We start from the raw sequence: 98,030 nt of genomic DNA, 5'->3' as shown, positions 1-98,030 counted from the left end.
ACAAGCCAAATCCCACTTATTCTTAACCCCCATCCCCTACCCCCCTCTCTTCCCATCTGGTGGTGGGGTGACGGGGCCGGGCGGGTCGGGGAGCGTGGCGGGTGGTGGGGTACCGGGGCGGGGTGAGTCCCCGAGGGTGGCGGGCGGTGGAGCGACGGGGCCAGGCGGGTCGGGGAGCGTGGCGGGTGGTGGGGCGACGGGGCCGGGCAGGTCGGCCATGGTGGCGGGTGGCGGAGCGACGGGGCCGGGCGGGTCGGGGAGGGTGTTTGAGCCGGGTGAGCCACCGGGAGCCTGCAAGCCGGGCGAGTCGTCAGGGGCGCACAAGCCAAATGAGCCACCGGAAGCCTGCGAGTCGCCAGGGGCGTGCCACCCGGGCGAATCGCCGGAGGCGTACGAGCCCGGTAGGCCGGAGAGGTCCGAGGCGGCTGAGGTGGGCGTGACCGCCTCGGTGACCGGCGTTCGCCGGGGCAGGCGGGACCGGAAAGCGGTGGCTGTGAGGCGAAGGTCGGTGGCCGTGCGGCGGAGGTCGGTCGCTGTGCGGCGGAGGTCTGCTGCCGTCTGGCGCAGGGCCGTGGACGTGTGGCGCAGGGTCGCAGTGAGGTCCGTGGGGATGCGGGCGGTGCTTGCGTCGGCCGCGAAGGCCGGGACCGGGGCGAGGGGCACGGCGGGCGCCGACTCGGCACTCGCCTGCGCTCTCGCCGGACGGCGGTTGAGCATGCGTATACCCATGCCCGCATCCTTGCGGGAGGCGGGGGCGGGGGTCGCCTTGACGGGGGCCACGTGAGTGACGGGCCCTGCGGGGCTTGGCCGACGGTTGAGCGGGGCGGCTCGCGGCCGGGGGTTGGGGCGAGCTCAGCACCGCCGGGAAGGGCCGTGGGGGCGCGCCGTTGCGGCGGAGTCCGGGGGCGACCAGCCGATTGCCCTTGCCGAGCCGAGACAGGAATCCCAGCCCCAGCCGCACAGCTCCACCCCAGATCGTCACGCCGACCGAGCACCGCCAGGCACTCGCCACCGAGCAGCGCAACGCCCAGCCATCGCCACCCAACCGACATCACACGAGGCCCTCGCCCCACGCCCGGAACAACGCAAGCCCGTAGCCGCCCGCCCAGCACCACACCAGGCCTCGCCGCCCGCCCGGCACCACGCAAGCCCCCAGCCGCCCGCCCAGCACCACGCGGCAGCGGCCCCCACCCCGCCGCCGGAGGCTAGTGCGCTGCTGATTCCCAGTCCGGGCCCGCGCCCACCGAGACGCCCAGGGGGACCCTCAGGTGGACCGCGTCGGACATTTCGCGGCGGACGATTTCCTCCACCACCGCGCGCTCGCCCGGGGCGATCTCCAGGACGATTTCGTCGTGGACCTGGAGGAGCATCCGGGACGTGAGGGACGCCGCGCGCAGAGCCTTGTCGACGTTCAGCATGGCGATCTTGACGATGTCCGCCGCCGTGCCCTGGATGGGCGCGTTGAGGGCCATCCGCTCGGCCGCCTCGCGCCGCTGGCGGTTGTCGCTGTTGAGGTCGGGGAGATAGCGGCGACGACCGAAGAGCGTTGCCGTGTAGCCCGTGGCGCGCGCCTCGTCCACTACCCGGCGGAGATAGTCCTGGACCCCGCCGAAGCGCTCGAAGTACGTGTCCATCAGGGCCCGCGCCTCGCCCGCGTCGATGTTCAGCTGCCCGGAGAGCCCGAAGGCGGACAGCCCGTACGCGAGGCCGTACGACATCGCCTTGATCTTGCGCCGCATCTCCGCGTCGACATGCTCCCGGTCGACCGAGAAGACCTGCGCGGCCACCGTGTTGTGCAGGTCCTCGCCGGAGGTGAACGCCTCGATGAGGCCCTCGTCCTCGGACAGGTGGGCCATCACGCGCAGTTCGATCTGGCTGTAGTCGGCGGTCATGAGCGACTCGAAGCCCTCGCCGACGACGAAGCCCCGGCGGATCGCCCGGCCCTCGTCCGTGCGGACCGGGATGTTCTGAAGGTTCGGGTCCGTGGAGGACAGCCGGCCCGTGGCCGCGACCGTCTGGTTGAACGTGGTGTGGATACGGCCGTCCGTCGCTACCGTCTTGATCAGGCCCTCCACCGTCACACGGAGCTTGGCCTGCTCGCGGTGGCGGAGCATGATCACCGGAAGTTCGTTGTCCGTCTGGGTCGCCAGCCACGCCAGCGCGTCGGCGTCCGTGGTGTAACCGGTCTTGGTGCGCTTCGTCCTGGGCAGGGCGAGTTCGTTGAAGAGGACTTCCTGTAGCTGCTTGGGCGAGCCCAGGTTGAACTCGTGTCCGGCGGCGGCGTGGGCTTCCTTCACGGCCTGCTGGACGGCGCCCGCGAACATCTGCTCCATGGCCTCCAGATGGGCCCGGTCGGCCGCGATGCCGTGTCGCTCCATGCGGGCCAGCAGGGCGGAGGTGGGCAGCTCCATGTCCCGCAGCAGGTCGGCCGCGCCGACCTCCTGCAACCGGCTCTCGAAGGCCTCGCCCAGGTCGCGCACCGTGCGGGCCTGGATCATCAGGGCCTCGGCCTCGGCGCCGTCGTCAGCCCCGAAGGCGAGCTGCCCGTCGGCCGTGGCGGCGGGCGCCAGCTCGCGGCCCAGGTACTCCAGGGACAGCGCGTCCAGGTCGAAGGAGCGGCGGCCCGGCTTGACCAGGTACGCGGCGAGCGCGGTGTCCATGGAGACGCCAGCGATGCTCCAGCCGTGCTCGGCGAAGACCCGCATCGCGCCCTTGGCGTTGTGGAAGACCTTGGACCTGGCCTCGTCGGCGAGCCACGCCGCGAACGCCGTCTCGTCGGCCTCGTCCAGCTGGGAGGGGTCGAACCAGGCGGCCGGCCCCTCGGCCGTGGCCAGCGCGACCTCCGCGACCGAGCCCGTGCCCAGCGCCCAGGTGTCGACGGTGGCGACGCCGAGGGTGGTGGTGCCGTGCTCGCCGAGCCAGCCGGCCAGCTCGCCGGTGGACAGCACGGTGCCGTCCAGCTCCACGCCGTCCGCGACGACCGGCGTGCCCTCGGCCTCCTCGGCGCCCGGGTCGACGGCCAGCAGCCGTTCGCGCAGCGAGGGGTTCCTGATCTCCAGGGTGTCGAGGATCATCGCGAACGTCTTGCGGTCGTACGGCGCGCGCTCCAGGTCGGCGACCGTCTTGGGCAGCTCGACCGTGCGCACCATCTCGGTGAGGCGGCGGTTGAGCTTGACGGCCTCCAGGTGGTCGCGGAGGTTCTGCCCGGCCTTGCCCTTGACCTCCTCGACGCGCTCGACGAGGTCGGCGAAGGACCCGAACTGGTTGATCCACTTCGCGGCCGTCTTCTCGCCGACGCCCGGGATGCCGGGGAGGTTGTCGGACGGGTCGCCGCGCAGGGCCGCGAAGTCGGGGTACTGGGCGGGCGTCAGGCCGTACTTCTCGAAGACCTTCTCCGGGGTGAACCGGGTCAGCTCGGAGACGCCCTTCGTCGGGTACAGCACCGTGGTGTGCTCGGTGACCAGCTGGAAGGAGTCGCGGTCGCCGGTGACGATCAGCACCTCGAAGCCCTCGGCCTCGGCCTGGGTGGCGAGCGTGGCGATGATGTCGTCCGCCTCGAAGCCGTCGACGGCGAATCGCGAGACGTGCATCGAGTCGAGGACCTCGCCGATCAGCTCGACCTGGCCCCTGAACTCGTCCGGGGTCTTGGAGCGGTTGGCCTTGTACTCCGTGAACTCCTCGGAGCGCCAGGTCTTGCGGGAGACGTCGAAGGCCACCGCGAAGTGCGTGGGCTCCTCGTCACGCAGGGTGTTGGCGAGCATCGACGCGAAGCCGTAGATCGCGTTCGTCGGCTGGCCCGTCGCCGTCGTGAAGTTCTCCGCGGGCAGCGCGAAGAACGCGCGGTACGCCAGCGAATGCCCGTCCATGAGCATCAGCCGCGGCCGCTTGCCGCCGGAGGTGTTCTCGGTCTTCTTCGATGCTGTCTCTGCCACGAACCCGATCCTGCCATGCGCCACTGACAATCCGGCCCGCCCGTCGCCCGCGGAGCCCCGGCTGTCAGCGCCGCGTGCGAGGATCGGAGACGTACCTCGCACATGTACGCGAAGGAGAGTGCGCGATGGCCAGCAAGCCGCCCAAGGGTGATCCGGTCCAGGACGCGCCGCAGGTCGGTGGGCCGAAGCATGCCGCCGCCGGGCTGCCGGCGATCGGGCACACCCTGCGCGTCGCGCAGCGGCAGATGGGCGTGAAGCGGACCCTGCTGACGCTGCTGAGCGTCAACCAGAAGGACGGCTTCGACTGCCCGGGCTGCGCCTGGCCGGAGCCGGACCACCGGCACACCGCGGAGTTCTGCGAGAACGGCGCGAAGGCGGTCGCCGAGGAGGCCACCCTGCGCCGGGTCACCCCGGAGTTCTTCGCCGCCCATTCCGTCGCCGATCTCGCCACCCGCAGCGGCTACTGGCTGGGCCAGCAGGGGCGGCTGACGCACCCCATGTACCTGCCCGAGGGCGGCACGCACTACGAGCCGGTGAGCTGGGAGCGCGCCTTCGACATCGTCGCCGAGGAGCTCGCCGCCCTCGGCTCCCCGGACGAGGCCCTCTTCTACACCTCGGGCCGCACGAGCAACGAAGCGGCCTTCCTGTACCAGCTGTTCGCCCGGCAGCTCGGCACGAACAACCTGCCGGACTGCTCCAACATGTGCCACGAGTCGTCCGGTTCGGCGCTGAGCGAGACGATCGGCATCGGCAAGGGCAGCGTCCTGCTGGAGGACCTCTACAAGGCCGACCTGATCATCGTCGCCGGCCAGAACCCGGGCACCAACCACCCGCGCATGCTCTCCGCGCTGGAGAAGGCGAAGGCGGGCGGCGCGAAGATCGTCAGCGTCAACCCGCTGCCCGAGGCCGGCCTGGAGCGCTTCAAGAACCCGCAGACCCCGCAGGGCATGCTCAAGGGCGCCGCGCTCACGGATCTGTTCCTGCAGATCCGCATCGGCGGCGACCAAGCCCTGTTCCGTCTCCTCAACAGGCTGATCCTGGAGACGGAGGGTGCGGTCGACGAGGAGTTCGTGCGTGAACACACGCATGGATACGAGGAGTTCGTCGCCGCCGCCAAGGCCGCCGACTGGGACGAGACGCTCGCCGCGACCGGTCTCACCCGCGCGGAGATCGAGCGGGTCCTGCGCATGGTGCTCGCCTCCGAGCGCACCGTCGTGTGCTGGGCGATGGGCCTGACCCAGCACAAGCACTCCGTGCCGACCATCCGCGAGGTGGTCAACTTCCTTCTGCTGCGCGGCAACATCGGTCGCCCGGGCGCGGGCGTGTGCCCGGTGCGCGGTCACTCGAACGTGCAGGGCGACCGCACGATGGGCATCTTCGAGCGGCCCGCGCCCGCCTTCCTGGACGCCCTGGAGAAGGAGTTCGGCTTCGCGCCCCCGCGCGAGCACGGCTACGACACCGTCGAGGCGATCCGCGCCCTGCGCGACGGCCGGGCCAAGGTCTTCTTCGCCATGGGCGGCAACTTCGTCTCCGCCTCCCCCGACACCGAGGTCACCGAGGCGGCCATGCGGCGAGCCCGGCTCACCGTGCACGTGTCGACGAAGCTGAACCGTTCGCACGCGGTCACGGGCGCGCGTGCGCTCATCCTGCCGACCCTCGGCCGCACCGAGCGCGATCTCCAGGGCAGTGGCGAGCAGTTCGTGACCGTCGAGGACTCCATGGGCATGGTGCACGCCTCCCGCGGCCGCCTGGAGCCCGCGAGCGCCCATCTGCTGTCCGAGCCGGCCATCGTGTGCCGGCTGGCCCGCCGGGTGCTCGGCCCGGAGAACTCGGTGCCGTGGGAGGAGTTCGAGAAGGACTACGCGACGATCCGCGACCGCATCGCGCGCGTGGTCCCCGGTTTCCAGGACTTCAACGCGCGCGTGGCGCACCCCGGGGGCTTCGCCCTCCCGCACGCCCCGCGCGACGAGCGCCGCTTCACCACGAAGACCGGCAAGGCCAACTTCACCGCGGCCCCCGTGGAGTACCCGGAGCTGCCCGAGGGCCGTCTGCTGCTGCAGACGCTGCGCTCGCACGACCAGTACAACACCACGATCTACGGCCTCGACGACCGCTACCGGGGCATCAGGAACGGCCGCCGGGTCGTCCTGGTCAACCCCGAGGACGCGCGGGAGCTGAAGCTCGCCGACGGCTCCTACGTCGACCTGGTCGGCGAGTGGCGGGACGGGGTCGAGCGCCGGGCGCCCGGGTTCCGGGTCGTGCACTACCCGACGGCACGCGGCTGCGCGGCCGCCTACTACCCGGAGACCAACGTCCTGGTCCCGCTGGACGCCACGGCGGACACCAGCAACACCCCGGCCAGCAAGTCCGTCGTCGTACGTCTGGAACAATCGGCAACCGACTGAGCGTTTGCTCAGGCAGGCTGCACGAGTGATCACGACGAACGGAGCACGGCCCATGGGCGAGCAGCAGCATGTGAGGTTCCCGCAGGAGGTCATCGACGAGTACGCCACGCTCGGCGTCGACCTGCCGGCCCTGTTCTCGGCGGGCCACCTCGGGACGCGCATGGGCGTGGAGATCGTGGAGGCCTCCGCCGACCGCGTCGTCGGCACGATGCCGGTGGAGGGCAACACCCAGCCGTACGGGCTGCTGCACGGCGGCGCCTCCGCCGTGCTGGCCGAGACGCTGGGCTCCGTGGGCTCGATGCTGCACGGCGGCAGCTCCAAGATCGCGGTCGGCGTCGACCTGAACTGCACGCACCACCGGGGCGCGCGCTCCGGGCTGGTGACCGGGGTGGCGACGCCCGTGCACCGGGGGCGCTCGACGGCGACGTACGAGATCGTGATCACTGACGAGGAGGGACGGCGCGTGTGCACCGCGCGGCTGACCTGCCTGCTACGGGACGTCAGGCCGGGCGACGGGGCACATCTGACCACGACCGGCTGACCGGACGCCGACGGCGGTGGGAGGCCGCCCGCGGTATCTTCCCGAGCCACCCCCCGTCCCACCGCCCACGCCTCCCCCGACCCACCGCCCCACCACCAGCACCTCTCCCGCCCGGCCTCCTCGCCGTCGGCCTCCACCCCCAGCCACCGCCCCACCGCCCACTCCCCCAAGCCACCACCCCGCCACCAGCCCCCTCCGGGCCACCGCCGCACCACCAGCGATCTCCCACGCGGCCTCCCCGCAGTCGGCCTCCACCCCCAGCCACCGCCCCACCGCCCATTCCCCCGAGCCACCGCCCCGCCACCAGCCCCCTCCGGGCCGCCGCACCACCAGCCGTCTCCCGTGCGGACCCCTCGCAGTCGCCCTCTTCCCTGAGCCACCGCCGCACCACCACCGCCTCCCCGCCCGGCCTCCTCCCCGTCGGCCTCTACCCCGGGCCAGCCCCCTCACCTACCGTTTCCTCATGAGGCTGCGGTCATGAGCGGCATCGGGCCCGTTGAACCCGTCGGCTCCGCCGGGTCGGGTGATGGTCGTGACGTCATCGGCGCCGACGCCCCGCGCCTCACCGACCGCTGGCCCGCCGTGTCGCCGCGCGTTCGCCGCAACGCGCTCGGGGCCGGCGTGATCGCCGCCGTGACCGCCGTGGCCCTGCTCGCGCCCCAGGCCGGCAGCCCCGACCACGCCCGGCCGCCGGAGCCGATGCCGTACCCGGCGAACGTCACCGACTGGCACTACCTCGGCCTCGGCGCACCCCTCGGCTCCCGCGCCACCGCGGGGAGCTTCCGCTTCGACGTCTCCGTCGACAGCGGCCCGCCCGTCACCCTGACGGTCCTCGACGCCGCCTTCCCGGGACTCGTCGCCCACGCCACGCCGCGGCCCGCGTTCACCGTCCCCGCCGGGACGACCCGCCGGGTCACCGTGGAGATTTCCGTGTCCGACTGTTCGGGACTGCCCCCGAACGCGGACCTACCATTCCTTGACGTAACGCTCCGTAACACGCGCGCAATACAGCATCACAGTTTCATCTTCGGCGGCGCCTATGCCCGCGATCTCTCCACGCTGTTCCACCGGGCCTGCAACCGCTCTCCGGCCCGTTCCGCCCCACGGCCAAGCGGAAGTGCAGGTTCTCAGAATGCGGACCGAGCCTAAAATGCGCCAAATGGGCCGAGAGGCGTCTTCCGGAGCCCCGCTTTCCACCACGTCATAACAAGAAAGTCACAAGCCAGCGCACGGCGATGCCCATGCCCACAGATCGGGCTTAGAGTCACGGCCAGTCACCGCTCCATCGGGAGTTCGGTACATGCGCGGCAACCAACGTTCCCACCGGGGCGGACGTGCCTGCGGAAAGGACTGATTGTGCGACAGCGTTCTTTGGTGATTCTGACCTCCGTCCTCGCGACGGGGGCTCTGACTCTCACCGCCTGCGGCTCCCGGGACGACAGCGGTGACAAGAGCAACAGCGGATCGAGCACCACCTTCACCATCGGTGTCGACGCCCCGCTGTCCGGCGAGAACTCGACCACCGGTCTCGGCATCCAGTACGGCGTCCAGGTCGCCGTAGACGACGCCAACAAGAACAACTGGGTCCCCGGCGTCAAGTTCAAGGTCGAGGCCCTCGACGACAAGGCGCAGCCGGCCACCGGCCAGCAGAACGCCACCAAGCTCGTCGGCGACAAGAACGTCGTGGGCGCCGTCGGCCCCCTGAACTCCGGCGTCGCCCAGTCGATGCAGCAGGTGTTCGCCTCGGCCAACATGGTCGAGATCTCGCCCTCGAACACCAACCCCGAGCTGACCCAGGGCAAGAACTGGCAGACGGCCAAGAAGCGGCCGTACAAGACGTACTTCCGCACCGCCACCACCGACGAGCTGCAGGGCAGCTTCGCCGCCGACTACGCGTACAACGGCCTCAAGAAGAAGAAGGCCTTCGTCGTCGACGACAAGCAGACCTACGGCGCCGGCCTCGCCAAGATCTTCGCCGAGAAGTTCAAGGGCCTCGGTGGCACGGTCGTCCAGACCGACCACGTCAACACCGGCGACAAGGACTTCGGCTCCCTCGTCACCAAGATCAAGAACTCCGGCGCCGACCTGCTCTACTACGGCGGCCAGTACGACGAGTCCTCGCTGATCACCAAGCAGCTCAAGGGCGCCGGCGTCAAGATCCCGCTGTTCGGCGGCGACGGCATGTACGCCACCACCTACATCGACGTGGCCGGCGCGGCCGCCGCGGGCGACCTCGTCACCTCCGTCGGCGTCCCGGTCGACACCCTGCCCGCCGCCAAGCAGTTCATCGAGACCTACAAGGCCAAGGGCTACAAGGGTGACTACGGCGCCTACGGCGGCTACTCCTACGACGCCGCCACCGCCATCATCAAGGCAGTGAAGGCCGTCAAGGACGCCAACGGCGGCAAGGTGCCCAGCGACATCAACGACCTGCGCTCCAAGGTCGTCGACGAGGTCCAGAAGTCGGACTTCCAGGGCATCACCGGCAAGGTCTCCTTCGACCAGTACGGCGACACCGGCAACAAGCAGCTCACGGTTTACCAGGTCGAAAACGGCGAATGGAAGGCTGTGAAGACGGGCACCGCCAGCTGACCCTCTCAGCACCGGCAAGACCGCACCACGGGCCGCGCGGAAGGAGGACCCCGACCGCGCGGCCCGTTTCCACACCCAGAACTTGCACACGCCCCGTGCACACACACAACGACTCTGTGCACACGACCACCAGCGACATGGAGGCCATGCGGTGAACACCCTGCCGCAGCAGCTGGCCAACGGGCTGCTTCTAGGCTCGATGTACGGGCTGATCGCCATCGGTTACACGATGGTGTACGGCATCGTCCAGCTCATCAACTTCGCGCACGGCGAGATCTTCATGACCGGGGCCTTCGGCGCCCTCACGGTCTACCTCTACATCCTGCCCGACGGCACCCCCATGGCTGCCGCCGTCCCCCTGATGCTGGTCGGAGGCGCCATCGTCTCCGTTCTCATCGCGGTCGGAGCGGAACGGTTCGCCTACCGGCCCCTGCGCGGAGCACCACGCCTGGCACCGCTCATCACCGCCATCGGCCTCTCCCTGGCCCTCCAGGAAGCCGTCCGCAACTTCTACCCCAACGCGGACAAGGCCCTCGCCTTCCCCGGCCTCGACACCACCCACGACATCGGCTCCATCACCATCAAGGACGCCGACATCTTCCTGATCGTCTCCGCGATCATCTGCATGTCGGCGCTCGCCTGGTTCGTCCGCAAGTCCCGCACCGGCCGCGCCATGCAGGCCACCGCGCAGGACCCGGACACCGCGCAGCTGATGGGCATCGACACCAACCGCATCATCGTCATCGCGTTCGCCATCGGCGGCTTCTTCGCCGCCGTCGCCGCCCTCGCCTTCGGCCTCAAGTACGGCAGCATCGACTACCGCATGGGCTTCCTGATGGGCCTCAAGGCCTTCACCGCGGCCGTCCTCGGCGGCATCGGCAACATCTACGGCGCGATGCTCGGCGGCGTCGTCCTCGGCATCGCCGAGACCCTCGCCTCCGCCTACATCAACAACATCCCGGGCATGCAGCAGCTCGGCGGCCAGAGCTGGGCCAACGTCTGGGCCTTCGTACTCCTCATCCTGGTGCTCCTCTTCAGGCCACAGGGCCTGCTCGGCGAGCGCGTCGCGGACAGGGCGTGATCACATGACCGAGACGACCAAGACTCCGGCCACGCCCCCCGCCGACGCCGTGCCCACGCGCCCGGCCCACGGGCTCGTCCCGCTGCCCGAGGCGGCCGCCCGCGCCCTGCTGCTGGGCGGCGGCATCGCCACCGCCGCGTCCACGTTCCTCGCCTGGACCTGGACCTCCGAGTTCCCGGGCGACCTCACCGTCACCGGCTACCCCGGCGGCCTTCAGGTGCTGAGCCTCATCGCCGGCATCCTCACCGCCGTGTTCGCGCTCGCCTCGTACGGCATCCGCGGCCTCGGCTGGTTGCTGCCCGCGCGCAACAACGCACCGCTCGTCCTCGTCGCCCTCGGCGGCTTCGGCGTCACCTGGTTCACCGCCATCGAGATCGCCGCCAAGCTCGGCGGCCTCGCGAACTGGGAGACCGGCACCTGGATCGCGATCATCGCCTCCCTGCTGCCCCTCCTCGGCGCCCTCGCGCTGCCCCCGGACAACGCGGGGACCAAGGACTTCTTCAAGTCCTACCTGCCCAAGCCCGACCGCATCCCGGCCCCGCAGCCGATCAGCCCCTGGATGCAGCGGGCCGTGATCACGGTGGTCAGCATCATCGGCCTCGCCGTCTTCACCTACGGCATCGACACCGAGTACGGCGAGCTGTTCATCGGCTTCCTGATCGTCGTCGTCTTCACCATCTGGGCCATGCACACCGCCGGCCTGCTCGACCGCTTCTCCGCCATGGTCGCCGCGAACCGCAGCTTCACGCTCGCCATGGGCTTCCTCGCGGCCATCGCCTTCCCGTTCACCCAGACCGACGACCACTACGCCAACATCGGCGTCAACATCCTGATCTTCGGCACGGTCGCCCTCGGCCTGAACATCGTCGTCGGCCTCGCCGGCCTCCTCGACCTCGGTTACGTCGCCTTCCTCGGCGTCGGCGCCTACACCGCGGCCCTGGTCTCCGGCTCCGAGTTCTCCAAGTTCTCCGGCGTCCAGTTCCCCTTCTGGGCCGCCGCCCTCACCGGCGCCGCCGCCTCGCTGATCTTCGGCGTCCTCATCGGCGCCCCGACCCTGCGGCTGCGCGGCGACTACCTCGCCATCGTGACCCTCGGCTTCGGAGAGATCTTCCGCATCGCCGTCAACAACATGGACGGCGAGTCCGGCCCCGACCTCACCAACGGCCCCAACGGCATCCCGTCCATCCCCGACCTGAACCTCCTCGGGTTCAACTTCGGGGAGGCGCACGACCTCGGCGGGTTCACCCTCGGCCGGTTCGCCAACTACTACCTGCTGATGGTCCTGATCATGGCGATCGTGGTCACCGTCTACACCCGCGCCGCCGACTCCCGCATCGGCCGCTCCTGGATCGCCATCCGCGAGGACGAGACCGCCGCCACCGCCATGGGCATCAACGGCTTCCGCGTCAAGCTCATCGCCTTCGCGCTGGGCGCCTCGCTCGCCGGCCTCGCCGGCACGGTCAGCGCCCACGTGACCTACAGCGTGGTCCCGAACCCGTACCAGTTCGCCGGCTCCACCCCGCCCAACTCGGCCTTCCTCCTGGCCGCCGTCGTCCTCGGCGGCATGGGCACGGTCGCGGGCCCCATCCTCGGCGCGGCGCTGCTCTACCTGCTCCCGGAGAAGCTGGACTTCCTCCAGGACAAGTCGCTGCTCGCCTTCGGTATCGCGCTGATCCTGCTGATGCGCTTCCGCCCCGAGGGCATCATCGCCAACCGCCGCCGCCAGCTCGAGTTCCACGAGACCGGCCAACTCGACGTACCAGACACCGAAACGCTGACCGACGAACCGGCCATCACCAAGGCAGGGGCGTAAAGAACCATGACGACACCTGTACTCGAAGCCCGCGACGTCACCATGCGCTTCGGCGGCCTCACCGCCGTACGGTCGGTGGACTTCACGGTGAACTCCGGCGAGATCGTCGGACTCATCGGCCCCAACGGCGCCGGCAAGACCACGTTCTTCAACTGCCTGACGGGCCTGTACATCCCGACGGAGGGCACCGTCTCCTACAAGGGCACGGTCCTGCCTCCCAAGCCCCACCTGGTGACGAAGGCCGGCATCGCCCGCACCTTCCAGAACATCCGCCTCTTCGCCAACATGACGGTCCTGGAGAACGTCCTCGTCGGCCGCCACACCCGCACCAAGGAAGGCCTCTGGTCCGCCCTGCTGCGCGGCCCCGGCTTCAAGAAGGCGGAGAAGGCCAGCGAGGACCGGGCGATGGAACTCCTGGAGTTCATCGGCCTCGCCCACAAGCGCGACCACCTCGCCCGCAACCTCCCCTACGGCGAGCAGCGCAAGCTGGAGATCGCGCGAGCGCTGGCGAGCGAGCCGGGCCTGCTGCTGCTGGACGAGCCGACGGCCGGCATGAACCCCCAGGAGACCCGGGCCACCGAGGAACTCGTCTTCGCCATCCGCGACATGGGCATCGCCGTCCTCGTCATCGAGCACGACATGCGCTTCATCTTCAACCTCTGCGACCGCGTCGCCGTCCTCGTCCAGGGCGAGAAGCTCGTCGAGGGCACCTCCGAGGTCGTCCAGGCCGACGAGCGGGTCATCGCCGCCTACCTGGGCGAGCCGTTCGAGGGCGACCCCGGTCAGGCGGAGGCGGCCGAGGTCGCCGCCGCCGAGAGCACCCCCGGCACCACCAAGGGAGACGCCCAGTGACCGCACTGCTAGAGGTCGAGGACCTCCGGGTCGCCTACGGCAAGATCGAGGCCGTCAAGGGCATCTCCTTCAAGGTCGAGGCGGGCCAGGTCGTCACCCTGATCGGCACCAACGGCGCCGGCAAGACCACGACCCTCCGCACCCTGTCGGGACTCCTGAAGCCCAGCGCCGGCAAGATCATGTTCGACGGCAAGCCGCTCACCGGCGTCGCCGCGCACAAGATCGTCGCCCTGGGACTCGCCCACTCCCCCGAGGGCCGGCACATCTTCCCGCGCCTCACCATCGAGGAGAACCTCCAGCTCGGCGCCTTCCTCCGCAAGGACAAGGAAGCCATCGAGAAGGACATCCAGCGCGCCTACGACCTCTTCCCGATCCTCGGGGAGCGGCGCAGGCAGGCCGCCGGCACTCTCTCGGGCGGCGAGCAGCAGATGCTGGCGATGGGCCGCGCCCTGATGTCCCAGCCCAAGCTCCTGATGCTGGACGAGCCCTCCATGGGCCTGTCGCCCATCATGATGCAGAAGATCATGTCCACCATCGTCGAACTCAAGTCCCAGGGCACGACCATTCTCCTGGTCGAACAGAACGCCCAGGCGGCCCTCTCCCTGGCCGACCACGGCCACGTCATGGAGGTCGGCAACATCGTCCTCTCCGGCACGGGCCAGGACCTGCTGCACGACGAGTCGGTACGCAAGGCGTACCTCGGCGAGGACTGACGGTTCTTCCGCTACGACGAGGCCCGCGCCCCCTGTTCCGGGGGACGCGGGCCCCTGTCGTACGTACGTACTACGTCCGTGTCAGCCGTTCTTGCCGGCCTTCTTCTCGTCGGCGTCCTGGATGACGGCCTCGGCGACCTGCTGCATGGACATCCGGCGGTCCATGGAGGTCTTCTGGATCCACCGGAAGGCGGCGGGCTCGGTCAGCCCGTACTCGGTCTGGAGAATCGACTTCGCGCGATCGACGAGCTTGCGGGTCTCAAGGCGGAGGGTGAGGTCGGCGACCTCCTTCTCCAACTCCTTCAGCTCGGTGAACCGCGACACCGCCATCTCGATGGCCGGCACGACGTCACTCTTGCTGAAGGGCTTCACGAGATAGGCCATGGCGCCGGCATCACGGGCGCGCTCGACGAGATCGCGCTGCGAGAAGGCGGTGAGCATGAGCACCGGGGCGATCCGCTCCTCGGCAATCTTCTCGGCGGCGGAGATGCCGTCCAGCTTGGGCATCTTCACATCGAGGATCACAAGATCCGGCTGGTGCTCACGGGCAAGCTCGATGGCCTGCTCGCCGTCACCGGCCTCGCCGACGACGCTGTAGCCCTCCTCCTCCAGCATCTCTTTGAGATCGAGCCGGATCAGGGCCTCGTCCTCGGCGATGACGACACGGGTCGTCAGCGGAGGCACGTGCGACTTGTCGTCGTCGGGCGCGTCTACGGGCTGTGGCGACTCGGGGGCGGTCACGGGGGCTCCTTGTTCAGGGCAGGGGTGCTGCTGACAAGAGCGTACCTAGCTGCGGTAAGGTGGGGGCACGGCGGGTGACCGCCAACCTTTATTTTGCAGGGAGCCCCGGTAGCCCAGCGGTAGAGGCAATGGTCTCAAACACCATCCAGCGTCGGTTCGAATCCGACCCGGGGTACTTTTCCTCCAATTCCAAGGTCGCCTCTGTAAGCGGAGATCGTCTCGCCTGGTGAGGCAGGGGCGCAGCCTCAATTCCGTCGGCAAAGAGACGGGCATCTCCCGACACGCGATCACCTGTTGGCTGAGCCGAATCGAGCCGCTGCCTCGAACTCCGCCGTGTGTCCGATGGCCGCTTCTCACGGGCAGGCTGCGTCGACGTCAAGTCCTACACCAAACACTAGGTCTGTCTGCTCCCCCAGCACGCCCCGGGCAAAAGAGCGAACGCCGAATCACCCTCGAACCCTGGCAACAGCAAATCGTCGATACGACTCGTCTCGTAGCCGGCGAACACAAGCGCTACGAATACCATCGCCCGCAAAGCCTCCGTAGCGCTGATGGACACCCACGTAGGCCCCAAGTACTGACCAAGCCCCCCTACTTGGGACTGTCGTCCTCCCCGATGTGATGCACCCGCACCATGTTCGTCGAGCCCGACACCCCGGGCGGCGACCCCGCCGTGATGACCACCACGTCGCCCTTCTCGCATCGCCCGTACTTCAGCAACAGCTCGTCCACCTGGTCCACCATCGCGTCCGTCGAGGCCACCTCCGGGCCGAGGAAGGTCTCCGCGCCCCAAGTGAGGCTCAGCTGCGACCGCGTGGCCGGGTCCGGGGTAAAGGCCAGCAACGGGATCGGGGAGCGGTAGCGGGAGAGGCGGCGGGCCGTGTCGCCGGACTGGGTAAAGGCGACCAGGAACTTGGCGCCGAGGAAGTCGCCCATCTCCGCCGCCGCTCGGGCCACCGCGCCGCCCTGCGTGCGGGGCTTGTTGCGTTCCGTGAGGGGTGGGAGGCCCTTTGCCAGGATGTCCTCCTCCGCCGCCTCCACGATCTTCGCCATCGTGCGGACCGTCTCGACCGGGTACTTGCCGACGCTCGTCTCACCGGACAGCATCACCGCGTCCGTACCGTCGATGACCGCGTTGGCCACGTCCGAGGCCTCCGCGCGCGTCGGGCGGGAGTTGTCGATCATCGAGTCGAGCATCTGGGTCGCGACGATCACCGGCTTGGCGTTCCGCTTGGCCAGTTTGATCGCGCGCTTCTGGACGATCGGGACGGCTTCGAGGGGCATTTCGACGCCCAGGTCACCGCGCGCGACCATGATCCCGTCGAAGGCCGCCACGATGTCGTCGATCGCCGCGACCGCCTGGGGCTTCTCGACCTTGGCGATCACGGGCAGGCGGCGCTGCTCCTCGTCCATGATCCGGTGGACGTCCTCGATGTCACGGCCGCTGCGGACGAAGGACAGCGCGATGACGTCGAAGCCGGTGCGCAGGGCCCAGCGCAGGTCCGCCTCGTCCTTCTCCGAGAGCGCGGGGACCGAGACCGCCACACCGGGGAGGTTCAGGCCCTTGTGGTCGGAGACCATGCCGCCCTCGATGACGCGGGTGTGGACGCGGGGTCCGTCCACGGCGGTGACTTCGAGGCAGACCTTGCCGTCGTCGACGAGGATGCGCTCGCCCGGCGTGACGTCGGCGGCGAGGCCGGAGTACGTGGTGCCGCAGGTGTGGCCGTCGCCCTCGGCGCCCTCCTCCACCGTGATGGTGAAGGTGTCGCCGCGTTCAAGGAGTACGGGGCCCTCGGTGAACCGGCCGAGTCGGATCTTCGGGCCCTGAAGGTCGGCGAGCAGTCCGACGCTGCGGCCGCTCTCGTCGGCGGCCTTTCGAACGCGGTGGTATCGCTCCTCGTGCTCGGCGTAGCTGCCGTGGCTGAGGTTGAAGCGGGCGACGTCCATTCCGGCCTCGACCAGGGCTTTGATCTGGTCGTACGAGTCGGTGGCGGGCCCCAGAGTACAGACGATCTTCGCTCGGCGCATGCTTCGAGCCTAGGCCTTACCGGCGGGTAGAGAATCGGCCGGGGATGACTACTCAACAACCTTTACGTGAAGGGCTATTGACAAGTATTGAATTGTGCGCGGGGGTGCTCCGATGAGCATTTCTACGGCAGGGCAGGGCAGGGCAGGCCAATGCAGTGCAGCGCAGCGCAGTGTCTACAGGGTCGGCGGTGCCATGGTGAAGCGGGCGTTGACCGCTGCGTACACGTGCTGCCGCTGGGGTTCGAGGTCGAGGGGTGCGGCCGCGGTGTCCTCGGCGGCGCCGCCGTAGGCCATGGAGCGCATACGGCCGGGGGCCGGCGGGTAGGGCTGGGCGTTCTCGGCTCCGATGTCGGCGAGTTCCACGAGCGCGGCGAGTGAGGTGCCGAGGGCCTCCGCGTACTCCCGGGCCCGCTGGACCGCCTCCTTCACGGCCTGCTGCCGGGCCTGCCGGTGGGCCGGCGAGTCCGGGCGCAGGGCCCACCAGGGGCCGTCGACCCGGGTGAGGTCCAGGTCGGCGAGCCTGGTGGTGAGTTCCCCGAGCGTCGTGAAGTCGGTCAGCTCGGCGGTGATGTGGACGCGGCCGTGGTAGGCGTGGACGCGTTCGCCGCGGCCCTTGTCCTTCAGTTCCGGGCTGATGGAGAAGGCGCCGGTCTCCAGGCGCTCCACCACATCGCCGTACGACTTGACGAGGTCGAGGGCGGTGGTGTTGCGGCGGGTGAGGTCGTCGAGGGCGGCTCGGCGGTCCTTGCCGCGGGAGGCGACGGTGATGCCGATGCGGGCGATCTCGGGGTCGACCTCGAGGCGGGCCTCGCCGCGGACGGCGATACGGGGGGCGTCGGGGGTGCCGTAGGGGACGGCGGGCTGGGAGGCGTCCGGCGATGGCGTGGCCGAAGGGGCGGTCGAAGGGGTGGTCATACGCCCCACTCTGTCAGGTCTTGGCCGGTCGGAGCCCGGCGATCGACCGCTTCGGTCATCCAATCGCAACCTGCCGGACCTGTTGCCGTCGGTCATGCGCAGGTCAGAATCTACGCGCGTCGTTGACCATTCCCTGAGGAGACCTGGACATGCCCTTGAACCGCCGGAAGTTCCTGCAGAAGTCCGCCGCGACCGGAGCGGGGGTGGCGGTGGCGAGCGCCGTCGCGGCTCCGGCGGCGCAGGCGGCCGAGGCCACGGCGGCGAAGAGGCCCGCCAGGCGGTACGCGCTGACCGTCATGGGCACGACCGACCTGCACGGGCACGTCTTCAACTGGGACTACTTCAAGGACGCGGAGTACACGGACAAGGCGGGCAACGCGCAGGGCCTGTCCCGGATCTCGACGCTGGTCAACCAGCTGCGCGAGGAGAAGGGCCGCTGCAACACGCTGCTCCTCGACGCGGGCGACACGATCCAGGGGACCCCGCTGACGTACTACTACGCGAAGGTCGACCCGATCACCGCCAAGGGCGGTCCGGTGCACCCGATGGCGCAGGCGATGAACGCGATCGGGTACGACGCGGCGGCCCTCGGCAACCACGAGTTCAACTACGGCATCGAGACGCTGCGCAAGTTCGAGCAGCAGTGCCGCTTCCCGCTGCTCGGCGCGAACGCGGTGGACGCGAAGACACAGAAGCCCGCGTTCCCGCCGTACTTCGTCAAGAAGTTCCACGTGCCGGGGCTGCCGCCGGTGAAGGTCGCGGTGCTGGGGCTCACCAACCCGGGCATCGCGATCTGGGACAAGGCGTATGTGCAGGGGAAGTTGGAGTTCCCGGGCCTTGAGGAGCAGGCCGCGAAGTGGGTGCCGAAGCTGAAGTCGATGGGCGCGGACGTCGTCATCGTCTCCGCGCACAGCGGTTCCTCGGGCACCTCCTCGTACGGTGACCAGCTGCCGTACGTGGAGAACTCGGCGGCGCTGGTGGCGCAGCAGGTGCCGGACATCGACGCGATCCTGGTCGGCCACGCGCACGTGGAGATCCCGGAGTTGAAGGTCACCAACGCCAAGACCGGTAGGACGGTGGTGCTTTCGGAGCCGCTGGCGTACGCGGAGCGGCTGTCGGTCTTCGACGTGGAGCTGGTCTTCGCGAAGGGCCGTTGGACGGTCGAGTCGGTCTCGTCGAAGGTGCTGAACTCCAACACGGTCGCCGACGACCCGAAGATCACCAAGCTGCTCTCGGACGAGCACGCGAAGGTCGTGGAGTACGTCAACCAGGTCGTCGGCACGGCGACGGAGACGCTCACGACGGTCGAGGCGCGGTACAAGGACGCCCCGATCATCGACCTGATCACCAAGGTCCAGGAGGACGTGGTCAAGGCGGCCCTGGCGGGCACCTCGTACGCCTCGCTGCCGGTGATCGCGCAGGCCTCGCCGTTCTCGCGGACCTCGGAGATCCCGGCCGGCAATGTGACGATCCGGGACCTGTCCAGCCTCTACGTGTACGACAACACGCTGGTCGCGAAGCTGATGACGGGCGCGCAGCTGCGGGCCTACCTGGAGTACTCGGCGGAGTACTTCGTGCAGACCGCGGCGGACGCCGTGATCGACGTGGAGAAGCTGACGAACGCGAACAGCCGCCCGGACTACAACTACGACTACGTGTCGGGTCTTTCGTACGACATCGACATCGCCCAGGCGGCCGGTTCGCGGATCAAGAACCTCACCTACAACGGTGCCGCACTGGACGACGCTCAGCAGTTCGTGCTCGCGGTCAACAACTACCGTGCCAACGGCGGCGGCGCGTTCCCGCACGTGGCCTCGGCGACCGAGCTGTGGTCGGAGTCGACGGAGATCCGCACCCGGATCGCGGAGTGGGTGACCGCGAAGGGCGTACTGGACCCGAAGGACTTCGCGTCGGTGGACTGGAAGCTGACCCGGAACGGCACGCCGGTCTTCTAGAGGTCCAGCAGGGTTACGTCGACGGCGTCGGCGATGGCTTTCGCGCCGGCGTCGTTGACGTGGAGGCCGTCGCCGGCGTTGAACTCGGCGCGGATGCGGGTGGGTTGCTCCGGGTCGGCCACGGCGGCGGCGATGTCGATCACGGCGTCGAAGGGGTGGGCGTCGCCGAGCAGCCAGGCGTTGACCTCGCGGCGCACGGCCTGGCCCTCGGGGCTGTCGACGCCGTCGTAGACGCAGCCCTCGTACGGGCCGAGGGTGCCGCCGATGGCGACGAGTCCGGCGGCGTGGAGGCGGTCGGCGAGGGCCGTGAGGCCGGTGACGAGGTCCTCGGCGCTCGGCCGGTCGGTCGGCGGCTCGGGGTGGGAGCGGGCGCCGGGCAGGCCGATGTCGTTGAGGCCGATGTGGATCAGGACGTGGCTGACCCCGGGGACGGCCAGGACGTCGCGGTCGACGCGCGCCAGCAGGTGTTCGCCGACCTCGTCGGAGAGCAGTCGGTTGCCGGAGATGCCCTGGTTGACGATCCAGCCGCGGGTCAGGCGGCGGCTGAGCCGGGCCGGGAAGCTGTTGTCGGCGCCGGGCGTGGTGAAGGCGCCCTCGACCCAGGAGTCGCCGAACGCGACGGCGATCCGGGTGTCGGCCGGGGCGAGGACGTCGACGCCGGTGAGGTAGTGGCCGGTCGACAACTCCTCGGCGTCTTCGAGGAGTTCGGCGGAGAGCCGCTCGCCGGGGACCGCGTACCCGAGGTCGTACGGCACCGCGGTGTAGGTGCTCAGTCCGGTGTCGCCCGGCAAGTAGAGGCTGACAGTGAGCTCCTCCCCCGCGCTCACCGGCAACTCGACCGGATCGCTGACGAGTTCCTCGCCGACCGGGACGGTGACGGTCTCGGCGCCGGAGAAGCGCAGCGGGGTGTCGCTGCCGGGGTCGATGCCGCTGCCCCGGGTGCGTACGGCGAGGTGGGCGCCGCCGATGCGGATGGGTTCCTTGCCGTAGCGGTTGGAGAGGCGGATGCGCAGCGCGTCGCCGCCTCCCGCCAGGCGCAGGGACTGGCGGACGGTCCGGTCGGTGAAGCCACGGGGCTCGAAGAGGCCGAAGCCCTCGTACGGGTTGATGACGGCGGAGCGGTGGGCTGCGATCCAGGTCGTGGTCATGGCGGGCCCAACATCACCGCCGCCGGACTTCTTCCCTCCTGACCGTGATTCTTACCTGCCGTCGACCAGCGGTGTGAGTACCTGGGCCTGGCGGGCCTGGGGGATGCGGGGCTGCTCGTCGAGGCCGAAGGTGGTGAAGGCCGTTCGGGCGGGCAGGGGGTAAGTCTCCTTGCCCGTCAGGGAGTTGAGGATCGTCGCGCTGCGCCAGGCGGCGAGGCCCAGGTCGGGCGTGCCGACGCCGTGGGTGTGGAGTTGGGCGTTCTGGACGTAGACGGAACCGGTGACGGACGGGTCGCAGACGAACCGGAACCGCTCGTCGACACGCGGGCGTTCGCGGCTGTCGCGGCGCAGATAGGGGTCGAGTCCGGCGAGGATGCGGTCCAGGGGGCGCTCGCGGTGGCCGGTGGCCAGGACGACCGCGTCGGTGGTGAGGCGCGAGCGGGTGTTCTGCTGGACGTGTTCCAGGTGCAGCTCGATCTTGGTGGTGGCGATACGGCCCGCCGTACGGACCCGGACGCCGGGGGTGAGCACGGCGTCGGGCCAACCGCCGTGCAGCGTACGGCGGTAGAGCTCGTCGTGGATGGCGGCGATGGTGTCGGCGTCGATGCCCTTGTGCAGCTGCCACTGCGTGGTGACAAGCCGGTCCCGCTCCCCCTCGGGCAGCGCGTGGAAGTAGCGCGTGTAGTCGGGGGTGAAGTGCTCCAGGCCGAGCTTGGAGTACTCCATCGGCGCGAAGGCCTGGGTACGGCCGATCCAGTGCAGGCCCTCGCGGCCCGCCGGGCGGGCGCGCAGCAGGTCGAGGAAGATCTCGGCGCCGGACTGCCCCGAGCCGACGACGGTGACGTGCTCGGCGGCGAGCAGCGTGTCGCGGTGGGCGAGGTAGTCGGTGGCGTGCACGACCGGGACACCGGGCGCCTCGACGAGCGGCTTGAGCGGCTCGGGGACGTACGGTTCGGTGCCGACACCGAGCACGATGTTCCGCGTGTACGTCCGCCCGAGCGCCTCCGCCTCCCCGTCCGCGTCGAGCTGGGTGAAGTCGACCTCGAAGACGTCGCGTTCGGGGTTCCAGCGGACGGCGTCGACCTGGTGGCCGAAGTGCAGTCCGGGGAGGTGGTCGGTGACCCAGCGGCAGTAGGCGTCGTACTCGGCGCGCTGGATGTGGAAGCGCTCGGCGAAGTAGAAGGGGAAGAGCCGGTCGCGGGCCTTGAGGTAGTTGAGGAAGGTCCAGGGGCTGCCCGGGTCGGCGAGGGTCACCAGGTCGGCCAGGAACGGGACTTGGATGCGGGCGCCCTCGATGAGCAGCCCGGGGTGCCAGTCGAAGCCGGGGCGCTGCTCGTAGAAGACGGTGTCGAGTTCGGCGAGGGGGTGGGCGAGGGCGGCGAGGGAGAGGTTGAACGGGCCGATGCCGATGCCGACCAGGTCGCGGGGTGCGTCGGGCTCGTGGGGCGGGGGTGTGGGGGTGGTGCTCATCGGGGGGTGTTTCCTTCCACCAGTTTCATGAGGGCGGCCAGGTCGTCGAGCCGGGTGTGGGGGTTGAGGAGAGTGGCCTTGAGCCAGAGCCGTCCGCCGAGGGTGGCGCGGCCGAGGACGGCACGGCCGTCGACGAGGAGTCTTCGGCGTACGGCGGCCACGGCGTCGTCGCCGACGCGGGCGGGGCGGAACAGGACCGTGCTGATGACCGGTCGGTCGTGGAGTTCGAAGCCGGGGTGGTTCTGGACGAGGTCGGCAAACTCCCTTGCCCGGTCGCAGACTTGGTCGACCAGTGCGGCGAGTCCGGTGCGGCCGAGGGTCTTGAGGGTGACGGCGATCTTGAGGATGTCGGGGCGGCGGGTGGTGCGCAGGGAGCGGCCGAGGAGGTCGGGGAGGCCGGCCTCGGTGTCGTCGTCGGCGTTGAGGTAGTCGGCGCGGTACCGGAGGGCGGCGAGGTCGGCGGGGTCGCGGACCGCGAGGAGGCCTGCGGCGACCGGTTGCCAGCCGAGTTTGTGCAGGTCGAGAGTGACGGTGGCTGCGGCGCTCAGGCCGGTGAGCTTGGGTCGGTGCCGGGCGCTGAAGAGGAGGGTTCCGCCGTAGGCGGCGTCCACGTGCAGGCGGGCGTGTTGTCTTTCGCAGACGGCGGCGATCTCGGGGAGGGGGTCGATGAGGCCGGCGTCGGTGGTGCCCGCGGTGGCGGCGACGAGGTGGGGGCCGGCGGGGAGGACGTCGTCGAGGGCGGCGGGATCGAGGGTGCCGGTGGGAGTGGGCACGATGACGGGGGCGGGCAGGCCCAGGAGCCAGGCGGCGCGTGGGAGGGAGTGGTGGGCGTTGGCCCCGCAGACGAGCTGGACGTCGGGGCCGAGCGCCTCGCGGGCCAGGAGCAGGGCCAGTTGGTTGGATTCGGTGCCGCCGGTTGTCACCAAGGCGTCTGGAGCGTTGGCGGGTGCGGGTGCTTCGTGGCTGGTCGCGCCCCGCGGCGGAGCCGCATATCGATACAGCCCCGCGCCCCTGGGTGGGATCCCGTATACCTCTCTTGCAAGTGAACGTGTCACCAGTGACTCAAGTTCCGACGCTGCCGGGGCCTGGTCCCAGGAGTCCATCGACGGGTTGAGGGCGCTCGCGGCCAGGTCGGCCGCCGTTGCCACCGCCAGGGGCGGGCAGTGGAGGTGAGCCGCGCACAAGGTGTGTGCGGGGTCGGCTGAACCTTCCGCCAACATGGCTACGAGGTGCCGTAGAGCGTCCGGATCGCCCTCTTCCGGGAGTACGTCGCCCACCACGTCCCGCACTCGCGCCGCGACCTCGTCCGGGCCGCCCGCCGGCAAAGGGCCGCCGCGCGCACCGGCGCCTTCGGTCAGCGCGTCGAGCACCGTGTCGAGCAGCGGGCGGAGCGCGTCCGGGCCTTCGGGGCCCGAGGCGAGGCTCGGTGTGCTCATGGGTTCCTCCCGGGCACGCGCGCTGAGGGAGTTCCAGCTTGTACGCGGATGAGCGCGCGTGCCCGAAAAGTTCAACGAGAGGAACCCGAAAGGGTGTCCCTGTGAGACACGAGCGAGGGGTGGCGTCGGGTGGCGGGCAGCCCCGAAGCCCCGCTTTCGCTAGCCCTCCCGTACTCGCAACGCCCGTGCCAGGTCGTCCAGTTGGTCCACCAGCTTGCGGCGCAGGGCCGGGATCGGGTCCGCGTCGGTCAGGCAGGCCTCGCCCAGGCGGAGGGCTTCCGTGTCGACCGCGTACACCGGGAAGGCCCAGCGGCCCGCCGCCTCGGCGATGGCGGGGCCGCGGCGGGCGGCGACGGCGACCGCGTCCTCGTAGTAGCGCGGCACGTACTGCCGTACCAGCTCGGTCTGTTCGGGCTGCCAGAAGCCCGTGGCGGTGGCGGTGAAGAGGTAGTTGGAGAGGTCGTCGGTGGCGAACATGGCCTCCCAGGCCCTCGCCTTGGCGTCCGCGTCGGGCAGGGCGGCGCGGCAGCGGGCCGCGCCCTCCTGGCCGGTGGCGGAGGGGTCGCGGTCGAGTTCCGCGGCGATGGCCGTCTCGTCGGTGGCGCCGAGGACGGCGAGCCGGCCGAGGACGCGCCAGCGCAGCTCGGGGTCGAGTTCAGGGCCGCCGGGGACGGTGCCGTCGGCGAGCCAGGCGGCGATGGTGTCGGGCTGGGCGGCGACGTCGATGAAGTGGCGCACGGCGATGAGGCGCAGGCCGGGGTTGTCGCCGTCCTCGGTGCGGCGGATGAGGTCGCGGCACAGGGAGGTGAGGGTGGCGAGGGCGGCGGGGCGCTCGTCCGGGGTGAGGTAGCGGCCGGCGATCTGGGCGGTGGCGAAGGCCAGGACGCCCTGGACGAGGGCCAGGTCGGTCTCGTGCGGAAGGTGGGCGCGGGCCGTGTCCAGGTAGGCGGTGGGAGGGAGTTCGCCGTCGCGGACGGCGTCCCGCAGGGCGTTCCAGACGACCGCGCGGGTGAGTGGTTCGGGCAGGCCGGACAGGCCGGCGCGGACCGCTTCGAACGACTCGTCGTCGAAGCGGACCTTGGCGTAGGTGAGGTCGCCGTCGTTCAGGAGGAGGAGGGTGGGGCGCTTGCCGAGGGGGTGCGGTTCGGACTGGGGGACGTCGAGGTCGAGGCGGGCGCGCAGGGTGAGGTGGCGGCCCTCGTCGGCGACGTCCTGGTCGTAGAGGCCTACGGCGATGCGGTGCGGGCGGCTGCCGTCGCGCTCGACCCGCAGGGTGCAGGTGCCGTCCTCGCCGGGGGTCACCACGGGGCGGAGGGTGTCGACGCCGGTGGTGCGCAGCCACGCGTCGGCCCAGGCGTGCACGTCGCGGTCGGTGGCGGAGGCGAGGGAGTCGATGAAGTCGGCGAGGGTGGCGTTGCCGAAGCGGTGGCGGGCGAAGTGGGTGTTGATGCCGGCCAGGAAGTCCTTCTCGCCGAGCCAGGCGACCAGTTGGCGCAGTGCGGAGGCGCCCTTGGCGTAGGAGATGCCGTCGAAGTTGAGGAGGGCGGAGGCGGTGTCGTCGACGTTCTCCGGGGCGACCGGGTGGGTGGAGGGGCGCTGGTCGGCGTCGTAGCCCCAGCCCTTGCGGACGACGCCGAAGTCGGTCCAGGTGTCGGCGAAGCGGGTGGCCTCGGTGAGGGTCTGGTAGCCCATGTACTCGGCGAAGGACTCGTTCAGCCAGATGTCGTCCCACCAGCGCAGGGTGACGAGGTCGCCGAACCACATGTGGGCCATCTCGTGGGCGACGACCATGGCGCGGGTCTGGCGCTCGGCGTCGGTGACGGCGGAGCGGTAGACGAACTCGTCGCGGAAGGTGACCAGTCCGGGGTTCTCCATGGCGCCGGCGTTGAACTCCGGGACGAACGCCTGGTCGTAGGAGTCGAAGGGGTACGGCTCCTCGAACTTCTCGTGGTAGCGGTCGTAGCACTGCTTGGTGATCTCGAAGAGCTCGTCGGCGTCCGGGTCCAGGTAGGGCGCGAGGGAGCGGCGGCAGTGCAGGCCGAAGGGCAGGCCGCGGTGCTCGGTGCGCACGGAGTGCCAGGGGCCGGCGGCGACGGCGACGAGGTAGGTGGAGATCAGGGGGGTGGGAGCGGCCTGCCAGCGGCCTTCGCCGAGGTGTTCGGTGATGCCGTTGGCGAGGACGGTCCACGCTTCGGGGGCCTTGACGGTCAGCTCGAAGACGGCCTTGAGGTCGGGCTGGTCGAAGGCGGCGAAGACGCGCTGGACGTCCTCCATGAACAGCTGGGTGTAGACGTAGGTCTCGCCGTCGGTGGGGTCGGTGAAGCGGTGCATGCCCTCGCCGGTGCGGGAGTAGCGCATGCTCGCCTCGACGCGCAGCTCGTGCTCGCCGGCGGTGAGGTTCTTCAGGGGCAGGCGGTTGCCGTCGAGGGTCCCGGGGTCGAGGGGGTGTCCGTCCAGGGTGGCGGAGCGCAGTTCGGCGGGCTTGAGTTCGACGAAGGTGTCCGCGTCCGTGCCGGCGGTGAAGCGGATGACGGTGCGGGAGTCGAAGGTCTCGTCGCCGGTGGTCAGGTCGAGGTCGATCGTGTAGCGGTGGACGTCGAGGAGCTTGGCACGGGTCTGCGCTTCGTCGCGCGTCAGTACGGACATGCAGGCAATGCTGCCCGATGCCACTGACAAGGCACAGGGGCGGATCGGTACGCGCCCTATGTCAGGTCCTGTTCGAGCTCCCCGTCGTGCGCCTCCGGCGTGCGCTGGACGGGCACGCGCGCGTCCGGGTGCGGCAGGGCGCTGCTCGGCGCGGGCTCTGCGGCGTCGCCCTGGCCCTTGACGAGGGCGCGCAGTTCGCGGATCTCCTGCTCCAGGGCGAGGTGGCGGCGGTGGGAGTCGTAGAGGTAGCGGACCTTGGTGCGCAGCGCCCAGGGGTCGATGGGCTTCATGACGAGGTCGGCGACGCCGAGGCCGAAGGCGGCGGCGGTCAGTTCGTGGTCGGGGCCGAAGCCGGTGAGCAGGACGACCGGAATGTGCTGGGTCTGCTCCACCCGGCGCATGTAGCGCACCACGTCGAGGCCGCTGACGCCGGGCATGCGGACGTCGAGCAGCAGGAGGCCGACCTGTCCGCGGAGCACCTGCTTGAGCGCCTCGTCGCCGTTGGTGGCGCGGCCCAGCAGATAGCCCAGCGGTGCCAGGGCGCTCTCCAGCGCGTACAGCGTGTCCTCATGGTCGTCGACGATGAGGATCTTGGCATCCGGCATGGCCCGACGTCCCTCCCGCATGGGACAACCAGCTTACGGCCGAAGCGCTGACGCGGAGTGCTCGCCAGCTGACAAGGAGTGCACAGCGCAGCATGCCCCCTGGGGGCCCTCCTGTCACGTCCCCTGCGGTAATCACCGAGGTCAATTCGCCGTTTTTGCGGCGCCGTTCACGGTGTTCTCGGCGATGCGCTCGTGGTGGCGGATCACTTCGGCGATGATGAAATTCAGGAACTTCTCAGCGAACGCCGGGTCCAGTTTGGCGCTTTCGGCGAGGGCGCGCAGACGCTCGATCTGGCGGGCCTCGCGGGCCGGGTCGGCGGGCGGCAGCTGGTGGACGGCCTTGAGGTGGCCGACCTGCTGGGTGGCCTTGAAGCGCTCGGCGAGCATGTGGACGACGGCCGCGTCGATGTTGTCGATGCTGTCGCGCAGCCGGGCGAGTTCCTCACGGACGGCGGGGTCGACGTCACCGGTCGCGTTGTTGCTGGTGGTCATGGGCGCCAAGCCTACGGGTCGGGCGGTCGCTCGATCATGGGTGGATCGTCGGGGTCGGGGACCTGGTTGCTCCAGCCGCCGGGGACGGTGCGGCCCTGCTGGGCGCGGAAGCGGACGGGGGCGGTGCCGACGCGGCGGGTGAACAGGCGGGAGAAGTAGGCCGGATCGTCGTAGCCGACGCGGCGGGCGACGGCGGCGACGGGGAGTTCGGTGGCCGCCAGCAGCTCCTTCGCTCTGCCCAGGCGGATGCCGAGGAGGTAGTCCTTGGGGCTGCAGCCGGCGCCCCGGCGGACGGCGGTGCGCAGTTCGGCGGGGGTCATGTGGTTGCGGGCGGCGTGCTCGGCGACGGACAGCGGCAGGCAGGCGTCGCGGGCGAGGGCCCTCAGGACGGGGTCGCCGTCGGGCGCGAGGTCGGCCCGCGCGCGGCGCAGGGCCACCAGGAGCTCGTGCACGGCGGCGCCGGTCTCCACCTCGAGGAGGGGGTTGCCGCGCCGCGCGGCACGCGCGATGCGGCCGATGACGGCACGCGCGCCGGCGGCGTCCGAGAGGGGTACCACGGGCCGCTCCGGTTCGATGTAGCCGAGTTCGGTGTACGTGGCGGTGGCGGGCCCGGTGAAGTCGACGAAGCCCTCGTCCCAGCCGGCGCCGGGGTCGGGCGCGTAGTGGTGCGGCACTCCGGGGGTGAGCCAGAGCAGTGCGGGTGCGGTGACGGTCGTACGGCGTCCGTCGGGGGCCCGGTACCAGCCGCCGCCCGCGCTGATGACGACGGCGACGTGGTGGTCGAGGGTGCGCGGGCCGACGGTGGGCAGCGGGCCGTACTGGAGGCCGACGCCGAGACAGACCAGGCCGAGCCGGTGGTGGGCCGGGCCGGGAGTGAAGAACCGCATCCAGGTGTGGTACATCGACGCGCTCCTTCCCGCGCGGGCGCGGTCCCGGCGGCTGCCGTACCGGTCGTTTTCGTCCAAGCAGCGCCGATCTTTGTCCATGGACGGTGATCACCGCCAGGGGCGAGGCTGGGCGCATGACCGATTTCAGGGTGGGGGAAACGGATTTCCTGCTGGCTGGGCGGCCGGTGCGGCTGCTGTCCGGCGCGCTGCACTACTTCCGGGTGCACGAGGAGCACTGGGCACACCGGCTGGGGATGCTGCGGGCGATGGGCCTCAACTGCGTGGAGACGTACGTGCCGTGGAACCTCCACGAGCCGAGGCCGGGGAGTTACGAGGATGTGGGCGCCCTCGGCCGCTTCCTGGACGCGGCCCGGGCGGCGGGGCTGTGGGCGATCGTGCGGCCGGGGCCGTACATCTGCGCGGAGTGGGAGAACGGCGGGCTGCCGCACTGGCTGACCGGCGAGCTGGGCACGCGCGCGCGTACGCGTGACGAGCGCTTCCTGGCGCATCTGGAGCGCTGGTTCGACGCGCTGCTGCCGCAGGTCGTGGAGCGGCAGATCGACCGGGGCGGCCCGGTGCTGATGGTGCAGGCCGAGAACGAGTACGGCAGTTACGGCTCGGACGCCGAGTACCTGGGCCGGCTGGTGGAGCTGCTGCGGGCGAAGGGCGTCACCGTCCCGCTGGTGACCTCGGACGGTCCGGAGGACCACATGCTCTCCGGCGGTTCGATCCCCGGGGTGCTCGCCACGGTGAACTTCGGCTCCCGCGCGCGCGAGGCGTTCGGGACGCTGCGCCGGCACCAGCCAGGGGGGCCGCTGATGTGCATGGAGTTCTGGTGCGGCTGGTTCGACCACTGGGGCGCCGGGCACATCACCCGCGACGCCGAGGACGCGGCGGCGGTCCTGCGCGAGATCCTGGAGTGCGGCGCCTCGGTCAACCTCTACATGGCGCACGGCGGCACGAACTTCGCCGGCTGGGCGGGCGCCAACCGTGGCGGCGGCGCGCTGCACGACGGCCCGCTGGAGCCGGACGTGACGTCCTACGACTACGACGCCCCGATCGACGAGTTCGGAAATCCAACGGACAAGTACTGGCGCTTCCGTGAGGTGCTCGCCGAGTACGCCGAGGGCCCGCTGCCCGAACCCCCGCCCGCTCCCCCGCGGCTGGGTGCGGAGGCCGACGTACGCCTGGCGGAGTGGGCGTCCCTGGGCGCCGTACTGGAGACGCTCGGCGGTCCGGAGACGGCGGCTCCCGTGCCACCGACCTTCGAGGAGCTGGACGTGGACCGGGGGCTGGTGCGGTACGCGGTGACGGTGCCGGGTCCTCGGCAGCCGTACCCGCTGATCGCGCGCGGGCTGCGGGACCTGGCGGTGGTGTACGTCGACGGGGAGCGGGCCGGAGTGCTCGCCGAGGGCGAAGAGGAGCTGAAGGAGCCGGTCGCCGGGCACGCGCGCGTGGAGCTGTGGGTGGAGTCCCTGGGGCGGGTGAACTACGGGCCGCGCAGCGGCGAGCCGAAGGGCATCACCGGGGGCCTGCTGCACGAGCGGCAGTACCTGCACGGCGTACGCGCGCGTGGGCTGCGTCTGGACGCGCTCGACGACATCGGGGCCGTCCCCTTCGGGCCGCCGGCCGAGGACGGCGCCCCGGGGCTGTACCGGGGCACGGTCACCGTCCGCGGCGCGGGTGACGCGCTGCTCGAACTCCCCGGCCGGACACGGGGTTTCGCCTGGGTCAACGGCTTCAACCTGGGCCGCTACTGGTCGGTAGGGCCCCAGCGGTCGCTGTACGTCCCCGGGCCGGTGCTGCGGGAGGGCGAGAACGAGGTGTGGCTGCTGGAACTGGAGGGCACGGATCCCGCCACGACGGCCGCGGTGCGCCTGGTGAGCGTGTGAGCGGGCTCGCCTGGGGCGGGGAACCGACCAGGGAAAATCCGCTCAGCTGCCCGTAGAGTGGAATCGGGTTCAGGGCGTCTTGGGGGTCGGGCGTGGCGAACGGCGGACCGGTCGAGCACGGCTACCCACACCTGGAGACGGTGCGGGCCGCCATCACCGCGCTCTACAAGCGGCTGTCGTACGACACGATCCACTCGTTCTCGGCGAGCGTGGCCCCGGCCGACGTGGCCTTCTGTGACACGGACGACCTGCATCTGGGCGCCCAGCGGGTGGCCCGCGAGCTGGTCCGGCACTACCGGCTGCCCGACGCCCGCATGATCGTCGGCTTCCGGGAGATGACCCACGCGGCGAACGTCGAGCTGACCGCGGGGCCCGAGTACTTCGTCGAGCTGAACGACCGCTTCCGCAGTCATCGCCGCGACATCGGGGCGGCGCTGGCCCACGAGGTGATGCACGTCTACCTGCACCGCCTGGACCTGTCCTTCCCCGGCACCCGAGACAACGAGATCCTCACCGACACGGCGACCACGTATCTGGGCGCGGGCTGGCTCCTGCTGGACGCGTTCCGCGAGGACGCGGCGTCCTCGCAGAAGCTCGGCTATCTCACCCCGGAGGAGTTCGGGTACGTCCTGGCCAAGCGCGCCCTGGTCTTCGGCGAGGACCCGTCCGTGTGGTTCACCAGCCCCCAGGCGTACGAGGCCTACACCCGCGGCATGGCGATGGCCCGCCGTGACGAACAGCAGCCCCCGCTGACGGCGGCCGGCTGGGCGGGCCGCCGCCGCTACGCCCGCGACCGCCGCCACGCCCAGGACCACGCACCGGCGTCCCACCCGGAAACGCCGTACACCTTCACCCCCGACGGCCGGGGCCCGCTGCGGGTGACGTTCCCGTGCCCGACCTGCCACCAGCGGATCCGGGTGCCGGTGAAGGGGAGGATGCGGGCGCGGTGCGGGCTGTGCCGGACGGTGCTGGAGTGCGACACGTGAGAGTGACGCCCGCGTGCCGGGGCTGCTGCCCCCAGCCGGGCTGAGTGCCGGCCCTTACGCCCCGTACACCGCCCCCGGCGCCCGCGCCTGAGCGAGGAGTTTCAGGGCCGTCTCGCCCGCCTCGGCGGGGCTCCGGCGCGCCCCCTTGTCGGCGGTCGGGCCCGGGTGCCAGCCCTCCATGACGGTGATGCGGCCGGCCTCCGCCTCGAAGACCCGGCCGGTGACGCCCGCGCTCGCGGCGGAGCCGAGCCAGACGACGAGCGGGGACACGTTCTCGGGGGCCATCGCGTCGAAGCCGCCCGCGGGCGCGGCCATGGTCTCGGCGAAGGTCCGTTCCGTCATACGGGTCCGGGCCGCGGGCGCGATCGCGTTGACCTGGACGCCGTAGCGGGCGAGTTCGGCCGCGGCGACGAGCGTCAGCCCGACGATCCCGGCCTTCGCGGCGCTGTAGTTCCCCTGTCCGACGGAGCCCAGCAGCCCCGCCCCGCTGCTGGTGTTGACGATCCTGGCCACGGGCGTCCGCCCCGCCTTGGCCTCCGCCCGCCAGTGCGCGGCCGCGTGTTTCAGAGGCAGGAAGTGGCCCTTGAGGTGGACGCGGAGCACGGCGTCCCAGTCGTCCTCGTCGAGGTTGACGAGCATCCGGTCGCGCAGGAACCCGGCGTTGTTGACGAGCGTGTCGAGCCGGCCGTACGACTCCAGGGCCGCCGCCACCAGGGACGCGGCCCCCTCCGTCGTCGCGATGTCGCCGCCGTGCGCCACCGCCTCGCCGCCCGCCGCGCGGATCTCGTCGGCCACCTGGGCGGCGGGGCTGTCGGGGCCGGGCGTGCCGTCCAGTCCGACGCCGAGGTCGTTGACCACGACCCGCGCGCCCTCCGCGGCGAAGGCGAGCGCGTGCGCCCGCCCGAGCCCCCGTCCGGCGCCGGTGACCACGACGACCCGTCCCTCGCAGATTCCGCTCATCTCACGTCTCCTTGTTGGCGGTTGCCGCGTCGAGGAAGGCCGGCCGCTCCCCGCCGCCGTGCACGAGCAGGCTCGCCCCGCTGATGTAGGCGGCGGCGTCGGAGGCGAGGAAGACGGCCGCCGCGCCGATGTCGGCGGGTGTCGCGAGGCGGCCCAGCGGCACGGTGCGGGAGACCGCCTCGACGCCCTCGTCGCCGCCGTAGTGGAGATGGGCCAGTTCGGTACGGACCATGCCGACGACCAGGGTGTTGACCCGGACGTCCGGCGCCCACTCGACGGCCATCGAGCGGGCGAGGCTCTCCAGACCGGCCTTGGCAGCCCCGTACGCCGCCGAACCGGGCGAGGGGCGGCTGCCGCTGACGCTGCCGATCATCACGACGGAGCCCCGGGCATGTCTCAGGTGGTCGTACGCGGCCAGCGAAGCCGTCAACGGGGCCAGCAGGTTCAGCTCCACGACCTTCGCGTGGCGTTCGGCGTCCGCGTCGGCCAGCCGCCGATAGGGCCCGCCGCCCGCGTTGTTGACGAGGACGTCCAGCCGGGGCAGGGCCCCGAAGAACGCCCGTACGGCGTCCGGTTCCCGCAGGTCGACAGGGGCGAACTCGGCGCCCTTGAGCGGCACTTCGGGCGGTCGCCGGGCGCACACGACCACCTCCGCACCGGCATCGGCGAAGGCCTGCGCGATCCCCGCGCCGACGCCCCGCGTGCCGCCGGTCACGACGACGGCCTTGCCGCGCAGCGAGTTGTCCACAGGCCTCCCGTTGTCCACAGGCCTCCCGCTCCGATTCCGAGGCTGCTAGCTTCGAAGCCTCACACCTAACAAATGTTTGGTGGAAAGGCGTTGGTTGGAAAGGTAGCTGATGCGCCCATGAGTGTCTCCACCTCGTCCCCGGAAAAGGGGATTTCGGTCGTCACGGTCGACTTCCCGCCGGTGAACGCCCTGCCGGTGAGCGGCTGGTACGCGCTGGCCGACGCCGTGCGCGCGGCGGGCCGCGACCCGCGGGTGCGCTGCGTCGTCCTGGCCGCCGAGGGACGAGGGTTCAACGCGGGCGTGGACATCAAAGAGATACAGACGCAGGGAGCGAGCGCGCTGGTGGGCGCCAACCGCGGCTGCTTCGAGGCCTTCGCCGCGGTGTACGAGTGCGAGGTCCCGGTGCTGGCGGCGGTGCACGGCTTCTGTCTGGGCGGCGGGATAGGACTGGTGGGGAACGCGGACGTGATCGTGGCGAGCGAGGACGCCACCTTCGGGCTGCCCGAGCTGGACCGCGGGGCGCTGGGCGCGGCCACGCACCTGGCCCGGCTGGTCCCGCAGCACCTGATGCGCGCGCTGTACTACACCTCGCGCACGGCGACCGCGGCCGAGCTGCACGCGCACGGCTCGGTGTGGCGGGTGGTCCCCCGGGACGGACTGCGCGCCGCCGCCCTGGAGTCGGCGCGCGAGATCGCCGCGAAGGACGGGGAGCTGCTGCGGCTGGCGAAGGCCGCCATCAACGGCATCGATCCGGTCGACGTGCGCCGCAGCTACCGCTTCGAGCAGGGCTTCACGTACGAGGCGAGCACGGTCGGGGTGGCCGACCGGGTCCGGGACACCTTCGGTGCGGAGAGGGACGGTGCGCAGGCGTGAGCGACAAGACGATGACCGCCGAGGAGGTCGTCTCCCGGCTGGAGAGCGGCATGACCCTCGGCATCGGCGGCTGGGGTTCGCGCCGCAAACCGATGGCGCTGGTGCGGGCGCTGCTCAGGTCGCGGATCACGGACCTGACCGTGGTGTCGTACGGCGGCCCGGACGTCGGGATGCTGGCCGCGTCGGGCCGGATCCGCAAGCTGGTCGCCGCGTTCGTCACCCTGGACTCGATCCCGCTCGAACCGCACTACCGCGCGGCCCGTGAGCGCGGCGCCTTCGAGCTGATGGAGGTCGACGAGGCGATGTTCCTGGCGGGACTGCGCGCCGCCTCCCACCGGCTGCCGTTCCTGCCGATGCGGGCGGGGCTCGGCTCGGACGTCATGCGGGTCAACCCCGGCCTGCGGACGGTGACTTCGCCGTACGAGGACGGGGAGACGTTCGTCGCGATGCCGGCCCTGCGGCTGGACGCGGCCCTGGTGCACGTCAACCGCGCGGACCGGCTGGGCAACGGGCAGTACCTGGGCCCGGACCCGTACTTCGACGACCTGTTCTGCGAGGCGGCCGAGGCGGCGTACGTGTCCTGCGAACAGGTCGTCGACACCGCCGAGTTGACGAAGGCGGCACCGCCGCAGTCGCTGCTGCTGAAGCGGCACACCGTGACGGGGGTCGTCGAGACGCCGAACGGTGCGCACTTCACGTCCTGCGCGCCCGACTACGGACGGGACGAGGCGTTCCAGAAGCGGTACGCGACCACGCCCTGGCCGGAGTTCGAGGCGCGGTTCCTGGGCGGGGACGAGCAGGCGTACCGGGCGGCCGTCGGGGAGGAGTCATGAGCGAGGCCGTGGCCGCGCGGGAGGTCACCCGCGCCGAGTACTGCGTGATCGCCTGCGCCGAGGCCTGGCGGGACGCGGGGGAGATCCTCGCGAGCCCCATGGGGCTGATCCCCTCGGTGGGCGCGCGGCTCGCCAGGCGGACCTTCGCGCCGGACCTGCTGCTGACCGACGGAGAGGCCCTGCTGGTCGGCCTCGACGGCACGGTCGAGGGCTGGCTGCCGTACCGCGCCCATCTGGACCTGGTCACGACCGGGCGGCGGCACGTGATGATGGGGGCGAGCCAGATCGACCGGTTCGGCAACCAGAACATCTCGTGCATCGGCGCCTGGGAGCGGCCGAAGCGGCAGCTGCTCGGGGTGCGGGGCGCGCCGGTCAACACACTGAACAACCCGACCAGTTACTGGGTGCCGAGGCACTCCCGACGGGTGTTCGTCGAGAAGGTCGACATGGTGTGCGGGGTGGGTTACGACCGTGCGGCCGGCGCCCGCTTCCACCGCATCCCGCGGGTCGTGTCCGACCTGGGCGTCTTCGACTTCGCGACGCCGGACCACTCGATGCGGCTGGCCTCGCTGCACCCCGGGGTCACGGTGGAGGAGGTCAGGGACGCGACCGCCTTCGAGCTGACGGTCCCGGACGAGGTCCCTGAGACGCGCGCGCCGAGCGCCCACGAGCTGCGGCTGATCCGGGAGGTCATCGATCCGGCGAACTCCCGTGCCAGGGAGGTCGGTTCGTGATGGAGACGGCGCTCACCCGGCTGGTCGGGGTCCGGCATCCGATCGTGCAGACGGGGATGGGCTGGGTGGCGGGCCCCCGGCTGGTCTCCGCGACGGCGAACGCGGGGGCGCTGGGCGTCCTGGCCTCCGCGACGATGACGACGGACCGGCTGCGGGAGGCGATACGGGAGGTCAGGTCCCGTACGGACGCGCCGTTCGGGGTGAATCTGCGGGCCGACGCGGCGGACGCCGGCGACCGGGTGCGGATCATGATCGAGGAGGGCGTGCGGGTGGCGTCCTTCGCCCTGGCGCCCTCCCCCGAGCTGATCGCCGAGCTGAAGGAGGCGGGGCTGGTCGTCATCCCGTCCATCGGCGCCCGGCGGCACGCCGAGAAGGTCGCCGCGTGGGGGGCGGACGCGGTGATCGTGCAGGGCGGGGAGGGCGGCGGGCACACCGGCGAGGTGGCGACGACCGTGCTGCTGCCGCAGGTGGTGGACGCGGTGCGGATACCGGTCGTGGCGGCGGGCGGCTTCTTCGACGGGCGCGGGCTGGTGGCCGCGCTGGCGTACGGGGCGGCGGGGGTCGCGATGGGCACGCGGTTCCTGCTGACGTCCGACTCGACGGTGCCGGACGCGGTGAAGGCGCGGTATCTGGCGGCGACGGTCAAGGACGTCACGGTGACCACGGCGGTGGACGGCCTGCCGCACCGGATGCTGCGCACGGAGCTGGTGGACGGACTGGAGCACTCCGGCCGCGCGAGGGCCCTGTTGCACGCGGTGCGGCGGGCGGCCGGGTTCCGGAAGCTGTCCGGGCTCACCTGGCCGCAGATGGTGCGCGACGGGCTCGCCCTCAAGCACGGCAAGGAGCTGTCCTGGAGCCAGGTGCTGCTCGCCGCGAACACGCCGATGCTGCTGAGGGCGGCGATGGTGGACGGGCGTACGGACCTCGGGGTCATGGCGTCGGGGCAGGTGGCCGGGGTGATCGAGGACCTGCCGTCGTGTGCGGAGCTGGTGGAGGGGGTGATGGCCCAGGCGGAGGAAATCATCGGCGAGTTGACCAGGGGCGGTGCTTCGATGCGCGCATGACGGAGACGATCGGGGAGGCCTGGGGCTCGGTGTTCCTCAACGGATCATGAGCGCAGGGCGGCTCAGAGGCGTTCGATGATCGTCACGTTGGCCTGGCCGCCGCCCTCGCACATCGTCTGCAGCCCGAAGCGGCCGCCCGTGCGCTCCAGTTCGTGCAGCAGGGTCGTCATCAGCTTGACGCCGGTCGCGCCCAGGGGGTGGCCGAGGGCTATCGCGCCGCCGTTCGGGTTGACCTTCTCCGGGTCGGCGCCCGTCTCCTTCAGCCAGGCCAGGACCACCGGGGCGAAGGCCTCGTTGATCTCGACGAGGTCGATGTCGTCGATGGTCAGGCCCGTCTTCTTCAGGGCGTGGGCCGTGGCGGGGATGGGGGCGGAGAGCATGCGGATGGGGTCCTCGCCGCGGACCGAGAGGTGGTGGACGCGCGCCCGGGGACGAAGCCCGTGCTCGCGTACCGCCCGCTCCGAGGCCAGCAGCATCGCCGCCGCGCCGTCGGACACCTGGGAGGAGCAGGCGGCGGTGATGGTGCCGCCGTCGAGGACCGGCTTGAGGCCGGCCATCTTCTCCAGGGAGGTGTCCCGACGCGGGCCCTCGTCGACGGCGACCTCGCCGTAGGCAACCGTCTCGCGTTCGAAGCGGCCCTCGTCGATGGCCCGCAGCGCCCGCCGGTGCGAGCGCAGCGCGAACTCCTCCTGGTCCTCGCGGCTGATCCCCCACTTCGCGGCGATCATCTCGGCGCCCACGAACTGGTTGACCGGCTGGTCCCCGTACCGCGCCCGCCAGCCCTCGCTGCCCGCGAAGGGACCGCCCGTGAGGCCCAGCGGCTCGGCGGCCTGCCGGGTCGCGAAGGCGATCGGGATCATCGACATGTTCTGCACACCGCCCGCGACCACCAGGTCCTGCGTGCCGGACAGCACCCCCTGCGCCGCGAAGTGCACGGCCTGCTGCGAGGACCCGCACTGCCGGTCGACCGTCACGCCCGGCACCTCCTCGGGCAGCCCGGCCGCCAGCCAGCAGGTCCGCGCGATGTCCCCGGCCTGCGGCCCCACCGCGTCCAGGCAGCCGAGGACGACGTCCTCGACGGCGGCGGGATCCACGCCCGAGCGGGCCATCAGCTCCTTCAGCACATGCGCGCCGAGGTCGGCGGGATGGACCCCGCTCAGCCCTCCCCCGCGCCGCCCGACGGGCGTGCGGACCGCTTCGACGATATAGGCCTCGGCCATGGCAACTCCCTTTGCAGTCAGGGCTGTTCGCGTACGGCGATCCCGTCCAGCACCATCGACAGGTACTGCCGGGCGATCTCCTCCGGGCTGTGCTGTCCGCCCGGCCGGTACCAGGACGCGGCCACCCACACGGTGTCGCGCACGAACCGGTAGGTCAGCCGGACGTCGAGGTCGGCGCGGAACACCTCGGCGGCGACCCCGCGCTCCAGCGTGGACAGCCACGCCTTCTCGAACCTGCGCTGCGACTCGGCGAGGAACGCGAACCGCTCCTGCACGGCCAGCTGCCGGCTCTCCTTCTGGTAGATCGCGACGGCCGCGCGATGCCGGTCGATCTCCCGGAACGACTCGGTGACCAGCGCTTCGAGGGTCTCGCGGGGCCCGAGCTCGGCCTCCAGGACGGCGTCGTAACCGTCCCAGAGCTCGTCGAGGAAGGTGCGCAGGATCTCCTCCAGCATCGATTCCTTGGAGTCGAAGTGGTAGTAGAGGCTGCCCGCGAGCATGCCCGCGTGGTCCGCGATCTTGCGTACGGTGGTGGCGTTGTAGCCCTGTTCGGCGAAGACCTCGGCGGCGGTGTCGAGGAGTTCGCGCCGCCGCGCGGGTGCGGCGGTCACCTGGGGCTTCTTCTTGGTCGGCACGGTCCCATTCTCGTCCTAGGGGTGCCGGCTGCTGACGGAGACGGTCTCCCCGGTCATGTACGAGGAGTAGCCGGACGCCAGGAACACGATCACGTTGGCCACCTCCCAAGGCTCCGCGTACCGCCCGAAGGCCTCGCGCGCGGTCAGTTCCTCCAGCAGCTCGGGGGTCGTCACCCGCACCAGGTGCGGGTGCATGGCGAGGCTCGGCGAGACGGCGTTGACCCGCACCCCGAAGGCGGCCGCCTCCATCGCCGCGCACCGGGTCAGGGCCATCACCCCGGCCTTCGCGGCGGCGTAGTGCGCCTGCCCGGCCTGGGCGCGCCAGCCCACGACGGAGGCGTTGTTGACGATGACGCCGCCGCGCCCGCCGTCCCGCAGCAGCCGCAGGGCCGCCCGGGTGCACCGGAACGTGCCGTTCAGCGTCACGTCCAGCACGCGTGACCACTGCTCGTCGGTCATGTCGACGAGGTCCGAAGTCCCGCCGAGCCCGGCGTTGTTGACGACGACGTCCAGCCGCCCGTGCTCGCGTACGGCGGCCTCGAAGAGCGCCTGCACCTGGCTCTCGTCGGTCACGTCGCAGGCCACCGCGGCCACGGCCGCCGCCCCGAACTCCCCGGCCAGCGACGCCTCGTACTCCTTGAGGCGGCGCACATGCGCGTCGCTGATCAGCACGCGCGCGCCCTCCTCCAGGAAGCGCCGTGCGGTCGCGCCGCCGATGCCGGCGCCCGCCGCCGCGGTGATGACGGCGGTGCGCCCTTTCAGCAGCCCGTGCCCCGGCTCGTACACAGGACTCTCGACGCCTGTCATAGGCCCACGCTAACCTACCAAACACTTGTTAGGGAAGGTCTGCCGAAGGGACAGCGCCCATGGATCTCGCCTTCACGCAGGAAGAGGAGGCCTTTCGCGCCGAGGCACGGGCGTGGCTCGCGGCGCATGTGCCCGAGGCGCCGCTGCCGTCCCTGGAGACCGAGGAGGGCTTCGCGGCGCACCGCGCGTGGGAGGCGGAGCTGGCGGCGGACCGCTGGGCGGTCGTCAACTGGCCGGTGGAGTACGGCGGGAGAGGGGCCGGCCTGGTCTCCTGGCTGGTGTTCGAGGAGGAGTACTGGGCGGCGGGCGCGCCGGGCCGGGTCGGGCAGAACGGGATCAGTCTGCTCGCGCCGACGCTGTTCGACCACGGCACGGCGGAGCAGCGGGCGCGGGTGCTGCCGTCGATGGCGACCGGCGAGGTGGTGTGGGCGCAGGCCTGGTCCGAGCCGGAGGCGGGTTCCGACCTGGCATCGCTCAGGTCGAAGGCCGTGCGCACGGGCGGGGGTTGGCTGCTGAGCGGGCAGAAGACCTGGTCGTCCCGGGCCGCCTTCGCCGACCGCGCGTTCGGCCTCTTCCGTACGGACCCCGACACCCCGAAGCCCCACCAGGGCCTGACCTACCTGATGTTCGACCTGCGCGCGCCGGGCGTCACGGTCCGCCCGATCGGCCGCCTCGACGGGAAGCCGGCCTTCGCCGAACTCTTCCTCGACGAGGTGTTCGTGCCGGACGAGGACGTGATCGGGCGGCCGGGCGAGGGCTGGCGGATCGCGATGTCGACGGCGGGGAACGAGCGGGGGCTGATGCTGCGCTCCCCCGGCCGTTTCCTCGCGGCGGCGGACGGACTGGCCGAGCTCTGGAAGGAACAGGGCAGCCCGCAACACGCCCAGGACCAGGTGGCCGACGCCCTCATAGGCGCCCGCGCCTACCGCCTCTTCACCTACGCGGCCGCCTCCCGCGTCCTGGAGGGCGCCGAGCTCGACCCGGAGTCCAGCATGAACAAGGTCTTCTGGTCGGAGCTGGACCTCACCCTGCACGAGACGGCACTGGATCTCCTGGGCGAGGAGGGCGAGTTGGCCGACACGGACTGGGCCGAGGGGTACGTCTTCTCCCTCGCCGGCCCCATCTACGCCGGGGCGAACGAGATCCAGCGCGACATCATCGCCGAACGCCTGCTCGGCCTGCCGAAGGGACGCCGGTGATGCGACGGGGCTCCGCCGATGCCGAAGGGAACGCGGCGCGCGGAAGAGATTGCGGGGCGATGGCACCAGGAAGGCCGAGAACTGCGAAAGGACGCCGCTGATGCGCTTCCTGCTCGATGCCGAACAGCGGGCGTTCGCCGAGTCGTTGGGCGCGATGTTGACGTCCGCGGACACTCCTTCCGTCGTACGGGACTGGAGCCGCGGCGAGCATGCGGGCGGGCGCGCGCTGTGGTCCCGTGTCGCGGACGCGGGCGTCTTCGCGCTGGCGGTGCCCGAGGAGTACGGCGGCCTTGGCGTCCGGCCCGTCGAACTCGCCGTCGCCTTCGTCGAGTTAGGCCGGCATGCCGTGCCCGGACCGCTGGTCGAGACGGTGACCGCGGCCGCCCTGCTCTCGGAGACGGACCCCGCCGCCAAGCGCCTGCTGCCGGCGCTGGCCTCCGGTGAGGCGATGGCCACGGTGGCCCACGAGGGGTCGTACGCCCTGGACGGCGACGTGGCGGGCACCCGCCTGGCCCTCGCACCCGACGGTCTGCACCTCTCCCCCGGTCACGGCCCCATCCGCCCCTCCCTCGACCCGGCCCGCCGGCTCACCCCCCTCACCCCCGGCGGTGAACTCCTCACGCCCGCCCCGCCTCTCGGACGCGCCCTGGCCACTGCCCGCCTGGCCACCGCCGCCCAGGCCCTCGGAGTGGGTCTCGCCCTCCTCGACAAGACCGTCGCGCATGTCGTGCAGCGCACCCAGTTCGGCGTCCCCATCGGCTCCTTCCAGGCCGTCAAGCACCGGCTCGCCGACGCGAAGATCGCCCTGGAGTTCGCGCGCCCCCTGCTGTTCGGCGCCGCGCTCACCATGGACCCCGCCGACGTCGCCGCCGCCAAGGTCAGGGCCTGCGAGGCGGCGTACACCACCGCACGCACCGCGCTCCAACTGCACGGCGCGATCGGCTACACCGCGGAGTACGAGCTGTCCCTGTGGCTGACGAAGGCCCGCGCCCTGCGCACGGCCTGGGGCAGCCCACGGGAGTGCCGGGACACAGTCATCCAAGGCGGTGACCGTCAGTGATGCTGATCGCCGCTCGTGAGCTCGCGGTACTCCTCCTTCGTCGGCTTCGGGATCCGCGAGTCCGGGCCGAACATCGCGCGAGCCAGTTGCGCCCGCACCCGCTCGGAGATCGTCACCGGCCGGCGCACCCCGTTGTGGTCGACGAGCGGCCCGATCTCGTACGGCGGGTCCTGCTCGTGCTGGGTGAGGGTGTGCAGCTGGTCCTGCGCGAGCGGCGCGTGCACCTCGACGAACTCCCCGTGCGGCAGCCGCCGGATGACGCCGGTCTCCCTGCCGTGCAGCACCTTGTCCCGGTCCCGTCGCTGCAGGCCCATGCAGACCCGCTTGGTGACGATGAACGCGAGCACCGGCGCCACGAAGAAGGAGATCCGCACGAACCAGGTGATCGCGTTGATGGACAGGTGGAGATGCGTGGCCACGATGTCGTTGCCGCCGCCGATCAGCAGGACGACGTACAGGGCCAGCCAGGCCACGCCGAGCCCGGTGCGCACCGGCACGTTGCGCGGCCGGTCCAGGATGTGGTGCTCGCGTTTGTCGCCGGTGATCCACGCCTCGAGGAACGGGTAGAGGCCGAGGGCGAGCAGGAGCAGCGGGAAGAGCGAGAAGGGGATCAGCACGCCCAGCACCAGGGTGTGGCCCCAGGCGCTGATCTCCCATCCCGGCATCACCCGGATCAGTCCCTCGGAGAAGCCGAGGTACCAGTCGGGCTGGGCGCCGGTCGTCACCAGGTCGGGCCGGTACGGTCCGAAGGCCCACACCGGGTTGATGGACGCGATGCCGCCCATGATCGCGAGCACGCCGAAGACGAGGAAGAAGAAGCCGCCCGCCTTGGCCATGTAGACCGGCAGGAAGGGCATGCCGACGACCGTCTTCTGGTCGCGTCCGGGCCCCGGGTACTGGGTGTGCTTGTGGTAGAAGACCAGGATCAGATGGGCGACGACCAGGCCCAGCATGATCCCGGGCAGCAGCAGGACATGGATCGGGAAGAGCCGCGAGATGATGTCGTGGCCCGGGAACTCCCCGCCGAACAGGAACATCGACAGGTACGTCCCGACGATCGGGATCGACAGGATCGCGCCGTCGGCGAAGCGGATGCCGGTGCCGGAGAGCAGGTCGTCGGGGAGCGAGTAGCCGGTCAGGCCGGTGATGATGCCGAGCATCAGCAGGGTCCAGCCGAACAGCCAGTTGACCTCGCGCGGCTTGCGGAACGCCCCGGTGAAGAACACCCGCATCATGTGCACCAGCATGCCGGTGACGAAGACCAGCGCCGCCCAGTGGTGGATCTGCCGGATCAGCAGCCCGCCGCGCACGTCGAAGCTGATGTCGAGGGTGGACTCGTACGCCCTGGTCATGCTGACGCCGTTGAGCGGCACGTACGAGCCGTGGTAGATCACCTCGACGCCGCTCGGCTCGAAGAACAGGGTGAGGTAGATGCCGGTGAGGATCAGGATGAGGAAGCTGTAGAGGCAGATCTCGCCCAGCATGAAGGACCAGTGGTCCGGAAAGACCTTGCGCATGTTGGCCTTGGCCAGCGAGTACAGACCGAGCCGCCCGTCGGCCCAGTCGGCCACCCTCTCGCCCGCGCCCGCCGGCTCCCTGCGCGCGGTGCCGGCCGCCTCGTTCCCCGATCGTGCGCCGTCCATACGTCGTCGCCTCCCCGTCGGATCAACCTCAGGGTGTCACGGCGGCCCGGCCAAGCCAACGGTGCCGTCAGGGCCGTACGATCCCCTCCGCCCGCGCGGCCACCAGCCACCTCGGGAACTCGCCCACCAGCCGGTCGTACAACTCGGCGTCGGGCACCTTGCGCGGATCGGCGCCGGCGTGGAAGAACCCGGCGTTGTCCACCACCCGCTTGTGCGGTACGGCCAGCTCGTCGAGCTTGCGCAGGAAGTCGAACTGCTTGCTGTGCGGATCGCCGAAGCCCACGAACTGCCAGAACAGCGGGAGCTTCGCCGCCTTGCACAGATAGCGCTCCGCGGCGAGCTTGTTGATCGGGCCGCCGTCGGTCTGGAACACGACCAGGGCGGGCTCCTTCGAGCCGCTGTCCATGTAGTGGTCGATGACCGCGTCCATCGCCAGGTGGTAGCTGGTCTTGCCCATGTGCCCGAGCCCCGCCACGATCTTGTCGATCCGGCCCTCGTGCTCGGCCAGCGCGATGTCGGTCTCGGCGTCGACGTCGGTCGAGAAGAACACCACCGGCACCCGGCCGTCGTCGTCGAGGTGCGCGGACAGACCGAGCACCCGGTCCGCGAGGGCCTGCACCGAACCGTCCTGGTAGTACGGCTTCATGGACCCCGAGTAGTCGACCACGAGGTACACCGCGGCCCGCAGCCCGTCCAGACCGTGCCTGCCGAGCGAGGCCCCGGCGCTCTTGTAGAGGCTGACCAGCGCGGGCGCGGTCTCCTCGACCTTCTTGAGACTGATCGCAACCATGGCCCCTACTTTCCCATCAGTCACCGGTGTTCGTTATTTTGTTCGCCGCCGACCCCACCGGCTCACCGTCCGTCCCCCTTCCCCGTCTCCGAGGAGCCGGCCGTGGATTCCGAGTCCACCGTCACCACCTGCTACCGCCATCCCAAGGTGGAGTCCCATGTCCGCTGCACCCGCTGCGACCGGTACATCTGCCCGGACTGCATGCGCGAGGCGGCCGTCGGCCACCAGTGCGTGGAGTGCGTGAAGGAGGGAACGCGCTCGGTACGGCAGGCGCGCACGGCGTTCGGCGGCCGGATCTCGACCGTGCCCCTGGTGACGTACGTGCTGATCGGGCTCAACGTACTCGCGTATCTGGGCGAGTTGGTGCGCCCGGGGATCGTGGACCGGTTCGAGATGCTGGGCCGCGGACTCGCGGGATCGGACGGCGGCCACTACATGTGGGAGGCCGGCTACTCGTCCGACTACCACCTCGAAGGCGTCGTCGACGGCGAGTGGTACCGGCTGCTCACCGGCGCGTTCCTGCATCTGCCGCCCACCGAGGGGACGTTCGGGATCCTGCACATCGTGATGAACATGGTGTCGCTGTGGAACATCGGCCGGGTGGTCGAGGCGCAGCTGGGCCGGATCCGGTACATCGCCCTCTACTTCCTCTCGGCGCTGGGCGGTTCGGTGCTGGTGCTGCTGATCGCGCCGGACACCCCGACGCTCGGCGCGTCCGGCGCGATCTTCGGGCTCGGGGCCGCGTACTACGTCCTGGCCCGCCGGCTCGGCGCCGACATGGACCAGGTCAACCGCTTCATGGCGGGCCTGCTGCTGTGGCTGGTGGTCTCCGCGATCGCCACGTCCTGGCAGGGCCACCTCGGCGGCCTGCTCTCCGGCGCGGTCGTCACCCTCGCCTTCGCCTACGCCCCCCGCGACAAGCGCCGCCCCTTCATCCAGGCGGGCGCGTGCATCGCGCTGCTGGCCCTGCTGGTCATCCTGACGATGGCGAAGGTCACGGAACTGACCGTGTGAGCGGCCCGGGGACCGGGAGGACGTGATCCGGCCGTACCCTTTCGGCCATGAGACGTGCCGGTCTGCTCCTCTTCGCGGCCGTCCCCGTGGTCGTCACGGGGACGGTCTACCTCCTCACGCCCGCGCACTCCGGCACGGAGGACTCGGCCAGGGCGCCCGCCTCCGCCGCCGAGCGGGCCCGTCAGGACGCCAAGTCGCGGGCCGAGCGGGAGCGCGCGGAGGACGACGAGGTGATCGCCGACCTGCCTGCCGGGCTCGCCGCGCCCGCGAAGAAGGAGCTCGCCCAGGAGCTCGTGGCCAGCGCCGAGAACTCGACGCTGGACTGGCGCAGCGCCTACGGCTACATCGAGGACATCGGCGACGGCCAGGGCTACACGGCCGGCACCGTCGGCTTCTGCACCGGCACCCACGACCTGCGCACCCTCGTCGAGCGCTACACCAAGGCCCACCCCGGCAACGGCCTCGCGGCCTACCTCCCCGCCCTGCGCGAGGTCGACGGCACGGACTCCCACGAGGGCCTCGACCCCGGCTTCACCAAGGCCTGGAAGGCGGAGGCCAGGCTCCCCGCCTTCCGCGCGGCCCAGGACGAGGAGCGCGACCGCGTCTACTTCGACCCGGCGGTCCGCCTCGCCAAGCTCGACGGACTGGGCACGCTGGGCCAGTTCATCTACTACGACGCGATGGTCTTCCACGGCCCCGGCACCGGCCCGACCAGCTTCTACGGCCTGCGCGAGCGGGCGATGCGGGAGGCGGACACGCCCTCGGAGGGCGGCACGGAGAAGGCGTACCTGGACATCTTCCTGGACGTCCGCCGCAGTGCCATGAAGGCCAAGCGCGCGGACATCGACACCAGCCGCATCGACACGGCCCAGCGGCAGTTCCTGTACGACGGGAACCTGGACCTGAGGAAGCCGCTGGTGTGGAAGGTGTACGGCGAGACGTACAAGGTCGCCTAGGAGGCACCCCACTTCTCCCGCAGCACCCGCTCCGCCGGCTTCCCGCGCGGTGTGTACGCCAGCTTCACCGGTGTCTCCCCGCTGTCCGGCCAGTCGTCCCACATCCACCAGCAGACGCCGGCCCACCAGCGCCGGCCGGTGAAGGAGTCGAGCAGCGCCCGGTAGGCGGCGGCCTGTTCGGCGGGCGCGGGACGGCGGCTGACCGTCCAGGAGTACGGCGCGGTCGTGGCCCCGCGCTGGCTGACGTAACCGGCCTCGGTGAACAGGATCCGCCGGTTCTGCCCGCGTGCGTACGCGGCGAGTTCGTCCCGGATCGGCCGCCAGGCGCGGCGCAGGCGGGCCGGGTCGTCGGTGGGCCGGGCGGACAGCGGCCAGTAGGCGTCGATGCCGATGAGGTCGAGGTCCTTCCAGAAGTGGATCTTCCGGTACTCGTCGTAGTTGGCGGCGTAGGTGAGGGGGCCGTCGTAGTGGTCGCGGACCGCCCTGACGACGCCGGCCCAGGCGGCGGTGTCGCCGGAGACGCCGGCGAGTTCGGTGCCGACGGTGAACTGCTCGGTGCGGGTGTCGGCGGCGAGGTCGGCGTAGTGGGTGATGAAGCGGCGGTACGAGGTGAACCAGGCGGCCCGGTCGCGGGGGCGGATGTCGGCGCGGTCCTCGTCGCCGGGCAGGTCGATGTGCGGCTTGATCATCACCTTGAGGCCGAGCCCGTGGGCGCGGCCGACGATGTGCCGCAGGCTGGTGTCGCTCGCGGTCTCCTCGGTGGTGTGCGGGGAGGTGTCGGTGACGCGGTTCTGGTACCAGGTCGGGGTGAAGGTGACCCAGCGCGCGCCGGTGGCCCGGATGCCGCGCAGATAGCGGTCGGCGGCGGGGCTGTCGTAGTCGGTGCGGTACCAGGAGGGCAGGGTGATCCCGCGCATCGTCCCGCTCCTCGCGCCCGCCCGGTCGGCGCCGCTGGTGCCGTCGGTGTCCTTGGCCGCGCCGCCGGTCGTGCAGCCACCGGCGGCGAGGAGGACCGCCACCGCGGCCGCGGCGACGGTCCTCCTCAGGGCGTCTGCCCTCACAGGCTGCTCGGGCTGACGAAGGTGTAGCCCAGGGCCTTGATGCCGTCGATCGTGTCCTTCAACGGCTGGGTCGGGTAGTAGGGGTGGTAGAAGAAGCTCGCGAAGCCGTCCCGCACGGCCAGGTTGGCCTTGGCCGAGGCGATCAGGTCGGCGGGCAGCCGCGCCGGGTGGTTGTTGTAGGCCACCGGCTCGTAGTTCCCGATGTTCTCGGGCAGCACCTTGGTGCCGTAGACGTCCTTCACGACGTACGGGAAGAACTGGCCGATGAAGGTGTTCGGGCCGGCCGAGTTGCCGCTGAGCGTGCCGGAGAAGTACAGCGAACGCTCCAGGCGGGCCGAGAAGTTGGAGCTGAACACCTTGTAGTCGGCGGCGGAGCCCGCGTAGTGCGGGGTGGTCCACAGCGTCGGCTTCGGCAGGCCGGCCGCGGTGAACCCGGCCAGCGCGCTGGTCACCCGGGCCTGCGCCCAGGCGGTGGAGTCCTCGGCGACCGGGCCGTCGTAGACGACGTTGTCCGAGGCGTCGACGTGCGCCCGGTAGAACTCGAAGTCGTCACCGGTGACGCCGTCGTAGGGGTTGGCGACGTTGCTGTACTGGTGGGTGTAGCCGTGGTCCATCAGGACCGCACCCCTGGCCAGCATGTACTTCAGGGCGCTGACCACCTGCGGCCGCTGGGCGAGGGTGATGGTCTGCGCGACGCCGTTGTTGTAGGTGCCGTTCGGGTCCGTGTAGGCGGGGATCACGTTGATCCCGTACGGGATGTTCTGCGACTTGAGGTAGTCGGCCATGCTCCTCAGCTCGGCGGGGTCCGAGTCCGGGCTGATGTCCTCCAGGCGGACCACCGCGCGGTGCCGCTCGGTGGTGGCCGGTGCGAGGGCGTCGAAGAGGAGGTCCTCGATGACGATGACGCGGTCGCTCTCGGAGACGTACGCGAAGGGGATCTCACCGATGTAGGTGAGGTTCGAGGAACGGACCGCCCACCCGAAGGTGTGACCGTTCGACGAGTCGAGGCCGGTCGCGAGCGTGGTGACCGCGGGATACCCGGTGCCCGTGAGGATGTTGGGGCGCAGCACGCCCCCGTCCTGTCCCGCGGGGATGGTCCGGGTGAGGGCCTGGTTCTTGTACGTCACCTGTGTCACGGTGCCTACTGAACCGCCGTCCTCGTAGTACGACGTCGTCGGATCCCAGCCGTACTTCTGGCTGAACTGGGTTACGCCCACCGAGTTCGCCATGTTCCAGATGTTGGCGCCCATCCAGATCACCGGCTTGGTGCTCGCCGCCGCGTCGGCGTAGAACGCGGCCGGGACGGCGTCCGGGATGCTGCCGCCGTAGTACGTCGAACCGAGGTAGATCACGGCCGAGTACGAGTCGATCATCCCGGCCGTGTACTGCTGGACCGGCTTGGCCGTCACCGTGCCGAAGTGACCGGCGAGGTTGGCCGTGGCCATGGCGTACAGCTCGCCCAGCTGGCCGTAGGGGCCTGCCGTGTCGTAGAGGACGAGAGTGGTCGGATCGGCCGCGGCGGCCGTGGCCGCGGGCCGCAGCGCGGCGGCCAGGGTCGTTGCAGTGGATTTGCTCCGCGGGTTCGCGCGGCGCGTCTCGTCGGCCTTGAGCTGGGTCTTCGCCCAGCCCTTGAGATCGACGCGGCTCAGTCCGGACCTGCCGCCGACGGCTTCGTGGCCGTGCTTGTGGCCCCGGCCGGCCGCCTGTGCGGACGCGGCCAGGAAAGTGCCGCTCACCAGGGCGGCGAGGAGCAGCAGGACAACGGAGATCTTCGAAATTCCTCGTCGCCGAGGACGGATCATTGGTCTCACGATCATTCCCCCCACTTTGCCAATCATTGGCAAAGGTTTTTCCCAACAGGAAGTCACCGATTCTTCTCGGAGATCAAGAAGGGTGTCAACGCCCTGAAGGGTGAATTCCTGGAGTGCCATGAGACCCCACCAGAAGATACGACATGTCGTTTTTGGAATTCCCTTCAGGCGGGCTGTGCGGTCTGCTACGTTCACAAACTGCGCGATGGGGACGCGCAAGTGAATGTGGGGGGACGATGTACGGACGACCCGCTCTGGGGGCACTCCTGCCCCTGGCAGGGGCGATGGCGGCACCGGAAGCGATACCGGGGCTGCCTCTGGCCAAAGCACTGCAGGCGACGGCGGGCGCGGGTTTCCTGCTGTATTGCCTCACGGCGTGTCTGATTCTGCTGGCCAGAATACGACTGCGCCGACAGGCGAACAGGACACGGGCCGGCACCGGAGGCGGCCATGATCACTGAGCTGCTCCTCTGGGCGAGCATCACATTGATCGTGATGGCCGGCTGTTACAACACCGCCCTTTACCTGCTGTCGAGACGCAGAATTCGCCGTTCCAGGACCGACCGGAGAGAACGGTTCTACGTATTCCTGCTGGCATGCCTCAACGAAGAAAAAGTGCTGTCCGAAAGCCTGGCGCGGATCACCTCGCTGCCCGCCCGGAATTTCATGGCGCTGGTCATCGACGACGGTTCGGACGACCGCACCTCCCGGATCGCCCTGGCCGCGGACCCGGCCCTGGTCCGGCTGCACCGGCGTACCCCGCCGAACGCACGCAAGGGGAAGGGCGCCGCGCTCAACGACGGAGTGCGTCACCTTCGCGAATCGGGACTGCTGGCCGGATACGACCCGGCGGACGTGGTGCTCTGCGTGGTCGACGCCGACGGGCGCCTGGACCCGCATGTCGTGCAGTCGGTCGACCCGTACTTCGACGACCCGAACACGGGCGCGGTGCAGGTCTGCGTCCGGATGTACAACCGGCACCTCGGCCTGCTCGCCCGGCTGCAGGACATGGAGTTCGTGGTGTACGGCGACGTCTTCCAGAGCGCGCGCCGCTTCATCGGCAGCGTGGGCATGGGCGGCAACGGGCAGTTCATGCGGCTGGCGGCGCTCAACACCCTTGACGGCGACGGCCCTTGGAGCGACAGCCTGACCGAGGACCTCGACCTCGGCGTACGGCTGATCGCCAAGGGGTGGACCAACATGCACTGCACCACCGCCGCGGTCTCCCAGCAGGCCGTGCTCAGCCTCAAGCGCCTGATCCGGCAGCGATCCCGCTGGTTCCAGGGCCATCTGCAGTCGGCCGGACTCGTCCCGCTCATCCTCCGGGACGTGCCCACCCGGCCCGCGATCGACCTGCTCTACCACCTCTCCAGCCCGGTGCTGATCCTGCTCACCTCGCTGCTGCCGGTCTCCTTCCTGGTCGCGGTCGGCGCCACCGCCGTGGCCTCCGTCCAGGCCGGGCACCCGCTCGTCTCGCCGATGTGGCTGCTCGGCCCGTACCTGCTCTCGTTCACCGCCGCCTACGCGTACGGCTATGTGTACGCGAGGCGGGAGCGCGACCTCGGCCTGGTGCGCTCGGTGCTGCTCGCCCATGTCTTCGTCTTCTACGGCTACATCTGGTTCTTCGCCGGCTGGTGGGGCTTCTGGCGGATGCTCACCGGCCAGCGGGGCTGGCTGAAGACGGCGCGCACCTGAGCGACGCCGCCGCGCCGAGTCCCCGCGCGGTTCTCCCTCTCAGTACCTCTCATCACCCTCAACGCGGTCGCTGCGTCGACCGCGCATGCCCAAGGGGGGCACTCACCATGTCCACACACCCGTCGGCCGAGCCGGTACGCGCCATGCTCGTACTCGGCACCCGGCCCGAAGCGATCAAACTGGCGCCGGTGGCAAGGGCGATGGCGACCGGCTCACAGTTCGAGCCGGTCGTCGTCACCACCGGCCAGCACCGCGAGATGCTCCAGCAGATGCTCGACCTGCTCCGCGTCGACGTACGGATCGCGCTCGACGTGATGCGCAGCCGGCAGCAGCTGTCCGACCTGACCGCCCGGCTCGTGCGGGAGCTGGGCGAGGTGCTGCGGGCGCAGCGGCCGGACCTGGTGGTGGTGCAGGGGGACACCACGACCGCGCTGGCCGGCGCGCTCGCCGCCTTCTACGAGAAGATCCCGGTCGCCCATGTCGAGGCCGGCCTGCGCACCGGGGTCCTGGACAACCCTTTTCCGGAGGAGCTCAACCGCTGTCTGATCAGCCGTATCGCCCGCTGGCACTTCGCCCCGACCCCGGCCGCGGCCCGCCATCTCACCGACGAGGGCGTGGCCGAGGAGCAGGTGTTCACCACGGGCAACACGGTGATCGACAACCTGCTGTGGGTGCTGGCCGAGGGCACGGGCAGCTCCGCCTTCCGTACCGGCGGCAGGCGGATCCTGGTCACCCTGCACCGCCGGGAGAACCAGGGCGAGCGGATGCGCGGGATGGGCCGGGCGCTGACGAGGCTCGCGGCGCGCGGGGACGTGGAGATCGTGCTGCCGCTGCACAAGAGCCCGGCCGTACGGGACGCGCTGCTGCCCGAACTCGACGGCCACGACGGCATCTCGCTGGTCGAGCCGCTCGGCTATCTCGACTTCGCGGCCACGCTGGCCGAGTGCGACCTGGTCCTCACCGACTCCGGTGGCGTCCAGGAGGAGGCGCCCAGCCTGAGCAAGCCGGCGCTGGTGCTGCGCACGACGACCGAGCGGCCCGAGGCGGTGGAGGCCGGGGCGGCCCGGCTCATCGGCACCGACCCCGAGTCCATCGTGACCTGGGCGAACCGGCTGCTGGACGACCCGGTGGAGTACAGGGCGATGGCGGGCGCGGGCAACCCGTTCGGCGACGGCATGGCGACGGCGCGGATCCTGGCCCAGCTCGCCGAGGACTTCGCCGCGGATGTGCCGGTCGGGCTCACGGCATCCGGGCCATACTCGACGGCATGACGCGCAGGGGTCGTATCGCCACCAGACTGGCACTGGGTCTCACGCTCGCGGCCCTTGTCGCGATCACCGTGAGCCAGTGCCAGGGCGACGGCGCACCGCCGCCGAAGCCCTGGCTCGACGGTACGACCCACGGCCGCTGGCTGTCCGTGTTCAACGGCATGGGCACCAACGTCGGTGACGACTCGTCACTCTCCCTGTCCCCCATGGCCGCGGAGGATCCCGGCACCACGCACGCAGGGCTGGTGGTGAGCACCGCCTCCTACACGAACGTGCGGTACCAGGCCCGGATGCGGACGGTGAAGCAGCTGCGCACACCGAAGCCGAACCCGTGGGAAGTGCCGTGGCTGGTCTGGGCATACACCGACCCGGAGCACTTCTACTACATCACCCTGAAGCCGAACGGCTGGGAGCTCGGCAAGCGGGATCCCGCGTATCCGGGCGGGCAGCGGTTCCTGGCCACGGGGAAGGTCAGGTACCCGGTCGGCAAGTGGTCCGACGTGCAGGTGGAGCAGCGGGACGCGGCGCTGTCGGTGTCGGTGGGCGGGAAGCGGCTGGTGACGTTCACGGACACCGAACGGCCGTACAGCCAGGGCAAGGTGGGGGCGTACACCGAGGACGCGACGGTCGAGTTCGAGGGGCTGAAGGCGAGTTCGGGCTGAGAAGGCGACGGCGCCTGCCCAGAGTCCGGTCGGGGACTGGGCAGGCGCCATCAGTGTTCCGTACGCCTTTGTACGGGACGTCTCTAGACCATCAGGGCGCGGTCCGTCGGGCGGATCGGTGCCGGCAGGTCGCTCGCTCCGGTCAGGAAGCGGTCGGTGCCGCGGGCGGCCGAGCGGCCCTCGGCGATCGCCCACACGATGAGCGACTGGCCGCGGCCCGCGTCACCGGCAACGAAGACACCGGGGACGTTGGTCTGGAAGTCGGCGTCGCGGGCGATGTTGCCGCGCTCGTCGAGCTCCAGGCCGAACTGCTCGACCAGGCCGTTCTCCCGGTCGGTGCCGGTGAAGCCCATGGCGAGGGTGACCAGCTGGGCGGGGATCTTGCGCTCCGTGCCCGGCTTCGGGGTCAGCTTGCCGTCGACGAACTCGACCTCGGTGAGGTGCAGCCACTGGACGTTGCCGTCCTCGTCGCCCTCGAAGTGGGTGGTGGAGACGGAGTAGACCCGCTCGCCGCCCTCCTCGTGCGCGGACGTCACCTTGTAGAGCATCGGGAAGGTCGGCCACGGCTGGGAGACCGGGTTCCGCTCGTCACCCGGCCGGGGCATGATCTCCAGCTGCGTGACGGAGGCCGCGCCCTGGCGGTGGGCGGTGCCCACGCAGTCGGCGCCGGTGTCGCCACCGCCGATGACCACGACGTGCTTGCCCTCGGCCGAGACCGGGGAGACGACGTAGTCGCCCTCCTGGACCTTGTTCGACAGGGGCAGGTACTCCATCGCCTGGTAGATGCCCTTCAACTCCCGCCCCGGGACCGGGAGATCACGGGCGGTGGTGGCACCGGCGGCGATGACGATCGCGTCGTACCGCTTCTTCAGGTCGGTCGCCTTGAGGTCGCGGCCGATCTCGATCCCGGTACGGAAGCGGGTGCCCTCCGCGCGCATCTGCTCGATACGGCGGTTGATGTGCCGCTTCTCCATCTTGAACTCGGGGATGCCGTACCGCAGCAGGCCGCCGATGCGGTCGGCACGCTCGTACACGGCGACGGTGTGGCCGGCCCGGGTGAGCTGCTGGGCGGCGGCCAGGCCCGCGGGGCCCGAGCCGATGACGGCGACCGTCTTGCCCGACAGGCGCTCGGGGATCTGCGGCGCGACGTCGCCGGTCTCCCACGCCTTGTCGATGATGGACACCTCGACGTTCTTGATGGTGACGGCAGGCTGGTTGATGCCCAGCACGCACGCCGACTCGCAGGGAGCCGGGCACAACCGCCCCGTGAACTCGGGGAAGTTGTTGGTCGCGTGCAGCCGCTCGGAGGCGGCGGACCAGTCCTCGCGGTAGGCGTAGTCGTTCCACTCGGGGATCAGGTTCCCCAGCGGACAGCCGTTGTGGCAGAACGGGATGCCGCAGTCCATGCAGCGGCTGGCCTGCTTGCTGATGATCGGCAGCAGGGAGCCGGGGACGTAGACCTCGTTCCAGTCCTTCAGACGCTCGCCGACGGGACGGGACTTGGCGACCTCGCGGCCGTGGTTCAGGAAGCCCTTCGGGTCAGCCATTGATCGCCGCCTCCATCATCTTCTCGGTGATCTCGGACTCGGAGAGTCCCGCCTGCTCGGCGGCGTCCTTGGCGGCGAGCACTGCCTTGTACGTGCTGGGGATGATCTTGCTGAAGCGCTCCACGGCGGTGTCCCACTCGGCCAGGAGCTTCTCGGCGACCGTGGAGCCGGTCTCCTCCTGGTGACGGCGCACCACGTCGTGCAGCCACTGCTTGTCGGCGTCGTCGAGGGCCTCGATGGCGCTGACGTTGCCGACGTTGACGTTGTCGACGTTCAGGTCGATCACGTACGCGATGCCACCGGACATGCCGGCCGCGAAGTTGCGGCCCGTCTCGCCGAGGATCACCGCACGGCCGCCGGTCATGTACTCGCAGCCGTGGTCGCCCACGCCCTCGGAGACGACCGTGGCACCGGAGTTGCGGACACAGAACCGCTCGCCCGTACGACCGCGCAGGTACAGCTCGCCACCGGTGGCGCCGTACGCGATGGTGTTGCCGCCGATCGTCGAGTACTCGGCGAGGTGGTCGGCGCCCCGGTCGGGACGGACGATCACCCGGCCGCCGGAGAGGCCCTTGCCGACGTAGTCGTTGGCGTCGCCCTCCAGGCGCAGCGTGACACCGCGCGGCAGGAAGGCGCCGAAGGACTGGCCCGCGGAGCCGGTGAAGGTGATGTCGATGGTGTCGTCGGGCAGGCCCGCGCCACCGAACTTCTTCGTCACCTCGTGGCCGAGCATGGTGCCGACCGTGCGGTTGATGTTGCGGATCGCGACCTGGGCGCGCACCGGCTGGGCGTCGGTCGCGGAGTCGGCGGCGAGGGCGTCGGCGGCGAGCTTGATCAGCTCGTTGTCGAGCGCCTTCTCCAGGCCGTGGTCCTGGGCGATGACCTGGTGGCGAACCGCGCCCTCGGGCAGCGCCGGCACGTGGAACAGCGGCTCCAGGTTCAGGCCCTGTGCCTTCCAGTGGTCGACGGCACGCGTGACGTCGAGCGCCTCGGCGTGGCCGACGGCCTCCTCGATGGTGCGGAAGCCCAGCTCGGCGAGGATCTCGCGGACCTCCTGGGCGATGTACTGGAAGAAGTTGACGACGTACTCGGCCTTGCCGGAGAACCGGTCCCTGAGGGTCGGGTTCTGGGTGGCGATGCCGACCGGGCAGGTGTCCAGGTGGCAGACGCGCATCATGACGCAGCCGGAGACGACGAGCGGCGCGGTCGCGAAACCGAACTCCTCGGCGCCGAGCAGCGCGGCGATGACGACGTCCCGGCCGGTCTTCAGCTGGCCGTCGGTCTGGACGACGATGCGGTCGCGCAGGCCGTTGAGCAGCAGAGTCTGCTGGGTCTCGGCGAGACCGAGCTCCCAGGGGCCACCGGCGTGCTTGAGCGACGTCAGCGGGGAGGCACCCGTACCACCGTCGTGACCGGAGATGAGCACGACGTCCGCGTGCGCCTTGGACACACCGGCCGCGACCGTGCCGACGCCGACCTCGGAGACCAGCTTGACGTGAATCCGCGCCTGCGGGTTCGCGTTCTTCAGGTCGTGGATCAGCTGGGCCAGGTCCTCGATGGAGTAGATGTCGTGGTGCGGCGGCGGCGAGATCAGACCGACACCCGGCGTCGAGTGACGCGTCTTGGCCACCCACGGGTACACCTTGTGGCCGGGCAGCTGGCCGCCCTCGCCGGGCTTGGCGCCCTGGGCCATCTTGATCTGGATGTCGTCCGCGTTGACGAGGTATTCGCTCGTCACACCGAAGCGGCCGGAGGCGACCTGCTTGATGGCGCTGCGCCGGGCCGGGTCGTAGAGCCGGTCCGGGTCCTCGCCGCCCTCACCGGTGTTGGACTTGCCGCCCAGCTGGTTCATGGCGATGGCGAGCGTCTCGTGCGCCTCGCGCGAGATGGAGCCGTACGACATGGCGCCGGTGGAGAAGCGCTTGACGATCTCGGAGACCGGCTCGACCTCGTCGATGGAGATCGAGGGACGGTCGCTCTTGAAGCCGAAGAGCCCGCGGAGCGTCATGAGTCGCTCGGACTGCTCGTTCACGCGCTCGGTGTACTTCTTGAAGATGTCGTAGCGGCCGGTGCGCGTGGAGTGCTGGAGGCGGAAGACCGTCTCCGGGTCGAACAGGTGCGGCTCGCCCTCGCGACGCCACTGGTACTCGCCGCCTATCTCCAGGGCGCGGTGGGCCGGCGCGATGCCGGAGGCCGGGTACGCCTTGGCGTGGCGGGCGGCGACCTCCTTGGCGATGACGTCGATGCCGACGCCGCCGATCTTGGTGGCCGTGCCGTTGAAGTACTTCTCGACGAAGGCCTCGTCGAGACCGACGGCCTCGAAGACCTGGGCGCCGCGGTAGGAGGCGACAGTCGAGATGCCCATCTTGGACATGACCTTCAGGACGCCCTTGCCGAGGGCGTAGATCAGGTTGCGGATGGCCTGCTCGGCCTCGATGTCCGAGAGGAAGGTGCCGGCGCGGACCAGGTCCTCGACGGACTCCATCGCCAGGTACGGGTTGACGGCCGCGGCGCCGAAGCCGATGAGCAGGGCGACGTGGTGGACCTCGCGGACGTCGCCGGCCTCGACCAGCAGGCCCACGTGGGTGCGCTGCTTGGTGCGGATGAGGTGGTGGTGGACGGCCGCGGTGAGCAGCAGCGACGGGATCGGCGCGTGCTCGGCGTCGGAGTGGCGGTCCGACAGGACGATCAGGCGGGCGCCGTTCTCGATGGCCGCGTCGGCCTCGGCGCAGATCTCGTCGATGCGCGCGGCGAGGGCGTCACCGCCGCCGGAGACCCGGTACAGGCCGGACAGGGTCGCGGCCTTGAAGCCGGGCATGTCGCCGTCGGCGTTGATGTGGATGAGCTTGGCCAGCTCGTCGTTGTCGATGACCGGGAAGGGCAGGGTGACGCTGCGGCACGAAGCGGCCGTCGGCTCCAGGAGGTTGCTCGCGGGGCCGAGGGACGAGCGCAGGGAGGTGACGAGCTCTTCCCGGATCGCGTCCAGCGGCGGGTTGGTGACCTGCGCGAACAGCTGGGTGAAGTAGTCGAAGAGCAGCCGCGGGCGGCTGGAGAGCGCGGCGATCGGCGAGTCCGTACCCATCGAACCGATCGGCTCGGCACCGGCCTTGGCCATCGGCGCGAGGATGACGCGCAGCTCCTCCTCGGTGTAACCGAAGGTCTGCTGGCGGCGGGTGACCGAGGCGTGGGTGTGCACGATGTGCTCGCGCTCGGGCAGGTCGGAGAGCTCGATCTCCCCGGCCTCCAGCCACTCGGCGTACGGGTGCTCGGCGGCGAGCTGGGCCTTGATCTCGTCGTCCTCGATGATGCGGTGCTCGACCGTGTCGACGAGGAACATGCGGCCCGGCTGGAGCCGGCCCTTGCGGACGACCTTGGCGGGGTCGATGTCGAGGACGCCGACCTCGGAGCCGAGGACGACGAGGCCGTCGTCGGTGACCCAGTAGCGGCCGGGACGCAGACCGTTGCGGTCGAGGACCGCGCCGACCTGCTTGCCGTCGGTGAAGGTGACGCAGGCCGGGCCGTCCCAGGGCTCCATCATCGTGGAGTGGAAGTTGTAGAAGGCGCGGCGGGCCGGGTCCATGGAGTCGTGGTTCTCCCACGCCTCCGGGATCATCATCAGCACGGAGTGCGGCAGCGAACGCCCGCCCAGGTGCAGGAGTTCGAGCACCTCGTCGAAGGACGCCGAGTCGGAGGCCTCCGGCGTACAGATCGGGAAGAGCCGCTCCAGACCCTTGTCCCCGAACAGGTCGGAGACCAGCTGCGATTCACGCGCGGCCATCCAGTTGCGGTTGCCCTTGACGGTGTTGATCTCACCGTTGTGCGCGACGAAGCGGTACGGGTGCGCGAGCGGCCACGACGGGAAGGTGTTCGTGGAGAAGCGCGAGTGGACCAGGGCGACGGCCGAGGCGAAGCGGCGGTCGGAGAGGTCCGGGAAGAAGGGCTCCAGCTGGCCGGTGGTCAGCATGCCCTTGTAGACGATGGTGCGCGCGGAGAGCGACGGGAAGTAGACCCCGACCTCGCGCTCGGCGCGCTTGCGCAGCGCGAAGGCCTTGCGGTCGAGCGCGATGTCCTTGCTGACGCCGTCCGTGACGAAGACCTGCCGGAAGGCGGGCATCGTCGAACGCGCGGTGGCACCGAGCAGCTCGGGGGCGACCGGAACCTCACGCCAGCCGAGAACCGTCAGGCCCTCGTCGTCGGCGATCGTCTCGATCCGTGAGACGGCGTCCTCGATGCCGTCCTCCGGCAGGAAGGCGATACCGACCGCGTAACCGCCCGCCTCGGGCAGCTCGAATCCGGCCACCTCGCGGAAGAACGCGTCGGGAACCTGGGAGAGGATGCCGGCGCCGTCGCCGGAGTCGGGCTCGGAGCCGGTGGCGCCGCGGTGCTCGAGGTTGCGCAGCACCGTGAGGGCCTGCTCGACCAGGGTGTGGGACGCCTCGCCGGTGAGGGTGGCGACGAAACCGACGCCGCACGCGTCGCGTTCGTTGCGGGGGTCGTACATACCCTGCGCAGCAGGGCGAGCATCCATGAAGGACCAGTTCTGGCCATTCGCGGAATGCTGGGACGGCTGGCGCGGCGTACGCATCGGCTCTCCCGTCGTCGTCTCAAGTGGCATATGCAGATTGCCGAGGGACGACGTTGGCCCTCTGCTGAGTGCAAAATTTCGTGCAGGTTACATGATGGAGCGGTTCTCGGGAACCGGGATATTCCGTTCCAACATGCGGACACCGCGCGGCTGCAGCGCGGGTGCCGCGCCTGCGGTGGAAGCTATGGGGACCGAGCGGGACAGATCGATGTCCGTCGGTCCGAAAGACGGGGAGGGCTACGTCGCCCTTCCCGAGGGTGCGCGGCAGGCACCATTGCCCACAGCGCTTACGGCTCATGCCCCGTGGTCATGCATCCGAAACCAGCGAGTAACGGCTACTTATGCGGCCCAACGCATAACTCGTAGCCGACTCATCCTACGGCCGTTCCGAACAAACTGCCCAGGGCGTACGTCACACCGGCCGCCGCGCCGCCCAGCGCGAGCTGCCGCAACCCGCTGAACCACCAGGTCCGCGCGGTCACCCTGGCCACCACCGCACCGCACGCGAACAGCCCGATCAGCGCGAGCAGCAGGGCCGGCCACAGCACGGTCGCACCGAGCAGATACGGCAGTACGGGAAGCAGCGCGCCCAGCGCGAAGGAGCCGAAGGAGGACACGGCGGCGACGAGCGGCGAGGGCAGGTCGCCCGGGTCGATACCGAGCTCCTCACGCGCGTGTATCTCCAGCGCCTGCTCGGGATCGCGCGACAGCTGCCGGGCGACCTCCCGAGCCAGCCCCGCCTCGACGCCCCGGGCCTCGTACAACGCGGCCAGCTCGGCCTCTTCGTCCAGCGGATGCTTCCGCAGCTCCCTGCGCTCCACGTCCAGCTCGGCCTCGACGAGCTCGCGCTGCGAGGCGACGGAGGTGTACTCCCCGGCGGCCATGGAGAAGGCGCCCGCGGCAAGCCCGGCGAGCCCGGTCAGCACGATGGTGTGCTGCCCCACGGCCCCGCCGGCGACACCGGTCATCAGCGCCAGGTTGGACACGAGCCCGTCCATGGCACCGAACACGGCAGGCCGCAGCCACCCACCGTTGACATCGCGGTGGGTGTGGTTGTCACGGTGCGCCTCGTGAAGCGCGGCCTCGGTCTCGATGATCGCCATGTTGCGGGCCCCCAGGGAAGCTAAGCCAAAGCTAACTTTGGACAAGTTCTAATTCTCAACAACGCCGAAGGTACGCCACCGCATTCCCGCCCGCCAGCAAGGAAAGGCTGGGCTAACCTGCGGTTTCACGACTGACCGCTCATCCGAAGTTGCTCTTGCACATATGTCGACCGGGTGACATGAGGCATTCGGAGGCTGAGGTCAACCGCCGATGGTGGGAAACATCCGGGAACGTCTCCGGAGAGGCCGCACATGTCATCGATCACCTGCGTCCCCACGGTCCCGTCGTCAGGGAACACCGCCGAACTCCGCGAACGGGCCCGTGGCGCACTGCTGGGCCTGGCGGTGGGCGATGCCCTCGGGGCTCCCGCCGAGAACATGAAACCGTCGGAGATCCGCTCCCGCTGGGGCCGCATCACGGGCTACGTGACGGACACCCCGGCCGGTACGGACGACACGGAGTACGCGATCTTCTCGGGCCTGCTCCTCGCCCGCCACGGCTCGGCGCTCACCCCCGCGCATGTGGAGGCGGCCTGGCACGAGTGGATCGCGGACCGCGACGAGGGCCCCTTCCGGGGCGCGGGCTTCAGTGAACGCGGCACGCTGGAGAACCTCCGCCGGGGTCTCGCGGCCCCCATCTCGGCCCAGCACCGCCACGCCTGGAGCGACGGACTGGCGATGCGGGCGGCCCCCTTCGGCGTCTTCGCGGCGGGCCGCCCCGCCGAAGCGGCCCGCCTGGCGGCGATCGACGGCTCGGTGAGCCACGAGGGCGAGGGCATCTACGGCGGCCAGGCGGTGGCGGCGGGAGTGGCGGCGGCGATGGCGGGCGCCCCGACGATCGCGGTGGTCGCCTCCGCTCTCGCGGTCATCCCGGACGACTCCTGGACGGCCCGCTCCCTGCGCCGCGCGGTGGCGGTGGCGCACCGGGGCGAACGAGCGGTGCGCTCGGCGGTCGTGATCGGCGGCTACCCCTGGACGGACCTGGCCCCCGAGGCGGTGGCCCTGGCCTTCGGCGCATACGCGGCAGCGGACGGCGACTTCCGGGAAGCGGTGCTGACTGCGGTCAACATGGGCCGAGACGCGGACACGACGGCGGCGGTGGCGGGAGCACTGTCCGGCGCGACACAGGGCGCGTCCGCAATCCCGAGCGAGTGGGCATCCCCCATCGCCCCGGCCCGGGGAACCTGCCTACCGGCGATGGCGGGCCATCACGTACTTGAGGTGGCGGACCTGCTGGTACCGGGGCCGGAGGAGATGACGCCATGACACCGCCGAGCCCGTGGGACGAGGGAACGGTCAAGGCGAAGCCGTACGAACCCGCGGCCGCCGACGGCGAACAGGCCCCGCAGGGGCCACCCGCACCCGACCACGAAAGTCGCACGGGTGGTGCGGGTGGGAACACAAAGGCCGAAGGCGAAGCCGAGGCCAGTAGAACCGTCGGCCTCCTGCTGGGCCTCGCCGCAGGCGACGCCGCCGGCTGGCCCGCCGCCCGCCACAGAGCATCCCGCATGCCCGACTGGACCCGCCGCCTCACCCGCGAACTCGACACCTTCGCCGAACACAACGCAACCACCACCCTCCCCGTCCCCATCGCCCTCAACCAACCCCCCGACCCCCTCCGCCTCGGCCCCTCCGACGACGCCGAATGGGCAGCCTTCGCCGCAGAAGCCCTCCTCAGAGCCGGCGACGACACAGCCCTCGGCGACCTCACCAGAACCCGCCGCACAAGAGCCGCGATCGACCTCACCTGGAACGCCCTCGCCGCAGAAGTCGCCGCAGCAGCAGGCCGCGCCCCCGAGATCGAGTCCGCCGTACTCCCCCTCCGCGCCCGCATCTCCGTCCGAGCCGGCCTCGGCAATCTCGCCACCGGCCTCCGCCCACCCGCCACCGGCCACGACAACCCCCACTACTTCGACGACGCCGCCTGCATCCGCGCCTGCGTCCTCGCCGTCGCCCACCCCGGCAACCCCCAACTCGCCGCAGACCTCGCCGAGTTCGACGCCCGCTACACCCAGGACGGCGACGGAGTCCACGGCGCGAGAGCGATGGCCGCCGCCGTCTCCCTCGCCCTGACCGGCGCGGACGTACACACAGCCGTGGCCGCCGCCCTCACCGAACTCCCCGAGTCCACCGAGATCGGCCGCAACGCCCGCCACGCCCTCCACCTGGCCCAGGAGTCCGACTCCGCGTTCGCCCTGATCCCCCTCCTGGAACACCAGATCGTCGACCACGTCTACAGCTACGGCATCGCGGCCGCCGAAACCGTCCCGGTGGCCCTGGCCCTGACCACGGCCTCCAAGGGCCGTATCGCCGAAGCCGTACCCGCCGCCGCCTGCCTCTCCCGCGTCGCCGACTCGGCCCCCGCCCTGGCCGGCGCCCTCACCGGCGCGCTCGGCGGCGGCGACGCGATCCCCCCGTCCTGGCGGAACGCCTGCCGCACCCTCTCCGGCTGCGCCCTCCCCCGCCTCACCGGCACCGACCTGGTGGAACTCGCCGAACACCTGGAAGCCGCACAACCAACCCCGCCGGGTGGATGATTCGGCACATGAAGCCCGAACGAACAGAAATCCAACACCAAATCAGCTTGGAGACCCGCATCACCGGAGCCCTCGTGGGCGCCGCGGTCGGCGACGCCCTCGGCGGCCCGGTCGAGGGATACTCCCCCACGCAGATCCTCGAACGCCACGGCGGCCGGATCCACGGCATCGTCGGCCCCTGGCACGGCGACGCCTGGCGCACGGCCCGCCCCCTGGCCCCGTACCACAAGGGCGACGGCCACGTCACCGACGACACCTTGATGGCCCATGCGCTGGTACGGGTCTACGCGACCGTCCGCGACCACCTGGACGCCTACGCGATCGCCGAACACCTGGTCCCCGACCTCATGACCAACCCCCGCTGGATCCCGGAACTGGAGTCGGAGGCCCTCCCCCTCCACCGCGTCTTCCTCGCGGAGAAGTGGCTGGTCACCCGTCTCCACTACGCCCACGCCGACCCCCGAGAGGCAGGCGTCGGCAACATCGTCAACTGCGGCGCGGCGATGTACATGGCCCCGGTCGGCCTCGTCAACGCGGCCGATCCCAGGGCCGCCTACGCCGAGGCACTGGACATCGCGGGAGCCCACCAGTCGTCGTACGGCCGTGAGGCGGCGGCCGTGTTCGCGGCGGCGGTGGCCGCGGCCGCCACCCCCGGCGCCACCCCGGACTCGGTCGTCACCACGGCCCTCTCGCTGGCCAAGGACGGCACCCGCACGGCGATCGAGCAGGTCTGTGAAGTGGCCTCCCGCCACACGGACTTCGAGTCGGCCCTCGAACCGCTCCGCGCGGCGGTCGCCCCCTTCGACACGGTCGGCCCCGACTACCGCGCCCCCTCTCTCGGCGCCCGTCGCCCCTCCCGCCTCCACTCGATCGAGGAACTCCCCATCGCCCTGGGCATGTTGCTGCTGTCCGGCGGTGACTACCGCCACGCGGTCCTGGGCTCGGTCAACTACGGCCGCGACTGCGACTCGATCGCCACGATGGCAGGCGCCCTCTCCGGCGCCTTGGGCTCCACGGTCCCGGAGAGCTGGTCCAAGCCGGTCTCCGAGGCCAGCCGCCTGGACCTGTGGGAACCGGCGACGACCCTCACCGCCGTAGCCCGCGAGATCTTCGAACGGGACGTGAGCCGCCGCAGAGCGCACGAGTCGGCGTTCACGGAACTCGGAGGCGGCAGATGCTCCGACTGACGTGGGTGCAGCCCGAGGACCTGGTCGGCCACGAGCTGCGCCAGGCGGCCCTGGACGGCCGTGAACCGGCGGCGATCGCCGCGCGTTGGAGGGCGGCGGGCGGCAGGGAGGCCCCGCTGCGGGCGGGGTCGTCGGCAGATCCGTGCTCCCGGTACCTGCGGCTGCTCGCCGAGGACCTGCTGGACGAACTGGCCGACCTGCCCAGCAGGTTGGCGGACCTGGAGCCGACGCACCTCGCCGATCTCAAGGCCCGCTGCCCCGAGTGGCCCACGCCGTCCGCGCCCACGCGGCCCGCCACCCACGCGAGCCTGGAAGCCGCCTGGCTGGGCCGGGCCGCGGGCTGCCTCCTGGGCAAGCCCGTCGAGAAACTGCCCCTCCAGGCCATCCGCGACCTCGCCGAGTCCACCGGCAACTGGCCCCTCACCACCTACTTCACCGCCAAGGGAGTCCCCCGGGACCTCCTCTCCGCCCACCCCTGGAACCGCCGTTCAGCCCCCACCTCCCTCGCCGAGAACATCGACGGCATGCCCGAGGACGACGACCTCAACTACCCCCTCCTCAACCTGCTCCTGCTCCAGCGCCACGGCAGGGACTTCACCCCCGCCGACGTGGCGAAGGTCTGGCTCGACGAGCTCCCGGCCGGCCGCACCTTCACCGCCGAACGCATCGCCTACCGCAACCTCCTCACCGGCATCGAACCCCCGCACACCGCCCGCCACCGCAACCCCTTCCGCGAATGGATCGGCGCCCTGATCCGCGCCGACATCCACGGCTGGACCAACCCCGGCAACCCGGCCGCCGCCGCGGAACAGGCCCACAGGGACGCCACCCTCACCCACACCGCGAACGGCGTCTACGCGGCGATGTTCACGGCCGCCACCATCGCGACCGCGGCGACCGGCACCCACGACGTCCACACCTGCCTCGGCACCGGCCTCACCGTGATCCCGCCCCGCTCCCGGCTGGCCGAGGCGATTCGCCACGCCATCCAACTGGCCCACGAGAACCGGGACTTCGACACGGTCGTGGACCAACTCCACGCCACCTACGCCGACACCCACCACTGGGTCCACGCCATCCCCAACACCGCCCTGATCGCCGCCGCCCTCACCCACGCGAACGGCGACTTCACCGGCTCCATCTCCCGCGCGGTGGGCGGCGGTTGGGACACCGACTCCAACGGCGCCACGGCCGGCGGCATCGCCGCCCTCCTCACCGGCGACCCGGCGGCCCTCCCCGACCACTGGACCGCCCCCCTCAAGAACCGACTCGCCACCTCCGTAGGCGACTTCAACGGCATCGGCTTCGACACCCTCGCCCACCTCACCCACCGGGAGGCATCCCGCCCATGACCCACATCGTCGTACTGGGCAGCACCAACATGGATCTGGTCGCGTACGTGGCGAAGGCCCCGCGGCGCGGAGAGACGGTGACGGGACGGGAGTTCCGTACGATCCCCGGCGGCAAGGGCGCCAACCAGGCGATCGCCGCGGCTCGCGCGGGCGCCACCGTGTCGATGATCGGCGCCGTCGGCACCGACGCCTACGGCCCCGAGCTCCGCTCCACGCTCGAACACTCCGGCGTCGACACCGACCTGCTGCGCACCATCGAGGGCCCCTCCGGCACCGCCCACATCGTCGTCGACGACGAGGGCGGCAACGCGATCGTGGTGATCCCCGGCGCGAACGGCACCGTCGACCACCTCGCCCCCGGCGACGAGGGCCTGATCGCCTCGGCCGACGCCCTGCTGCTCCAGCTGGAGATCCCGATGCCGGCGGTCGTGGCAGGCGCCCGAGCGGCCCGCGCGCACGGTGTCCGTACGGTCCTCACCCCGGCCCCCGTCCAACCGCTCCCGCCCGAACTCCTCACCGCCACCGACCTGTTGGTGGCCAACGAGTACGAGGCGATCACCCTCACCGGCCGCACCGACGCGGTCGACGCGGCCGGCGCGCTGCTGGAGAGCGTCCCGGCAGTGGTCGTCACGCTCGGCGCCGCGGGCAGCCTCTACCTGGCCCGTGGCGCCGAACCGCTCGCCGTCCCGGCCCCGCAGGTCACCGCCGTGGACTCCACCGGCGCGGGCGACACCTTCGTCGGCGCGCTGGCCGTGGCCCTGGGCGCCGAGCGCCCGATCCGCGAGGCCCTGCGCTGGGCCGCCGCCGCGGCCGCCCTCTCCGTCCAGCGCCCCGGCGCCTCCGCGTCGATGCCGTACCGCTCCGAGATCGAGGCGCAGTACACCTCATGACCACGACTCCCCGACCCCACGGCACTCCCCCGCTCACCGGCCTGCGCGTCCTCGACCTCGCCACCCTCTTCGCCGGCCCGCTCGCCGCCACCATGCTCGGCGACTTCGGCGCGGAGGTCGTCAAGGTCGAGCACCCGACGAAGCCAGACCCGTCCCGCGGCCACGGCCCCTCCAAGGACGGCATCGGCCTGTGGTGGAAGCTCCTCGGCCGCAACAAGCGCACGATCACCCTCGACCTGTCCAGACCCGGCGGCCGCGCCACCCTGCTCCAACTGGCCGCCACCGCCGACGTGTTGATCGAGAACTTCCGCCCCGGAACCCTGGAGAAGTGGGACCTCGGCTGGCCCGAGCTGTCCGCCGCCAACCCGCGGCTGGTGCTCGCCCGCGTCACCGGCTTCGGCCAGTTCGGCCCGTACGCCCACCGCCCCGGCTTCGGCACCCTCGCCGAGGCGATGAGCGGCTTCGCCGCGATCACCGGCGAGCCGGACGCCCCGCCGACCCTCCCGCCCTTCGGCCTCGCCGACTCGATCGCCGGCCTGGCCACCGCGTACGCCGTCATGACCGCGCTCGCGGCCCGCGACCGCACCGGCGAGGGCCAGGTCGTGGACATGGCGATCATCGAGCCGATCCTGACCGTCCTCGGCCCCCAGCCGACCTGGTACGACCAGCTCGGTTACGTCCAGCAGCGCACCGGCAACCGCTCCGCCAACAACGCCCCGCGCGGCACCTACCTCACCGCCGACGGCAAGTGGGTCGCCGTCTCCACCTCCGCCCAGTCGATCGCGGAACGCGTGATGCACCTGGTGGGGCGCCCGGAGCTGATCGACGAGCCCTGGTTCGCGACCGGCGCCGACCGCGCCGCGCACGCCGACGTCCTCGACCGGGCGGTCGGCGACTGGATCGCCGCCCGCCCCCGCACCGAGGTGCTCGCGGCCTTCGAGAAGGCGGAGGCGGCGGTGGCTCCGATCCAGGACGTACGGGACGTGCTGGCCGACCCGCAGTACCAGGCCCTCGACACGGTCACGACCCTCGACGACCCCGAACTGGGCCCCCTCCGCATGCAGAACGTCCTCTTCCGGCTCTCCGCGACCCCCGGCGCGATCCGCTGGGCGGGCCGCCCGCACGGCGCGGACACGGAGGCGGTGCTGACCGAACTGGGCCTGACCGAGGCCGAGTTGACGGCCCTGCGCGAGGAGGGCGCGGTATGAGATGCACACCCCTCACCTGGCTGTACGCACCCGGCGACCGCCCGCATGTCGTGGCCAAGGCGCTGGCCGCCGGCGCCGACGTCGTGATCGTCGACCTGGAGGACGCGGTCGCCCCCGAGCGCAAGGACTACGCCCGCGAGGCCACGGCCGACCTGCTCTCGGACCCCCAGCCGGTCCCGGTCCACGTCCGCGTGAACGCCCTCGACGGCCCCCTGGCCGCCAAGGACCTGCAGTCGATCGCCACCCTCCCGGGCCTCTCCGGCCTGCGCCTGCCGAAGGTGACGTCCCCGTCCCAGATCACCCGCATCGCGGGACGAACGACCCCCGCGGCCGACGGCGCCCCCGCCCTGTACGCCCTCCTGGAATCCGCCCTCGGCATCGAACACGCCTACGCGATCGCCACGGCCCACCCGTCCCTGCACGGCATCTCGCTCGGTGAGACGGACCTCCGGGCCGACCTGGGTGTACAGGAGGACGCGGGCCTGGACTGGTCCCGCTCCCGAGTGGTCGTCGCCGCGAGAGCGGCAGCCCTGCCGCCACCGCCCCAGTCGGTCCACCCCGACATCCGCGACCTGGAGGGCCTGGCCGCGTCGTGCGCCCACGGCCGCGCCCTGGGCTTCCTGGGCCGCGCCGCGATCCACCCGCGCCAGCTCCCCGTCATCGAACGGGCCTACCTCCCCACGGCCCGAGAGATCGAGGAGGCGGAAACCATCGTGAAGGCGGCGACAACGGAACATGGCGCCCAGGCCCTGTCGGACGGCACCTTCATCGACGCGGCGGTGGTAACGGCGGCCCACCGCACCTTGTCACTGGCCAACCGCCGCTGATTTCATTTCTTTTCCCGCCGCAACGGCGAGAACCACGACGGCGGGTCCCGGCGGTGCCGAACCCGCCGAAACCCGCCGTCGATTCATCCCGTCAACTCTTCTTGGCCGACTCGGCCTCGTCCTTGTCGTCGGCGTCGTCCTTCACGGCTTCCTCAGCGGACTCCGCTTCCTTCGCGTCAGCGTCGTCGGCCTCGGCGTCGGCCTCGGTGTCACCGTCGGAGACCCCCGGCTCGACCACGGTCTCCCGCCCCGGCCGCTTCTTCGCCGACACCACGATGTACGTGACGGCGAGCAGGAACACGATCAACGCGGTCCAGTCGTTCAGCCGCAGCCCGAGGATGTGGTGCGCGTCGTCGACCCGCATGTACTCGATCCAGGCCCGCCCCACGCAGTACGCCGCGACATACAGCGCGAACGCCCGCCCGTGCCCCAGCGTGAACCGCCGGTCGGCCCAGATGACGAGCAGCGCGACGCCGATGCACCACAGGGACTCGTACAGGAAGGTCGGGTGGTAGTACCCCGGCACCCGCCCGTCCGCGGACGACGTGATGTGCAGCGCCCAGGGGACGTCCGTCTTCTTGCCGTACAGCTCCTGGTTGAACCAGTTGCCCCACCGCCCGATCGCCTGCGCGAAGGCGATACCGGGTGCGACGGCGTCGGCGTACGCGGGCATCGGGATGCCCCGGCGCCGACAGCCGATCCACGCGCCCAGCGCCCCGAGCGCGATCGCGCCCCAGATGCCGAGGCCGCCCTCCCAGACCTTGAAGGCGTCCACCCAGTCACGGCCCTCGCTGAAGTACAGCTCGTAGTCCGTGATCACGTGGTAGAGCCGGCCGCCGACGAGGCCGAACGGCACCGCCCAGACAGCGATGTCGGCCACCGTGCCGGCCCGCCCGCCACGGGCGATCCAGCGCCTGTTGCCGAGCCAGACCGCGACGAAGACGCCGATGATGATGCAGAACGCATAGCCGCGCAGCGGAATGGGGCCGAGGTGGTAGACCCCGTGCGACGGGCTGGGAATGTAGGCAAGTTCTTCCATGGCAGGGTCGACGCTACCGTGCCGGGCCGGGCCGACGGCAGGCGGCCCGGCTACGGGTCCATAACGGGCGGGTGTGAATGGCCCCCGCGCCCCTTACCCCGCGTCACCCCTTGTCGGCCTGCTGCACCAGCTGCTTCAGCTTCGCCGGGGTCATCGTCTGGTCCGCGTAGATGTTCTTGCCGTTGAGGATCACGGTCGGCGTGCCGGTGAAGCCGCCCGCCTTGAACGCGGCGTTCGACTTGTCGACCCAGCTGTCGTGGTTCCCCTTGTTGACACACGTACGGAACGTGGCCGTGTCCAGACCGCTGACCTTGCCCGCCAGCTCGATCAGCTTGCTGTTGCTCGCGAAGGCGTCGTCGGTCTCCTTCGGCTGGTTCTCGTACAGCACGTCGTGGTAGTCGCGGAACTTCCCGGCGTCCTGCGCGCACGCCGCCGCATTGCCCGCGCGCAGCGAGCCGGTGCCGCCGAGGTTGCCGTCGATCAGCCTGACCAGGTGGTACTCGACCCTCATCTGGCTGGAGTCGGTCAGCTCGTGGATCGTCGAGCGGTACGTCGTCTCGAAGGCCTGGCACGCCGGGCAGCGGAAGTCCTCCCAGATCGTGAGCGTCGACTTGGCGCTGTCCTTGCCGACCGGGATCGCCAGGCTGTCCTTGCCCTGCGCCCCGGACGGCGCCACGACCGGGCCCGAGCTCTTGGTGCCCTTGTCCTTGCCGGAGTTGGCCGCGACCACGCCGATCACCGCCGCGAGGCCCAGCACGCAGACGACGCTCGCGCCGACGATCAGCGCCCGCCGCCGCTTCTCCGCGGACTTCTGCTTCTCACGCTCGACCGCCAGCCGCTCGCGGGCGGTGCGCTTTCCTTCACGGTTCTTCTCGCTCACACCCCCAGAACGAACCGGGAAGGCGCACTGCGCCTCCCCGGCCCCAGGTCCACCCATTCGAGTGACCGAATGTTCCGCGGTGTTCCTTTACAGCCGTTCCGTCACAGCCGTTACGCCTGTCCGCGCACGCCCTTCGCCAGCTCGCCCGCGAGTTCGCGGACCGCCTCGACGCCGGCCTTGTCGTCCGGCGCGTCCAGGATCCGCTTGACGAAGGCCGAGCCGACGATCACGCCGTCGGCGAAGCCGGCCACCTCGGCGGCCTGGGCCGCATTGGAGACGCCGAGCCCGACGCAGACGGGCAGGTCGGTGCCGGTGGCCCGGGTCCGCTCGACCAGGTCCTGGGCCTGCGCGCCCACCGACTCGCGGGTACCGGTGACGCCCATGAGCGAGGCGGCGTACACGAAGCCGCTGCCCGCCGCGGTGATCTCGGCGAGCCGCGCGTCCTTGCTGCTGGGCGCCACGACGAAGACGGTCGCGAGGCCGTGCTTCTGCGCGTGCTCCCTCCACAGCGCCGCCTCCTGGACGGGCAGGTCGGGCAGGATGCACCCGGCGCCCCCGGCCTCCGCCAGCTCGGCGGTGAAGCGCTCGACGCCGTAGCGGTCGATGGGGTTCCAGTACGTCATGACCAGGATCGGCTTGCCGGTGGCCTCGTGGGCCTCCTTGACCGTGCGCATGACGTGCGCGATCTTGACGCCGCCGCGCAGGGCGATGTCGTCGGCGGTCTGGATGACGGGGCCGTCGAGGACCGGGTCGCTGTGCGGCAGCCCCACCTCGACCACGTCCGCGCCGCCGTCGAGGGCGGCCTTGATCGCCTCGATGCCGCCGTCCACGGTCGGGAACCCGGCCGGGAGGTAGGCGATGAGCGCGGACCGGCCCTCGGCCTTGGCACCGGCGAGGGTGTCGGACAGCAGCTGAATGTTCCCGCTCACTTGGCGTCCCCCTCGATCTCGGCGACGTCGGCGGCGTCGGCCGCGACCTCGGCGTCGGTGTCGTACAGCCCGAAGTAGCGGGCCGCCGTGTCCATGTCCTTGTCACCACGGCCGGACAGGTTGACGACGATCAGGCCGTCCTTGCCCAGCTCCTTGCCGACCTCCAGGGCCCCGGCCAGCGCGTGCGCGCTCTCGATGGCCGGGATGATGCCCTCGGTGCGCGAGAGCAGGCGCAGGGCCTGCATCGCCGCGTCGTCGGTGACGGCTCGGTACTCGCCGCGGCCGGAGTCCTTGAGGTACGAGTGCTCGGGGCCGATGCCCGGGTAGTCGAGGCCCGCCGAGATCGAGTACGGCTCGGTGATCTGGCCCTCCTCGTCCTGGAGGACGTAGGACCGGGAGCCGTGCAGGATGCCGGGCTCGCCCGTGGTGAGCGTGGCCGCGTGCTCGCCGGTCTCCACGCCGTGGCCCGCGGGCTCGCAGCCGATGAGGCGTACGTCCGCGTCCGGGATGAAGGCGTGGAACAGGCCGATGGCGTTGGAGCCGCCACCGACGCAGGCGATGGCCGCGTCGGGCAGGCGGTCGGCGCGCTCCAGGAGCTGGCGGCGGGCCTCAACACCGATCACGCGGTGGAAGTCGCGGACCATGGCCGGGAAGGGGTGCGGGCCGGCGACCGTACCGAACAGGTAGTGGGTGTGGTCGACGTTGGCGACCCAGTCGCGGAAGGCCTCGTTGATGGCGTCCTTCAGCGTACGGCTGCCGGACTTCACGGCGATGACCTCGGCGCCGAGCATCCGCATCCGGGCCACGTTGAGTGCCTGGCGCTTGGTGTCGATCTCGCCCATGTAGATGGTGCACTCGAGGCCGAAGAGCGCGCAGGCGGTGGCGGTCGCGACGCCGTGCTGGCCGGCGCCGGTCTCGGCGATGACCCTCGTCTTGCCCATGCGCTTGGTGAGCAGGGCCTGGCCGAGGACGTTGTTGATCTTGTGGGAGCCGGTGTGGTTGAGGTCCTCCCGCTTCAGGAAGATCCTCGCGCCGCCGGCGTGCTCGGCGAACCTCGGCACCTCGGTCAGCGCCGACGGGCGGCCGGTGTAGTTGACCAGCAGGTCGTCGAGCTCGCGGGCGAACTCGGGGTCGTGCTTGGCCTTGTCGTACTCGACGGCGACCTCGTCGACGGCGGCGACGAGGGCCTCCGGGATGAACTTGCCGCCGAATGCGCCGAAGTAGCCTTCGGCTGAGGGGACTTGGCCCTCGGGGTCGGGGATGAAGAACTCGCTGGGCATGACTGAACCTCACGGTGAGTTTGGAAAATACCTAGTCGCCGTGGGGGCGGGGTTGTTCGACGGCGAAAAGGCCGTCAGTGGCTTGTCGCGCAGTTCCCCGCGCCCCTAGAGGGCGCGCTGCCATCGACGGCCGTTGACCTGCCCGGGTTCGTCTCCGATGACGTAACGCACCCTGCGACCGTGCACACGGCGTGCCGGGGCGCGGCAGCCGCGAGGACGGCAGCCGCGCGCGAGACGCGCGTACCGATCCGTGGTCGTCATGGTGAGTGTCATCGGGGTCAGCTTACCCAAAGATCAACTGCGGCCGTGGCGAAGAGCGGGATGCTCGCCTGCCGCCACCAGGTCCGAGACCGCGGACTTCGGGTCCTTGCCCGTGACCAGGGACTCGCCCACCAGGACCGCGTCGGCGCCCGCGTTGGCGTAGGCGATGAGGTCGTGGGGGCCGCGGACGCCCGACTCGGCGATCTTGACCAGGTCGTCGGGGATCTCGGGGGCTACGCGCTCGAAGGTGGAGCGGTCGACCTCGAGGGTCTTGAGGTTGCGGGCGTTGACGCCGATGACCTTGGCTCCGGCGTCGACCGCGCGCTCGACCTCGTCCTCGTCGTGGACCTCGACGAGCGGGGTGAGGCCGATGGAGACGGCACGCTCGATGAGGGACTCCAGGGCCGGCTGTTCGAGGGCCGCGACGATCAGCAGGGCGAGGTCGGCGCCGTACGCGCGGGCCTCCCAGAGCTGGTACGACGTGACGATGAAGTCCTTGCGCAGCACCGGGATGTCCACCCGGGCGCGGACGGCCTCCAGGTCGGCCAGCGAGCCGCCGAAGCGGCGCTGCTCGGTGAGGACGGAGATGACGGCCGCGCCGCCCGCCTCGTAGTCCGCGGCGAGGCCGGCCGGGTCGGCGATCGCAGCCAGCGCGCCCTTGGAGGGGCTGGAGCGCTTGACCTCGCAGATGACCTTGACACCTTCGCCGCGCAGGGCAGCCAGTCCGTCCTTGGCCGCGGGAGCCTTCGCCGCGCGCTCCTTGAGCTCGTCGAGGCTGACGCGCGCCTGCCGCTCCGCGAGGTCGGCACGGACTCCGTCGATGATCTCGTCGAGCACACTCACGCGAGCGGCCCCCTTCCAGACGGTTGACTGCTGAAGCTTCTGACCCGCGGGAGAAAACCGATGGTCACTGCGATGGTATCCGGAGGAAGGCGTAGCCCTCGCATCCGGTTGACGCCGGTCCCACTACCTGGACATTCGGCAATTGATCAAGGATGCAGCCAGCCACCGAAGGGCAGGTTCCGGACAACCGTGAAGACCAGCAGCAATGTGCCCAGGGCCCACAGCTGCACCGACCCGAGCCGGAGCCCGAGGGAGCGCCCGCGGGCCGCGCGGACCACCCATACGGTCCACAGCACGGCGAAGAGCGGATAGCCGACGGCGGCCAGGGCGTTGTCGTGCAGCGCCCCCAGGAAGTCGCCGTGGATGAAGGCGTGCGCGCTGCGCAGGCCGCCGCAGCCGGGGCAGTAGAGGCCGGTGAAGCCGTAGAGGGGGCAGACGGGGTAGTGGCCGGGCTGGTTGGGGTCCACGGTGCCGACGTAGGCGAAGGCTCCGGCGACGGCCGCGAGGATCCCGGCGGGCACGGCGAGCCGGGCCGCCACGGATCCGGTGGCGGAGGGCGTCACGGACTGGCTCTCGGCGTTCACGTCTCGCATTGTGCCCCCGGACCGCCACCACGCGCGCGTGAGGGGCGACCCGGAATCCGGATCGCCCCTCAGGAGTCGTACGAGAGTCAGCTCTTCGCGCTCACGGCCGCGCGGCTCTCCGCCAGCGCGTCCTGGAAGTCCTTGTGCGCGTCCTTCGGCTGGCCGAGGCCCATCGCGCTCATGACCCAGCCGACGACACCGCCGATGGCCACGACCACCATGCCCGCCCAGAAGCCCACGGGCTGGGCCATCACCATGAAGGCACCCGAAACGCAGAAACCGATGAAGGCGATAGTGACACCGGTCCAGGCGGCCGGGGTGTGACCGTGGCTGCTGCCCGCCATGACTTGCTCCTCGCTGATGTTTACGTGTCTGAGCCGTACGCTCCCGCACATTGTCCCGCACACGCACGCGTGGACTGCGAGCGGGTACTCCCTCGCGAGTCGATTCCGGACCAGTGGACCAACCTAAAGGGGCGCGGGGAACTGCGCGACCAGCCACGACGCACCCGCAGACGCGAATCGACCGCACCCGGCAGACCCCTAGGCGCTTGTCGGGTCCTCCCCCCGATCAATCGCCTTCCAAAGCTCCTCGGGCCGGTCAGGATCGACGACGACCCGCCGCCGCGGCCGCACCGAACCGTCCCTCTCATAACGCCCGGACATCGCAGGCCAGGACCGCCCGTACCGCAGCGCCAACAACCCGGCGAGCAACAGCAGCGCACCACCCACGGCCGCCACATACGGCCAAGCGGTATGGCTCAGCGCAGTCACCGTCGCCCCCGTGTCCCCCGCCGCCTGCGCCGCCTTCTCGTCCAGCGCGGAACTGTCGGAGACACCCAGCAGCGCCGCCGCGATCGTGCCCGCGCCCGACAGCGCGAGCAGGCCCGCGACCAGCAGGCGGCCCGCCTTGCGGACGGCGAAGACGGCGACGAGCGCGGCGAGGCCCACTATGGCGAGGGCTGCGGGGACGCCCGTGACGTCGCTGCCCTTGGCGGTCAGCGAGAAGGGGGCCCCGGCCACTGTCGCCGTGCCCTCCGCCCATCGCTGTCGGGTGGCCAGCAGCGCCACGGCGGCGCCGAGCGCACCGGCCAGCAGAGCCACGGCAAGACTGAGGCGGCCGGCCCGGGCGGGTCCGGCGGCTTCGGAACGGGGGTGAGGAACGGCAGTCACGTACTCCACTATCGCCCGAACCCCGGGCGAACCGTCACCCGGGGTTCACGTGACTCTCGCCCTACTTGCCCAACCGGTTGGCCGTGTGGACCGCGCGGAGCACCGCCGCGGCCTTGTTCCGGCACTCCTGGTCCTCGGCGACGGGGTCGGAGTCGGCGACGATTCCGGCGCCCGCCTGGACGTACGCGGTGCCGTCCCGCAGCAGTGCCGTGCGGATGGCGATGGCCGTGTCGGAGTCGCCCGCGAAGTCGAGGTAGCCGACGCAACCGCCGTACAACCCCCTTCTGGACGGCTCCAGTTCGTCGATGATCTGCATGGCCCGGGGCTTGGGGGCGCCGGAGAGGGTGCCGGCCGGGAAGCAGGCCGTCAGGACGTCGAACGCCGTGCGGCCCTCGGCGACCTTGCCGGTGACCGTGGAGACGATGTGCATCACGTGCGAGTACCGCTCGACGGACATGAAGTCGACGACCTCGACCGAGCCGGGTTCGCAGACGCGCCCGAGGTCGTTGCGTCCGAGGTCGACCAGCATCAGGTGCTCGGCGCGCTCCTTGGGGTCGGCGAGCAGTTCCTCGGCGAGGGCCTGGTCCTCCTGCGGGGTCGCGCCGCGCCAGCGGGTGCCGGCGATGGGGTGGACCATGGCCTGCCCGTCCTCGACCTTGACGAGGGCTTCCGGGCTGGATCCCACGACGTCGAAGCCGTCGAAGCGGAACAGGTACATGTACGGCGAGGGGTTGGTGGCGCGCAGCACCCGGTACACGTCCAGCGCGCTTGCCGTGCACGGTGTTTCGAAGCGCTGGGAGGGGACGACCTGGAAGGCCTCACCGGCCCGGATGCGCTCCTTGATGTCCTCGACGGCCGCCTGGAAGTCGGGGCCGCCCCACAGTGCGGAGTACTCGGGGAGTTCGGAGGGCGGGAGGACGGCGGGCGGCTGGGCGACCGCGCGCGAGAGGTCGGCCTCCATCGCGTCGAGGCGGGCCACGGCGTCGGCGTAGGCCTCGTCGACGCCCGTGTCGAGGTCGTTGTGGTTGATCGCGTTGGCGATCAGCAGGACCGAGCCCTCCCAGTGGTCCATGACGGCGAGGTCGCTGGTGAGCAGCATGGTCAGCTCGGGCAGCCGGAGGTCGTCCCGCTCGCCGGGGCCGATCTTCTCCAGGCGGCGCACGATGTCGTAGCCGAGATAGCCGACCATGCCGCCGGTGAAGGGCGGCAGGCCCTCCTGGTGCGGGGTGTGCAGGGCCTCGATGGTGGCGCGCAGGGCGGCGAGCGGGTCGCCGTCCGTGGGTACGCCGACGGGCGGGGCGCCGAGCCAGTGGGCCTGGCCCTCGCGGGCGGTGAGGGTGGCGGCGCTGCGGACGCCCACGAACGAGTACCGGGACCATGAGCGGCCGTTCTCCGCGGACTCCAGCAGGAAGGTGCCGGGGCGCTCGGCGGCGAGCTTGCGGTAGAGCGCGACGGGGGTGTCGCCGTCGGCGAGGAGCTTGCGCGTGACCGGGATGACGCGCCGGTCGGTGGCGAGCTTGCGGAAGGTCTCGAGGTCCATGGCGGCAGACCTTACTGATCCGAGGCGGCGGCACCGGAATCGGCGCCGTCCTTGAGGAGGACGTCTTCGTCGAAGCAGGTGCGGGCGCCGGTGTGGCAGGCGGCGCCGACCTGGTCGACCTTGACCAGCACGGTGTCGGCGTCGCAGTCGAGCGCGACCGACCTGACCCACTGGAAGTGGCCGGAGGTGTCGCCCTTGACCCAGTACTCCTGGCGGCTGCGCGACCAGTAGGTGCAGCGGCCGGTCGTCAGCGTCCGGTGCAGTGCCTCGTCGTCCATCCAGCCGAGCATGAGCACCTCGCCGGTGTCGTACTGCTGGGCGATCGCGGGGACGAGCCCGTCGGCGCTGCGCTTGAGGCGCGCGGCGATCTCCGGGTCGAGGCTGCTGGGCGGGGGTGTGCCGGTCGTACTGGTCATGGGTGCCATTGTGCCGCGCGCCACTGACAGTGACGGCGCCTTGTCCAGTGGGCGGACCCGCCGGGGGTGTCCACTGGGCGTGCCCGGAGGGTGGTCGTAGGCTGACTGCATGTCGACTTTCGCCAAGCGTGAACGACTTCTGCTGGCCGATCTGTTGGAGGCCGAGGGCCCGGACGCCCCGACCCTCTGCGAGGGCTGGCGCACCCGTGACCTCGCCGCGCACGTGGTGGTGCGCGAGCGCCGCCCCGATGCCGCCGGCGGCATCCTGATCAAGCAGCTCGCGCCGCGCCTGGAGCGGGTGATGGCGGAGTTCGCCGCCAAGCCGTACGAGGAGCTGATCCAGCTCATCCGCACCGGTCCGCCGCGTTTCTCGCCGTTCCAGCTGAAGCAGGTCGACGAGATGTCCAACACGGTCGAGTTCTACGTCCACACGGAGGACGTGCGCCGGGCCCAGCCGGACTGGACGCCGCGCGAGCTCGACCAGGTCTTCCAGGACGCCCTCTGGTCCCGCCTGGAGCGCAGCGCCCGCCTGGTGGGCCGCAGCGCCCCGACCGGCCTGGTCCTGCGCCGCCCGGACGGCCAGACGGCGGTCGCGCATCGCGGCACTCCGGTCGTGACGGTGACCGGCGAGCCGTCCGAGCTGCTGCTCTTCTCGTACGGCCGGCAGAACGCCGCGAAGGTGGAGCTGGACGGCGACAAGGACGCGGTGGCGAAGCTGCACGAGGCCAAACAGCTGGGCATCTAGGCTCGGCGGGGGCGTCAGCGGGGCAGTTCCGCGCGGCGCAGGTCGCGTACGCCCAGCGCGACCACGCCGCCGAGCCCGCAGACGACGGCGCTGACGACGAAGACGGGACCGGTGCCCCAGGCCCCGATCGCCGCCGCCGACACCGGCATGCTCAGCGGGGCGATACCGAGGCTGACCAGGCCGGCGACGGCGGTGACCCGGCCCAGGTACACCGGGTCGACCTGCGTCTGCAGCAGGGCGCCGCACATCGCGCCGCTGAGCCCGGCGAGCAGGCCGACGAGCAGCGCCGTACCGACGGCGGCGAGGAGCGTCGGCACGAAGGCCAGGGCGCCGATGGCGACGGACCCCGCGAGGATCGTGTACGCCGCCACCAGTCCCGCGCGCGGCAGCCGTCCCCGCACGGTCAGCAGCAGCGAGGCGCCACCGGCCCCGACCCCGAACCCGGCCAGCACGGCCCCCATCCCCGAGGCACCCCAGCCCCGCTCGTCGGCCAGCAGCGTCAGCCCGACGTTGAGCGGCCCGACGAAGCCCAGGTCCCCCACGGCGATGGCGAACAGCAGGGGCGCGAGCACGGGGTGCCGCCAGATGTAGCGCAGACCGGCGACGAGGTCCCCCGGGCCGGACTCCCCACGACGGCCGGCTCGACGACTCCGGGTACCGACCACGTCACCCGCCCCGGGCACGCGACCAGCCCCTCGACCCACGCTCCGACCACTCCCCGTGTCCGCCGCGCCGCGCTCCTCCGCGACGCGGTCCGCGTGCTCTTCGCGAGCGGCGCTGCCTGCCTCGACGGTAAGGCCCTCGCTCCGGCCCCCACCCCGGCCCTCCCCGCCGCCGGCGATCACGTCGTCCCCCGGCAGCTCCCGCACCCGCACGCTCACCAGCAGCGGCACCGACACCGCGATCAGGAGTCCTGCCAGGCCGAACGCGGCCGCCGCGCCGCCCAGGGCCACGCCGAGGCCGCCCAGCGGGGCTCCCACGACGCTCGCGAAGCGGATGGCGAGGCCCCGCATGCCCTGCACGCGCGCGAGTTGGTCACGGGTCGTCACGCGCGCGGGGAGGGCACCCACGGCCGGCATGAACACGGCGTCGACGGTGCCGAAGACCAGGGCGAGCAGCGCCAGCGCCCACAGGCCCGGGTCGGCCAGGAACAGCAGCGCGGCCACCGCGGACACGGCCGCGCAGCGCGCGACGTCGCTGCCGATGACGACCCGCCGGGGCCCGAGCCGGTCGGCGACGACTCCCCCGCCCAGCATCAGCAGCGCCCGCGGCACCGCGCTGACGGACATGACCAGCCCGGCCTGCGCGGGCGTACCCGCCTGTACGGCGGCCCAGGACAGGGCGATGTAGTACACGCTGTCGCCGACCATGGAGGAGGTGTAGGCCCCGAGCCAGCGCAGCACGTTGCCGTCACGGTGGGCAGGGGTTCCGGCGTCCTCGACCGGCGGGGCGGATATCGCGGGCGTGACGGTCACGGCGGACGGTCCTCTCGGTGCTCAGAAGCGGAACGGGAATCCGTACGTGTGCACGGCGACGTTCTCGCGGCCCTCGGTGTCGCCCGCGGCGTCGGCGGCACGGCCGAGTTCGTCGTACTTGTGAACGAGCGCGTACATCTCCTTGGACAGCTCCGAGAGTTGGTCCGCGGTCAGCCGGAGCAGCCACTCGGACGAGTCGGAGGCCGTGGTCCAGTCGTTGCCCCAGTGGGCGCGCTCGTCGAGATAGCGGCGGTACATGTCGGCGCGCTGCTCGAAGAAGAGACGGCTGGCGGCGGTGTGCGCGGCGGCCTTCTCCGGGGCGTCGCGGAAGTCCTCGTCGCGGATGCTCACACTCTGCGAGGCGGGCTGCCACCACCGCTCCCGGCCGTCCGCGCTCTGCGGCTCCGCCTCCTCCACCAGGCCGTGCTCGGCGAGCTTGCGCAGGTGGTAGCTGACCAGGGAAACCGCCTCGTCGACCTGGTCGGCCAGGTGCGAGGCGGTCGCCACGCGCGCGATGGTCAGCGCACGGTACAGCCGCATCCGCAGCGGGTGAGCGAGCGCCTTGAGCGTGGCCACGTCCGTGATACGGCGGTCTCTTTCGTCGTCCGGCATGCCGCCCACGGTAGATACGAAAGAGAAGTTGCGCAATATATTTTGCGCAACTTCTCTTTCGTATCGGCCCGCAAGTAAGCCCCGGCCACCAGGCGGCCGGGGCTTACAGCACCACCAAGGGCGTCACCGCACCGGATGCCCCGCATCCCTCAGCGCCCGCTTCACTTCCCCGATCCGCAGGTCGCCGAAGTGGAACACCGACGCCGCCAGCACCGCGTCCGCGCCCGCCTCGATGGCCGGCGGGAAGTGGGCCAGTTCGCCCGCGCCGCCCGACGCGATCACCGGCACGGTGACGTGCTTGCGGACCGCGGCGATCATCTCCAGGTCGTAGCCGTCCTTCGTGCCGTCCGCGTCCATGGAGTTGAGCAGGATCTCGCCCGCGCCCAGCTCCGCGGCCCGGTGCGCCCACTCGACCGCGTCGATGCCGGTGCCCCGGCGACCGCCGTGGGTCGTCACCTCGAAGAACCCCGACTCGGTGCGCCGCGCGTCCACGGACAGCACCAGCACCTGCCGGCCGAAGCGCTCGGCGATCTCCTTGATCAGCTCGGGCCGCGCGATGGCCGCGGTGTTCACGCCCACCTTGTCCGCACCGGCCCGCAGCAGCTTGTCCACGTCCTCGGCGGTGCGCACTCCGCCGCCGACCGTCAGCGGGATGAACACCTGCTCGGCCGTGCGGCGCACCACGTCGTACGTCGTCTCGCGGTTGCCCGAGGACGCGGTGATGTCCAGGAACGTCAGCTCGTCGGCGCCCTCGGCGTCGTACACCTTGGCCATCTCGACGGGGTCACCGGCGTCGCGCAGGTTCTGGAAGTTGACACCCTTGACGACCCGGCCGTTGTCGACGTCCAGGCAGGGGATGACGCGTACGGCGAGACTCATTGCGCGGCCTCCCGTCGGAACGCCTCCACCTCGACCTCGACGACCAGGCTGGGGTCCACGAAGCCGGAGACGATGATCATGGTCGCGGCGGGCCGTACGGCGTCGAACAGCTCCTTGTGGGCGCGGCCGACCTCCTCGACGTCCCGCGCGTGGGTGACGTACATGCGCGTGCGCACCACGTCGTCGCGGCCGAGACCGAGCTGTCCCAGCGCGGTGAAGGCGACGTTGAAGGCGTTGACCGTCTGCTCGTAGGGGTCGCCGCCGGCGATCTCACCGTCCACTATCGACGTGCAGCCGGCGACGAGCACCAGGCCGTTGGGCAGCTCCACCGCGCGGGAGTACCCGAAGGCCTCCTCCCAGGGCGCGCCGGTCACGACGCGTCGCAGATCGCTCACTTGGCTACCGCCTCCAGGGCCTCTTCCAGGGTGAACGCCTTGGCGTACAGGGCCTTCCCGACGATGGAGCCCTCGACACCGAGCGGTACGAGTTCGGCGATGGCGCGCAGGTCGTCGAGGGACGACACGCCGCCGGAGGCCACGACCGGCCGGTCGGTCGCCGCGCAGACGTTGCGCAGCAGCTCCAGGTTCGGGCCCTGCAGGGTGCCGTCCTTGGCGATGTCGGTGACCACGTACCGCGCGCAGCCCTCCTTGTCGAGACGCTCCAGCGTCTCGTAGAGGTCACCGCCGTCGCGGGTCCAGCCGCGGCCGCGGAGCGTGGTGCCCCGTACGTCCAGGCCGACCGCGATCTTGTCGCCGTGCTCGGCGATGACCTTGGCGACCCACTCCGGGGTCTCCAGGGCGGCCGTGCCGAGGTTGACCCGGGTGCAGCCGGTGGCGAGGGCGGCGGCGAGCGTGTCGTCGTCGCGGATGCCGCCGGACAGCTCGACCTTGATGTCCATCGCCTTGGTGACCTCGGCGATCAGCGCCCGGTTGTCGCCGGTGCCGAACGCGGCGTCCAGGTCGACCAGGTGCAGCCACTCGGCGCCGGCGCGCTGCCAGGCGAGGGCGGCCTCCAGCGGGGAGCCGTAGGAGGTCTCGGTCCCGGACTCGCCGTGCACGAGGCGGACGGCCTGGCCGTCACGGACGTCGACGGCGGGGAGGAGTTCGAGCCGGCCTGAGGGGTTCGAGGACATCAGAGGGTTCCGATCCAGTTGTTCAGCAGCTGCGCTCCGGCGTCGCCGGACTTCTCGGGGTGGAACTGGGTGGCCCACAGGGCGCCGTTCTCCACGGCGGCCACGAACGGCTTGCCGTGCGTGGACCAGGTCACCTTGGGCGCGTGCATGGTCGGGTTGTGGATCTCCAGCGACCAGTCGTGCACGGCGTAGGAGTGCACGAAGTAGAAGCGCGCGTCCGCGTCCAGGCCGGCGAACAGCTCGGAGTCGGCCGGCGCCTCGACGGTGTTCCAGCCCATGTGGGGCACGATCTCGGCCTGCAGCGGCTCGACCGAGCCGGGCCACTCGTCGAGGCCCTCGGTCTCCACACCGTGCTCGATGCCGCGCGCGAAGAGGATCTGCATGCCGACGCAGATGCCCATGACGGGACGCCCGCCGGACAGCCGCCGGTCGACGATCCAGTCGCCGCGCGCCTCCTTGAGGCCCCGCATGCAGGCGGCGAAGGCGCCGACGCCCGGCACCAGCAGGCCGTCGGCGTTCATCGCCTTGTCGAAGTCGCGCGTTATCTCGACGTCGGCGCCGGTGCGGGCGAGGGCGCGCTCGGCGGACCGGACGTTTCCGAAGCCGTAGTCGAAGACGACGACCTTCTTCGAAGGAGCGCTCAATTCCACACCTCCAGCCGCATGATCCCGGCGACCAGGCACATCGCGGCGCCGATCGACAGCAGCACGATCAGCTGCTTGGGCATCCCCTGCTTGACGAAGGAGATGATGCCGCCGACCAGGAAGAGGCCGACGACGATCAGGATGGTCGACAGCCCGGTCACAGCGCGCCCTTCGTGGAGGGGAGGATGCCGGCGGCCCGCGGGTCGCGCTCGGACGCGTACCGCAGCGCCCGCGCCAGCGCCTTGAACTGGCACTCCACGATGTGGTGGGCGTTTCGACCGTACGGCACGTGCACGTGCAGCGCGATCTGGGCCTGGGCGACGAAGGACTCCAGGATGTGCCGGGTCATCGTCGTGTCGTACTCGCCGATCATCGGCGCCATGTTCTCGGGCTCGGTGTGCACGAGGTAGGGGCGGCCGGAGAGGTCGACGGTGACCTGGGCGAGGGACTCGTCCAGGGGGACCGTGCAGTTCCCGAAGCGGTAGATGCCCACCTTGTCGCCGAACGCCTGCTTGAAGGCGGCGCCGAGCGCGAGGGCGGTGTCCTCGATGGTGTGGTGCGAGTCGATGTGCAGATCGCCCTCGGTCTTCACGGTCAGGTCGAACAGGCCGTGCCGGCCGAGCTGGTCGAGCATGTGGTCGTAGAAGCCGACGCCTGTCGACACATCGACCTTGCCGCTGCCGTCGAGATCGATCTCGACGAGCACCGACGTCTCCTTGGTGACTCGCTCCACGCGTCCAACGCGGCTCATGCGCTCTGCTCCTTCTTCAGTTCACGTACCGCGTCGAGGAACGCGTCGTTCTCGTCAGGGGTTCCGGCGGACACCCGCAGCCACCCGGGGATGCCGTTGTCGCGGACGAGAACACCCTGGTCGAGGATCTTCTGCCAGGCAATGTGCGAGTCCTCGAACCGCCCGAACTGCACGAAGTTCGCGTCGGACTCGACCACCTCGTAGCCGGCCGCGCGCAACTCGTCCACCAGCCGGTCACGCTCCGACTTCAGCTGCTCGACGTACTTCAGCAGCGTGTCGGTGTGCTCCAGCGCGGCCAGCGCGGTCGCCTGGGTGACGGCCGACAGGTGGTACGGCAGCCGTACGAGCTGGACGGCGTCGACCACGGCCGGGTGCGCGGCGAGATAGCCGAGGCGGAGGCCGGCGGCCCCGAACGCCTTGGACATGGTCCGGGAGACGACGAGATTCGGCCGGCCTTCGATCAGCGGCAGCAGCGAGTCGCCGTGGCTGAACTCGATGTAGGCCTCGTCGACCACGACCATCGACGGCTTCGCCGCCTGCGCGGCCTCGTACAGCGCGAGGACCGTCTCGCGCGGGACGGCGTTGCCGGTGGGGTTGTTGGGGGTCGTGATGAACACGACGTCCGGCTTCCGCGAGGCGATGGCCTGTACGGCCGCCTCGACGTCGATGGTGAAGTCCTCGTTGCGGGGACCCGAGATCCAGCCCGTACCCGTCCCGCGCGAGATGAGAGCGTGCATCGAGTACGACGGCTCGAAGCCGATGGCGGTACGGCCGGGTCCGCCGAAGGTCTGCAGCAGTTGCTGGATGACCTCGTTGGAGCCGTTGGCGGCCCAGACGTTGGCGAGGCCGACCTGGTGTCCGGAGGTGTCCGTCAGGTACTTCGCGAGCTGGGTACGCAGTTCGACCACGTCCCGGTCCGGGTAGCGGTTGAGGTCGCGGGCGGCCTCGCGGACCCGCTCGGCGATGCGCTCGACCAGCGGCTCGGGCAGCGGGTAGGGGTTCTCGTTGGTGTTCAGCCGTACGGGGACGTCCAACTGGGGCGCGCCGTAGGGGGACTTGCCGCGCAGCTCGTCACGGACGGGGAGCTCGTCCCAAGGGGACATAGACGTGTTGCCGGTCACTTGCTCTCGGGAACCTTCCATCCGAACCTCGCCTTGACCGCCGCGCCGTGCGCGGGCAGGTCCTCCGCCTCCGCCAGCGTCACCACGTGGTGCGCGACCTCGGCCAGCGCGTCCTTCGTGTAGTCGACGATGTGGATGCCGCGCAGGAAGGACTGGACGGACAGGCCGGACGAGTGGCAGGCGCAACCGCCGGTGGGCAGGACGTGGTTGGACCCGGCGGCGTAGTCGCCCAGGGACACGGGCGCCCAGGGGCCGATGAAGATCGCGCCGGCGTTGCGGACCCGGTCGGCCACGCCGGCGGCGTCCGCCGTCTGGATCTCCAGGTGCTCGGCGCCGTATGCGTCGACGACCCTGAGGCCCTCGTCGACGCCGTCGACGAGGACGATCGCGGACTGGCGGCCCGCGAGCGCCGGGCGGATCCGGTCCTCGATGTGCTTGGTGGCCGCGACCTGCGGCTCCAGCTCCTTCTCGACCGCGTCCGCGAGCGCGACGGAGTCGGTGACCAGGACGGCGGCGGCCAGCGGGTCGTGCTCGGCCTGGCTGATCAGGTCGGAGGCGACGTGCACCGGGTCGGCCGTGTCGTCCGCGAGGATCGCGATCTCGGTCGGGCCGGCCTCGGCGTCGATGCCGATCTTGCCGGTGAAGTAGCGCTTGGCGGCGGCGACCCAGATGTTGCCGGGGCCGGTGACCATGTTGGCGGGCGGGCAGGACTCGGTGCCGTACGCGAACATCGCGACGGCGGTCGCGCCGCCGGCCGCGTACACCTCGTCGACGCCGAGCAGCGCGCACGCGGCGAGGATCGTCGGGTGCGGGAGTCCGTCGAACTCGGCCTGCGCCGGGGAGGCGAGCGCGATGGACTCGACCCCGGCTTCCTGCGCGGGCACGACGTTCATGACCACGGACGACGGGTACACCGACCGCCCGCCGGGCGCGTACAGCCCCACCCGCTCGACCGGCACCCACTTCTCGGTGACGGAACCGCCGGGCACGACCTGTGTGGTGTGGGTCGTACGGCGCTGCTCGCGGTGGACGAGACGGGCGCGCCGGATGGACTCCTCCAGGGCCGCGCGCACGGCCGGGTCGAGCTCTTCGAGGGCCTTCGCGAGGGCCTCGGCGGGCACCCGCACCTGCTCCAGCCGGACTCCGTCGAACTTCTCCGCGAAGTCGATCAGCGCCGCGTCGCCCCGATGATGCACGGCCTCGCAGATCGGACGCACCTTCTCCAGGGCGGCCTGAACGTCGAAGTCGGCTCGGGGCAGCAGGTCGCGCAGGGCGGGCCCTTCGGGGAGGGCGTCGCCGCGCAGATCGATTCGGGAGATCACGTCGTCAATTCTCTCAGACCGGGTTCGACCGTCGTCCGCGCGTATCAATGGCTGATACAGAACTCGGCCGGAACCCGGAAGATCACCTTCACGTCTAGCGTTCGGGGCGTCACACAGCGGGCATGACACAGCCGCTATGAACGGTTGTGCGAACACAGGACTGGAGGAGCTGTGACCGAGGGGGCCGGCCTCCGTGCCGGAGACGCCGGGGACCTGCCGGACGATCTGACCGCCGCCGAGGCCGGCATGTGGCAGGCCTTCCGCAACGGCAGCGTCTACGACCTGAGCAGCGGCGACCCCACCGTCGACGATCCGCACGGCGGGCACCCCTGGGGCCCCGGGCGGACCGTGCGGGCGCGGATCGTGTGCTGGCTGCTGCTGGACGGCCCGCCCGCGCTCGCCGGCCGGGTCTCGTCGCTGAAGCTCCGCGGGGTGCAGATCAGCGGCACGATGGACCTCGCGGGCGGCGTGGTCGTGCCGTACGTGGAACTGCGCGGCTGCCGCTTCGAGCGCGAGGTGCTGCTGCCGGAGGCCCGGTTCACGACCGTGCGCATGGTGAACTGCTCGGTGCCCCGCCTGGAGGCGGCCCGGCTGCACACCGAGGGCGATCTGCACCTGCCCCGCTGCCGCTTCCACAACGGCGTACGGCTCACCGACGCGCACATCGGCACGGACCTGATGCTCAACCAGGCCACCGTCCACCGCGACCGCAGCGGCCGTTCGATCGCCGCCGACGGCATGAGCGTGGGCCAGGACCTGCAGGCCGAGCTCCTGGAGTCGAACGGCGAGCTGAGCCTGCGCAGCGCGAAGATCGGCGTGTCGCTGAGCCTGCGCGGCGCCCGGCTGGCCAACCCGTACGGCAGGCTCGCGCTGAACGCGCCCCAGCTGACCGTCGGACGCACCCTGTACCTGACCCCGGCGGGCGTCGGCGCCTCGATGGTGAGCGGTGCGACGCCCGCGCGCGGGACGCGGATCCAGCGGTTCGAGTGCCAGGGCGGGGTGCGCCTCGACGACGGGCGGTTCGAGGACGCGGTCGACCTGGAGCGGGCCCGGTTCGCCTTCACCGACGACCAGGAGCTGTCCCTGCGCCGCGTCCAGACCCCCGAGCTGCGCTTCCTCGGCGAGCGTCCGCAGCGCGGCAAGGTGGTCCTGTCCGGCGCCCGCGTCGTCAACCTCGTCGACCGGGCGAGCGCCTGGCCCGGACCGGGCAACCTGCACATGGGCGGATTCCAGTACGAGAACCTCGTACCGCAGGGGCCCTTCCCGCTGGAGGAGCGGCTGGGCTGGGTGTCGGCGGCGACCGCCGAGTACAACCCGGAGCCGTACGAGCGGCTGGCGGCCGTGCTGCGGGAGGGCGGCGAGGACGAGGACGCGCGCGAGGTGCTCCTCGCCAAGCAGCGCCGGCGCCGGGAGAGCCTGCCGCTCGCCGCCAAGTTCTGGGGGTACGTGCAGGACTGGACGGTGGCCTACGGCTACCGGCCGGGGCGGGCCGCGGTGTGGATGGCGGTGCTGTGGGCGGCGGGCTCGCTGGCTTTCGCGCACGCGAGCCATCCGCCGGTGCAGCCCGGCGGGCACCCGCCGTGGAACCCGGCGCTGTTCGCCCTGGACCTGCTGCTGCCGGTCATCGACCTGGGCCAGGTCGGGGTCTGGCGGCTGAGCGGCGGCTGGCAGTGGCTGGCCGCGGCGCTGATCCTGCTGGGCTGGATCCTGGCGACGACGGTGGCCGCGGGGGCCACCCGGCTGCTGCGGCGCAACTGATCATCACCGAACGCACACACCTCGTCCAGTCGTTCAACATGTGACCTTTGCCCGCCCTTGACCGGCCACCATACAACTTTCCATGAGTTGCCCCTTCGGACTGGCGCTCGGCTGACCTGCGGTCTTTCAATGGTCGACACCATGGCTCTGCTGCCCCCCTTCAGCCGCGCCGCCCGGACCCCTCGGACCGCGCCGCGCCAGGCCGGCGTCCCCGCCGTCGGCCCCTCCGAGCTGCCCGCCGACGACGAGGTGCTGCTCGACGTACCCGACGAGTGGCTCGCCCCGGCCCTGGTCGCGGCCGCACGCGGCGACCACCGGCCCGTCGCGGAACTCCTCGCCGGTACGCGCGCGCGTGCCGCCTGGGAGCTGCGGGACCGGTACACGAGACGGCTCGCGGCCTTCGCCCGCTCGCGCGCCGAGTGGCTGGAGCTGTGGACGGCCGCGGCGCCCCGCGACCCCGACGTGCTGCTGCTCGGCGCCCAGCTCGCCGTGGACCGGGCCTGGAGCTCCCCGGCCCGCACCGAGCTGCTGCGCGAGGTGAGCCCGCTCATCACGGCCGCGGCCCGCACCGACGACCGTGACCCGGTGCCGTGGCGGATCGCCCTTGACCACGCGCGCGGGGCCCGCGCCGGCCACAAGTACTTCGGCGAGCTGTGGGAGGCGGCCCTGCGCCGCGCCCCGCACCACTACGGCTGCCATGTCGCCGCCCTGCGCTACCTCGCCGCGTCCTGGCACGGCTCGCACCGGGAGTGCTTCGACTTCGCCGACCGGGCCGCCCAGGACGCCCCACCCGACTCCCTGATCCAGGCGCTCCCGGCGCGGGCGGCACTGTCGTACCTGACCGACGGCTGCGGGGCGGACGTACCCCTGGAACGGCTGGACGCGGCGGCCGACCGGGCGATCGCGCTGTCGGCGCGCTTCCCGGCGGCGGACCCATGGCCGGCGGAGCTGCGCAACAAACTGTTGTACGTCCTCGTACGCCTGGAGCGTTACCCGGAGGCGCTCGCCCAGCTGCACCTGATCGGCCCGTACGCCACGTCCTTCCCCTGGGACCATCTCTCGGACGATCCGCTGGCCCTTTTCCTGCGCACGCGGGCCGAGGTCCGTGCCCGTGCGGCGGACCCCGCGTACGCGGCCGGGCATCCACGGAGTGAGCGCGGCGGACGCGTCCGCTCCGGCGACCATTAGGCTCTTGCGCCGTGACCACCGTCCGTCTACCGCTCTTCCCCCTGAACTCGGTGCTGTTCCCGGGGCTGGTGCTTCCGCTGAACGTCTTCGAGGAGCGCTATCGCGCCATGATGCGCGAGTTGCTCAAGACCCCGGAGGAGGAACCCCGCCGATTCGCCGTCGTGGCGATCCGCGACGGCCACGAGGTGGCCCCGAGCGCCCCCGGCATGCCCGATCCGACGGCCCTGCCCGACCGGGGCCCCGCCGCGGGCTTCGGCACCGACCCCGCGAAGTCCTTCCACGGCGTGGGCTGCGTGGCGGACGCGGCGACGATCCGCGAACGGCCGGACGGCACCTTCGAGGTGCTGGCGACGGGCACGACACGCGTGCGCGTGCGCTCGGTCGACGCCTCGGGCGCGTTCCTCACGGCCGAGCTGGAGGAGCTCCCGGAGGACCCGGGCGACGAGGCCGGCGCCCTGGCCGAGGGCGTGCTGCGGGCCTTCCGGCAGTACCAGAAGCGGCTGGCGGGCGCGCGGGAACGGTCCCTGTCGAGCGGCGCCGACCTCCCCGACGAGCCCTCCGTCGTCTCCTACCTGGTGGCCGCGGCGATGATGCTCGACACGCCCACCAAGCAGCGCCTGCTCCAGGCCCCGGACACCGCGTCCCGGCTGCGCGACGAACTGAAACTCCTTCGCTCGGAGACGGCCATCATCCGTAATCTGCCGTCACTGCCCGCGTCGGACCTGACGCGCGGCCGCACCAGCCTCAACTGACGGGACCGCGAAGGGCGTCATGGCGAAGAACCCGAAGAAGAGCCGGCAGCAGGGCGGCACGCCGGCGACGGTGGCGCTGACCTCCGCGGGAGTGGCGTTCACCGTCCACTCCTACGACCACGACCCCGCCCACCCGTCCTACGGCGAGGAGGCGGCCGAGGCGATGGGGGTGTCGCCGGAGCGGGTGTTCAAGACGCTGGTGGCCGACGTCGACGGCGGCCTGACCGTGGCCGTCGTCCCGGTGGCCGGCTCCCTGGACCTCAAGGCCCTGGCGACCGCCGTCGGCGGCAAGCGTGCCGCGATGGCGGACCCGGCGCTGGCCGAGCGCACCACGGGCTATGTCCGGGGCGGCATCTCGCCGCTGGGCCAGCGCAAGAGGCTCCCGACGGTCCTGGACGCCTCCGCGTCCGCCCACGCCACGATCTGCGTCTCGGCGGGCCGCCGGGGCCTGGAGGTCGAACTCGCCCCCGAGGACCTGGCGAAGCTCACGGAGGCCGTGCTGGCGCCCATCGGGCGTGCGTGACCCCTCGACGCCGGATGATCCCTCGGTTAAGTACGAGGGACATGTCGAAGAAAACGCGGAAACGCAAGTGGCGTATCAAGAAGGGCCGCTCCAACCACGGCCACCGTCCGGCGTGACTACTGCAGCGGGGCCCCGTACGGGTCCTTCGGCGCGGGCCCCTGCTGCTGATACGGCTCCGGATCACGAGGGCCGAACAGCGCCATCAGGCCGAGGTGCACCAGCAGCGCGGCCAGCGGCCACGCCAGCAGCGCGGCCTTCGCGCCCAGCTTCAGCGGCGCCGAGAAGGTGACGCCCTTGCCCACCTGCTTGGCGTGCGCGATCACGTCCTGCGTGGGCCCGAGCCAGACGCCCAGCCGCCAGGCGAGCAGCGACCCGAGCAGGCCGCCGACCCCCAGCGCCACCACCAGCGGCACTCCCCCGCGCCGGCGCACGAGGAACACCACCAGCGCGCTCACCAGCCCGAAGGCCAGCGCCAGCAGCGTGAACGTTCCGTCCACGCCGACCGCCTGCTCGCCCTCGCTGTCCGAGAGGTAGACGACCCAGCTCTTGTCGACCACGTCGCCGACCAGCGGTACGTGCGGCGCCAGCCACCACCACAGCAGCCCGAGCAGCACTCCGCCGACCGCCACCGCCACCGTGACCACGGCGGCCTCCAGCGCTTCCCTCTTCATTCCCGGTCCGTCCTGGCCGTAGCTGCCGTCCCACACGGAGTCGTGGGGCGCGGGGGCCACGTACCCGGCGGCCGGTGGCTGCCACGCGTTGTGCGGGGACTGTTCGTGCGGCGGCGGAGGCGGAGTCAACGGTGCGGTCACCCTGACATCGTGCCAGGCCCGCCTGTGCGGCGCGTCACCGGACGGCCGCCCGACGGTACGCCCAGGTGGCCACGGCCAGCGAGACGACCCCGACCGCGCCGCAGACGGCGAGGTCACCGAGCACGATCGCCCAGTCGGGGTGGTCCCCGAAGGTCCGCGCGAGGGCCTCCACGCCGTACGTCGAGGGCAGCAGGTCCCGCGCGAACCGCACGGCCTCCGGCATCCGGTCGGCCGGCAGCACCCCGAGCAGCAGCGCCGCGGACATGCCCAACTGGCCGAGCAGCGTGGCCAGTTCGGGCCGCGGGGCGAGCAGCCCGAGCGCCGCGCCGAGCCCGGACAGAGCGGCCCCGGCGAGCGGGATGACGGCCGCGAGGATCCACAGGTGCGCGAGCGGCAGCCCGAACAGCACGCACCCGAAGACGGCGGTCACCACGGTCCCGGGCACGGTGAAGGAGGCGTACGCGCCCGCCGCGCCCAGCACCACGGCGGCCGGCGGCACCGGCAGGGTCGCGTAGTGGTCGAGCCCGCCGCTGGCCCGCAGCTGCCCGAAGTACTGGGCGAGCAGGTTCAGCGCGACGAAGGCGACCACCAGCACCGAGGCCCCGGCCACCACCGACTCGGCCTCGCCCCCGCCGTCCACGACCCCGCGCATCAGGATCATGATCCCGATCGACTGGAAGGTCGCCACGAACAGCAGCGGGATCCGCGCGAACCGGGCCCGCGACAGCTGCGCGCGGTACACGGCCACGAGCGACGGCCACATCCGCGCCCGCGGCCCGAGCTCGGCCGCGCCCGCGGCCTCCTCACCGGCGGGCAGCGCGCTTCCCGGCAGGACATCGGCGCTTACGACACTCACGTCGGGTTGCTCCTTCTCGCTCCGACAGTCGTCCTGTCCCATACGCATCCGACCGCCGACCCGCTCACGCCTTCACCAACCCCTGCCGCGCGGCCCCGCCCAGCGCCAGGTACACGTCCTCCAGGCTGGGCGTGGCCAGCGTGAAGTCGTCCAGTGCGGCGAAGGCGCTGCCGCCGGTGACGGTGGCGACGACGGTACGGGCCTCCTCGGGCGCGAGCCGCAGCGTCCAGCGGCGCCCGGACTCGACGGCCCGCTCCCGCAGCACGGCGACCTCCGGGACGTGCAGCGGCGCGGCCTCGCGCCACACCAGCTCGACCCGGACCTCCCCGGCGACCTGTTCCTTGAGCCCGGCGGGGGTGTCGCAGGCGATCACCCGCCCCTGGTCGAGCACGGCGACCCGGTCCAGGACGGTCTCGGCCTCGATGACGTTGTGGGTGACGAGCAGCACGGTCGTGCCGCGCTCGGCCCGCCGCCGGTCCACGGCCGCCCACACGGCCCGCCGCGCCACGGGGTCCATTCCGGTGGTCGGCTCGTCCAGCACCAGCAGCGGCCGCTCACCGACCAGCGCGGCGGCGAGACACGCCAGCCGCCGCTGCCCGCCGGACAGCTTCTTCAGCGGCCGCCCGGCGATCGCCGTGAGCCCCAGCTCCTCGAGTACGGCGTCCCGCTCGGCCCGCGCCTGCCGCGCCTCCAGACCGCGCAGCCGCCCGGTGGTCTCGGCGGCCAGCGACACGGTCAGCTCGTCGAGGGCGCTGGACTCCTGGCCGAGGTAGGCGAGGATCCGCGCGGCCCGCTCGGGGTGGCGCACGATGTCGTGCCCGAGGATCTCGACGCGCCCCGCGTCGGGCCGCATCAGCCCGGTCAGCTGCCGTACGAGGGTGGACTTGCCGGCGCCGTTCGGCCCGAGCAGCCCGAAGATCTCACCCCGCCGGATGTCCAGCCGTACGTCGTCCGTGGCCCGCACCGCGGGTGTCCCCGGCGCACCGCGCCGCCCGCGCACGGCGGGATAGGTCTTGGTCAGCCCGCGCACGGCGCACACGACGTCCCCGCCCTGCCGAAGTGCCTGTGCCACGCGCGTACTCACAAAGGACGAGAGTACGGGGTCGGGAGCGCCTGCCCGCTCCCGGGTCGGCCCATGACTGCACAATCGCCGGTAAAGAACTACTCACCGGCAGGCGCGTGCTCCGCCTCCGTGCGTACGTCGATCTCCCGCCAGAACCCGGCCCGGATGGCGTAACGGTCGTGCTCGTCGATCTGGTCGTCCTTGTGGGCCAGCAGCCCGAAGCGGGCCGCGTAGCGCAGCAGCTCGCCGTCGATGCGGTGCGGGATGCGCGGATACATCCCCGACAGCTTCTGCAGATGGCTCTGGTCCCCCAGCCGCTCCATCCACCGCCGCGAGAACACCTGGCCCACCTCGTACGGGTCCCCGCCGACCGTGGTGATGTCCTCCTCCCGGTCGGCCCACCGCTGCTCGGCCGTGGTCAGCTGCGCGAGCGTCGGCATCGAGGCGGCCTCCGGCGGCTCCGCGGCCGGCCGGTCGACCCAGCCCTTGTCGGAGGACCAGCGCAGGGTCGCGTTCGCGGGCTGCGGCGCGGGCTGCACACCCGGCGCCCGCAGGGCCGCGAGGTCCTTGGGCGTGGGCACGCCCTTGGGCGCGGGCACCCGCTCCTGCGTGCCGTTCTCCGAGACGGCCGCGGGCGCGTGCTCGCCCTCGTCCGCGGGCCGCTCGGGGGCCGGGGCGAGCGCGGAGTCCGGCAGCGGCGCGGAGAGGATCGCGGCGATCTCGGGCCGCGGCGCGGGCGGCGGCGCACAGACCCCACCGAGTTCCTTCGCCCGTACGGCCTTGGTGATCCACGTACGGTCCAGCACCCGCCGCTCGTCCGCCTCGGCGACCAGGTCCTCGGACTGGTTGTAGTCCCCGTCGGCCGCCTGCACGGCCCACAGGTGTACGGCGACGCCGTGCTCCTTGGCGGCCATCATGCCCGGCAGCAGATCGCCGTCGCCGGTGACCAGGACGATGTCGGAGCAGGCGCGGTTCCTGGCCAGCTCGGTGAGCTCGGCGTGCATGGCGGCGTCCACGCCCTTCTGGGCCCAGCGTCCGTCGCTGCGGGTCAGCGCGCCGAGCCGGACGGTGACGCGGGGCATCACGCGCAGTCGGCGGTGCTCGGGCTGCGGGACGCGGTCGGGGGCGCCGTCGAACCAGTAGATGCGCAGCAGCGGCCGCTCGGTGTCGGACTCGGCGCGTTCGCGCAGGCCCTGGATGAGGGCGGCGTGGTCGACGGTGATGCGGGAGCGGGAGGGCTCCCCGGCAAGGAGACTGGCGGCGGCCCCCAGCAGATACCCGGCGTCCACCAGGACGATGCAGCGGTCCACACGACTCACCCTCTTCCCGGGAGGTTTGCTTCGGGCTTCCTTCGAGTCTGCCCGACTACGCAGGGGTTAACGGCCCGAACTCGATCTTCGGCGTGGCGTTTCGGAGTGCGCCGGGCACCCTCGCGCTCCGACAAGCCATGTCACAGACGGTAATTATCCGAAATGCGCTCCTTGTCAGCCTATGTGAATCTGGTCCCGGCCCTGGCCCCTAGATCCCCCACAGGAGGCAGATCACCATGGCCAAGAACAAGAAGCAGAACCGTAAGCAGCCGCAGTCCGAGCGCGGGCAGCAGCAGGCCGAGCAGACCTCGATGGAGGCACAGGCCGAGCAGCGTGCCACGCAGGTCACGCCGGGCGACATGGCCCGGAAGGGCCGGCAGAAGAGCTTCGGTCACAACTGACATCTGCATAACGGGTTGTTGAGACCCAGGCACACGAGAGGGCGCGTCCGTGCACGGACGCGCCCTCTCACGCTCACGCCTAACCCGCCAGACAGGACGGTCCGAGCAGCACCTTGAGGTCGCCGAAGAGCGCCGGGTCCGGCTTCACGCGGTGCCGGTCAAGGCGCAGGACCGTCGTCTTGCTCGGGCCCTGGAGCTTGATGCGGACCTCGCTGTCGCCCTTGTGGTGGCTGAGGATCTCACCGAGCCTGCTGACCATCGGCGGGGTGACCTTCAGCGCCGGGATGGTGAGGATCACCGGCGCGTTGGTGCCCGCGTTGGACAGGTCGGGGACCTGGAGCTCCATCGCGACCAGCCGGGGCACGTCCTCGCGCTTGTCGAGGCGGCCCTTGACGAACACGACGGCGTCCTCGACGAGTTGGGTCGACACCAGCTGGTAGGTCGCCGGGAAGAACATGCACTCGATGGAGCCGGCGAGGTCCTCGACGGTGGCGATCGCCCAGGCGTTGCCCTGCTTGGTCATCTTGCGCTGGAGGCCCGAGATGATGCCGCCGATGGTGACGACCGCGCCGTCCGCGTGCTCGCCGCCGGTGAGCTGGGCGATGCCCGCGTCGGCCTTGTCGGACAGCACGTGCTCCAGGCCGAAGAGCGGGTGGTCGGAGACGTACAGACCGAGCATCTCCCGCTCCTGGGCGAGCAGATAGGTCTTGTCCCACTCCTCGGTGGTGAACTCGACGTCCAGCCCGAAGCCGGGCTCGTCGCTCTGCTCGTCGCCCATTCCGCCGAAGAGGTCGAACTGGCCCTCGGCCTCCTTGCGTTTGACCGCGACCACGTTGTCGATCATCGGCTCGTACTGCGCGGTGAGGCCCTTGCGGGTGTGGCCGAGCGCGTCGAAGGCGCCCGCCTTGATGAGGGATTCCGTGGTGCGCTTGTTGCAGGCGGTGGCGTCGATCTTGTCCAGGTAGTCGGGGAAGGAGGCGAACTTCCCCTTGGCCTTGCGGGCCTTGATGATCGACTCGACGACGCCGGTGCCGACGTTGCGCACGGCCTCCAGGCCGAAGAGGATCACGTCGTCGCCCTGGGCGGCGAAGTTGTGCACCGACTCGTTGACGTTCGGCGGGAGGACCTTGATGCCCATGCGCCGGCACTCGTTCAGGTAGACGGCCGACTTGTCCTTGTCGTCCTTGACCGAGGTGAGCAGACCGGCCATGTACTCGGCGGGGTGGTTCGCCTTGAGGTAGGCGGTCCAGTACGAGACCAGGCCGTACGCGGCGGAGTGCGCCTTGTTGAAGGCGTAGCCGGCGAAGGGGACCAGCACGTCCCACAGGGCCTGGATGGCCTCGTCGCTGTAGCCGTTCTTCTGGGCGCCGGCCTGGAAGATGGTGAAGTTCTTGGCCAGTTCGTCGGGCTTCTTCTTGCCCATGACGCGGCGGAGGATGTCGGCCTCGCCGAGCGAGTACCCGGCGATGATCTGGGCGGCCTTCTGCACCTGCTCCTGGTAGACGATCAGGCCGTAGGTGACGTCCAGGACCTCCTTGAGCGGCTCCTCCAGCTCGGGGTGGATCGGGGTGATCTCCTGGAGACCGTTCTTGCGCAGGGCGTAGTTGGTGTGCGAGTCCATGCCCATCGGGCCCGGACGGTACAGCGCGGAGACGGCGGAGATGTCCTCGAAGTTGTCGGGCTTCATCAGGCGCAGCAAGGAGCGCATGGGGCCGCCGTCGAACTGGAAGACGCCCAGGGTGTCGCCGCGCTGGAGGAGTTCGAAGGTCTTGGGGTCGTCGAGCGGCAGGGCCAGCAGGTCGAGTTCGATGCCCTTGTTGGACTTCACCATCTTGACGGCGTCGTCCATGATCGTCAGGTTGCGCAGGCCGAGGAAGTCCATCTTCAGCAGGCCGAGCGACTCGCACTGCGGGTAGTCCCACTGCGTGATGGTCACGCCGTCGGTGTGCCGCACCCAGATCGGGGCGTGGTCGACGATGGGCTCGCTGGACATGATCACGCCGGCCGCGTGCACACCCATCTGCCGGACCAGGCCCTCGACGCCCTTGGCGGTGTCGATGACCTTCTTGACGTCCGGCTCGTTCTCGTACATCCCCCGGATCTCGCCCGCCTCGTTGTAGCGCGGGTGGGACGGGTTGGTGATGCCGTCGAGGTCGATGCCCTTGCCCAGGACATCGGCGGGCATCGCCTTGGTGAGGCGGTCGCCCATCGCGTACGGGTAGCCCAGCACGCGCGCGGAGTCCTTGATGGCGTTCTTCGCCTTGATCTTGCCGTACGTGCCGATCATGGCGACCTTGTCGGCGCCGTATTTCTCCGTCACGTACCTGATCACCTCGACGCGCCTGCGCTCGTCGAAGTCGATGTCGACGTCGGGCATGGAGACGCGCTCGGGGTTGAGGAACCGCTCGAAGATCAGGCCGTGCGGGATCGGGTCGAGGTCGGTGATGCCCATGGCGTAGGCGACGATCGAACCGGCCGCGGAGCCTCGGCCGGGGCCGACCGCGATGCCGTTGTTCTTGGCCCACATGATGAAGTCGGCGACCACGAGGAAGTAGCCCGGGAACCCCATCTGGATGATGACGTCCATCTCGTAGTCGGCCTGCTTCTGGCGGTCCTCGGGGATGCCGCCGGGGAAGCGGCGCTCCATGCCGCGGCGGACCTCCTCCTTGAACCAGGTGACCTCGGTGTAACCCTCGGGGATGTCGAACTTGGGCATCAGGTCGCGCTTCTCGAACATGCCCGTGGTGTCGACCATCTCGGCCACCAGGAGGGTGTTGCGGCAGCCTTCCTGCCAGGCGTCCGAGGAGTCGACGGCGTACATCTCGTCCGTGGACTTCAGGTAGTAGCCGGTGCCGTCGAACTTGAAGCGGTCGGGGTCGGAGAGGTTCTTGCCGGTCTGGATGCACAGCAGGGCGTCGTGGGCGGTCGCCTCGTGCGCGTACGTGTAGTGCGAGTCGTTGGTGACCAGCGGGGGGATGCCGAGCTTCTTGCCGATCTCCAGGAGGCCGTCGCGGACCCGGTGCTCGATCTCGATGCCGTGGTCCATCAGCTCCAGGAAGTAGCGGTCCTTGCCGAAGATGTCCTGGTAGTCGGCGGCGGCCTTCAGGGCCTCGTCGTACTGGCCCAGCCGCAGCCGGGTCTGGAGCTCGCCGGAGGGGCAGCCGGTGGAGGCGACGATCCCCTCGGACCACTGGGAGATGGTCTCCTTGTCCATCCGCGGCCACTTCTGCAGCCAGCCCTCGGCGTACGCGTCCGAGGAGAGCCGGAACAGGTTGTGCAGGCCGGTGTTGTTCACGGCCCACATCGTCTTGTGGGTGTAGCCACCGGAACCGGAGACGTCGTCCCGCTTCTGGTGCGGCTGGCCCCACTGGATCTTGCGCTTGTTGCGCCGGGACTCGGGGGCGACGTACGCCTCGATCCCGATGATCGGGGTGACCCCGGCCTTCTGCGCGCTGTGGAAGAAGTCGTACGCCCCGTGCAGGTTGCCGTGGTCGGACATGGCGATGTGGGTCATGCCCATCTCGTTGCACGCGTTGAACATGTCCTTGAGCCGCGCGGCACCGTCCAGCAGCGAGTACTGGGTGTGGACGTGCAGGTGCGTGAACGGCGGCTTTGACACGGTCGGGCCTCCATGGAAAACGGTCGGTGACGGGCGGTCGGACAGTCCTGGGGTCAGCGTCGAAGTCTATGCCCGGGGACTGACAATCCGACGGCCGCCCCGCGTACCTTCACAGCGGGGATCGCGGGCACTTCCGCGGCCCTTCGTCCGTTGGTCACGACAGAAACGCTGTCGTACACATCCATGCACCAGGAGGCACCCCGCGATGTCGGTTCCCCGGCTCAACGACGAGCAGCGCGGCGAGGAGATCCTCGCCGTCTTCGACACCGCCTTCGGCCGGCTCCTGGCCGCCGACCCGGCCGCGTTCCGCGTGAAGTTCCGCAAGATGGCGGCCTCCGCGTTCGCGTTCTACCGGGGCACGGCGTGCCTCTTCTACCACGACCTCGACGCCGAGAAGCGGGGCGGACCGTACCTGGACGAGCGCACCTCGCGCGTGTGGATCCACGGCGATCTGCACGCGGAGAACTTCGGCACGTACATGGACTCCAACGGCCGCCTGGTCTTCAACGTCAACGACTTCGACGAGGCCTACGTCGGCCCCTTCACCTGGGACCTGAAGCGCTTCTCCGCCTCCGTGGCGCTCATCGGGTACGCGAAGGCGCTCAGCGACGAGCAGATCAGCGAGCTGGTGCGGGTGTACGCGGGCGCGTACCGCGAGCGGATCCACGCCCTGGCGACCGGCGCCAAGAGCGACGAGGTGCCGCCGTTCACCCTGGACACCGCC

The 98,030-nt window shown here is 71.0% G+C and carries 85 protein-coding genes and 1 tRNA gene (1 of these 86 cut by a window edge); 37 read left to right on the top strand and 49 right to left on the bottom strand.

Annotated features, from left to right (window positions below; translation table 11 throughout):
* Window positions 1-1,205: 1,205 nt before the first annotated feature.
* Entirely contained in the window at window positions 1,206-3,932 is a 2,727-nt protein-coding gene (gene polA / locus MQP27_RS04955; RefSeq protein ID WP_242761286.1) for a DNA polymerase I, read from the bottom strand.
* Window positions 3,933-4,057: 125 nt separating this feature from the next.
* Here polA and MQP27_RS04950 point away from each other — a divergent pair, with 125 nt between their 5' ends.
* The 8 genes from MQP27_RS04950 to MQP27_RS04915 all read left to right on the top strand — a co-directional run bounded on the left by MQP27_RS04950 (window position 4,058) and on the right by MQP27_RS04915 (window position 13,929).
* The gene (locus MQP27_RS04950; protein WP_242761284.1) at window positions 4,058-6,337 is read left to right on the top strand and encodes an FdhF/YdeP family oxidoreductase; all 2,280 of its coding nucleotides are present in this window, start codon (window positions 4,058-4,060) and stop codon (window positions 6,335-6,337) included.
* A 52-nt stretch (window positions 6,338-6,389) separates the two neighbouring features.
* Window positions 6,390-6,878 carry a PaaI family thioesterase gene (locus tag MQP27_RS04945; protein WP_242761275.1) on the top strand — a complete coding sequence of 163 codons (489 nt, stop codon included), beginning with the start codon at window positions 6,390-6,392 and terminating at the stop codon, window positions 6,876-6,878.
* 477 nt (window positions 6,879-7,355) lie between these two features.
* The gene (locus MQP27_RS04940; RefSeq protein WP_242761265.1) at window positions 7,356-8,027 is read left to right on the top strand and encodes a hypothetical protein; all 672 of its coding nucleotides are present in this window, start codon (window positions 7,356-7,358) and stop codon (window positions 8,025-8,027) included.
* Between the two features lie 222 nt (window positions 8,028-8,249).
* Window positions 8,250-9,470: a branched-chain amino acid ABC transporter substrate-binding protein gene (locus MQP27_RS04935; protein WP_242761433.1), complete on the top strand. Its 1,221-nt coding sequence runs from the start codon at window positions 8,250-8,252 to the stop codon at window positions 9,468-9,470.
* Window positions 9,471-9,621: 151 nt separating this feature from the next.
* Window positions 9,622-10,551 carry a branched-chain amino acid ABC transporter permease gene (locus MQP27_RS04930; RefSeq protein ID WP_242761263.1) on the top strand — a complete coding sequence of 310 codons (930 nt, stop codon included), beginning with the start codon at window positions 9,622-9,624 and terminating at the stop codon, window positions 10,549-10,551.
* Window positions 10,552-10,555: 4 nt separating this feature from the next.
* The gene (locus MQP27_RS04925; protein WP_242761261.1) at window positions 10,556-12,364 is read left to right on the top strand and encodes a branched-chain amino acid ABC transporter permease; all 1,809 of its coding nucleotides are present in this window, start codon (window positions 10,556-10,558) and stop codon (window positions 12,362-12,364) included.
* 6 nt (window positions 12,365-12,370) lie between these two features.
* Window positions 12,371-13,216 carry an ABC transporter ATP-binding protein gene (locus tag MQP27_RS04920; protein ID WP_242761259.1) on the top strand — a complete coding sequence of 282 codons (846 nt, stop codon included), beginning with the start codon at window positions 12,371-12,373 and terminating at the stop codon, window positions 13,214-13,216.
* Window positions 13,213-13,929, top strand: a complete 717-nt coding sequence (locus MQP27_RS04915) for an ABC transporter ATP-binding protein (RefSeq protein ID WP_242761257.1) — start codon at window positions 13,213-13,215, stop codon at window positions 13,927-13,929. The genes MQP27_RS04920 and MQP27_RS04915 overlap by 4 nt, the downstream gene beginning before the upstream one ends.
* A gap of 81 nt (window positions 13,930-14,010) precedes the next feature.
* Here the strand turns inward: MQP27_RS04915 and MQP27_RS04910 are convergent, their stop codons facing one another.
* Window positions 14,011-14,670, bottom strand: coding sequence for an ANTAR domain-containing response regulator (locus MQP27_RS04910; RefSeq protein WP_242761255.1), 660 nt, complete (start codon window positions 14,668-14,670; stop codon window positions 14,011-14,013).
* Between the two features lie 102 nt (window positions 14,671-14,772).
* Between MQP27_RS04910 and MQP27_RS04905 the strand changes: the two genes are divergently transcribed.
* Window positions 14,773-14,845 (top strand) — tRNA-Leu (locus MQP27_RS04905).
* 416 nt (window positions 14,846-15,261) lie between these two features.
* Here MQP27_RS04905 and pyk read toward each other — a convergent pair.
* Window positions 15,262-16,698, bottom strand: a complete 1,437-nt coding sequence (gene pyk, locus MQP27_RS04895; RefSeq protein WP_242761253.1) for a pyruvate kinase — start codon at window positions 16,696-16,698, stop codon at window positions 15,262-15,264.
* 174 nt (window positions 16,699-16,872) lie between these two features.
* Window positions 16,873-17,613, bottom strand: a complete 741-nt coding sequence (locus MQP27_RS04890; RefSeq protein WP_242761251.1) for an SIMPL domain-containing protein — start codon at window positions 17,611-17,613, stop codon at window positions 16,873-16,875.
* 149 nt (window positions 17,614-17,762) lie between these two features.
* On the opposite strand from MQP27_RS04890, the gene MQP27_RS04885 reads away from it, so the two are divergent.
* Window positions 17,763-19,568, top strand: coding sequence for a bifunctional metallophosphatase/5'-nucleotidase (locus MQP27_RS04885; RefSeq protein WP_242761249.1), 1,806 nt, complete (start codon window positions 17,763-17,765; stop codon window positions 19,566-19,568).
* On the opposite strand, the gene MQP27_RS04880 is transcribed toward MQP27_RS04885, so the two are convergent.
* The 7 genes from MQP27_RS04880 to MQP27_RS04850 all read right to left on the bottom strand — a co-directional run bounded on the left by MQP27_RS04880 (window position 19,565) and on the right by MQP27_RS04850 (window position 28,267).
* Window positions 19,565-20,716 (bottom strand): GDSL-type esterase/lipase family protein, encoded by a 1,152-nt coding sequence (locus MQP27_RS04880; protein WP_242761247.1) that lies wholly within the window; start codon window positions 20,714-20,716, stop codon window positions 19,565-19,567. The two genes, MQP27_RS04885 and MQP27_RS04880, sit on opposite strands and share 4 nt — an antisense overlap.
* A gap of 51 nt (window positions 20,717-20,767) precedes the next feature.
* Window positions 20,768-22,186, bottom strand: coding sequence for a lysine N(6)-hydroxylase/L-ornithine N(5)-oxygenase family protein (locus MQP27_RS04875; protein WP_242761245.1), 1,419 nt, complete (start codon window positions 22,184-22,186; stop codon window positions 20,768-20,770).
* Window positions 22,183-23,622: a pyridoxal phosphate-dependent decarboxylase family protein gene (locus MQP27_RS04870; RefSeq protein ID WP_242761242.1), complete on the bottom strand. Its 1,440-nt coding sequence runs from the start codon at window positions 23,620-23,622 to the stop codon at window positions 22,183-22,185. Before MQP27_RS04870 ends, MQP27_RS04875 begins: the two co-directional genes overlap by 4 nt.
* Window positions 23,623-23,781: 159 nt before the next feature.
* A complete protein-coding gene (pepN, locus tag MQP27_RS04865) occupies window positions 23,782-26,268 on the bottom strand; it encodes an aminopeptidase N (protein WP_242761240.1) in 2,487 nt (828 codons plus the stop codon).
* A gap of 56 nt (window positions 26,269-26,324) precedes the next feature.
* Window positions 26,325-26,873, bottom strand: a complete 549-nt coding sequence (locus MQP27_RS04860; RefSeq protein ID WP_242761233.1) for a response regulator — start codon at window positions 26,871-26,873, stop codon at window positions 26,325-26,327.
* 141 nt (window positions 26,874-27,014) lie between these two features.
* Window positions 27,015-27,365 (bottom strand): chorismate mutase, encoded by a 351-nt coding sequence (locus MQP27_RS04855; protein WP_242761231.1) that lies wholly within the window; start codon window positions 27,363-27,365, stop codon window positions 27,015-27,017.
* 11 nt (window positions 27,366-27,376) lie between these two features.
* Entirely contained in the window at window positions 27,377-28,267 is an 891-nt protein-coding gene (locus tag MQP27_RS04850) for a helix-turn-helix domain-containing protein (RefSeq protein WP_242761229.1), read from the bottom strand.
* 119 nt (window positions 28,268-28,386) lie between these two features.
* Between MQP27_RS04850 and MQP27_RS04845 the strand changes: the two genes are divergently transcribed.
* Together MQP27_RS04845 and MQP27_RS04840 are read left to right on the top strand one after the other, a co-directional pair.
* A complete protein-coding gene (locus MQP27_RS04845) occupies window positions 28,387-30,144 on the top strand; it encodes a glycoside hydrolase family 35 protein (protein ID WP_242761227.1) in 1,758 nt (585 codons plus the stop codon).
* Window positions 30,145-30,236: 92 nt separating this feature from the next.
* The gene (locus MQP27_RS04840; RefSeq protein ID WP_242761225.1) at window positions 30,237-31,130 is read left to right on the top strand and encodes a hypothetical protein; all 894 of its coding nucleotides are present in this window, start codon (window positions 30,237-30,239) and stop codon (window positions 31,128-31,130) included.
* 54 nt (window positions 31,131-31,184) lie between these two features.
* Here MQP27_RS04840 and MQP27_RS04835 read toward each other — a convergent pair whose 3' ends face one another.
* Both MQP27_RS04835 and MQP27_RS04830 read right to left on the bottom strand, forming a co-directional pair.
* Complete coding sequence (locus MQP27_RS04835; RefSeq protein WP_242761223.1) at window positions 31,185-32,090, bottom strand: SDR family oxidoreductase; 906 nt, start codon at window positions 32,088-32,090, stop codon at window positions 31,185-31,187.
* 1 nt (window position 32,091) lies between these two features.
* Window positions 32,092-32,838, bottom strand: a complete 747-nt coding sequence (locus MQP27_RS04830; protein ID WP_242761221.1) for an SDR family oxidoreductase — start codon at window positions 32,836-32,838, stop codon at window positions 32,092-32,094.
* Window positions 32,839-32,955: 117 nt separating this feature from the next.
* Here MQP27_RS04830 and MQP27_RS04825 point away from each other — a divergent pair, with 117 nt between their 5' ends.
* The 4 genes from MQP27_RS04825 to MQP27_RS04810 are packed head-to-tail and all read left to right on the top strand — an operon-like array spanning window position 32,956 to window position 36,342.
* Window positions 32,956-33,711, top strand: a complete 756-nt coding sequence (locus MQP27_RS04825; protein ID WP_242761219.1) for an enoyl-CoA hydratase family protein — start codon at window positions 32,956-32,958, stop codon at window positions 33,709-33,711.
* A complete protein-coding gene (locus MQP27_RS04820; protein ID WP_242761217.1) occupies window positions 33,708-34,544 on the top strand; it encodes a CoA transferase subunit A in 837 nt (278 codons plus the stop codon). The genes MQP27_RS04825 and MQP27_RS04820 overlap by 4 nt, the downstream gene beginning before the upstream one ends.
* Window positions 34,541-35,278 carry a CoA-transferase subunit beta gene (locus tag MQP27_RS04815; RefSeq protein WP_242761215.1) on the top strand — a complete coding sequence of 246 codons (738 nt, stop codon included), beginning with the start codon at window positions 34,541-34,543 and terminating at the stop codon, window positions 35,276-35,278. The genes MQP27_RS04820 and MQP27_RS04815 overlap by 4 nt, the downstream gene beginning before the upstream one ends.
* Window positions 35,278-36,342 (top strand): NAD(P)H-dependent flavin oxidoreductase, encoded by a 1,065-nt coding sequence (locus MQP27_RS04810; protein ID WP_242761431.1) that lies wholly within the window; start codon window positions 35,278-35,280, stop codon window positions 36,340-36,342. The genes MQP27_RS04815 and MQP27_RS04810 overlap by 1 nt, the downstream gene beginning before the upstream one ends.
* A gap of 62 nt (window positions 36,343-36,404) precedes the next feature.
* On the opposite strand, the gene MQP27_RS04805 is transcribed toward MQP27_RS04810, so the two are convergent.
* From MQP27_RS04805 to MQP27_RS04795, 3 genes are read right to left on the bottom strand one after another with little or no spacing between them, the layout of a single operon-like run.
* The gene (locus MQP27_RS04805) at window positions 36,405-37,562 is read right to left on the bottom strand and encodes an acetyl-CoA C-acetyltransferase (protein ID WP_242761213.1); all 1,158 of its coding nucleotides are present in this window, start codon (window positions 37,560-37,562) and stop codon (window positions 36,405-36,407) included.
* 17 nt (window positions 37,563-37,579) lie between these two features.
* Entirely contained in the window at window positions 37,580-38,197 is a 618-nt protein-coding gene (locus tag MQP27_RS04800) for a TetR/AcrR family transcriptional regulator (protein WP_242761211.1), read from the bottom strand.
* 15 nt (window positions 38,198-38,212) lie between these two features.
* Complete coding sequence (locus MQP27_RS04795) at window positions 38,213-39,004, bottom strand: SDR family oxidoreductase (protein ID WP_242761209.1); 792 nt, start codon at window positions 39,002-39,004, stop codon at window positions 38,213-38,215.
* 59 nt (window positions 39,005-39,063) lie between these two features.
* Here MQP27_RS04795 and MQP27_RS04790 point away from each other — a divergent pair, with 59 nt between their 5' ends.
* Both MQP27_RS04790 and MQP27_RS04785 read left to right on the top strand, forming a co-directional pair.
* On the top strand, window positions 39,064-40,203 hold the full coding sequence (locus MQP27_RS04790; RefSeq protein WP_242761201.1) for an acyl-CoA dehydrogenase family protein: 1,140 nt from the start codon (window positions 39,064-39,066) through the stop codon (window positions 40,201-40,203).
* A gap of 100 nt (window positions 40,204-40,303) precedes the next feature.
* Window positions 40,304-41,263: an acyl-CoA dehydrogenase family protein gene (locus MQP27_RS04785; protein WP_242761199.1), complete on the top strand. Its 960-nt coding sequence runs from the start codon at window positions 40,304-40,306 to the stop codon at window positions 41,261-41,263.
* Here the strand turns inward: MQP27_RS04785 and qcrB are convergent.
* Complete coding sequence (gene qcrB / locus MQP27_RS04780; RefSeq protein WP_242761197.1) at window positions 41,257-42,906, bottom strand: cytochrome bc1 complex cytochrome b subunit; 1,650 nt, start codon at window positions 42,904-42,906, stop codon at window positions 41,257-41,259. The genes MQP27_RS04785 and qcrB overlap by 7 nt on opposite strands.
* 67 nt (window positions 42,907-42,973) lie before the next feature.
* Entirely contained in the window at window positions 42,974-43,696 is a 723-nt protein-coding gene (locus MQP27_RS04775) for a vWA domain-containing protein (protein WP_242761195.1), read from the bottom strand.
* Window positions 43,697-43,798: 102 nt separating this feature from the next.
* On the opposite strand from MQP27_RS04775, the gene MQP27_RS04770 reads away from it, so the two are divergent.
* Both MQP27_RS04770 and MQP27_RS04765 read left to right on the top strand, forming a co-directional pair.
* The gene (locus MQP27_RS04770) at window positions 43,799-44,710 is read left to right on the top strand and encodes a rhomboid family intramembrane serine protease (RefSeq protein WP_242761193.1); all 912 of its coding nucleotides are present in this window, start codon (window positions 43,799-43,801) and stop codon (window positions 44,708-44,710) included.
* A gap of 47 nt (window positions 44,711-44,757) precedes the next feature.
* Window positions 44,758-45,666 carry a chitosanase gene (locus tag MQP27_RS04765; protein WP_242761191.1) on the top strand — a complete coding sequence of 303 codons (909 nt, stop codon included), beginning with the start codon at window positions 44,758-44,760 and terminating at the stop codon, window positions 45,664-45,666.
* Here the strand turns inward: MQP27_RS04765 and MQP27_RS04760 are convergent.
* Together MQP27_RS04760 and MQP27_RS04755 are read right to left on the bottom strand one after the other, a co-directional pair.
* The gene (locus tag MQP27_RS04760; protein WP_242761189.1) at window positions 45,663-46,727 is read right to left on the bottom strand and encodes a glycoside hydrolase family 113; all 1,065 of its coding nucleotides are present in this window, start codon (window positions 46,725-46,727) and stop codon (window positions 45,663-45,665) included. The genes MQP27_RS04765 and MQP27_RS04760 overlap by 4 nt on opposite strands.
* Window positions 46,724-48,529: a DUF2334 domain-containing protein gene (locus MQP27_RS04755; protein WP_242761187.1), complete on the bottom strand. Its 1,806-nt coding sequence runs from the start codon at window positions 48,527-48,529 to the stop codon at window positions 46,724-46,726. Before MQP27_RS04755 ends, MQP27_RS04760 begins: the two co-directional genes overlap by 4 nt.
* 459 nt (window positions 48,530-48,988) lie before the next feature.
* Between MQP27_RS04755 and MQP27_RS04750 the strand changes: the two genes are divergently transcribed.
* The 3 genes from MQP27_RS04750 to MQP27_RS04740 all read left to right on the top strand — a co-directional run bounded on the left by MQP27_RS04750 (window position 48,989) and on the right by MQP27_RS04740 (window position 52,163).
* Window positions 48,989-50,233 carry a glycosyltransferase gene (locus tag MQP27_RS04750; protein WP_278195571.1) on the top strand — a complete coding sequence of 415 codons (1,245 nt, stop codon included), beginning with the start codon at window positions 48,989-48,991 and terminating at the stop codon, window positions 50,231-50,233.
* Window positions 50,234-50,340: 107 nt separating this feature from the next.
* Window positions 50,341-51,504: a non-hydrolyzing UDP-N-acetylglucosamine 2-epimerase gene (gene wecB, locus MQP27_RS04745; RefSeq protein WP_242761183.1), complete on the top strand. Its 1,164-nt coding sequence runs from the start codon at window positions 50,341-50,343 to the stop codon at window positions 51,502-51,504.
* The gene (locus MQP27_RS04740) at window positions 51,501-52,163 is read left to right on the top strand and encodes a calcium-binding protein (RefSeq protein ID WP_242761181.1); all 663 of its coding nucleotides are present in this window, start codon (window positions 51,501-51,503) and stop codon (window positions 52,161-52,163) included. Before wecB ends, MQP27_RS04740 begins: the two co-directional genes overlap by 4 nt.
* A gap of 83 nt (window positions 52,164-52,246) precedes the next feature.
* On the opposite strand, the gene MQP27_RS04735 is transcribed toward MQP27_RS04740, so the two are convergent.
* From MQP27_RS04735 to MQP27_RS04725, 3 genes are all read right to left on the bottom strand, one after another.
* On the bottom strand, window positions 52,247-53,710 hold the full coding sequence (locus tag MQP27_RS04735) for a glutamate synthase subunit beta (protein ID WP_242761179.1): 1,464 nt from the start codon (window positions 53,708-53,710) through the stop codon (window positions 52,247-52,249).
* Window positions 53,703-58,295 (bottom strand): glutamate synthase large subunit, encoded by a 4,593-nt coding sequence (gene gltB / locus MQP27_RS04730; RefSeq protein ID WP_242761177.1) that lies wholly within the window; start codon window positions 58,293-58,295, stop codon window positions 53,703-53,705. The genes MQP27_RS04735 and gltB overlap by 8 nt, the downstream gene beginning before the upstream one ends.
* Window positions 58,296-58,666: 371 nt before the next feature.
* Window positions 58,667-59,398: a VIT1/CCC1 transporter family protein gene (locus MQP27_RS04725; RefSeq protein WP_242761176.1), complete on the bottom strand. Its 732-nt coding sequence runs from the start codon at window positions 59,396-59,398 to the stop codon at window positions 58,667-58,669.
* A gap of 252 nt (window positions 59,399-59,650) precedes the next feature.
* Between MQP27_RS04725 and MQP27_RS04720 the strand changes: the two genes are divergently transcribed.
* Genes MQP27_RS04720 through MQP27_RS04690 form a run of 7 tightly spaced genes read left to right on the top strand, consistent with a single transcriptional unit; the run spans window position 59,651 to window position 67,399 of the window.
* Complete coding sequence (locus MQP27_RS04720) at window positions 59,651-60,664, top strand: ADP-ribosylglycohydrolase family protein (RefSeq protein ID WP_242761174.1); 1,014 nt, start codon at window positions 59,651-59,653, stop codon at window positions 60,662-60,664.
* Entirely contained in the window at window positions 60,661-61,935 is a 1,275-nt protein-coding gene (locus MQP27_RS04715) for an ADP-ribosylglycohydrolase family protein (protein ID WP_242761172.1), read from the top strand. The genes MQP27_RS04720 and MQP27_RS04715 overlap by 4 nt, the downstream gene beginning before the upstream one ends.
* Before the next feature lie 8 nt (window positions 61,936-61,943).
* Entirely contained in the window at window positions 61,944-63,122 is a 1,179-nt protein-coding gene (locus MQP27_RS04710) for an ADP-ribosylglycohydrolase family protein (protein WP_242761170.1), read from the top strand.
* Window positions 63,110-64,474, top strand: a complete 1,365-nt coding sequence (locus tag MQP27_RS04705) for an ADP-ribosylglycohydrolase family protein (protein ID WP_242761163.1) — start codon at window positions 63,110-63,112, stop codon at window positions 64,472-64,474. Before MQP27_RS04710 ends, MQP27_RS04705 begins: the two co-directional genes overlap by 13 nt.
* A complete protein-coding gene (rbsK, locus tag MQP27_RS04700) occupies window positions 64,471-65,364 on the top strand; it encodes a ribokinase (protein ID WP_242761161.1) in 894 nt (297 codons plus the stop codon). Before MQP27_RS04705 ends, rbsK begins: the two co-directional genes overlap by 4 nt.
* On the top strand, window positions 65,361-66,572 hold the full coding sequence (locus MQP27_RS04695) for a CaiB/BaiF CoA transferase family protein (protein WP_242761159.1): 1,212 nt from the start codon (window positions 65,361-65,363) through the stop codon (window positions 66,570-66,572). Before rbsK ends, MQP27_RS04695 begins: the two co-directional genes overlap by 4 nt.
* Window positions 66,569-67,399 (top strand): HpcH/HpaI aldolase/citrate lyase family protein, encoded by an 831-nt coding sequence (locus tag MQP27_RS04690; RefSeq protein WP_242761157.1) that lies wholly within the window; start codon window positions 66,569-66,571, stop codon window positions 67,397-67,399. Before MQP27_RS04695 ends, MQP27_RS04690 begins: the two co-directional genes overlap by 4 nt.
* Before the next feature lie 91 nt (window positions 67,400-67,490).
* Here the strand turns inward: MQP27_RS04690 and lgt are convergent, their stop codons facing one another.
* From lgt to hisI, 11 genes are all read right to left on the bottom strand, one after another.
* Window positions 67,491-68,438, bottom strand: a complete 948-nt coding sequence (gene lgt, locus MQP27_RS04685) for a prolipoprotein diacylglyceryl transferase (protein WP_242761155.1) — start codon at window positions 68,436-68,438, stop codon at window positions 67,491-67,493.
* A 103-nt stretch (window positions 68,439-68,541) separates the two neighbouring features.
* The gene (locus MQP27_RS04680; RefSeq protein WP_242761140.1) at window positions 68,542-69,318 is read right to left on the bottom strand and encodes a DsbA family protein; all 777 of its coding nucleotides are present in this window, start codon (window positions 69,316-69,318) and stop codon (window positions 68,542-68,544) included.
* Window positions 69,319-69,428: 110 nt separating this feature from the next.
* Window positions 69,429-70,247 (bottom strand): tryptophan synthase subunit alpha, encoded by an 819-nt coding sequence (trpA, locus tag MQP27_RS04675; RefSeq protein ID WP_242761133.1) that lies wholly within the window; start codon window positions 70,245-70,247, stop codon window positions 69,429-69,431.
* Window positions 70,244-71,527, bottom strand: coding sequence for a tryptophan synthase subunit beta (trpB, locus tag MQP27_RS04670; protein ID WP_242761125.1), 1,284 nt, complete (start codon window positions 71,525-71,527; stop codon window positions 70,244-70,246). The genes trpA and trpB overlap by 4 nt, the downstream gene beginning before the upstream one ends.
* A gap of 105 nt (window positions 71,528-71,632) precedes the next feature.
* The gene (gene trpM, locus MQP27_RS51590; RefSeq protein WP_372511132.1) at window positions 71,633-71,788 is read right to left on the bottom strand and encodes a tryptophan biosynthesis modulator TrpM; all 156 of its coding nucleotides are present in this window, start codon (window positions 71,786-71,788) and stop codon (window positions 71,633-71,635) included.
* A gap of 33 nt (window positions 71,789-71,821) precedes the next feature.
* Window positions 71,822-72,631, bottom strand: a complete 810-nt coding sequence (gene trpC / locus MQP27_RS04665; RefSeq protein ID WP_242761123.1) for an indole-3-glycerol phosphate synthase TrpC — start codon at window positions 72,629-72,631, stop codon at window positions 71,822-71,824.
* Window positions 72,632-72,777: 146 nt separating this feature from the next.
* Window positions 72,778-73,224, bottom strand: a complete 447-nt coding sequence (locus tag MQP27_RS04660; RefSeq protein ID WP_242761121.1) for a DUF2752 domain-containing protein — start codon at window positions 73,222-73,224, stop codon at window positions 72,778-72,780.
* Window positions 73,225-73,301: 77 nt separating this feature from the next.
* Window positions 73,302-73,559, bottom strand: coding sequence for an HGxxPAAW family protein (locus MQP27_RS04655; protein WP_242761119.1), 258 nt, complete (start codon window positions 73,557-73,559; stop codon window positions 73,302-73,304).
* A 198-nt stretch (window positions 73,560-73,757) separates the two neighbouring features.
* Window positions 73,758-74,396: a TIGR02234 family membrane protein gene (locus tag MQP27_RS04650; protein WP_242761117.1), complete on the bottom strand. Its 639-nt coding sequence runs from the start codon at window positions 74,394-74,396 to the stop codon at window positions 73,758-73,760.
* Between the two features lie 52 nt (window positions 74,397-74,448).
* Window positions 74,449-75,927, bottom strand: coding sequence for an anthranilate synthase component I (locus MQP27_RS04645; protein ID WP_242761115.1), 1,479 nt, complete (start codon window positions 75,925-75,927; stop codon window positions 74,449-74,451).
* A gap of 11 nt (window positions 75,928-75,938) precedes the next feature.
* Window positions 75,939-76,343 (bottom strand): phosphoribosyl-AMP cyclohydrolase, encoded by a 405-nt coding sequence (hisI, locus tag MQP27_RS04640; RefSeq protein ID WP_242761113.1) that lies wholly within the window; start codon window positions 76,341-76,343, stop codon window positions 75,939-75,941.
* A 109-nt stretch (window positions 76,344-76,452) separates the two neighbouring features.
* Between hisI and MQP27_RS04635 the strand changes: the two genes are divergently transcribed.
* On the top strand, window positions 76,453-77,088 hold the full coding sequence (locus MQP27_RS04635) for a TIGR03085 family metal-binding protein (RefSeq protein WP_242761102.1): 636 nt from the start codon (window positions 76,453-76,455) through the stop codon (window positions 77,086-77,088).
* A 14-nt stretch (window positions 77,089-77,102) separates the two neighbouring features.
* On the opposite strand, the gene MQP27_RS04630 is transcribed toward MQP27_RS04635, so the two are convergent.
* The 10 genes from MQP27_RS04630 to hisD form a co-directional block, all read right to left on the bottom strand.
* Complete coding sequence (locus MQP27_RS04630) at window positions 77,103-78,458, bottom strand: MFS transporter (RefSeq protein ID WP_242761429.1); 1,356 nt, start codon at window positions 78,456-78,458, stop codon at window positions 77,103-77,105.
* A gap of 126 nt (window positions 78,459-78,584) precedes the next feature.
* A complete protein-coding gene (locus MQP27_RS04625) occupies window positions 78,585-79,175 on the bottom strand; it encodes an ArsR/SmtB family transcription factor (RefSeq protein WP_242761100.1) in 591 nt (196 codons plus the stop codon).
* 123 nt (window positions 79,176-79,298) lie between these two features.
* Window positions 79,299-80,054, bottom strand: coding sequence for an imidazole glycerol phosphate synthase subunit HisF (gene hisF, locus MQP27_RS04620; protein WP_242761098.1), 756 nt, complete (start codon window positions 80,052-80,054; stop codon window positions 79,299-79,301).
* A complete protein-coding gene (locus MQP27_RS04615) occupies window positions 80,051-80,449 on the bottom strand; it encodes a RidA family protein (protein WP_242761090.1) in 399 nt (132 codons plus the stop codon). The genes hisF and MQP27_RS04615 overlap by 4 nt, the downstream gene beginning before the upstream one ends.
* Window positions 80,446-81,186: a bifunctional 1-(5-phosphoribosyl)-5-((5-phosphoribosylamino)methylideneamino)imidazole-4-carboxamide isomerase/phosphoribosylanthranilate isomerase PriA gene (gene priA / locus MQP27_RS04610; protein ID WP_242761088.1), complete on the bottom strand. Its 741-nt coding sequence runs from the start codon at window positions 81,184-81,186 to the stop codon at window positions 80,446-80,448. Before priA ends, MQP27_RS04615 begins: the two co-directional genes overlap by 4 nt.
* On the bottom strand, window positions 81,186-81,830 hold the full coding sequence (hisH, locus tag MQP27_RS04605) for an imidazole glycerol phosphate synthase subunit HisH (protein WP_242761080.1): 645 nt from the start codon (window positions 81,828-81,830) through the stop codon (window positions 81,186-81,188). Before hisH ends, priA begins: the two co-directional genes overlap by 1 nt.
* Window positions 81,827-81,991, bottom strand: a complete 165-nt coding sequence (locus MQP27_RS04600) for a CG2302 family histidine operon protein (RefSeq protein ID WP_242761070.1) — start codon at window positions 81,989-81,991, stop codon at window positions 81,827-81,829. The genes hisH and MQP27_RS04600 overlap by 4 nt, the downstream gene beginning before the upstream one ends.
* Complete coding sequence (gene hisB, locus MQP27_RS04595; RefSeq protein ID WP_242761068.1) at window positions 81,988-82,581, bottom strand: imidazoleglycerol-phosphate dehydratase HisB; 594 nt, start codon at window positions 82,579-82,581, stop codon at window positions 81,988-81,990. The genes MQP27_RS04600 and hisB overlap by 4 nt, the downstream gene beginning before the upstream one ends.
* Entirely contained in the window at window positions 82,578-83,684 is a 1,107-nt protein-coding gene (locus MQP27_RS04590) for a histidinol-phosphate transaminase (protein WP_242761421.1), read from the bottom strand. The genes hisB and MQP27_RS04590 overlap by 4 nt, the downstream gene beginning before the upstream one ends.
* A 14-nt stretch (window positions 83,685-83,698) precedes the next feature.
* Window positions 83,699-85,024, bottom strand: a complete 1,326-nt coding sequence (gene hisD, locus MQP27_RS04585) for a histidinol dehydrogenase (RefSeq protein WP_242761060.1) — start codon at window positions 85,022-85,024, stop codon at window positions 83,699-83,701.
* A gap of 171 nt (window positions 85,025-85,195) precedes the next feature.
* Between hisD and MQP27_RS04580 the strand changes: the two genes are divergently transcribed.
* From MQP27_RS04580 to ybaK, 4 genes are all read left to right on the top strand, one after another.
* Window positions 85,196-86,782, top strand: a complete 1,587-nt coding sequence (locus MQP27_RS04580) for an oxidoreductase (protein ID WP_242761058.1) — start codon at window positions 85,196-85,198, stop codon at window positions 86,780-86,782.
* A 129-nt stretch (window positions 86,783-86,911) separates the two neighbouring features.
* Entirely contained in the window at window positions 86,912-87,970 is a 1,059-nt protein-coding gene (locus MQP27_RS04575) for a hypothetical protein (RefSeq protein WP_242761057.1), read from the top strand.
* 11 nt (window positions 87,971-87,981) lie between these two features.
* The gene (locus tag MQP27_RS04570) at window positions 87,982-88,722 is read left to right on the top strand and encodes an LON peptidase substrate-binding domain-containing protein (RefSeq protein WP_242761055.1); all 741 of its coding nucleotides are present in this window, start codon (window positions 87,982-87,984) and stop codon (window positions 88,720-88,722) included.
* Between the two features lie 19 nt (window positions 88,723-88,741).
* Complete coding sequence (gene ybaK, locus MQP27_RS04565) at window positions 88,742-89,245, top strand: Cys-tRNA(Pro) deacylase (protein WP_242761053.1); 504 nt, start codon at window positions 88,742-88,744, stop codon at window positions 89,243-89,245.
* A gap of 116 nt (window positions 89,246-89,361) precedes the next feature.
* On the opposite strand, the gene MQP27_RS04560 is transcribed toward ybaK, so the two are convergent.
* The 4 genes from MQP27_RS04560 to MQP27_RS04545 all read right to left on the bottom strand — a co-directional run bounded on the left by MQP27_RS04560 (window position 89,362) and on the right by MQP27_RS04545 (window position 93,286).
* Window positions 89,362-90,057, bottom strand: coding sequence for an AAA family ATPase (locus tag MQP27_RS04560; protein ID WP_242761051.1), 696 nt, complete (start codon window positions 90,055-90,057; stop codon window positions 89,362-89,364).
* A gap of 34 nt (window positions 90,058-90,091) precedes the next feature.
* A complete protein-coding gene (locus MQP27_RS04555) occupies window positions 90,092-90,913 on the bottom strand; it encodes an ABC transporter permease (protein ID WP_242761049.1) in 822 nt (273 codons plus the stop codon).
* 64 nt (window positions 90,914-90,977) lie between these two features.
* Window positions 90,978-91,952 carry an ABC transporter ATP-binding protein gene (locus MQP27_RS04550; protein ID WP_242761419.1) on the bottom strand — a complete coding sequence of 325 codons (975 nt, stop codon included), beginning with the start codon at window positions 91,950-91,952 and terminating at the stop codon, window positions 90,978-90,980.
* A gap of 122 nt (window positions 91,953-92,074) precedes the next feature.
* Window positions 92,075-93,286 carry an NYN domain-containing protein gene (locus MQP27_RS04545; protein ID WP_242761047.1) on the bottom strand — a complete coding sequence of 404 codons (1,212 nt, stop codon included), beginning with the start codon at window positions 93,284-93,286 and terminating at the stop codon, window positions 92,075-92,077.
* A gap of 236 nt (window positions 93,287-93,522) precedes the next feature.
* Here MQP27_RS04545 and MQP27_RS04540 point away from each other — a divergent pair, with 236 nt between their 5' ends.
* On the top strand, window positions 93,523-93,687 hold the full coding sequence (locus MQP27_RS04540; protein ID WP_242761045.1) for a hypothetical protein: 165 nt from the start codon (window positions 93,523-93,525) through the stop codon (window positions 93,685-93,687).
* 79 nt (window positions 93,688-93,766) lie between these two features.
* Here MQP27_RS04540 and dnaE read toward each other — a convergent pair whose 3' ends face one another.
* Window positions 93,767-97,306: a DNA polymerase III subunit alpha gene (gene dnaE / locus MQP27_RS04535; RefSeq protein ID WP_242761043.1), complete on the bottom strand. Its 3,540-nt coding sequence runs from the start codon at window positions 97,304-97,306 to the stop codon at window positions 93,767-93,769.
* 205 nt (window positions 97,307-97,511) lie between these two features.
* On the opposite strand from dnaE, the gene MQP27_RS04530 reads away from it, so the two are divergent.
* Window positions 97,512-98,030 carry the beginning of a DUF2252 domain-containing protein gene (locus MQP27_RS04530; RefSeq protein WP_242761041.1) on the top strand. 807 nt of this gene lie beyond the right edge of the window, so only the first 519 of its 1,326 coding nucleotides appear in the window; it begins with the start codon at window positions 97,512-97,514; the stop codon falls past the right edge of the window.

Source organism: Streptomyces cylindrosporus (assembly GCF_022698165.1).
Lineage (GTDB): Bacteria > Actinomycetota > Actinomycetes > Streptomycetales > Streptomycetaceae > Streptomyces > Streptomyces cylindrosporus.
This window is presented reverse-complemented; position numbering and strand designations above follow the sequence as displayed.

Coding starts and splice junctions, on each gene's coding strand:
- MQP27_RS04950 (WP_242761284.1), top strand. CDS start 4,058: ATGGCCAGCAAGCCGCCCAAGGGTGATCCGGTCCAGGACGCGCCGCAG.
- MQP27_RS04945 (WP_242761275.1), top strand. CDS start 6,390: ATGGGCGAGCAGCAGCATGTGAGGTTCCCGCAGGAGGTCATCGACGAG.
- MQP27_RS04940 (WP_242761265.1), top strand. CDS start 7,356: ATGAGCGGCATCGGGCCCGTTGAACCCGTCGGCTCCGCCGGGTCGGGT.
- MQP27_RS04925 (WP_242761261.1), top strand. CDS start 10,556: ATGACCGAGACGACCAAGACTCCGGCCACGCCCCCCGCCGACGCCGTG.
- MQP27_RS04920 (WP_242761259.1), top strand. CDS start 12,371: ATGACGACACCTGTACTCGAAGCCCGCGACGTCACCATGCGCTTCGGC.
- pyk (WP_242761253.1), bottom strand. CDS start 16,698: ATGCGCCGAGCGAAGATCGTCTGTACTCTGGGGCCCGCCACCGACTCG.
- MQP27_RS04890 (WP_242761251.1), bottom strand. CDS start 17,613: ATGACCACCCCTTCGACCGCCCCTTCGGCCACGCCATCGCCGGACGCC.
- MQP27_RS04885 (WP_242761249.1), top strand. CDS start 17,763: ATGCCCTTGAACCGCCGGAAGTTCCTGCAGAAGTCCGCCGCGACCGGA.
- MQP27_RS04880 (WP_242761247.1), bottom strand. CDS start 20,716: ATGACCACGACCTGGATCGCAGCCCACCGCTCCGCCGTCATCAACCCG.
- MQP27_RS04875 (WP_242761245.1), bottom strand. CDS start 22,186: ATGAGCACCACCCCCACACCCCCGCCCCACGAGCCCGACGCACCCCGC.
- MQP27_RS04870 (WP_242761242.1), bottom strand. CDS start 23,622: ATGAGCACACCGAGCCTCGCCTCGGGCCCCGAAGGCCCGGACGCGCTC.
- pepN (WP_242761240.1), bottom strand. CDS start 26,268: ATGTCCGTACTGACGCGCGACGAAGCGCAGACCCGTGCCAAGCTCCTC.
- MQP27_RS04860 (WP_242761233.1), bottom strand. CDS start 26,873: ATGCCGGATGCCAAGATCCTCATCGTCGACGACCATGAGGACACGCTG.
- MQP27_RS04855 (WP_242761231.1), bottom strand. CDS start 27,365: ATGACCACCAGCAACAACGCGACCGGTGACGTCGACCCCGCCGTCCGT.
- MQP27_RS04850 (WP_242761229.1), bottom strand. CDS start 28,267: ATGTACCACACCTGGATGCGGTTCTTCACTCCCGGCCCGGCCCACCAC.
- MQP27_RS04845 (WP_242761227.1), top strand. CDS start 28,387: ATGACCGATTTCAGGGTGGGGGAAACGGATTTCCTGCTGGCTGGGCGG.
- MQP27_RS04835 (WP_242761223.1), bottom strand. CDS start 32,090: ATGAGCGGAATCTGCGAGGGACGGGTCGTCGTGGTCACCGGCGCCGGA.
- MQP27_RS04825 (WP_242761219.1), top strand. CDS start 32,956: ATGAGTGTCTCCACCTCGTCCCCGGAAAAGGGGATTTCGGTCGTCACG.
- MQP27_RS04815 (WP_242761215.1), top strand. CDS start 34,541: ATGAGCGAGGCCGTGGCCGCGCGGGAGGTCACCCGCGCCGAGTACTGC.
- MQP27_RS04810 (WP_242761431.1), top strand. CDS start 35,278: ATGGAGACGGCGCTCACCCGGCTGGTCGGGGTCCGGCATCCGATCGTG.
- MQP27_RS04805 (WP_242761213.1), bottom strand. CDS start 37,562: ATGGCCGAGGCCTATATCGTCGAAGCGGTCCGCACGCCCGTCGGGCGG.
- MQP27_RS04795 (WP_242761209.1), bottom strand. CDS start 39,004: ATGACAGGCGTCGAGAGTCCTGTGTACGAGCCGGGGCACGGGCTGCTG.
- MQP27_RS04790 (WP_242761201.1), top strand. CDS start 39,064: ATGGATCTCGCCTTCACGCAGGAAGAGGAGGCCTTTCGCGCCGAGGCA.
- MQP27_RS04785 (WP_242761199.1), top strand. CDS start 40,304: ATGCGCTTCCTGCTCGATGCCGAACAGCGGGCGTTCGCCGAGTCGTTG.
- qcrB (WP_242761197.1), bottom strand. CDS start 42,906: ATGGACGGCGCACGATCGGGGAACGAGGCGGCCGGCACCGCGCGCAGG.
- MQP27_RS04775 (WP_242761195.1), bottom strand. CDS start 43,696: ATGGTTGCGATCAGTCTCAAGAAGGTCGAGGAGACCGCGCCCGCGCTG.
- MQP27_RS04765 (WP_242761191.1), top strand. CDS start 44,758: ATGAGACGTGCCGGTCTGCTCCTCTTCGCGGCCGTCCCCGTGGTCGTC.
- MQP27_RS04755 (WP_242761187.1), bottom strand. CDS start 48,529: ATGATCCGTCCTCGGCGACGAGGAATTTCGAAGATCTCCGTTGTCCTG.
- MQP27_RS04750 (WP_278195571.1), top strand. CDS start 48,989: ATGATCACTGAGCTGCTCCTCTGGGCGAGCATCACATTGATCGTGATG.
- wecB (WP_242761183.1), top strand. CDS start 50,341: ATGTCCACACACCCGTCGGCCGAGCCGGTACGCGCCATGCTCGTACTC.
- MQP27_RS04740 (WP_242761181.1), top strand. CDS start 51,501: ATGACGCGCAGGGGTCGTATCGCCACCAGACTGGCACTGGGTCTCACG.
- MQP27_RS04735 (WP_242761179.1), bottom strand. CDS start 53,710: ATGGCTGACCCGAAGGGCTTCCTGAACCACGGCCGCGAGGTCGCCAAG.
- gltB (WP_242761177.1), bottom strand. CDS start 58,295: ATGCGTACGCCGCGCCAGCCGTCCCAGCATTCCGCGAATGGCCAGAAC.
- MQP27_RS04725 (WP_242761176.1), bottom strand. CDS start 59,398: ATGGCGATCATCGAGACCGAGGCCGCGCTTCACGAGGCGCACCGTGAC.
- MQP27_RS04720 (WP_242761174.1), top strand. CDS start 59,651: ATGTCATCGATCACCTGCGTCCCCACGGTCCCGTCGTCAGGGAACACC.
- MQP27_RS04715 (WP_242761172.1), top strand. CDS start 60,661: ATGACACCGCCGAGCCCGTGGGACGAGGGAACGGTCAAGGCGAAGCCG.
- MQP27_RS04710 (WP_242761170.1), top strand. CDS start 61,944: ATGAAGCCCGAACGAACAGAAATCCAACACCAAATCAGCTTGGAGACC.
- MQP27_RS04705 (WP_242761163.1), top strand. CDS start 63,110: ATGCTCCGACTGACGTGGGTGCAGCCCGAGGACCTGGTCGGCCACGAG.
- rbsK (WP_242761161.1), top strand. CDS start 64,471: ATGACCCACATCGTCGTACTGGGCAGCACCAACATGGATCTGGTCGCG.
- MQP27_RS04695 (WP_242761159.1), top strand. CDS start 65,361: ATGACCACGACTCCCCGACCCCACGGCACTCCCCCGCTCACCGGCCTG.
- MQP27_RS04690 (WP_242761157.1), top strand. CDS start 66,569: ATGAGATGCACACCCCTCACCTGGCTGTACGCACCCGGCGACCGCCCG.
- lgt (WP_242761155.1), bottom strand. CDS start 68,438: ATGGAAGAACTTGCCTACATTCCCAGCCCGTCGCACGGGGTCTACCAC.
- trpB (WP_242761125.1), bottom strand. CDS start 71,527: ATGCCCAGCGAGTTCTTCATCCCCGACCCCGAGGGCCAAGTCCCCTCA.
- trpM (WP_372511132.1), bottom strand. CDS start 71,788: ATGACGACCACGGATCGGTACGCGCGTCTCGCGCGCGGCTGCCGTCCT.
- MQP27_RS04660 (WP_242761121.1), bottom strand. CDS start 73,224: ATGCGAGACGTGAACGCCGAGAGCCAGTCCGTGACGCCCTCCGCCACC.
- MQP27_RS04655 (WP_242761119.1), bottom strand. CDS start 73,559: ATGGCGGGCAGCAGCCACGGTCACACCCCGGCCGCCTGGACCGGTGTC.
- MQP27_RS04645 (WP_242761115.1), bottom strand. CDS start 75,927: ATGGACCTCGAGACCTTCCGCAAGCTCGCCACCGACCGGCGCGTCATC.
- hisI (WP_242761113.1), bottom strand. CDS start 76,343: ATGACCAGTACGACCGGCACACCCCCGCCCAGCAGCCTCGACCCGGAG.
- MQP27_RS04635 (WP_242761102.1), top strand. CDS start 76,453: ATGTCGACTTTCGCCAAGCGTGAACGACTTCTGCTGGCCGATCTGTTG.
- MQP27_RS04630 (WP_242761429.1), bottom strand. CDS start 78,458: ATGGTCGGCGACAGCGTGTACTACATCGCCCTGTCCTGGGCCGCCGTA.
- MQP27_RS04625 (WP_242761100.1), bottom strand. CDS start 79,175: ATGCCGGACGACGAAAGAGACCGCCGTATCACGGACGTGGCCACGCTC.
- hisF (WP_242761098.1), bottom strand. CDS start 80,054: ATGAGTCTCGCCGTACGCGTCATCCCCTGCCTGGACGTCGACAACGGC.
- priA (WP_242761088.1), bottom strand. CDS start 81,186: ATGTCCTCGAACCCCTCAGGCCGGCTCGAACTCCTCCCCGCCGTCGAC.
- hisB (WP_242761068.1), bottom strand. CDS start 82,581: ATGAGCCGCGTTGGACGCGTGGAGCGAGTCACCAAGGAGACGTCGGTG.
- MQP27_RS04590 (WP_242761421.1), bottom strand. CDS start 83,684: ATGTCCCCTTGGGACGAGCTCCCCGTCCGTGACGAGCTGCGCGGCAAG.
- MQP27_RS04575 (WP_242761057.1), top strand. CDS start 86,912: ATGGTCGACACCATGGCTCTGCTGCCCCCCTTCAGCCGCGCCGCCCGG.
- ybaK (WP_242761053.1), top strand. CDS start 88,742: ATGGCGAAGAACCCGAAGAAGAGCCGGCAGCAGGGCGGCACGCCGGCG.
- MQP27_RS04540 (WP_242761045.1), top strand. CDS start 93,523: ATGGCCAAGAACAAGAAGCAGAACCGTAAGCAGCCGCAGTCCGAGCGC.